The 112,515-nt window shown below is 56.6% G+C and carries 117 protein-coding genes (2 of these 117 running past the window's edge); 48 read left to right on the top strand and 69 right to left on the bottom strand.

Annotated features, from left to right (window positions below; all coding sequences use genetic code 11):
- On the top strand, window positions 1-232 hold the 3' portion of the coding sequence (gene thrS / locus AAC620_RS05670; protein ID WP_340243305.1) for a threonine--tRNA ligase. The gene continues 1,721 nt to the left of window position 1, outside the view; only the last 232 of its 1,953 coding nucleotides appear in the window; its start codon lies off the left edge, out of view; its stop codon occupies window positions 230-232.
- 1 nt (window position 233) lies between these two features.
- On the opposite strand, the gene AAC620_RS05675 is transcribed toward thrS, so the two are convergent.
- Window positions 234-563, bottom strand: a complete 330-nt coding sequence (locus AAC620_RS05675) for an arsenate reductase family protein (protein ID WP_340243306.1) — start codon at window positions 561-563, stop codon at window positions 234-236.
- A gap of 227 nt (window positions 564-790) precedes the next feature.
- Here AAC620_RS05675 and AAC620_RS05680 point away from each other — a divergent pair, with 227 nt between their 5' ends.
- Complete coding sequence (locus AAC620_RS05680) at window positions 791-997, top strand: cold-shock protein (protein WP_317656193.1); 207 nt, start codon at window positions 791-793, stop codon at window positions 995-997.
- Between the two features lie 51 nt (window positions 998-1,048).
- Here AAC620_RS05680 and AAC620_RS05685 read toward each other — a convergent pair whose 3' ends face one another.
- The 3 genes from AAC620_RS05685 to AAC620_RS05695 form a co-directional block, all read right to left on the bottom strand.
- Complete coding sequence (locus AAC620_RS05685) at window positions 1,049-1,453, bottom strand: DUF2177 family protein (RefSeq protein WP_340243309.1); 405 nt, start codon at window positions 1,451-1,453, stop codon at window positions 1,049-1,051.
- A 69-nt stretch (window positions 1,454-1,522) separates the two neighbouring features.
- Complete coding sequence (locus AAC620_RS05690) at window positions 1,523-1,999, bottom strand: dihydrofolate reductase (RefSeq protein ID WP_340243311.1); 477 nt, start codon at window positions 1,997-1,999, stop codon at window positions 1,523-1,525.
- Between the two features lie 10 nt (window positions 2,000-2,009).
- The gene (locus AAC620_RS05695; RefSeq protein WP_340243313.1) at window positions 2,010-2,828 is read right to left on the bottom strand and encodes a thymidylate synthase; all 819 of its coding nucleotides are present in this window, start codon (window positions 2,826-2,828) and stop codon (window positions 2,010-2,012) included.
- Between the two features lie 161 nt (window positions 2,829-2,989).
- On the opposite strand from AAC620_RS05695, the gene AAC620_RS05700 reads away from it, so the two are divergent.
- The 4 genes from AAC620_RS05700 to AAC620_RS05715 all read left to right on the top strand — a co-directional run bounded on the left by AAC620_RS05700 (window position 2,990) and on the right by AAC620_RS05715 (window position 6,653).
- Entirely contained in the window at window positions 2,990-3,418 is a 429-nt protein-coding gene (locus AAC620_RS05700) for a VOC family protein (RefSeq protein ID WP_317656198.1), read from the top strand.
- Window positions 3,385-4,083, top strand: coding sequence for a DUF1194 domain-containing protein (locus AAC620_RS05705; RefSeq protein WP_340243315.1), 699 nt, complete (start codon window positions 3,385-3,387; stop codon window positions 4,081-4,083). Before AAC620_RS05700 ends, AAC620_RS05705 begins: the two co-directional genes overlap by 34 nt.
- Window positions 4,084-4,164: 81 nt before the next feature.
- Window positions 4,165-4,620 carry an Lrp/AsnC family transcriptional regulator gene (locus tag AAC620_RS05710; protein WP_340243317.1) on the top strand — a complete coding sequence of 152 codons (456 nt, stop codon included), beginning with the start codon at window positions 4,165-4,167 and terminating at the stop codon, window positions 4,618-4,620.
- A 62-nt stretch (window positions 4,621-4,682) separates the two neighbouring features.
- Window positions 4,683-6,653 carry a cation:proton antiporter domain-containing protein gene (locus AAC620_RS05715; protein WP_340243318.1) on the top strand — a complete coding sequence of 657 codons (1,971 nt, stop codon included), beginning with the start codon at window positions 4,683-4,685 and terminating at the stop codon, window positions 6,651-6,653.
- Here AAC620_RS05715 and cobT read toward each other — a convergent pair.
- Window positions 6,650-7,660: a nicotinate-nucleotide--dimethylbenzimidazole phosphoribosyltransferase gene (gene cobT, locus AAC620_RS05720; RefSeq protein WP_340243320.1), complete on the bottom strand. Its 1,011-nt coding sequence runs from the start codon at window positions 7,658-7,660 to the stop codon at window positions 6,650-6,652. The two genes, AAC620_RS05715 and cobT, sit on opposite strands and share 4 nt — an antisense overlap.
- Before the next feature lie 87 nt (window positions 7,661-7,747).
- On the opposite strand from cobT, the gene AAC620_RS05725 reads away from it, so the two are divergent.
- A complete protein-coding gene (locus AAC620_RS05725) occupies window positions 7,748-8,512 on the top strand; it encodes an adenosylcobinamide-GDP ribazoletransferase (protein ID WP_340243322.1) in 765 nt (254 codons plus the stop codon).
- A gap of 57 nt (window positions 8,513-8,569) precedes the next feature.
- Here the strand turns inward: AAC620_RS05725 and AAC620_RS05730 are convergent, their stop codons facing one another.
- The 5 genes from AAC620_RS05730 to AAC620_RS05750 all read right to left on the bottom strand — a co-directional run bounded on the left by AAC620_RS05730 (window position 8,570) and on the right by AAC620_RS05750 (window position 13,609).
- A complete protein-coding gene (locus AAC620_RS05730; RefSeq protein ID WP_317656207.1) occupies window positions 8,570-9,082 on the bottom strand; it encodes a CarD family transcriptional regulator in 513 nt (170 codons plus the stop codon).
- Between the two features lie 318 nt (window positions 9,083-9,400).
- Window positions 9,401-9,736, bottom strand: a complete 336-nt coding sequence (gene fdxA / locus AAC620_RS05735) for a ferredoxin FdxA (protein WP_317656208.1) — start codon at window positions 9,734-9,736, stop codon at window positions 9,401-9,403.
- A 57-nt stretch (window positions 9,737-9,793) separates the two neighbouring features.
- Window positions 9,794-10,168 (bottom strand): RNA-binding S4 domain-containing protein, encoded by a 375-nt coding sequence (locus AAC620_RS05740; RefSeq protein ID WP_317656209.1) that lies wholly within the window; start codon window positions 10,166-10,168, stop codon window positions 9,794-9,796.
- Window positions 10,165-12,963: a helicase-related protein gene (locus tag AAC620_RS05745; RefSeq protein ID WP_340243326.1), complete on the bottom strand. Its 2,799-nt coding sequence runs from the start codon at window positions 12,961-12,963 to the stop codon at window positions 10,165-10,167. Before AAC620_RS05745 ends, AAC620_RS05740 begins: the two co-directional genes overlap by 4 nt.
- 46 nt (window positions 12,964-13,009) lie before the next feature.
- A complete protein-coding gene (locus AAC620_RS05750; RefSeq protein ID WP_340243328.1) occupies window positions 13,010-13,609 on the bottom strand; it encodes a tetratricopeptide repeat protein in 600 nt (199 codons plus the stop codon).
- Between the two features lie 89 nt (window positions 13,610-13,698).
- Here AAC620_RS05750 and AAC620_RS05755 point away from each other — a divergent pair, with 89 nt between their 5' ends.
- The gene (locus tag AAC620_RS05755) at window positions 13,699-13,992 is read left to right on the top strand and encodes an SCP2 sterol-binding domain-containing protein (RefSeq protein WP_317656214.1); all 294 of its coding nucleotides are present in this window, start codon (window positions 13,699-13,701) and stop codon (window positions 13,990-13,992) included.
- Window positions 13,989-14,906 carry an alpha/beta hydrolase gene (locus tag AAC620_RS05760; protein WP_340243331.1) on the top strand — a complete coding sequence of 306 codons (918 nt, stop codon included), beginning with the start codon at window positions 13,989-13,991 and terminating at the stop codon, window positions 14,904-14,906. Before AAC620_RS05755 ends, AAC620_RS05760 begins: the two co-directional genes overlap by 4 nt.
- Here AAC620_RS05760 and AAC620_RS05765 read toward each other — a convergent pair.
- From AAC620_RS05765 to AAC620_RS05805, 9 genes are all read right to left on the bottom strand, one after another.
- On the bottom strand, window positions 14,903-15,595 hold the full coding sequence (locus tag AAC620_RS05765) for an ABC transporter ATP-binding protein (protein WP_340243333.1): 693 nt from the start codon (window positions 15,593-15,595) through the stop codon (window positions 14,903-14,905). The genes AAC620_RS05760 and AAC620_RS05765 overlap by 4 nt on opposite strands.
- Window positions 15,588-16,901 carry a lipoprotein-releasing ABC transporter permease subunit gene (locus tag AAC620_RS05770; protein ID WP_340243335.1) on the bottom strand — a complete coding sequence of 438 codons (1,314 nt, stop codon included), beginning with the start codon at window positions 16,899-16,901 and terminating at the stop codon, window positions 15,588-15,590. The genes AAC620_RS05765 and AAC620_RS05770 overlap by 8 nt, the downstream gene beginning before the upstream one ends.
- A gap of 33 nt (window positions 16,902-16,934) precedes the next feature.
- A complete protein-coding gene (locus tag AAC620_RS05775) occupies window positions 16,935-17,507 on the bottom strand; it encodes a peroxiredoxin (RefSeq protein WP_340243336.1) in 573 nt (190 codons plus the stop codon).
- An 11-nt stretch (window positions 17,508-17,518) separates the two neighbouring features.
- Window positions 17,519-18,874 carry a proline--tRNA ligase gene (gene proS / locus AAC620_RS05780; protein WP_340243627.1) on the bottom strand — a complete coding sequence of 452 codons (1,356 nt, stop codon included), beginning with the start codon at window positions 18,872-18,874 and terminating at the stop codon, window positions 17,519-17,521.
- A 110-nt stretch (window positions 18,875-18,984) separates the two neighbouring features.
- Window positions 18,985-19,311, bottom strand: coding sequence for a DMT family transporter (locus AAC620_RS05785; RefSeq protein ID WP_340243338.1), 327 nt, complete (start codon window positions 19,309-19,311; stop codon window positions 18,985-18,987).
- Between the two features lie 30 nt (window positions 19,312-19,341).
- A complete protein-coding gene (locus AAC620_RS05790) occupies window positions 19,342-20,550 on the bottom strand; it encodes a peptidoglycan DD-metalloendopeptidase family protein (protein ID WP_317656223.1) in 1,209 nt (402 codons plus the stop codon).
- Window positions 20,551-20,682: 132 nt separating this feature from the next.
- Complete coding sequence (locus AAC620_RS05795) at window positions 20,683-21,324, bottom strand: protein-L-isoaspartate(D-aspartate) O-methyltransferase (protein ID WP_340243340.1); 642 nt, start codon at window positions 21,322-21,324, stop codon at window positions 20,683-20,685.
- 6 nt (window positions 21,325-21,330) lie between these two features.
- Window positions 21,331-22,116, bottom strand: a complete 786-nt coding sequence (gene surE, locus AAC620_RS05800) for a 5'/3'-nucleotidase SurE (protein ID WP_340243341.1) — start codon at window positions 22,114-22,116, stop codon at window positions 21,331-21,333.
- A gap of 91 nt (window positions 22,117-22,207) precedes the next feature.
- Window positions 22,208-23,425 carry a multidrug effflux MFS transporter gene (locus AAC620_RS05805; protein ID WP_340243343.1) on the bottom strand — a complete coding sequence of 406 codons (1,218 nt, stop codon included), beginning with the start codon at window positions 23,423-23,425 and terminating at the stop codon, window positions 22,208-22,210.
- A 214-nt stretch (window positions 23,426-23,639) separates the two neighbouring features.
- Here AAC620_RS05805 and AAC620_RS05810 point away from each other — a divergent pair, with 214 nt between their 5' ends.
- From AAC620_RS05810 to AAC620_RS05830, 5 genes are all read left to right on the top strand, one after another.
- Window positions 23,640-25,172, top strand: coding sequence for an acyl-CoA carboxylase subunit beta (locus tag AAC620_RS05810; protein WP_340243345.1), 1,533 nt, complete (start codon window positions 23,640-23,642; stop codon window positions 25,170-25,172).
- 159 nt (window positions 25,173-25,331) lie between these two features.
- The gene (locus AAC620_RS05815) at window positions 25,332-25,478 is read left to right on the top strand and encodes a hypothetical protein (protein WP_317656231.1); all 147 of its coding nucleotides are present in this window, start codon (window positions 25,332-25,334) and stop codon (window positions 25,476-25,478) included.
- 54 nt (window positions 25,479-25,532) lie between these two features.
- The gene (locus AAC620_RS05820; RefSeq protein ID WP_340243347.1) at window positions 25,533-25,907 is read left to right on the top strand and encodes a hypothetical protein; all 375 of its coding nucleotides are present in this window, start codon (window positions 25,533-25,535) and stop codon (window positions 25,905-25,907) included.
- 280 nt (window positions 25,908-26,187) lie between these two features.
- The gene (locus AAC620_RS05825) at window positions 26,188-26,394 is read left to right on the top strand and encodes a hypothetical protein (RefSeq protein WP_317656234.1); all 207 of its coding nucleotides are present in this window, start codon (window positions 26,188-26,190) and stop codon (window positions 26,392-26,394) included.
- A gap of 112 nt (window positions 26,395-26,506) precedes the next feature.
- A complete protein-coding gene (locus AAC620_RS05830; protein ID WP_340243349.1) occupies window positions 26,507-28,552 on the top strand; it encodes an acetyl/propionyl/methylcrotonyl-CoA carboxylase subunit alpha in 2,046 nt (681 codons plus the stop codon).
- Between the two features lie 21 nt (window positions 28,553-28,573).
- Here AAC620_RS05830 and AAC620_RS05835 read toward each other — a convergent pair whose 3' ends face one another.
- The gene (locus tag AAC620_RS05835; protein WP_340243351.1) at window positions 28,574-29,005 is read right to left on the bottom strand and encodes a DUF4174 domain-containing protein; all 432 of its coding nucleotides are present in this window, start codon (window positions 29,003-29,005) and stop codon (window positions 28,574-28,576) included.
- 134 nt (window positions 29,006-29,139) lie between these two features.
- On the opposite strand from AAC620_RS05835, the gene scpA reads away from it, so the two are divergent.
- The 6 genes from scpA to AAC620_RS05865 all read left to right on the top strand — a co-directional run bounded on the left by scpA (window position 29,140) and on the right by AAC620_RS05865 (window position 37,405).
- Window positions 29,140-31,269 (top strand): methylmalonyl-CoA mutase, encoded by a 2,130-nt coding sequence (gene scpA / locus AAC620_RS05840; protein ID WP_340243352.1) that lies wholly within the window; start codon window positions 29,140-29,142, stop codon window positions 31,267-31,269.
- A 96-nt stretch (window positions 31,270-31,365) separates the two neighbouring features.
- Window positions 31,366-32,433, top strand: coding sequence for an AI-2E family transporter (locus AAC620_RS05845; RefSeq protein ID WP_340243353.1), 1,068 nt, complete (start codon window positions 31,366-31,368; stop codon window positions 32,431-32,433).
- Window position 32,434: 1 nt separating this feature from the next.
- The gene (locus tag AAC620_RS05850; protein WP_340243355.1) at window positions 32,435-33,109 is read left to right on the top strand and encodes a DnaA ATPase domain-containing protein; all 675 of its coding nucleotides are present in this window, start codon (window positions 32,435-32,437) and stop codon (window positions 33,107-33,109) included.
- A gap of 52 nt (window positions 33,110-33,161) precedes the next feature.
- Entirely contained in the window at window positions 33,162-35,339 is a 2,178-nt protein-coding gene (locus tag AAC620_RS05855) for an RNA degradosome polyphosphate kinase (RefSeq protein ID WP_340243356.1), read from the top strand.
- A 33-nt stretch (window positions 35,340-35,372) separates the two neighbouring features.
- Window positions 35,373-36,959 carry a Ppx/GppA family phosphatase gene (locus tag AAC620_RS05860; protein WP_340243358.1) on the top strand — a complete coding sequence of 529 codons (1,587 nt, stop codon included), beginning with the start codon at window positions 35,373-35,375 and terminating at the stop codon, window positions 36,957-36,959.
- On the top strand, window positions 36,956-37,405 hold the full coding sequence (locus tag AAC620_RS05865; protein ID WP_340243360.1) for an NUDIX hydrolase: 450 nt from the start codon (window positions 36,956-36,958) through the stop codon (window positions 37,403-37,405). The genes AAC620_RS05860 and AAC620_RS05865 overlap by 4 nt, the downstream gene beginning before the upstream one ends.
- Here the strand turns inward: AAC620_RS05865 and AAC620_RS05870 are convergent.
- From AAC620_RS05870 to AAC620_RS05880, 3 genes are read right to left on the bottom strand one after another with little or no spacing between them, the layout of a single operon-like run.
- Window positions 37,402-38,271 carry a DMT family transporter gene (locus AAC620_RS05870; RefSeq protein WP_340243362.1) on the bottom strand — a complete coding sequence of 290 codons (870 nt, stop codon included), beginning with the start codon at window positions 38,269-38,271 and terminating at the stop codon, window positions 37,402-37,404. The two genes, AAC620_RS05865 and AAC620_RS05870, sit on opposite strands and share 4 nt — an antisense overlap.
- On the bottom strand, window positions 38,268-39,410 hold the full coding sequence (locus AAC620_RS05875) for an alpha-D-ribose 1-methylphosphonate 5-triphosphate diphosphatase (RefSeq protein ID WP_340243363.1): 1,143 nt from the start codon (window positions 39,408-39,410) through the stop codon (window positions 38,268-38,270). The genes AAC620_RS05870 and AAC620_RS05875 overlap by 4 nt, the downstream gene beginning before the upstream one ends.
- Before the next feature lie 5 nt (window positions 39,411-39,415).
- A complete protein-coding gene (locus AAC620_RS05880) occupies window positions 39,416-41,083 on the bottom strand; it encodes an NAD+ synthase (RefSeq protein WP_340243365.1) in 1,668 nt (555 codons plus the stop codon).
- Between the two features lie 173 nt (window positions 41,084-41,256).
- Here AAC620_RS05880 and AAC620_RS05885 point away from each other — a divergent pair, with 173 nt between their 5' ends.
- The gene (locus AAC620_RS05885) at window positions 41,257-42,741 is read left to right on the top strand and encodes a 2-isopropylmalate synthase (protein ID WP_340243367.1); all 1,485 of its coding nucleotides are present in this window, start codon (window positions 41,257-41,259) and stop codon (window positions 42,739-42,741) included.
- A gap of 2 nt (window positions 42,742-42,743) precedes the next feature.
- Here AAC620_RS05885 and AAC620_RS05890 read toward each other — a convergent pair whose 3' ends face one another.
- On the bottom strand, window positions 42,744-44,450 hold the full coding sequence (locus tag AAC620_RS05890; protein WP_317656252.1) for a bifunctional sulfate adenylyltransferase/adenylylsulfate kinase: 1,707 nt from the start codon (window positions 44,448-44,450) through the stop codon (window positions 42,744-42,746).
- 209 nt (window positions 44,451-44,659) lie between these two features.
- Window positions 44,660-45,625, bottom strand: a complete 966-nt coding sequence (gene trxB, locus AAC620_RS05895; RefSeq protein WP_340243369.1) for a thioredoxin-disulfide reductase — start codon at window positions 45,623-45,625, stop codon at window positions 44,660-44,662.
- 245 nt (window positions 45,626-45,870) lie between these two features.
- Here trxB and AAC620_RS05900 point away from each other — a divergent pair, with 245 nt between their 5' ends.
- Complete coding sequence (locus AAC620_RS05900) at window positions 45,871-46,371, top strand: Lrp/AsnC family transcriptional regulator (protein ID WP_340243371.1); 501 nt, start codon at window positions 45,871-45,873, stop codon at window positions 46,369-46,371.
- 11 nt (window positions 46,372-46,382) lie between these two features.
- Here AAC620_RS05900 and AAC620_RS05905 read toward each other — a convergent pair whose 3' ends face one another.
- From AAC620_RS05905 to lgt, 4 genes are all read right to left on the bottom strand, one after another.
- The gene (locus AAC620_RS05905; RefSeq protein WP_340243372.1) at window positions 46,383-46,523 is read right to left on the bottom strand and encodes a hypothetical protein; all 141 of its coding nucleotides are present in this window, start codon (window positions 46,521-46,523) and stop codon (window positions 46,383-46,385) included.
- Window positions 46,524-46,651: 128 nt separating this feature from the next.
- Entirely contained in the window at window positions 46,652-47,428 is a 777-nt protein-coding gene (pgeF, locus tag AAC620_RS05910) for a peptidoglycan editing factor PgeF (RefSeq protein ID WP_340243373.1), read from the bottom strand.
- A 1-nt stretch (window position 47,429) separates the two neighbouring features.
- Window positions 47,430-48,518 (bottom strand): class I SAM-dependent methyltransferase, encoded by a 1,089-nt coding sequence (locus AAC620_RS05915; protein WP_340243374.1) that lies wholly within the window; start codon window positions 48,516-48,518, stop codon window positions 47,430-47,432.
- Window positions 48,518-49,444, bottom strand: a complete 927-nt coding sequence (gene lgt / locus AAC620_RS05920; RefSeq protein WP_340243376.1) for a prolipoprotein diacylglyceryl transferase — start codon at window positions 49,442-49,444, stop codon at window positions 48,518-48,520. The genes AAC620_RS05915 and lgt overlap by 1 nt, the downstream gene beginning before the upstream one ends.
- A gap of 141 nt (window positions 49,445-49,585) precedes the next feature.
- Between lgt and AAC620_RS05925 the strand changes: the two genes are divergently transcribed.
- From AAC620_RS05925 to AAC620_RS05940, 4 genes are all read left to right on the top strand, one after another.
- Window positions 49,586-49,831 carry an accessory factor UbiK family protein gene (locus AAC620_RS05925; RefSeq protein WP_317656693.1) on the top strand — a complete coding sequence of 82 codons (246 nt, stop codon included), beginning with the start codon at window positions 49,586-49,588 and terminating at the stop codon, window positions 49,829-49,831.
- A 280-nt stretch (window positions 49,832-50,111) separates the two neighbouring features.
- Entirely contained in the window at window positions 50,112-50,615 is a 504-nt protein-coding gene (locus tag AAC620_RS05930) for a type III secretion system chaperone family protein (protein ID WP_317656260.1), read from the top strand.
- Window positions 50,616-50,645: 30 nt separating this feature from the next.
- Window positions 50,646-51,458: a pyrroline-5-carboxylate reductase gene (proC, locus tag AAC620_RS05935; RefSeq protein ID WP_340243380.1), complete on the top strand. Its 813-nt coding sequence runs from the start codon at window positions 50,646-50,648 to the stop codon at window positions 51,456-51,458.
- 5 nt (window positions 51,459-51,463) lie between these two features.
- The gene (locus AAC620_RS05940) at window positions 51,464-51,799 is read left to right on the top strand and encodes a tRNA-binding protein (protein WP_340243381.1); all 336 of its coding nucleotides are present in this window, start codon (window positions 51,464-51,466) and stop codon (window positions 51,797-51,799) included.
- Here the strand turns inward: AAC620_RS05940 and AAC620_RS05945 are convergent.
- On the bottom strand, window positions 51,791-52,381 hold the full coding sequence (locus AAC620_RS05945) for a thymidine kinase (protein ID WP_340243383.1): 591 nt from the start codon (window positions 52,379-52,381) through the stop codon (window positions 51,791-51,793). The two genes, AAC620_RS05940 and AAC620_RS05945, sit on opposite strands and share 9 nt — an antisense overlap.
- A gap of 141 nt (window positions 52,382-52,522) precedes the next feature.
- On the opposite strand from AAC620_RS05945, the gene AAC620_RS05950 reads away from it, so the two are divergent.
- Window positions 52,523-52,969 carry a YHS domain-containing (seleno)protein gene (locus AAC620_RS05950; RefSeq protein ID WP_340243384.1) on the top strand — a complete coding sequence of 149 codons (447 nt, stop codon included), beginning with the start codon at window positions 52,523-52,525 and terminating at the stop codon, window positions 52,967-52,969.
- A gap of 8 nt (window positions 52,970-52,977) precedes the next feature.
- Here the strand turns inward: AAC620_RS05950 and carB are convergent, their stop codons facing one another.
- The 4 genes from carB to AAC620_RS05970 all read right to left on the bottom strand — a co-directional run bounded on the left by carB (window position 52,978) and on the right by AAC620_RS05970 (window position 58,318).
- Window positions 52,978-56,307, bottom strand: a complete 3,330-nt coding sequence (gene carB / locus AAC620_RS05955) for a carbamoyl-phosphate synthase large subunit (RefSeq protein WP_340243385.1) — start codon at window positions 56,305-56,307, stop codon at window positions 52,978-52,980.
- Between the two features lie 175 nt (window positions 56,308-56,482).
- Window positions 56,483-57,559 carry a 5-(carboxyamino)imidazole ribonucleotide synthase gene (locus tag AAC620_RS05960; RefSeq protein ID WP_340243387.1) on the bottom strand — a complete coding sequence of 359 codons (1,077 nt, stop codon included), beginning with the start codon at window positions 57,557-57,559 and terminating at the stop codon, window positions 56,483-56,485.
- Window positions 57,549-58,040 (bottom strand): 5-(carboxyamino)imidazole ribonucleotide mutase, encoded by a 492-nt coding sequence (gene purE / locus AAC620_RS05965; RefSeq protein WP_340243389.1) that lies wholly within the window; start codon window positions 58,038-58,040, stop codon window positions 57,549-57,551. The genes AAC620_RS05960 and purE overlap by 11 nt, the downstream gene beginning before the upstream one ends.
- Window positions 58,041-58,099: 59 nt before the next feature.
- Window positions 58,100-58,318, bottom strand: coding sequence for a YdcH family protein (locus tag AAC620_RS05970; RefSeq protein ID WP_317656269.1), 219 nt, complete (start codon window positions 58,316-58,318; stop codon window positions 58,100-58,102).
- 205 nt (window positions 58,319-58,523) lie between these two features.
- Here AAC620_RS05970 and AAC620_RS05975 point away from each other — a divergent pair, with 205 nt between their 5' ends.
- Both AAC620_RS05975 and AAC620_RS05980 read left to right on the top strand, forming a co-directional pair.
- Window positions 58,524-58,979, top strand: coding sequence for an Hsp20 family protein (locus tag AAC620_RS05975; RefSeq protein WP_317656271.1), 456 nt, complete (start codon window positions 58,524-58,526; stop codon window positions 58,977-58,979).
- A complete protein-coding gene (locus tag AAC620_RS05980) occupies window positions 58,976-59,203 on the top strand; it encodes a DUF1150 family protein (RefSeq protein ID WP_340243391.1) in 228 nt (75 codons plus the stop codon). Before AAC620_RS05975 ends, AAC620_RS05980 begins: the two co-directional genes overlap by 4 nt.
- Window positions 59,204-59,294: 91 nt before the next feature.
- Here the strand turns inward: AAC620_RS05980 and groL are convergent, their stop codons facing one another.
- Together groL and groES are read right to left on the bottom strand one after the other, a co-directional pair.
- A complete protein-coding gene (groL, locus tag AAC620_RS05985) occupies window positions 59,295-60,938 on the bottom strand; it encodes a chaperonin GroEL (RefSeq protein ID WP_340243392.1) in 1,644 nt (547 codons plus the stop codon).
- Between the two features lie 53 nt (window positions 60,939-60,991).
- Window positions 60,992-61,279, bottom strand: a complete 288-nt coding sequence (gene groES, locus AAC620_RS05990) for a co-chaperone GroES (RefSeq protein WP_317656274.1) — start codon at window positions 61,277-61,279, stop codon at window positions 60,992-60,994.
- A 272-nt stretch (window positions 61,280-61,551) separates the two neighbouring features.
- Here groES and AAC620_RS05995 point away from each other — a divergent pair, with 272 nt between their 5' ends.
- The 6 genes from AAC620_RS05995 to AAC620_RS06020 all read left to right on the top strand — a co-directional run bounded on the left by AAC620_RS05995 (window position 61,552) and on the right by AAC620_RS06020 (window position 66,552).
- Entirely contained in the window at window positions 61,552-62,475 is a 924-nt protein-coding gene (locus tag AAC620_RS05995; RefSeq protein WP_340243394.1) for a manganese-dependent inorganic pyrophosphatase, read from the top strand.
- Between the two features lie 110 nt (window positions 62,476-62,585).
- On the top strand, window positions 62,586-63,476 hold the full coding sequence (locus AAC620_RS06000) for a TIGR01459 family HAD-type hydrolase (RefSeq protein WP_340243396.1): 891 nt from the start codon (window positions 62,586-62,588) through the stop codon (window positions 63,474-63,476).
- Window positions 63,477-63,600: 124 nt separating this feature from the next.
- Entirely contained in the window at window positions 63,601-64,053 is a 453-nt protein-coding gene (locus AAC620_RS06005; RefSeq protein WP_317656279.1) for a MaoC family dehydratase, read from the top strand.
- Window positions 64,054-64,124: 71 nt separating this feature from the next.
- Window positions 64,125-65,051, top strand: coding sequence for a bifunctional riboflavin kinase/FAD synthetase (locus AAC620_RS06010; RefSeq protein WP_340243398.1), 927 nt, complete (start codon window positions 64,125-64,127; stop codon window positions 65,049-65,051).
- Window positions 65,048-65,500 carry a YcgN family cysteine cluster protein gene (locus tag AAC620_RS06015; protein WP_340243400.1) on the top strand — a complete coding sequence of 151 codons (453 nt, stop codon included), beginning with the start codon at window positions 65,048-65,050 and terminating at the stop codon, window positions 65,498-65,500. The genes AAC620_RS06010 and AAC620_RS06015 overlap by 4 nt, the downstream gene beginning before the upstream one ends.
- Complete coding sequence (locus AAC620_RS06020) at window positions 65,497-66,552, top strand: threonine aldolase family protein (protein WP_340243402.1); 1,056 nt, start codon at window positions 65,497-65,499, stop codon at window positions 66,550-66,552. The genes AAC620_RS06015 and AAC620_RS06020 overlap by 4 nt, the downstream gene beginning before the upstream one ends.
- On the opposite strand, the gene AAC620_RS06025 is transcribed toward AAC620_RS06020, so the two are convergent.
- Window positions 66,549-67,148: a 2-hydroxychromene-2-carboxylate isomerase gene (locus AAC620_RS06025; RefSeq protein ID WP_340243404.1), complete on the bottom strand. Its 600-nt coding sequence runs from the start codon at window positions 67,146-67,148 to the stop codon at window positions 66,549-66,551. The genes AAC620_RS06020 and AAC620_RS06025 overlap by 4 nt on opposite strands.
- 104 nt (window positions 67,149-67,252) lie before the next feature.
- Here AAC620_RS06025 and AAC620_RS06030 point away from each other — a divergent pair, with 104 nt between their 5' ends.
- Window positions 67,253-68,281, top strand: a complete 1,029-nt coding sequence (locus tag AAC620_RS06030) for a ribose-phosphate pyrophosphokinase (RefSeq protein ID WP_340243405.1) — start codon at window positions 67,253-67,255, stop codon at window positions 68,279-68,281.
- Window positions 68,282-68,387: 106 nt separating this feature from the next.
- Here the strand turns inward: AAC620_RS06030 and AAC620_RS06035 are convergent, their stop codons facing one another.
- The 6 genes from AAC620_RS06035 to AAC620_RS06060 all read right to left on the bottom strand — a co-directional run bounded on the left by AAC620_RS06035 (window position 68,388) and on the right by AAC620_RS06060 (window position 74,334).
- Window positions 68,388-68,804: a F0F1 ATP synthase subunit epsilon gene (locus AAC620_RS06035; RefSeq protein WP_317656289.1), complete on the bottom strand. Its 417-nt coding sequence runs from the start codon at window positions 68,802-68,804 to the stop codon at window positions 68,388-68,390.
- A 12-nt stretch (window positions 68,805-68,816) separates the two neighbouring features.
- Window positions 68,817-70,241 (bottom strand): F0F1 ATP synthase subunit beta, encoded by a 1,425-nt coding sequence (atpD, locus tag AAC620_RS06040; protein WP_317656290.1) that lies wholly within the window; start codon window positions 70,239-70,241, stop codon window positions 68,817-68,819.
- Window positions 70,242-70,259: 18 nt separating this feature from the next.
- Window positions 70,260-71,138 carry a F0F1 ATP synthase subunit gamma gene (locus AAC620_RS06045; RefSeq protein WP_317656291.1) on the bottom strand — a complete coding sequence of 293 codons (879 nt, stop codon included), beginning with the start codon at window positions 71,136-71,138 and terminating at the stop codon, window positions 70,260-70,262.
- A 12-nt stretch (window positions 71,139-71,150) separates the two neighbouring features.
- Entirely contained in the window at window positions 71,151-72,689 is a 1,539-nt protein-coding gene (atpA, locus tag AAC620_RS06050; protein WP_340243407.1) for a F0F1 ATP synthase subunit alpha, read from the bottom strand.
- Window positions 72,689-73,249 carry a F0F1 ATP synthase subunit delta gene (locus AAC620_RS06055; protein WP_340243409.1) on the bottom strand — a complete coding sequence of 187 codons (561 nt, stop codon included), beginning with the start codon at window positions 73,247-73,249 and terminating at the stop codon, window positions 72,689-72,691. The genes atpA and AAC620_RS06055 overlap by 1 nt, the downstream gene beginning before the upstream one ends.
- Before the next feature lie 296 nt (window positions 73,250-73,545).
- The gene (locus AAC620_RS06060) at window positions 73,546-74,334 is read right to left on the bottom strand and encodes a methyltransferase domain-containing protein (protein WP_340243410.1); all 789 of its coding nucleotides are present in this window, start codon (window positions 74,332-74,334) and stop codon (window positions 73,546-73,548) included.
- Window positions 74,335-74,397: 63 nt separating this feature from the next.
- Here AAC620_RS06060 and gloB point away from each other — a divergent pair, with 63 nt between their 5' ends.
- From gloB to AAC620_RS06075, 3 genes are all read left to right on the top strand, one after another.
- Window positions 74,398-75,186, top strand: coding sequence for a hydroxyacylglutathione hydrolase (gene gloB / locus AAC620_RS06065; protein ID WP_340243411.1), 789 nt, complete (start codon window positions 74,398-74,400; stop codon window positions 75,184-75,186).
- 163 nt (window positions 75,187-75,349) lie between these two features.
- A complete protein-coding gene (gene clpA / locus AAC620_RS06070; protein ID WP_340243413.1) occupies window positions 75,350-77,686 on the top strand; it encodes an ATP-dependent Clp protease ATP-binding subunit ClpA in 2,337 nt (778 codons plus the stop codon).
- 38 nt (window positions 77,687-77,724) lie between these two features.
- A complete protein-coding gene (locus AAC620_RS06075) occupies window positions 77,725-78,669 on the top strand; it encodes a M23 family metallopeptidase (RefSeq protein WP_340243414.1) in 945 nt (314 codons plus the stop codon).
- Here AAC620_RS06075 and AAC620_RS06080 read toward each other — a convergent pair.
- From AAC620_RS06080 to AAC620_RS06090, 3 genes are all read right to left on the bottom strand, one after another.
- Window positions 78,666-80,159, bottom strand: coding sequence for a peptidoglycan -binding protein (locus AAC620_RS06080; RefSeq protein WP_340243416.1), 1,494 nt, complete (start codon window positions 80,157-80,159; stop codon window positions 78,666-78,668). The genes AAC620_RS06075 and AAC620_RS06080 overlap by 4 nt on opposite strands.
- Window positions 80,159-81,361: a biopolymer transporter ExbB gene (locus AAC620_RS06085; RefSeq protein WP_340243418.1), complete on the bottom strand. Its 1,203-nt coding sequence runs from the start codon at window positions 81,359-81,361 to the stop codon at window positions 80,159-80,161. The genes AAC620_RS06080 and AAC620_RS06085 overlap by 1 nt, the downstream gene beginning before the upstream one ends.
- Before the next feature lie 80 nt (window positions 81,362-81,441).
- Window positions 81,442-82,008 (bottom strand): gamma-glutamylcyclotransferase, encoded by a 567-nt coding sequence (locus AAC620_RS06090; RefSeq protein WP_340243419.1) that lies wholly within the window; start codon window positions 82,006-82,008, stop codon window positions 81,442-81,444.
- Window positions 82,009-82,067: 59 nt separating this feature from the next.
- Between AAC620_RS06090 and AAC620_RS06095 the strand changes: the two genes are divergently transcribed.
- Window positions 82,068-83,075 (top strand): DUF2125 domain-containing protein, encoded by a 1,008-nt coding sequence (locus AAC620_RS06095; protein ID WP_340243420.1) that lies wholly within the window; start codon window positions 82,068-82,070, stop codon window positions 83,073-83,075.
- On the opposite strand, the gene AAC620_RS06100 is transcribed toward AAC620_RS06095, so the two are convergent.
- The 3 genes from AAC620_RS06100 to AAC620_RS06110 all read right to left on the bottom strand — a co-directional run bounded on the left by AAC620_RS06100 (window position 83,072) and on the right by AAC620_RS06110 (window position 87,390).
- The gene (locus AAC620_RS06100; protein ID WP_340243421.1) at window positions 83,072-83,995 is read right to left on the bottom strand and encodes a prephenate/arogenate dehydrogenase family protein; all 924 of its coding nucleotides are present in this window, start codon (window positions 83,993-83,995) and stop codon (window positions 83,072-83,074) included. The two genes, AAC620_RS06095 and AAC620_RS06100, sit on opposite strands and share 4 nt — an antisense overlap.
- Window positions 83,992-85,086: a histidinol-phosphate transaminase gene (gene hisC, locus AAC620_RS06105; protein ID WP_340243423.1), complete on the bottom strand. Its 1,095-nt coding sequence runs from the start codon at window positions 85,084-85,086 to the stop codon at window positions 83,992-83,994. Before hisC ends, AAC620_RS06100 begins: the two co-directional genes overlap by 4 nt.
- A gap of 84 nt (window positions 85,087-85,170) precedes the next feature.
- The gene (locus tag AAC620_RS06110; RefSeq protein ID WP_445322440.1) at window positions 85,171-87,390 is read right to left on the bottom strand and encodes a primosomal protein N'; all 2,220 of its coding nucleotides are present in this window, start codon (window positions 87,388-87,390) and stop codon (window positions 85,171-85,173) included.
- 226 nt (window positions 87,391-87,616) lie between these two features.
- Between AAC620_RS06110 and AAC620_RS06115 the strand changes: the two genes are divergently transcribed.
- Together AAC620_RS06115 and AAC620_RS06120 are read left to right on the top strand one after the other, a co-directional pair.
- Window positions 87,617-88,330, top strand: coding sequence for a DUF484 family protein (locus AAC620_RS06115; RefSeq protein WP_445322441.1), 714 nt, complete (start codon window positions 87,617-87,619; stop codon window positions 88,328-88,330).
- 4 nt (window positions 88,331-88,334) lie between these two features.
- Window positions 88,335-89,261, top strand: coding sequence for a tyrosine recombinase XerC (locus AAC620_RS06120; protein WP_340243424.1), 927 nt, complete (start codon window positions 88,335-88,337; stop codon window positions 89,259-89,261).
- On the opposite strand, the gene AAC620_RS06125 is transcribed toward AAC620_RS06120, so the two are convergent.
- Both AAC620_RS06125 and AAC620_RS06130 read right to left on the bottom strand, forming a co-directional pair.
- Window positions 89,258-90,058, bottom strand: a complete 801-nt coding sequence (locus tag AAC620_RS06125; protein ID WP_317656307.1) for an inositol monophosphatase family protein — start codon at window positions 90,056-90,058, stop codon at window positions 89,258-89,260. The genes AAC620_RS06120 and AAC620_RS06125 overlap by 4 nt on opposite strands.
- A 114-nt stretch (window positions 90,059-90,172) precedes the next feature.
- Window positions 90,173-91,045, bottom strand: coding sequence for a LysR family transcriptional regulator (locus tag AAC620_RS06130; protein WP_340243634.1), 873 nt, complete (start codon window positions 91,043-91,045; stop codon window positions 90,173-90,175).
- Between AAC620_RS06130 and AAC620_RS06135 the strand changes: the two genes are divergently transcribed.
- From AAC620_RS06135 to argF, 4 genes are all read left to right on the top strand, one after another.
- Window positions 90,977-91,129 (top strand): hypothetical protein, encoded by a 153-nt coding sequence (locus AAC620_RS06135; protein ID WP_340243638.1) that lies wholly within the window; start codon window positions 90,977-90,979, stop codon window positions 91,127-91,129. The genes AAC620_RS06130 and AAC620_RS06135 overlap by 69 nt on opposite strands.
- 50 nt (window positions 91,130-91,179) lie before the next feature.
- Window positions 91,180-92,046: a methylenetetrahydrofolate reductase [NAD(P)H] gene (gene metF, locus AAC620_RS06140; protein ID WP_340243426.1), complete on the top strand. Its 867-nt coding sequence runs from the start codon at window positions 91,180-91,182 to the stop codon at window positions 92,044-92,046.
- A 269-nt stretch (window positions 92,047-92,315) separates the two neighbouring features.
- Window positions 92,316-93,494: an aspartate aminotransferase family protein gene (locus tag AAC620_RS06145; protein WP_340243428.1), complete on the top strand. Its 1,179-nt coding sequence runs from the start codon at window positions 92,316-92,318 to the stop codon at window positions 93,492-93,494.
- 27 nt (window positions 93,495-93,521) lie between these two features.
- Window positions 93,522-94,448 carry an ornithine carbamoyltransferase gene (gene argF / locus AAC620_RS06150; RefSeq protein ID WP_317656314.1) on the top strand — a complete coding sequence of 309 codons (927 nt, stop codon included), beginning with the start codon at window positions 93,522-93,524 and terminating at the stop codon, window positions 94,446-94,448.
- On the opposite strand, the gene AAC620_RS06155 is transcribed toward argF, so the two are convergent.
- Window positions 94,445-95,242 (bottom strand): ABC transporter permease, encoded by a 798-nt coding sequence (locus AAC620_RS06155; RefSeq protein ID WP_340243430.1) that lies wholly within the window; start codon window positions 95,240-95,242, stop codon window positions 94,445-94,447. The genes argF and AAC620_RS06155 overlap by 4 nt on opposite strands.
- 265 nt (window positions 95,243-95,507) lie before the next feature.
- On the opposite strand from AAC620_RS06155, the gene AAC620_RS06160 reads away from it, so the two are divergent.
- The gene (locus AAC620_RS06160) at window positions 95,508-96,146 is read left to right on the top strand and encodes a GcrA family cell cycle regulator (protein ID WP_340243432.1); all 639 of its coding nucleotides are present in this window, start codon (window positions 95,508-95,510) and stop codon (window positions 96,144-96,146) included.
- Here AAC620_RS06160 and mnmH read toward each other — a convergent pair.
- The 17 genes from mnmH to AAC620_RS06245 form a co-directional block, all read right to left on the bottom strand.
- On the bottom strand, window positions 96,143-97,186 hold the full coding sequence (gene mnmH, locus AAC620_RS06165; RefSeq protein ID WP_340243433.1) for a tRNA 2-selenouridine(34) synthase MnmH: 1,044 nt from the start codon (window positions 97,184-97,186) through the stop codon (window positions 96,143-96,145). The two genes, AAC620_RS06160 and mnmH, sit on opposite strands and share 4 nt — an antisense overlap.
- Complete coding sequence (locus AAC620_RS06170; RefSeq protein WP_340243435.1) at window positions 97,183-98,469, bottom strand: glycerate kinase type-2 family protein; 1,287 nt, start codon at window positions 98,467-98,469, stop codon at window positions 97,183-97,185. The genes mnmH and AAC620_RS06170 overlap by 4 nt, the downstream gene beginning before the upstream one ends.
- Window positions 98,470-98,472: 3 nt before the next feature.
- Entirely contained in the window at window positions 98,473-99,357 is an 885-nt protein-coding gene (locus AAC620_RS06175; protein WP_340243437.1) for an NAD(P)-dependent oxidoreductase, read from the bottom strand.
- A gap of 71 nt (window positions 99,358-99,428) precedes the next feature.
- Complete coding sequence (locus AAC620_RS06180) at window positions 99,429-100,922, bottom strand: TRAP transporter large permease (protein WP_340243438.1); 1,494 nt, start codon at window positions 100,920-100,922, stop codon at window positions 99,429-99,431.
- A complete protein-coding gene (locus tag AAC620_RS06185; RefSeq protein WP_340243440.1) occupies window positions 100,915-101,460 on the bottom strand; it encodes a TRAP transporter small permease in 546 nt (181 codons plus the stop codon). The genes AAC620_RS06180 and AAC620_RS06185 overlap by 8 nt, the downstream gene beginning before the upstream one ends.
- 27 nt (window positions 101,461-101,487) lie before the next feature.
- Entirely contained in the window at window positions 101,488-102,558 is a 1,071-nt protein-coding gene (locus tag AAC620_RS06190) for a TRAP transporter substrate-binding protein (protein WP_445322442.1), read from the bottom strand.
- A gap of 194 nt (window positions 102,559-102,752) precedes the next feature.
- The gene (locus AAC620_RS06195) at window positions 102,753-103,106 is read right to left on the bottom strand and encodes a hypothetical protein (protein WP_340243444.1); all 354 of its coding nucleotides are present in this window, start codon (window positions 103,104-103,106) and stop codon (window positions 102,753-102,755) included.
- A 378-nt stretch (window positions 103,107-103,484) separates the two neighbouring features.
- Window positions 103,485-103,613, bottom strand: a complete 129-nt coding sequence (locus AAC620_RS06200) for a hypothetical protein (RefSeq protein WP_317656328.1) — start codon at window positions 103,611-103,613, stop codon at window positions 103,485-103,487.
- A 71-nt stretch (window positions 103,614-103,684) separates the two neighbouring features.
- Entirely contained in the window at window positions 103,685-104,125 is a 441-nt protein-coding gene (locus AAC620_RS06205) for a YqaA family protein (protein WP_340243447.1), read from the bottom strand.
- A complete protein-coding gene (locus AAC620_RS06210; protein ID WP_317656331.1) occupies window positions 104,122-104,535 on the bottom strand; it encodes a VOC family protein in 414 nt (137 codons plus the stop codon). The genes AAC620_RS06205 and AAC620_RS06210 overlap by 4 nt, the downstream gene beginning before the upstream one ends.
- 70 nt (window positions 104,536-104,605) lie before the next feature.
- Window positions 104,606-106,093: a mannitol dehydrogenase family protein gene (locus AAC620_RS06215; protein ID WP_340243449.1), complete on the bottom strand. Its 1,488-nt coding sequence runs from the start codon at window positions 106,091-106,093 to the stop codon at window positions 104,606-104,608.
- Window positions 106,093-106,866 (bottom strand): L-iditol 2-dehydrogenase, encoded by a 774-nt coding sequence (locus tag AAC620_RS06220; protein ID WP_340243450.1) that lies wholly within the window; start codon window positions 106,864-106,866, stop codon window positions 106,093-106,095. The genes AAC620_RS06215 and AAC620_RS06220 overlap by 1 nt, the downstream gene beginning before the upstream one ends.
- Window positions 106,863-107,867, bottom strand: coding sequence for an ABC transporter ATP-binding protein (locus tag AAC620_RS06225; protein ID WP_340243451.1), 1,005 nt, complete (start codon window positions 107,865-107,867; stop codon window positions 106,863-106,865). The genes AAC620_RS06220 and AAC620_RS06225 overlap by 4 nt, the downstream gene beginning before the upstream one ends.
- Window positions 107,868-107,878: 11 nt before the next feature.
- Window positions 107,879-108,709, bottom strand: a complete 831-nt coding sequence (locus AAC620_RS06230; protein ID WP_317656335.1) for a carbohydrate ABC transporter permease — start codon at window positions 108,707-108,709, stop codon at window positions 107,879-107,881.
- An 11-nt stretch (window positions 108,710-108,720) separates the two neighbouring features.
- Window positions 108,721-109,587 (bottom strand): carbohydrate ABC transporter permease, encoded by an 867-nt coding sequence (locus AAC620_RS06235; RefSeq protein WP_317656336.1) that lies wholly within the window; start codon window positions 109,585-109,587, stop codon window positions 108,721-108,723.
- Window positions 109,588-109,715: 128 nt separating this feature from the next.
- A complete protein-coding gene (locus AAC620_RS06240; RefSeq protein WP_340243454.1) occupies window positions 109,716-111,020 on the bottom strand; it encodes an ABC transporter substrate-binding protein in 1,305 nt (434 codons plus the stop codon).
- Between the two features lie 115 nt (window positions 111,021-111,135).
- A complete protein-coding gene (locus tag AAC620_RS06245; protein ID WP_340243457.1) occupies window positions 111,136-112,167 on the bottom strand; it encodes a LacI family DNA-binding transcriptional regulator in 1,032 nt (343 codons plus the stop codon).
- A gap of 162 nt (window positions 112,168-112,329) precedes the next feature.
- On the opposite strand from AAC620_RS06245, the gene AAC620_RS06250 reads away from it, so the two are divergent.
- On the top strand, window positions 112,330-112,515 hold the 5' portion of the coding sequence (locus AAC620_RS06250; RefSeq protein ID WP_340243458.1) for a hypothetical protein. Its footprint extends 78 nt past the window's final position; 186 of the gene's 264 nt are visible here — the first part of the coding sequence; it begins with the start codon at window positions 112,330-112,332; its stop codon lies off the right edge, out of view.

Consider the following 112,515-nt stretch of genomic DNA (forward strand, 5'->3'; position numbering starts at 1 on the left):
AAAACGGGGCGTGCGCGCCGAGGCTGATAAGCGCAACGAAAAGATCAATTATAAAATCCGCGAGCATTCCACAGGAAAGGTGCCTGTGATTTTGGCCGTTGGACGCAAAGAGATGGAAGATCGCAGCGTGACCTTGCGCCGTTTGGGTGAAAACCAAACTTCCGTTCAGCCCTTAGATGCTGTGATCGATGCCTTGGTAGCCGAGGCGATTGCGCCTGATCTGCGCAGCTAATTTATAAAAGCGCGGCTTTTACATCCGCGCCCCATCCCAGATAGAGCGCCCCGTTATCCGCAAGGATGACGGGGCGTTTCATCAGCGCGGCATGGGTCGCCAATAGCGCCTTTGGGTCAGTGGCGCGCGTGGCCTCATCCAAACCACGCCATGTGGTGGATTTGCGATTAATGAGGGCATCCGCCCCAAATTCTGCCAAAAACTGCGAAATCTCAGCATCGCTCAACGGGGTTTCGCGCAGATCACGCAACACGGCGCTATGACCTGCAGCGGTCAATTCCTTCACCGCCTTGCGGCATGTGTCACAATTTTTCAGCCCAATAATCTGCATCTGTGCCTCTTTTTTATTCCATAAACCAAAGCATAGGGCCGCAGGCGCTGGGTTCCAGAGAGTTTTTCTTGATTTTTAGCAAAACCAAGGCACTCTCTTAGCGTGCCTCTAGGTCACCTGTTGAACTGCTTTTGAGACGGCAGCAAAGGTATGGTCATCGGCCCTGGCTGCACCCCACGCGCAGACACGCTTGTGGGATCGAGACTTGAGACAGGAAAGATACGAAAATGCCCACTGGCACTGTGAAATGGTTCAACACCACCAAAGGTTACGGGTTTATCGCGCCTGATGGCGGCGGCAAAGATGTGTTCGTGCATATCTCTGCAGTTGAACAAGCGGGGATGAAAGAATTAGCCGATAACACGAAAATCAGCTTTGAGCTTCGTGAAGGCCGTGATGGTCGCGCCTCTGCGGTCGATCTGAAAATTCTCTGACGTCAAAACCCCGCGCGCAAGGCAGCCACACCGCTTTGCGCGCATGGCCCCCTAGGCCGTGATGGCGCGCGCGATCATGACCCCACCCCATGCGGCAGCCCCTGTCAGCGTGGCGCCCCAAATCACATCCATCACCACCATTTGCGGGTGCCAGTCACGCATCACCGCCCAAGAGGTGAATTCATAGGTGCCATAGGCCACAAAGCCCAAAATTGCGCCATTGATCAGGGCAAGGCTTGGCGTATCTGCGCGCATCGCGGGGGTGGAGGCAAAGTAAAGAATGCCCCCCATATAGGTCAGATAAAACAAGATTGCAGGCAACAGGCGAAACCCACCTTCATAGAGCAAATCGCCAATATGCCGCGCAAAGACAGGCTGTAACACTGTGTTCAACATCACCGCATCGGCAATGAGGAAGATCAAAGATGTCGCCACAAAGAGGATTAAGAGGGTCATCAAGTGCCGCCTTTTCGCGCTACGTCCCGCATGGCATAAGTTAGCGGTGCTTTTGAATAAGGCAAAACCTTAGGCCCGCACCAATTCCCGCACCACGCACGCGGGGCCATCCTCGCGCAAGGAATGCCGCCACGCCTCGCGCCAATCACTTTCGGTGATCTCGGGGAAGTAGGCATCTGCCGCCTCAATCACCAAATCAACCTCGGTGACCAAAAGCCTGTCTGCCATCGGCAGCATTTGCGCATAAATCTGTGCACCGCCAATCCCGTAAATCCGCGGATACCCTGCGCTTCGGGCCAACTCAATCGCTGCATCCACAGAAGCGACCACCGTATCATGCAGCGTTTTATCACGGCTGACCACGATATTGAGGCGATTTTTCAGCGGCTTAAACGGTAGGCTCTCCCATGTGTTGCGGCCCATAATCACCGCCCCGCCCATTGTTTCACGTTGGAAAAAGGCCAAATCTTCGGGCGCGTGCCACGGGATTGTGTTGCCTTTACCAATCGCGCCGTTCTGCGCCCGCGCTACCACAAGTGAAATCATGACCGCCTCCCTAAACCGCCACAGGCGCTTTGATGGCGGGATGGGGATCATACCCTTCGATGATAAAATCATCGTAGCGGAAATCGAAAATCGACTCGACATCGCGCGCAAGCCGCAAGGTCGGCGCAGGGCGACTGTCGCGCGACAGCTGTTCTTTGACTTGATCCATATGGTTCGAATAGATGTGACCATCCCCAATGGAATGCACAAATTCACCAGGCTTATAGCCCGTGACGTGGGCCAGCATCACCGCAAGCAAGGCATAAGAGGCAATGTTAAACGGAACCCCTAAAAACATATCTGCCGAACGCTGATAAAGCTGCAGGCTCAGCCGCCCGTTCAAGATTTTCACCTGCCACAGCGTATGGCAGGGCGGCAGGGCCATTTGATCCACCTCGCCCGGGTTCCAAGCAGACACAATCAGGCGGCGGCTGTCAGGCGTGCGTTTGATCATCTCAACCAAATTCGAAATCTGATCAACCGATCCAATCGACACGGCGCCATCTGCGCCACGCGCAACCTTTGGGAAATGTCGCCATTGGTGGCCGTAAACAGGGCCAAGATCGCCCTTTTCATCGGCCCATTCATCCCAGATGGAAACGCCATTTTCTTTGAGATAGCCGATATTCGTGTCGCCCGCGAGGAACCATAACAACTCGTGAATAATGGATTTCAGATGCAGCTTTTTGGTTGTGATGAGCGGGAAAGTTTCGCTCAAATCGTAGCGCGCTTGCAGGCCGAAATAGCTGCGCGTGCCCGTGCCTGTGCGGTCGGTTGTATCCACGCCCTTTTCAAGGATCAGCGCCAATTGGTCATGATATTGCTGCATCGCCACACATCCACAGGTTGGGCCATCGTTACGCTATATATTGAAACGATTTTAGCACAAACCGCAATATCGGGTGGGGCATTTCTTGCCCCCGCCCCCTGTAATTCTGCAAATTTCACGCTAAGCTTGAAGCAACGCGAAATTTCACGAGGGAGACAGCCGTGGCAATCCGATATCTTCACACAATGGTGCGCGTCAAAGACCTTGAAGCAACCCAAAAATTCTTTGCGCTTTTAGGCCTAAAGGAGACGCGGCGCTCTGATTATGAAAGCGGGCGCTTCAGCCTGATCTTCATGGCCCCTGAAGGCCAAGAAGAATGTCCCGTTGAACTGACCTATAACTGGGATGGCGATGATGGGCTGCCATCAGATAGCCGCCATTTCGGGCATCTCGCCTATGAGGTGGATGATATCTACGCGATGTGTCAGCACTTGATGGATCATGGCGTGACAATCAATCGCCCCCCGCGTGATGGTCGTATGGCCTTTGTGCGTTCACCCGATAATATCTCGGTCGAATTGCTTCAAAAAGGGGCAGCACAAGAGCCCGCTGAACCATGGGCTTCGATGCCAAATATCGGGCATTGGTGAGGGCCGCCCTCATAATTGGGGTGGCTTTGCTGCTGCCCCAATCGGCCACAGCTTGCCGCTTGGCCTTGGCCCTTGGGTTGGATGCATCGGCATCGGTTGACAGTGATGAACACAGGCTGATGCGCGCGGGTCTTGCCAATGCGTTGACAAGCCCAGTCGTAATGACCGCACTGTTTGACGGCGCGGCACCTGTGGCCCTCTTGGTGTATGAGTGGTCAGGACGAAGGCAACAGCAGGTTTTGGTTGACTGGACGATCCTCGACACCCCAACAACCCTCACCGCTGTTGCTGCCGAAATTGTAGCCGCGCCGCGCGGGGATGATGAATTTCCAACCGCACTTGGATACGCGCTTGGCTTTGGAGCCACGCAATTAGCGGCCGCACCTGCCTGTGATTTTTATACGCTCGACATCTCTGGGGATGGTGAAAACAACGAGGGATTTCAACCAAGCCACGCTTTTGCCCATTTCCCCTTTGACAGCGTCACTGTGAACGGGTTGGCGATAGGGGGCGCGGCGGTTGATATTGTCGAATATTACCAACGCGAAATCCTGCGCGGGCCGGGTGCCTTTATCGAACAGGCGCGCGATTACCAAGATTTTGAAGCCGCCATGTTGCGCAAACTCGAACGCGAATTGCGCCCCATGATGTTGGGCGGCCTTTAATCCGCGCGCAAAAGACTTGGAAAGCCCCTAAATTTATGCAAATTATGTGTAAGTTTTGAGTATATCTTGGGTGATTTGCGCATGCTTGATCGAACTGACCGCCGCTTATTGCGTGCCTTGCAACAAAATGGCGCAATGACGGCGCAGGAGATGGGGCGGCATCTTGGTCTTTCGACCTCTCAAGCAGGGCGGCGGCGACAAAAGCTAGAACAAACAGGCGTGCTGCGCGCGGTCAGCATAGATATTGCACCAGAGGCCTGCGGCCTCTCCGTGCAGGCGTTTTTGACACTCACCCGCAGCGCCCATGATCCTGCCTTGATGGATGATTTCAAGCGATTGCTGCACAGCACCCCTGAAATCGTTTCAGCTTTTGATGTCACAGGCTCTGCAAACACAATCCTGCGCATTTGGTGCAGCGATCTAGACGCCCTACGCGAACTCATTGATACCATCATCTTACCCCATCCGATGGTCGAGAAACTGCACACCGAGATCGTGATGGCGCAAATCAAGCCAGACAGTGCCTTGCCGCTCTGATCCACTCGTGTCAAAGTTGCACTCAAGACGAACGCAACCTCCCCCACGCAAAGGACAGGCCGATGGAAAGCCTGCTTTTACAGGCGACAATCTATCTTTCTGCGATGGTGATCGCTGTGCCCCTGACCGTACGGTTTGGTCTGGGATCGGTCTTGGGGTATTTGCTTGCTGGCATCGCGATTGGCCCATTGATTGGGTATATCGGCTCGGACACAGATGATCTTCAACATTACGCCGAATTTGGCGTGGTGCTGATGCTGTTTCTGATCGGTTTAGAGCTAGAGCCGCGCAATCTTTGGGATATGCGGCAACGCTTGATTGGTTTGGGCGGGGCGCAGGTTGTTTTGACAACCTTCGCGCTTGCAGGGGTCGCGCTGCTCTTTGGCTTGCAATGGCAATTGGCCTTGGCAACAGGGATGATCTTGGCCCTGTCTTCGACCGCGATTGTGCTACAGACGCTCAGCGAAAAGGGACTGATGAAAACCAACGGCGGCCGCGGCGCGTTTTCTGTGCTTATGACCCAAGATATTGCAGTCATTCCGATGTTGGCGTTCCTTCCCCTTTTGGCCGTGTCGGGCAGTTTAAGTTTCGCGCAAGACGGCTCGATCCAACGCGCCACCGATACGGCGGATCATGGGGCCCATTCCTTCTCACTGGTCGAAGGATTGCCGGGATGGGGGGTGACGCTGGTCACAATTGCCGCCATCGCGCTTGTGATCCTTGCGGGGCATTTCCTATCCCGCCCCCTGTTCCGCTTTATCCACATGGCACGCTTGCGCGAGGTCTATACCGCGGTGGCCCTCGTGATCGTTGTTGGAATCGCAGCCCTGATGATCTTGGTGGGGCTTTCGCCCGCGCTTGGGGCGTTTATTGCGGGCGTTGTCCTTGCCAATTCCGAATTCCGCCATGAATTAGAGGCCGATATCGCCCCGTTCAAAGGCCTGCTCTTGGGGCTGTTCTTCATCACAGTGGGCGCAGGTATAAATTTCGGAACGCTATTTTCAGCGCCCCTGACAATCTTGGGTCTGACCTTGGGAATGATGGCCCTCAAAGGCGTGATCCTTTTGGCTATCGGCTTTGCCTTTGGAATGCGGAAAAAAGACCTGTCCCTCTTTACGCTTGGCCTTGCACAAGCGGGCGAGTTTGGCTTTGTTTTGATCTCATTCTCTGTTCAGCAATCGGTGATGACCGATGCGACCGGTCAAATGCTATTGCTGGTTGTGGCGCTGTCCATGCTGCTGACACCTTTGGCCTTCATCCTCTATGATCGGCTCGCCCATCGTTTGGCCGATACAGGCACCGCCCCAGAGGCCGATGAAATCGGGGAAACCGCGCCCATCATCATCGCAGGCGTGGGGCGGTTTGGGCAGGTGGTCAACCGTGTTGTCCAAGGCGCAGGGTTTAAGACGGTGGTGCTCGATGCCGATTTATCGGTCATCCAGCTGATGCGCGGCTTTGGCTTCAAGGCGTTTTTCGGTGACCCGACCCGCCCCGAACTCTTGACCGCGGCAGGGTTAGAAGAGGCCAAGGTTCTTGTCGTTGCGGTCGACAACAAGGAAAGCGCGGTGCGTCTTGTCACCTATGCGCGCCGCATCAGGCCAGATCTCCATATCACCGCACGGGCGCATGATCGGCTGCATGTCTACGAACTTTATAAGGCAGGTGCAGATCATATCGTGCGCGAGATGTTCGACAGCTCACTGCGGGCCGCGCGCTATGTGCTTGAGGATATGGGCCTGTCTGATTACGAGGCCCATGAAATGGAGGTGGCCTTTTACCGCCATGACCGCCAAAATCTGCGCGATTTGGCGGAACTGTGGAAACCAGGCGTGCCGATTGCCGAGAACCCCGCCTATATGGAACGCGCGCGCGAATTGAACGCGAACCTTGAGGCGGCGCTGCTCAGCGCATTAGACGAAGCCACGCGCGAGAACGCCAAGGGGGAAGGCCCGACAGATCGCCGCCGCGCGCGCGGTGATGCCAGCGCACTTTCGGGCAAGCTGTCACGTGGCGGTGCGCGGGATGCCTCTTAACCCGCGCTGACGCCAGCTTCAGCAAAGCTCGCCATGCCTGAGTGGCAGGCAAGCGCCCCTTTAAGAATTTGAATGGCCAAGGCGGCCCCGCTGCCTTCACCAAGACGCAACCCAAGGTTCAGCAAAGGCTCTTTGCCAATCGCGTCCAGCAATTTGCGATGCCCCCCCTCAGCCGAAAGATGGCCTGCCACACAATGATCCAATGCACCCTTTCGGGCCTGTTCCAAACAGGCGGCCGCCGCAGTGCAGATAAATCCATCAAGGATAACAGGGATGCAGTTTGCGCGCGCCGCAGCAAGCGCGCCCGCCATGGCAACAATCTCGCGCCCGCCCAAGCATCGCAAAGCCGTCAACGGATCGCTCCGCGCCTCAGGGTTCGCGGCAATCCCCCGCGCCACCACATCCGCCTTGCGCGCAAGGCCCGCATCATCCACACCCGTGCCGCGACCAACCCAATCGCCCCCAGTGCCACCAAACAGCGCGCAGGCCATCGCCGCAGCCGCAGTGGTGTTGCCTATCCCCATTTCTCCCACCACCAAAAGGTCAGAGGTTGGATCAACCGCCCCCCAGCCTGTTGAGAACGCAGCCAAAAATGCGGCCTCATCCATTGCAGGGCCTTGCGTGAAATCTGCGGTTGGCTGTTCCAGATCAAGCGCATGAACATCCATCTTCGCGCCAGAAAGCTTGGACAGTTGATTGATCGCTGCCCCACCTGCCTCGAAATTAGCAACCATTTGCACTGTGACCTCAGCGGGAAAGGCACTGACACCCTGAGCTGTGATCCCGTGGTTCCCTGCAAAGACAATGACCTGTGGGGCGTCAATTTGCGCGCGCGCATTGCCGCGCCACCCGCAATACCAGATTGCCACCTCCTCAAGCCGCCCCAAAGCGGCAGGCGGCTTGGTCAATTGGCCGTTGCGCAACTCGGCAGCCTCCAACGCGGTTGCATCAGGTTTGGGGGCTGCCGCAAGGGCCGCGTGAATATCGGAAAGGGTCTCAAATTGCATGACGAGCTTTGTCCACCAGATCAAAGGATTGCGTGCTGCCTCCCCTATCCGATAGACAATGGTGGGGACAACAGGAACATCGCAAGAATGACCCATAACTTTCTGCATGGAAACCGACCAAAACTAGGCGATATCGCCGTTGCCTTTGCGCTTTTGAGCCGCCTTTCCCTGCCCTTCAAACCCGATTACACGCGCGGCGCAGAGGCCGCATGGGCCTATCCGCTTGTGGGCGCGGCTATCGGCGCGATTGGGATGGGGCTTGGCGGTGCGGCTTTGGGGCTGGGCCTGCCGCTTAGCGTTGCAGGCATAATCGCGCTTGCGGCCCTCATCCTTAGCACAGGCGCAATGCATGAGGACGGTCTCTCGGATGTGGCTGATGGGTTTTGGGGCGGATGGAGTGTGGAAGATCGCCTGACCATCATGAAAGACAGTCATGTGGGCGTATACGGCGTCATTGCCCTGACCTTATCGCTGCTGCTTCGCGCAAGCCTAATTATCACGGTTTTACCTCAAGCCCCCCTTGCCCTGATTGCCATCGCCGCATTGAGCCGCGCGCCCATGGTCGTGCTGATGCGCTTTTTGCCCAACCCCCGCGCCGCGGGCCTGTCGCGCAGCGTGGGAACCCCGTCTAACGTCACCACGGGCGGCGCAGCTATTCTTGCCTGCCTGATAACATTGGGCCTCATCGAGCCGCTTTCGGGCCTCTTGGTAATTGGCGTTGCGGCCTTGGCGGCATTTGGCCTTGGTCTGCTGGCTAAGGCCAAAATCGGCGGGCAAACGGGGGATGTGTTGGGGGCAAGCCAACAGATCACCGAAATTGTCGCCTTGGCGACACTTGCATCTGTCTTATAACGAAAACGCCGCGCGAAGATCCCTTCACGCGGCGCATCGAATGTTTCAAGAAATGGCTTAGGCCGCGCGGGCGGTCAAAACCTCATCCACGCGCTGCTGCGCGCCGCGCTCATCCATGCCTTGCACGGCGGCCAACTCGCGGGTCAAACGCTCGAGCGCCGCCTCATACAGCTGACGCTCAGAATAGCTTTGCTCACGCTGGTCATCCGCACGATGCAAATCGCGCACCACTTCGGCAATTGCGATCAAATCGCCAGAATTGATCTTTTGCTCATATTCTTGCGCACGGCGCGACCACATGGCCCGCTTCACCCGCGCCTTACCCTTCAGCGTATCTAGCGCCTTGGACACGACATCGGGGCTCGACAGCGAGCGCATCCCGACCTCAGTGGCCTTTGCGGTTGGCACCCGCAGGGTCATTTTGTCTTTTTCAAACGAGATCACGAACAGCTCCAGATTGATGCCAGCAATCTCTTGCTCTTCAATCGAGATGATCTGACCCACACCATGGGCGGGATAGACCACATAATCATTGGGGCTGAATTCTTGCGATTTACGCGACTTGCTCATAAGCAGTGTTTCCTTTGCACGGGCCACCCACGGCAATCAGCCGAAAAAACCGCATGCAGAAAAGAGCTGCTTTTCTACATTGGCGATTGTTACGGAATGTGAGGCGATGGCCTAAGCCCGTGAATATGTTGGTTTGGGCAGTGATTCCAAAAAAGTTTGCAACAGCAATGTAACACAAAATTACGCTGATTCAAAGTTGGCGCAGCAGACCTGCGCCCGTATCCCTATTTTTTCAGATAAAACTGCGCACAAATAAAGGCCAGCACAAACAGAACACAGGCGAATCGGTGCCAGAATCGCCGCGCCGTTGTTTGCTATTTAACCACCTTCACCGGGCTTTTCGGAAAAGAGATCCATTTTGCCAGGCTTGCCATCCATCTCCTCTGCCTCGGGCAGTGGGTCTTTCTTGGTGATGATCACAGGCCATGCTTCTGACCATTTGCGGTTAAACTCAACCCACTGCTCCATATCTGGCTCAGTGTCGGGCCGGATCGCATCGGCAGGGCATTCAGGCTCGCAGACGCCACAATCGATGCATTCGTCTGGATGGATGACCAACATATTCTCGCCCTCGTAGAAGCAATCCACGGGGCATACCTCAACGCAGTCTGTATATTTGCAGGCAATGCAATTGTCGGTCACGACATAGGTCATAGGGTCATCACTCTTTTCAAAAGATCATGCGGCATGGGTTTACTGCCCTGTCGCGCATCATTCAAGCACCCCTTGGCGCAAAGAAATAGCCTGTCGCCTTTCGCGTTTTGAGGGGCGTCCATGTCCCTCCATCTGGGGCTTTTCTGGAACAGTTTCTTTGATCTCGCTCAAATCGGCATAACAGGCCTGCGCCTCCGAGGCGGGGCCGCGGCGGACGGGCAAGGATATAACCCGCACCACGCGCACCGTCTGGCCTTGAGCGAAGGTCAGAACGTCCCCCGCGCCGATGGCAGTTGCGGGTTTGGTAACCCGCGCGCTGTTCACCCGCACCGCCCCCTCCTCAACAATACGGGTAGCGAGGCTGCGGGTTTTGAAGAACCGCGCGTGCCATAGCCATTTATCAATCCGCAAGGTCGGGCGGGGTTGGGTCAACCTTTCTCCTTCAGACCCATCAAGGCCTGCGCAAATGGGTTATCGGGATCAATGCGATCTTTTTTCTCAGGCTTGGCGCTGAAACTGCGCGCGGCCTCGGGCTTGCCGCCCTGACCCTTCCCTTTGGGCCCGCGCTGCGGCTTTCCACCTTTGCGCGGAGGCCGTCCTGATCCATCCGCCTCACCCGCACCTTCGCGGCGCGGGTTTGGTTTACGATCCCGCCGTGGTGGCGCCCATTTGAAGTTATAGAAAACTTCCATCTCTGGGGCATCTTCTGGGGCATCGGGTGCAGCAGCATCTGCCACCTGTGGCACTTCGGCGGTTGGCTCAGGGGTGGTTTCACTGGGTTCCGCATCCGTGGCGGCATCAGGCGCTACGATCTCGGCGGGGGCATCAACCACCGCCTTAACCTTCACCCGTTCGCCCCTCTCAGCGCGATAGCCAAGACCTGTCATCAAATCCGCGAATTGCTCCAGCGTGAGGCCCGTGATGGACAGCATATCTGCATTGCCCTCGAACCCTGCGCGGCTGTCTTCCTTGCGCAGCATGTCAGCGAGACGTTCAAGCATATCAATACGGATCGCACGCGTGCCAGCGGGACGGTAACCTGACATTGTGAAATACCCCTCTGGCGCTTCTGCGTCATTGAGAATTGTCACGAGCCCCGGAGGGGGGCTTTCGGGGAATTGATCCAACTTGCCCGCCAACGCCCATAGAACCAAGCGCAGCCGTGTCGGCGCGGGTTTTAGCAAGGCAGGCATGAACACGGTGAACTGACCAAAGCGCACCCCATGTTTGCGCAAGAGCGCGCGTGCCTCTTGATCAAGGGCTTTGACATCTTCTGCGACATCGCTGCGCGGCAAGATACCCATGGCCTCAGACAGGCGGAAGGCAAAACCGCGCGCAAGCCCCGTGATGCCCTCATCTTTTTGCATCGCCAACATAGGCTCAAACAGGGCCGCAATTTTGCGATCAATAAAATGCTGCAAGCGCCGCTGCACTTTCTGGATAACCTCAGGGCCAGCATCCTCGTCCACAAAGGCCTCAGCCACGGGGCGTGTTGCGTCACTGCCAAGGGTGAGTTTGCCAACCGCCGATTGGCCCCACATCAGCCCACCTTGCTCGGTGAAGTCAAATTCCGTGTCGGGCGCATTATACAGACGATCTGCGCGCAGATGCAGCTCGGGCTTGAGGGCAGCCACGGCGGCTTGGCGCAAAGTTTTCGCCTCATCAGGGGTGGCGGCACTATCTTGGCGGAAGCGGAACCCGTCCAAACGACCAATGAATTGGCCCTCTACGGTGACTTCCCCGTTTTCATTCACTTCGGCCACAAGGCTCTCCTTCTGTTTCAATCGCCGCATCAAAACCGATGTGCGCCGATCGACAAATCTTTGGGTCAGTCGCTCATGGAGCGCATCTGACAAGCGGTCTTCTACCGCACGGGTTTCCTCGCGCCAATACGCGACATCATCCACCCAAGCAGCACGTTGTGCGACAAATGTCCATGTGCGGATATAAGCCAAGCGTTTCGATAATGTGTCAATGTCGCCATCTTGCCGATCAATCCGCTTTACCTGCCGCGCAAGCCAATCATCAGGCACTCGGCCCAATTCATGCAAATATTGAAAGATACCCGCTAAGAGGCTGCTATGCTCAGCGGGGCTAATCCCCCGAAAATCAGGGATACAGCATACATCCCACAAAAGCCGCACATCTTGGGCATCTCTGATCCGATGGGTCACATCGGCCCGTTCCGAAAGCGTCCGCAGCGCGATAACATCATCGGCTGCACGCGCCCGCGTCAGCCATTCATTGTCGGTTTGCGCCTCTAAAGACATCAAAAGACGCGAAATTGATCCAAATGACAGGCGACTGTTGCGCCATTGCAATTTGCGGATAGGGGCAAAACGATGCTCGGTGATGGCTTTGGCCACTTCATCATCTAATGGGCTTGCCTCGCCCGTGACACCAAATGTGCCTGGCAAAGTATGACGGCCCGCGCGACCCGCGATCTGGCCCAATTCATTCGGGGCCAAATCGCGCATCTTGCGGCCATCAAATTTGCGCAGACCCGAAAAGGCCACGTGCTTGATATCCAGATTAAGCCCCATGCCAATGGCATCGGTCGCCACCAGAAATTCAACATCGCCGTTTTGATACAAATCGACCTGTGCATTGCGTGTGCGCGGGCTAAGCGCACCCATCACAACCGCAGCACCGCCCTTTTGGCGGCGCAAAAGCTCGGCAATGGCATAGACGTTTTCAACCGAAAACCCGACAATGGCCGAGCGCGGCGACATACGCGACAGTTTCTTTGAACCAGTATAGGTCAGTTCAGAAAAGCGTTCTCGGCTCAGGAATTGCGCCTTCGGCACAAGCGCCGCGATTGCGCCCCGCATCGTATCTGCGCCCAGAAACAACGTCTCATGCAGGCCCCGCGCGTGAAGCAAGCGATCGGTAAAGACATGGCCCCGCTCTGGATCAGCACAAAGTTGGATTTCATCCACAGCCAAAAAATCGCATGCGTGATTTGTGGGCATCGCCTCGACTGTGCAGACCCAATATTGCACGCGGTCAGGGATTATGCGCTCCTCACCCGTGATCAGCGCGACCACGGAAGGGCCGCGTATGGCCACGATGCGATCATAGACTTCGCGCGCCAAGAGGCGCAAAGGCAGGCCAATCACGCCAGTGCGATGCGCCAACATCCTCTCGATGGCGTAATGGGTTTTGCCCGTATTGGTGGGGCCTAATACGGCAGCGATCCGCCCTTGGCCCATCAATGTGCCCGTCATGCCGCCCATCTTGCCCGTTTTAGGCAGAGCCCTGCCCGCCTCTTGCCTAGAGGCTGATTCCTTCAAGCTGGCGCTCCAGCCGCTCCACCGCCTGTTCTAGGTCGGGGCGATGCGGATGTATAGCGCGCGCGGCACGAAAAGCGTCCAAAGCATGGGAATAGGCCTCCACCTGCTCCATGATCATGCCCAATCCCGTGAGCGCCCCAAAATGATTGGGGTTCAGGGCCAAAGTGCGCGCGATATCATCAAGGCTTGGGCCATAATCGCCCATTTCATAAAATAGGGTCGCGCGCGCGTTCCAGCCTTCCGCAAATTCAGGCGCATGATCGGTCAAGGCCGTCAAATGGGTCAATGCAGCGGAATAATCCCCCCGCGCCATGGCCTGCCTGCCACGGCGCAGCAACAAATCCATCGCGGGAGAGCCCGAGCGCGACCAAAGGTTTAGGATTTCGGCTTCGACCCGTTCCCAATCGGGCAAAACGGGGCTTTGCAACTCGCTCAACAGCGAGGCGAGCCTTGCATCGGATGCAGCCTCCTCACTGGGTGCAGCAGGGGCAGATTGTGCGAGGGCAGCACCGCAGAGGGCCGTATTTATTGAAAATACCGCGATCAGGATGTTGAAGCTGATCCGAAATAGCCACATCATAGGTGAGAAGTTAGCAGCCAATCACGGGACATCCAGTCCTGATTTTCAAAATCCTTGCGGTGAGGCCGCGTTATGAAAGAGAAATTCCAATGTCCGATTTGATTGCCGCAGCCGTGGATGCAATCGCCAAAAAACTGGTCAAACCTTACGATGGCGCGGCAAAATTCGTGATCGAGGGGGCAGGCTGCGTGATTATCCAAGGCGCAGACGTGCGCCCCAGTGACGAGGCTGAACCTGCCGATGTGACCATGCGTGCATCATCAGAGGTGTTCCAAGACATCCTCGCAGGGCGATTAAACCCCGCCATGGCATTTATGTCAGGCAAACTTAAACTTGAGGGCGATATGAGTGCCGCCATGCGCCTTGGTGGGGTTCTGGCGTGACACCTCCCCCGTTTTACGGCGCAGATCGGCCCGAGGATATACGTTGGATCACCGCCGCAGACGGCAAACGCCTACGGGCGGGCCATTGGCCGAAGGGGCAAAAGGGAACAATTCTTTTGTTCACGGGGCGCACCGAATTCCTTGAGAAATACACGGATGCGGCCCAAACTTTTGCCGCGCTTGGATGGGGGATGGCCTCGCTTGATTGGCGGGGTCAAGGCCTTTCGGCGCGGTTGCTAGAAGATCCACAAATCGGTCATGTGGGTGATTTTTCCGAATATCAACGCGATGTGGATGCGTTTGTTGACTATTGCACGCGTTGCGATTTACCCAAGCCATGGGTCATGTTCGCCCATTCTATGGGCGGCGCTATCGGCCTGCGCGCCCTTCACAACGGGTTCCGCCCGGCGGCTGCGGTGTTCTCAGCGCCAATGTGGGACATTCAACTGCGCCCCGTCTTGCGGATCTTGGCAAAGCTCGCCTATTTCATCGCCAAGCCGATTGGCCTTGCCGCGCGCTACGCGCCCACGCAAGGCCCGCATGAGCCGATGGATTTGGAAGGCAATCCCCTAACCCATGATCCGGCGCGTCTCGATTGGATGAAGGAACAAGCTAAGGCAGACCCGCTGCTGACCCTTGGGGGGCCATCCATTTCATGGGTCTATCATGCCTTGGCCGAGTGTCAGGCCCTTGCCGCACTGCCTGCGCCAAAAGGTGTTCCGACCCTTGGCTTTGTCGGCACGGATGAGCGCGTGGTCTCGCGCGAGAGAATTGCAGAGATCATGGCAACATGGCCTGATGGTCAGTTTCTTGAAATTGAAGGCGCCGCGCATGAGGTGTTGATGGAAACAGATCCCCTGCGCGATCAAGCCTTGCGCGCCATAGCCCAGATTTTGGGGCGCGTTGCCCCTTAAGGGCGATGCGGGGCAATCTGCCCTTGGGATAACACCACCACCCGATCCATGCGCGCAGCCAAGGCGTGGTTATGAGTGGCCACAAGCGCGGCCATGTTGGAGGCGCGCACGAGATCAAGCAGCATATCAAACACCATATCCGCCGTATCAGGATCAAGATTGCCAGTTGGCTCATCCGCCAAAAGCATCCGTGGTGCATTGGCCAAAGCACGGCAAATTGCCACGCGTTGCTGCTCGCCTCCCGACATTTGGGCGGGACGATGCTGCGCCCTTTGAGAGAGGCCAACACGATCAAGCAAGGCGGCGGCGCGTTCCCGCGCGGCCCCCTCACCATGGCCAAGGGCCAATTGTGGCAGCACGATATTCTCAAGCGCGCTGAATTCAGGCAAGAGATGGTGAAATTGATACACAAACCCCAGATCGCGGCACCGCGCGGCACTGCGCGCCGCATCAGTCGCGCGCGCCATGGCCTGACCGCAGAGATCAACCTGCCCCGCGTCAGGCGTATCAAGCAGGCCCGCGATATGCAAAAGCGTGGATTTACCAGCGCCTGACGGCGCAATGAGCCCAACAATCTCGCCTGCATGAATGCGCAGATCCGCACCCGACAGAACACGCGTCTCATTGGGGCGACCAAGGTTATAGGACTTTTCCACCCCCTCAAGGCGCAGCACAGGCTGATCACTCATAACGCAGTGCCTCCACAGGGTTCATTCGCGCCGCACGGCGCGCAGGGAAAATCGTCACCAAAAATGACAACCCAAGCGACAGGGACATGGCGGAAAGAATATCGCCCATCTCCAATCGGGCAGGCAATTGCGACAGATATCGAACCGAAGGATCCCAGACCCCGCCCCCTGCCATCCAATTCACGGCAGCAAAAATGGGATCAATATAAATCGCAAAGGCCGAGCCAAGGGCCACGCCACATAGCGTTCCCGCCACCCCTACAGAGGCCCCGCAAATGAAAAAGACGCGCAAAATCGCCCCTTGCGTGAGGCCAACTGTTCGCAAAATCCCAATATCGCGCCCCTTGTTTTTAACCAACATGATAAGGCCCGAAACAATATTGAGCGTGGCAATCATCACGAGGATCGACAAGATGATGAACATCACATTGTCCTCCATTTGCAACGCTTGCAAAAAGGCGCCAGAACTGTCTTCCCACGTCCACGCTGTGGCCATGGGCCCCGCTGCACCTAGCACAGGGGTCACGGCCGCGTTTGCTTGTTCGGGGTCGTCCAGCATCACATCGATGCGATCAACCAGACCTTCGCGGTTAAAATAGGGCTGCGCTTGATCAAGTGGCATATAGACCCGCACACGGTCGATATCGAAACGGCCCACTTGGAAAATATAGACCACTTCAGCATTCACAATGCGCGGGCTTGTGCCAAAAGCAGTGCGCGCGCCATCGGGCGAAATCAGGCGGATTTGATCTCCAACCACCACCCCCAATTCCCGCGCCACGCCCGAGCCGATGGCGACACCTTGATCAAATTGATCCAGATTGCCCCAGGCGCGTTCAGGGTCCGCGACAAGGGGCAGACTGCGCAAATCTGCGCCTGTGATCCCCACAACCTCAACGCCTGCATTGCGGCCAAAAGCGGCGGCCATGACCTGCCCCGTCACCACCGGGGCCACATGGGCCACGCCATCTAGCGTTGCAATTGCCGAAGCAATATCTGTGTAATCTGAAATCTCACGGCTCATCGCGCCTGTTGCGCTGTAATTGGGCGCACCATAGACTGAAATATGCGGGTTCGCGCCCAAAATCGTGCCAACAAATTCATGTCGAAACCCCGCCCGCACCGAGAGGGTCGCAATCAGCGCCGCCACGGCCAAAGCGATGCCAAGAAAGCTGATCCATGTCATCGCGGACACGCCCCCCTCAGCACGGCGGGCGCGCAGGTAGCGCAAGGCGATCATAAATTCAAACCGCGCAAACGGGCGCGGGGAACGCGGTGCAGGGTTGGCGGTGGCAGCGGTGGTCATGACCACTCCTTCGCTGGGCTTCCTTGCCCTGATTTAGGCCTTCTTAAGGCGCTCTACAACTTGGCTCGCGTTTTCGTCAGGCGGAAACACGGGATAGATCACATCTTCGATCACCCCATCGCGACAGATCAGGGTCAAGCGTTTCAACAACACCTCCCCCGCGACCTCAAAACTGGGCAGCCGCAGCGCATCGCGCAGTGCAAGCCCCTGATCCGATAGCATCGCATAGGGCAAATGCAGACGCAGAACCGCCTCAGCCTGATAGGCGCTGTCTTGGGTTGAAAGGCCAAAAAGATGATCGACCCCAAGCGCGCGCAAATCTGCGTAAAGATCACGAAACGCGCAAGATTGGGGGGTGCAACCCCGCGCGCCGGGTATGTCATTCCACCCGTCTGGCAGCGCGACATCAGGCCGTCCCGTGCGCGGATAGGCGAAGATCACGCTCCGCCCCTGAAGCGCCGCCAAAGAGACGACCGCCCCATCAGTGGCAGGCAAAGATACATCAGGCAAGGTCATACCGCGCAAGTGATCTGCCGCACCATCATCAACAGGCGCAGGGATGGTTGACCAATCAATCTCAAGCCCGTGCTTGGCAGATGCAGACATGGCCGCGCTCCTCAGTTCTGGATATGCCCGAAATGCGGGGCGTAAATCTCGACCAAGCGCGCAATCGCATCTTCTGGCTTCATCTCAACGCTTTCACCCGTGCGCCGCGAGGTCAATTCAACCACACCATTGGCAAGGCCACGCGGGCCAACAGTGATGCGCCATGGCAGGCCGATCAAGTCCATCGTGGCGAATTTGCCCCCTGCCCGCTCGGCGCGATCATCATAAAGCGGCTCTAGACCCTTGGCACTGAGGGTGCTGTAAATCTCGTCACAGGCTGCATCTGCGGCAGCATCACCCTGCTTGAGATTGACAATCCCGCAATGGAACGGGGTCACGCCTTCGGGCCAGATGATGCCATTATCATCATGGTTGGCTTCAATGATCGCACCCAAAAGACGGCTCACGCCGATGCCATGGCTGCCCATATGGACGGGCACACGATTGCCATCACGATCTGAGACAACAGCCCCCATTGCCTCTGAATATTTTGTGCCAAAATAGAAAATCTGGCCCACCTCAATCCCGCGCGCCACGCGCTGGCGCGCTTCGGGCACTTGCGCGAAAATCTCGGCATCATGTGTTTCATCTGTGCGCGCATAGCGGCTTGTGAATTCCTCCAGCACGCTTTGGCACTGGTCGACATTGTCGTAATCAATATCCCGATCACCAAAACGCAGATCCGTGATTTCGCTGTCATAGAATACCTCAGACTCGCCCGTCTCGGCCAGAACAAGGAATTCATGGGTGTAATCGCCGCCAATTGGGCCGCCATCAGCGCGCATCGGGATTGCTTGCAGCCCCATACGTTCATAGCTGCGCAGGTAACTGACCAAATGGCGGTTATAGGCGTGCAGCGCATCCTCTTTGGTCAGATCGAAATTATACCCGTCCTTCATCAAGAATTCGCGGCCCCGCATGACACCGAAACGCGGGCGGATTTCATCGCGGAATTTCCACTGGATATGATAGAGCGTCAGCGGCAAATCCTTGTAACTGCCGACATGGGCGCGGAAGATATCAGTGATCAATTCCTCATTGGTCGGGCCATAGAGCATATCGCGGCCATGGCGGTCTGTGATGCGCAGCATTTCTTGGCCGTAATCATCATAGCGTCCGCTCTCGCGCCAAAGATCGGCAGATTGCAAGGTGGGCATCAACATCGGAATATGGCCTGCGCGCACCTGCTCTTCATGCACGATCGTCTCGATCCGCTTGAGAACCTTATAACCCAAAGGAAGCCAGCTATAGATCCCCGCGCTGGCCTGTTTGATCATGCCTGCGCGCAGCATCAAGCGGTGGCTTGCAATCTGCGCCTCGGAGGGCGTTTCTTTCAGGACGGGCAGGAAATAGCGGGTCAGGCGCATAGCGATCCTCATGGATTATGGTGATGCGCCCTCTCAATCAGGCGCAATACGTTTGACAAAACCGCTTAGGCCATCATCCGCGATGCGGCAAGGGGCCTGTCGCCAAGATGCTAATGTGTGCTGTTGGAAAAAAGCTGCACCACCACAATGCCGCCCACGATCATGCCAATCCCAATGATGCCCGCAAGGTCAAGTTTTTGCCCATAAACCCACAGGCCCACCAGTGCGATTGCGGCAATCCCTGCCCCTGACCAAATCGCATAGGCCACGGCCAAATCAAAAACCCGCAAGGCCTGTGAAAGCATGACAAAGGCCAAGCCGTAACTGATCACAACCACCACAGATGGCAAAACCCGTGTGAACCCATCAGAGGCCTTGAGCGCACTTGTTCCCGCAACTTCGGCGCATATCGCGATGGTAAGATAGATCCAATGCATGGGTTAAGCTGCCTTCTACCCCAGAGCGGGTTAATCAAAGAAGGGCATCGGATCGATGGCTTCGAACCCGCGCCGCACCTCAAAATGCAAGAAGGACGGCGAACCTGGCCCAACCTCGGCAATGGTTTGACCGCGGCTGACACGATCCCCGCGCGAGACGGTGATGTCGCGGATATTGGCGTAAACGGTCAGCAACCCATCGGCATGGCGCAAAACCAAGATCGGCACTTGATCCGTATCTTGGGTAATCGCCGCCACTTCGCCCGCCTCGGCTGCGCGCACGGGCGTGCCAACCGCCGAGGCGATATCAACCCCCTCATTGCTGGCCGAGAAGGCACGGATGATATTGCCAGAGACGGGGCGCAACAAAGCCCCCCCTGCATCTGCTACTGCGGGCGCGGCTGCCTGCGGCTGTGCAGCAGGTGCAGGTGCGGGTGCGCTGCTTGGGGTCGCGGGGCGCGGCGCAGGCGCAGTGCTGCTTGCAGGTGCCGCCGCGCTTTGTTGCGCAGGCAGCGTTTCGCTGGTGATGGGGGCTGGCAAAGCTTGGCTTGCAGAAGGCGGTGGGGGTGGGGTCGAGGCACCTGGCACCGCCCCATCGGCAATATTGCCTGTGGCGGTTTCAAGGGCCAACGGAATGATGAGATACTGCCCCTCGCGCACCTCGAGATCGGGGCCAAGCCCGTTCCAATCCGACAAGGCGCGCACAGACACGTTGTAAAGACGCGCAATAGAATAGGCCGTTTCCCCGCGTGTCACGCGGTGGCGCACAGGCTCTTGACCAGATTGCACGGCGGGCGATTGCGGGCTGCGTGTCTCAGCTGCATCAATGGCCGAGCTTGCAATCTGCGTGATGTCACGCCCCGCACCGCCACTGCCCACACGCGCATCGCGCGGCAAGGCCAAAATCTCGTTCGGGCGCAGCGGATCATCCGCTGTGCGGCCATTGAACCGCGCCAAGCTGTCCGCATCAATACCGATGCGCGATGCCACGCTGCGCACTGTGTCACCAGACCGCGCGACAGCAAGCTGATAATTGGGATAGGTGATTAGCCCTTGCGCATCAGGTTCAGGCCGTGGGGCTGTGGCGCTGACATCCGTGTTGGAAATTGCATTTCCACGGAAATCAAAATCTAAATCGCTGACCGCACCAACGCAGCCCGACAACAGCGCAGCGCTCAGCCCGAAGGCGAGAATATTGGTCACAGGCAAGTGGCGCGCCACCGAAAATTTGCGTTTCATCATCTGCTCTTTCAGCTTCTGGCCGCTCAGCCAGAGGGAGGGCATCGGTTTCACCGCTGCACGTTCTTTACGCTCAACTATATATCAAAGATGCGGGTCGTTTCTACCCTTTGTCCCGCGTTATTGCGCGCTTTATGCCTCGGCCAAGCCTTCGACAAGCGGGACAAAGCGCACAGGCATCAATTCTTCGTAGTCAAACCCGTCCTCATGGCGCACAACCTTGATCAGGCTTTGCACCTGATCGGATTGCCCCACAGGCAGCACCATTATGCCGCCCACCTTCAGCTGCGCCAATAAGGGTGTCGGCGGGTCCTCGGCCGCGGCTGTGACGAGGATACGATCAAACGGGGCTTGTTCCTCCATCCCAAAACACCCGTCCCCTGTCACAACAGTGACATTGGGAATACCAAGCGCCGTGATCACCTCTTGCGCGGCTCGGGTCAGGTTGCGATGGCGGTCGATCGTGTAGACGCGGCGCGCCAGATGCGACAGCACCGCAGCCTGATATCCAGACCCTGTACCAATTTCCAAAACCTTATCACGTTCGTTCACCTCAAGGGCTTGGGTCATCAACCCCACCACGGAGGGTTGCGAGATGGTCTGACCCGAGGCAATCGGCAAGGGCATATCTTCATAGGCCCGATCCGCGAAATGGCCGCGCACAAACATGCCGCGATCGACTTTTTCCATAGCCGCCAAAACACGCGCATTGCTGATCCCCTTGGAGCGCAAGGTGAACAGAAACTGCATTTTGCGTTCGGCCAGATCGCTCATATTGGATCACTCAAGGCGGGATTTCAAATCTGACAGCGCATCATGGGCGGTCAAATCTGCGCGCATTGGCGTGATTGAGATATAACCTGCCAAATTGGCATGGGCATCCGTATCGGGCTGGGTCGGCATATCTTGCGCGCCGCCCTTGATCCACAAAAAGCGGCGCTGGTTGGGGGCGATCATAGCCTCGACTTTAAAGCTTGTTTCGCGGCGAAAGCCCTGCGCAACAACGCGGCGCCCTTTTACATCTGCTGCGGCAACGGGTGGGAAATTCACGTTATAAAACAGCCGATAATCATTTTGATCCCAATGCGCCTGCTGCCACAACGCGCGCAAAAGATCTGCGCCATGCGCCTCGGCAGCCTCAAACGGGTTTTCAAGATGGGCATTTTGCGGCCCGAAATATTGCGACAATGCGATTGCAGGCAAGCCCTGCAAGGCCGCCTCCATCGCACCGCCAATCGTGCCAGAGTAGAGCACGTTCTCAGCAGAATTATTGCCGCGATTGATGCCAGACAAAACCAAATCTGGCGGGCTGTCTTGCAGCACATCGTAAAGCCCCGCTAAAACGCAATCCGCAGGCGTGCCTTCAGCGGCAAATTTTTTGGGGCCAAGTTCAGCGATCATCGTAGGATGCACATAGGAGATGCAATGTGCGACACCTGACTGCTCAAAGGCAGGGGCAACCGTCCAAACTTCGCCTTCAGGGCCTGCGAGATCAGTTGCGATTTTGTAAAGGCTGGCCAGACCCGGCGCGTTGATGCCATCGTCATTGGTAATCAGAATTCGCATCAATCGCACTCCTTCACGGCTATCGTTCTATGGGTGTTGTTAGCGAAGGGGGCGGCGCACGACAAGGGCAGAGCTGCGCTGTGAGGATCGTCTAACTGATCCGAAGCGCATGATTGCGCCGCGCCGTGTAGATCGCCGAAGCGGCGGCGCCAATAGCGCAAGCGAGCATCAAATAAATCAGCGGATAGGCCTGATCCGATTGAGACAGAATGATGCCCGAAAGCGCGGAAAGGCTGGCCCCACCCGCCAACATAATCGAGCCACCAAGCCCCGAAGCCGTGCCCGCCAGATCAGGTCGGATGGACATCATCCCAGATGTTGCATTCGGCAGCACCATCCCATTTCCAAGGCCAACAAAGGTCATTGAGCCAAAAAAGACCAGTGCGGTTTTATAGCCCAAGAAAAACAGACCCAAGCCCGTGCTAAGACCTGCAACGGTGATCAGTGCGCCCCATAGGATCATGCGATCAACGCCCACGCGCACTGAGAAGCGCCCCGATATAAAATTACCAAAGAAATAACCCAAAGCGGGCGCGCCAAAAAACAGGCCAAGCAATGCAGGCTCTAGACCGAAGATGCGCGCGCCCACCAAGGGCGCACCGCCCAAATAGGCAAAAAAAGCGCCGGAGGCCAAAGTGCTCGATAAGCTATAGCCCCAAAAGCGGCGCGAAAGCAGCAAAGTGGGGTATTGCGCGAATTGATCCCGCAAGCGCCCCTCCCCCTTGCGCGCGGTCTCGCCCAAATCAGCCCATGCCAAGAGCAAGATCACGAGGCCTGCGCCGAATAAGAGCCAGAAATTGGCCTTCCATCCGAAGGCTTGCCCCAAAGCGCCGCCGATGACGGGGCCAACCATTGGAACAATCGCCATACCCATGGTGACATACCCAATCATCGAGGCCGCTTGATCCCGAGGGTAAAGGTCACGCACCACAGCCCGTCCCAACACCAAACCCACAACAACGCTGGCTTGGATCATGCGAAACACCAAAAACGTGATGACATCTGGCGCCCAAAGGCACCCCAAACTGGCCAAGCAATAAATCGCCACCCCAACAAGCATCACAGGCCTGCGGCCATAGCGATCAGAGAGCGGGCCAACCAACAGCTGCAAGGCCGCGTTCACCCCCAAATAAAGCGCCACAGAAAGCTGAACCACACCGTATTCTGCCCCGAAATACTCGGCCATCTGCGGCAGAGACGGCAGAAATACATTCATCGACAACGCGCCCAAGCCCGTGAGCACGATCAATGTGAAAATGGATGGGGCCGTGCTGCGATCCAAGAACCGCTGCGGAGGGATGTGAGACATAGCTCATCGCTAAGCCTGTTTGACTAAACTGTCTAGTTCAAAATCTGCACATGGCGGCAACGCCTCTAATATTTGCAGATTTGCAAAATCATTAAAAGCAAAGCGAAGTAATTTGCAAATATGCCAGAGAAGACTCGCCCGACCACATCAGATTGCGTAAGGTCAACGGAATTGTGAGACCGCCCCATGACGCGGCACGAAGGAGGATCGCCTGATGAAGGATATTTTGCAACAGCTTGAGGATCGCCGCGCGGAGGCGCGTTTGGGGGGCGGGCAAAAGCGCATTGATGCCCAGCACAGCAAAGGCAAGCTGACCGCACGCGAACGGATCGAACTGTTGCTCGATGAAGGCTCCTTCGAAGAATATGATATGTTCATCACCCATCGCTGCACCGATTTTGGGATGGCCGAAAGCAAGCCACGCGGCGATGGGGTGATCACGGGATGGGGCACCATCAATGGCCGCTTGGTCTATGTGTTTAGCCAAGACTTTACCGTGCTTGGCGGTTCCGTATCGGAAACCCACGCGCAGAAAATCTGCAAAATTATGGATATGGCCATGCAAAACGGCGCGCCTGTGATCGGCATGAACGACTCAGGCGGTGCGCGCATTCAAGAAGGGGTTGCCTCCTTGGCCGCCTATGGCGAGATTTTCCAACGCAATATTGAGGCCTCAGGCGTTGTTCCGCAGATCAGCTTGATCATGGGGCCCTGTGCGGGCGGTGCGGTCTATAGCCCCGCGATGACTGATTTTATCTTCATGGTCAAAGACAGCTCTTACATGTTCGTCACAGGGCCAGATGTTGTGAAAACTGTGACCAACGAGGTCGTCACAGCCGAAGAATTGGGCGGCGCCTCAACACATACCAAGAAAAGCTCGGTCGCGGATGCCGCCTTTGAAGATGACGTTCAGGCCATCTCAGAAGTGCGCCGATTGATTGATTTCCTTCCGCTATCCAACCGCGAAAAACCCCCAGTCCGCCCCTTCTATGATACGCCCAATCGGATTGAAGAGAGCCTTGATACGCTAGTCCCCGACAACCCCAACACGCCCTATGATATGAAAGAGCTGATCGAAAAGGTCGCGGATGAGGGCGATTTTTACGAGATCCAAGAAAATTTCGCGAAAAACATTATAACGGGCTTTATCCGCCTTGAGGGGCAGACCGTGGGTGTCGTTGCCAATCAGCCGATGGTGCTGGCGGGTGTTCTTGATATCGACTCGAGCCGCAAAGCCGCCCGCTTCGTGCGCTTTTGTGACTGCTTCGAGATCCCGATCCTGACCTTGGTGGATGTTCCAGGCTTCCTGCCAGGCACGAAGCAGGAATATGACGGGGTGATCAAGCACGGCGCGAAGCTGCTCTTTGCCTATGGCGAGGCGACCGTGCCAAAAGTCACGGTCATCACCCGCAAGGCCTATGGGGGCGCTTATGTCGTGATGGCCTCGAAACATCTGCGCGCCGATGTCAATTACGCGTGGCCCACCTCAGAGGTGGCCGTTATGGGCGCGAAAGGTGCCACCGAGATCCTCTATCGTTCCGAATTGGGCGACGCCGCAAAAATCGCGCAGCGCACCAAAGATTATGAGGATCGGTTCGCCAATCCTTTCGTGGCCGCAGAGCGCGGGTTCATTGACGAGGTGATCCAACCGCAATCCACCCGCAAGCGCGTTTGCAAAGCCTTTGCCATGCTTCGCAGCAAAAAGCGCAGCATGCCATGGAAGAAGCACGACAATATCCCGCTCTAGGACAGAACGGCCCATCATGGACATGAAAATCATGTTTAATTTATATTGGGAATTTCCTTTGACTGCGTATATGATGCGCTTAAGCCATGAGTTCATGGCCAAAGCGTTGCGCGAATTCGGAAGCGAATTTGCGCCTATAACAAAGTTGAGGAGAGCAAGATGTCAGCGAGCATCAAAATTATTCTGGTTGCGGCAGGTTTGGCCAGCCTTGCAGGCTGTGCGCAACGCGCGCCTGTGCAAGACGAAGTCATCTATGTCGAGCCTGCGCCAATCATGCCAGAGCCTGTTTACAACAAATACCGCTGAACCGCGTTATAATAGGTTTGGGTTCACGATGGCCGCTCCTTACGAGGTGCGGCCATGATCAAACATCGCGGTTTCCCCTCGCGCCTTCCAGGCACCGATTATCACTTCACCATCCGCCGTGAAAGCCGTGAAGGGGCCACCCCCCTTAAGCGCCGCGAACGTTTTGCGGATCGCAAAGCCGCAGATCGCCGCGCAGATGTAGCTTTCATGGAGGCGTTGTGGCTCTATTTTGGCGAGGCCCCTTTCGAGCGGGGAAATCTCGATGCAGGTCGCCTGTCATGGCTCTTAGGGCGCGAAATCATCGCCGCCGAAGACCCATTTGATCCAGAAAGCTATGATGCGCTTTTGCGGATTGATGTGGCCCGCGCACAGGCCGCCTTCCCTGAAGCCTTTGATGGATCAGGCGTTTGGGAGGGGCGATCGGCATGAATCTGCCCATCTTCGACAGATTTCAGCAAATTGCCGCCGATGCCAAATCTGCGCCCGCTTCCCCGCTTGAAGCACGGCAGCCGCCTGCCCATATGATTGATCACGCAACGGATTTTACCTCCTATTCTAGCCGCTGCAGCGGGGCCCATACGGCCCCAAGATGTTCCATCTATTCCCCTTCGAAAGGGTCGGTGCGCCCCGCGCATCGACCCTCTAGGATTACATGGATAAACCATGTATTATTTTCGCATAGAGGCAGTCATCGGACAGGAGATCCAATATGCAAAAAACACTCAAACTCTTCGGCATCGTTCTGGTGGGCGCAATGCTTTCGGCTTGCGTCTCCTCAGATATTGAGCGCGCGGGCGTTGGCGCCGCTGCGGGGGCTGGTGCAGCTGTTATCTTGGATGGCGACATTGCCACAGGTGCCATTGTCGGCGCAGCAGGCGGTGCGCTTTGTGACGATGTGGGGCTGTGCCGCCGCTAACCCAGCGCAATACTTAAAAATTCAAATCGCCGCGTGTGGGGAAGCGCCCCGCACGCGGCTTTTTGTTTGAGACAGACGGCCAGCTTGGCCCAAAAGGAAGGAACGTGAACCCATGTTCAAAAAAATTCTGATTGCCAACCGTGGCGAAATCGCCTGTCGCGTCATCAAAACCGCGCGCAAAATGGGCATCGCCACTGTGGCGATCTATTCCGATGCGGATCGCAACGCACTGCATGTGCAAATGGCAGATGAGGCGGTGCATATCGGCCCCGCCCCCGCCAATGAAAGCTATATCGTCATCGATAAGGTGATGGCAGCCATCAAGGCAACGGGTGCCGAGGCCGTGCATCCCGGCTATGGGTTCTTGTCAGAAAATAAGAAATTCGCCGAAGCCCTTGAGGCCGCAGGCGTGGCCTTTATCGGGCCACCTGCAGGCGCGATTGAGGCCATGGGGGATAAGATCACCTCAAAGAAACTCGCCCAAGAGGCAGGCGTCTCCACTGTTCCGGGCTATATGGGGCTGATTGAAGATGCTGAAGAAGCGGTGAAAATCAGCAATGAGATCGGCTATCCCGTGATGATCAAGGCCTCCGCGGGCGGCGGCGGCAAGGGGATGCGCATTGCATGGAATGATGACGAGGCACGCGAAGGATTCCAATCCTCCAAGAATGAAGCGGCCAATTCCTTTGGGGATGACCGCATCTTTATCGAGAAATTCGTAACCCAGCCGCGCCATATCGAAATTCAGGTTCTCGCCGATGGTCACGGCAATTGCGTCTATTTAGGCGAGCGCGAATGTTCAATCCAACGCCGCAACCAAAAAGTGATCGAAGAAGCCCCCTCGCCCTTCTTGGATGAATCCACCCGCAAATCCATGGGCGAGCAGGCCGTGGCCTTGGCCCAAGCCGTGAATTATACAAGTGCGGGCACAGTGGAATTTATTGTCGATGGCAATCGCAATTTCTACTTCCTTGAGATGAACACCCGTTTGCAGGTGGAGCATCCTGTGACCGAGTTGATCACGGGCGTTGATCTGGTCGAGCAGATGATCCGTGTCGCCTATGGCGAGAAACTGCCTTTCGCGCAAAAGGATGTGACGCTGACAGGTTGGGCCATGGAAAGCCGCCTCTATGCAGAAGACCCGTATCGGAACTTCTTGCCTTCAATCGGCCGCCTGTCCCGCTATCGCCCCCCTGTCGAAGTGGCTGCGGGGCCGCTGTTGGAAAGTGGCAAATGGCAGGGCGATGCCCCCAAGGGCGATACGGCGACACGCAACGATACGGGCGTCTACGAAGGCGGCGAAATCAGCATGTATTACGACCCGATGATCGCCAAGCTATGCACTTGGGCCCCAACGCGGGCAGCGTCTATCGAGGCCATGCGCCACGCCCTAGACGGATTCGAGTTGGAGGGGATTGGCCACAACCTACCCTTCCTCTCTGCCGTGATGGATCATCCGAAATTCGTGTCAGGTGATATGACCACGGCCTTTATCGCCGAGGAATATCCAGAAGGCTTCGAAGGCGTAACCTTGCCTGAGGATCAAATGCGCCGTGTCGTGGCCGCCGCAACCGCAATGTATCGCGTCAGCGAAATCCGCCGCACCCGCGTCTCGGGTCGGATGGACAATCACGAGCGTGTGGTTGGCAATCACTGGGTTGCGCGCATGGGTGAAACAGAATGGCCTGTGACCATTACGGCAGATCATGACGGGGCCACAATTCGCTTTGATGATGGTCAAGACATACGAGTGACATCGGATTGGCGGCCTGGAACGATGTTGGCAAAACTGACTGTTGATGGCGGCCCATTGACTGTGAAAGTGTCAAAAATTCCGCAGGGCTTCCGCGTGCGCACGCGCGGCGCGGATTTCAAACTGTTCATTCGCAGCCCGCGCCAAGCCGAGCTTGCGCGTCTGATGCCTGAAAAGCTGCCCCCCGATACTTCGCGCCTTCTGCTTTGCCCAATGCCAGGATTGATGGTGAAACTCAGCGTTGAGGAAGGCCAAGAAGTGCAAGAGGGTCAGGCCCTTTGCACGGTTGAGGCCATGAAGATGGAAAACATCCTCCGCGCCGAGCGCAAGGGTGTGGTGGCCAAAATCAACGCCGCGGCAGGCGACAGCCTTGCGGTTGATGATGTGATCATGGAGTTCGAATAAATGACCCTTGCCGCCCAAAGCCTAGCGGTTGCGAAACTCGTCCTGACGCAGGGCGAAATTGTCAATCGCGCGGGTCAGTTCGCGCACATCGCGCGGGCTGGGGCGGCGCAGGCCAACACGGCCATCTTTTTGCAAAATCACGACTGCAAAACCACGCGGGCGCAAGGTGCTGCGAATGTCACTTTGGCCATCGGGATCAGTGTCGATGATCACCACAACATCGCGCTCCAACAACGGGGCGGGGCGCGCCGAAAGTCGCGCCATTTGCTCCGCAAATCGCGGATCGGCCTCGGTGTCGGCGAAAACAATCAGCGGTCGCGCCGTCCACAGATAGTCATCCAGACTGACATCTTCGGCCCGCAAAATCGGCAACTCTCCCCCCTCATCGGCCCATATGCCATTGGGGGCAAATGCCATCCAGACTGTAATCGCGAGGGAAAGAACCCGTTTCATCACGCCTCCTGCTGATGGAAGACATATAGGGCCTAAGCCACGAAACCAAAGGCCGAAGCTACGAGAAACTGCGCCAACCAAGCATTTCCGCCACAAGGATTTGCGCCGCAGATGAAGGATAGAGGAAGACGGATATGACTGTGACCAAAAAAGACTGGCAAGAGCTCGCCTCGAAAGAATTGCGCGACAAGCCGCTTGAGAGTTTGAACAAGGAAACGCTTGAGGGGATCACTGTCCAACCGCTTTACACCCAAGAGGACATCCAAGACTTACCACATATGGGGAATTTACCCGGATTTGCGCCCTTCACGCGGGGGGTAAAGGCCACGATGTATACGGGCCGCCCTTGGACGATCCGCCAATATGCGGGTTTCTCAACTGCCGAAGAATCAAACGCCTTCTATCGCAAGAACCTTGCAGCGGGGCAGCAGGGCGTCTCGGTCGCCTTCGACCTCGCCACCCATCGCGGCTATGACAGCGACCACCCCCGTGTCGAGGGGGATGTCGGCAAAGCAGGCGTGGCCATCGACAGCGTTGAAGATATGAAAATCCTCTTTGATGGCATCCCGCTCGATCAAGTATCGGTGTCGATGACCATGAATGGGGCCGTTATCCCCATCTTGGCCAATTTCATCGTAGCAGGCGAGGAGCAAGGCGTGTCCCGAGCCACCCTGTCTGGCACGATCCAGAATGACATCCTCAAAGAATTCATGGTGCGTAACACCTATGTGTATCCACCAGAGCCTTCGATGCGGATAGTGGCGGATATCATCGAATACACCTCCAATGAGATGCCAAAGTTCAATTCGATCTCAATCTCGGGCTATCATATGCAAGAGGCAGGCGCCAATTTGGTGCAGGAATTGGCCTATACTTTGGCCGATGGCCGCGAATATGTGCGCGCTGCGATTGCGCGCGGCATGAATGTCGACAAATTCGCGGGCCGTCTCAGCTTTTTCTTTGCCATTGGCATGGATTTCTTCATGGAAATCGCCAAGCTGCGCGCCGCACGCCTGCTCTGGTCGCGGATCATGGACGAGTTTGACCCCAAAGATCCCCGCTCGAAAATGCTGCGCACCCATTGCCAGACTTCAGGCGTAAGCTTGCAAGAGCAAGACCCCTATAACAACGTGATCCGCACGGCCTATGAGGCCATGTCAGCGGTCTTGGGCGGGACGCAAAGCCTGCATACCAATGCGCTTGATGAAGCGATTGCGCTGCCCACCGAATTCTCGGCGCGTATCGCGCGCAACACGCAATTGGTGCTGCAAGAAGAAACACGCGTGACCGATGTGGTCGATCCGCTGGCTGGGTCTTACTATGTCGAAAAGCTCACTCATGACCTCGCAGAAGCCGCTTGGAAACTGATTGAGGAAGTTGAAGATATGGGCGGCATGACCAAGGCGGTGGCTTCGGGTCTGCCGAAATTGCGGATCGAGGAATCCGCCGCCAAACGCCAAGCCATGATTGATCGTGGCCAAGAGGTGATCGTTGGCGTCAACAAATATCGCAAAGAAAAAGAAGACCAGATCGACATTCTCGAAGTCGATAATGACAAGGTGCGCGCGTCACAAATCGCGCGGCTTGAGCATATCCGCGCCACCCGAGACGGGGCGGCGGTTGAGGCGGCCTTGGCCGAATTGACCCGCCGCGCAGCAGAGGGCGGCAACCTTCTCGAAGCGGCCGTTGATGCGGCACGCGCAAGGGCCAGCGTAGGAGAGATCAGCATGGCGATGGAGAAAACATTCGGGCGTCACCGCGCCGAGGTCAAAACTCTCGCAGGGGTCTATGGCGCGGCCTATGAAGGCGATGCGGGCTTTGCACAAATTCAAAAAGATGTCGAAACTTTCGCAGAGGAAGAAGGCCGCCGCCCCCGCATGTTGGTGGTCAAAATGGGCCAAGATGGCCATGATCGTGGCGCCAAGGTGATCGCCACGGCCTTTGCTGATATAGGCTTTGATGTGGATGTCGGCCCCTTGTTCCAAACGCCCGATGAGGCGGCCCAAGATGCCATCGACAATGACGTCCATGTCGTGGGCATTTCCAGTCAGGCAGCAGGTCACAAGACCCTAGCACCCAAATTGATCGCCGCGCTCAAGGCGCAAGGTGCCGAGGAAATCATCGTCATTTGCGGCGGCGTGATCCCGCAGCAAGATTACGACTTCCTCAAGGCTGCAGGGGTCAAGGCAATCTTTGGGCCTGGCACGAACATCCCCGCCGCAGCCGCCGATATTCTGCGCCTTATTCGCGAGGCACGGGGATAGTTTTGCAGCGCGCCTTTGGCGAAACCCCTTGAACCACAGGCAGCAATGCCGCAGATGTGAGGAAAGGGAAGTCTGGTTCAAAGGCGCGCGCAATCAATGGCATTGCCAATCAAACAACAAGCAGCGATTTGGGGTGGCATTATTGCCGTCTTTTTGGCGCTGTTATGGTTCTTGGGTGATGTCATTCTGCCCTTTTTGACAGGGGGGGCGATTGCCTATTTTCTTGATCCTCTCGCAGATCGGCTTGAGAAATTGGGCCTTGGTCGCGCGGCGGCTACAACCGTGATCTCCTTGGTTGCGCTTTTGGTGGTCGTGGCAGGTATTTTTGTGATCGTTCCACTTTTGGTGGCGCAAGCCACGGCGTTAATCCAATCCGCACCGCAAATATTCAGCGAATTGCAGGCCTTTTTGACCCAACAGTTTCCGTCATTGATGGATGATGGATCGCCTTTGCGCCAATCCTTGATTTCGGTCGGCCAGACCATTCAGGCGCGCGGGGGCGAATTGCTCAATACGGCTCTCAGTTCGGCAATCAACGTAGTAAACGCGATCGTGTTTATGGTCGTTGTGCCTGTTGTCGCCTTTTACATGTTGCTCGATTGGGATCGTATGGTGGCGCGTATCGATGAATTGCTGCCCCGCGACCATCGCCCCGTGATCCGTCAAATCGCCGCTGATGTGGATCGCACTTTGGCAGGGTTTGTGCGCGGTCAAGGCACAGTGTGTCTCATCTTGGGCACATTTTATGCCATCGCGCTCATGGTCGTTGGTTTGCAATTTGGGCTTGTGGTGGGTTTGATTGCAGGGCTTTTGACCTTTATCCCCTATGTTGGCGCTTTGGTGGGGGGGCTTTTATCCATAGGGCTTGCCCTTTTCCAATTCTGGGGAGATTGGTGGAGCATCGCCGCCATCGCAATCATCTTTCAGGTCGGGCAGATGCTTGAGGGCAATGTATTGACCCCGAAACTGGTCGGCTCCTCCGTTGGGTTGCATCCCGTTTGGCTGATCTTCGCGCTCTCGGCCTTTGGGGCGGTGTTTGGCTTTGTCGGACTTCTGGTTGCTGTGCCCGTGGCCGCGGTGATCGGCGTTTTGGTGCGCTTTGCCATAACCCGCTATCAGGCAAGCCTGCTCTATCGCGGGCTTGAACCCCCGCAGGACGACTGACATGGCCAAACAGATGCAATTTGATCTGCCCTATCGCGCAGCTATGGGGCGGCAAGATTTCTTTCTTTCCCCCTGCAACGCGGTTGCGGTCGCGGGCATTGACGCATGGCACCATTGGCCCTTGTCAAAAATGATCTTGCTCGGGCCTGAAGGCGCGGGAAAAACCCACCTCGCCCATGTGTTTGCGGCACAATCAGGGGCGCTGATCCACAACGCAACGGGGCTGCAAGAGGCAGACATCCCAAAACTCATGCAAGCCTGTGCTTTGGTGATTGAAGATTGCGACCAAATCGCAGGCGATGCTGCGCGTGAGGAAATGCTGTTTCACCTGCACAATGATGCAGCCACCCGTCAAGCGCCACTCTTGCTGACCGCTCGCGACAAGCCAGAGGCCTGGGGCATCGCCCTGCCCGATCTTGATAGCCGCTTGCGTCAGGCCGATCTGCTGCGCCTTGAGGCCCCAGATGATGCGGCCTTAATGGCGGTCACTATGAAACTGGCCCATGATCGCGGCATCAGCCTGCCTGCATCAGTCCTGCATTACGCGCTGCCCCGCATTGAGCGCAGTTTCAAAGCCGTGATCGATTTTGTGATAGAACTTGATCAACAAGCCCTTTCTGAAGGAAAATCCCCAAGCCTTTCGCATGCCCGTGCAATTCTTGGGATGGAGGGGTGAGCCAATTTTGACTGTCATTGAATTGTGATAGAGAGCCAGTAAAGACGCAGGCATGACACATTTTACAGATTTCCTGAATGCCCCCATGCCTGATCCCGTGACCCTTCCTGAGCGGGAGATCACGGGGCCTAGCCGTTATTTCAACCGCGAATTGAGTTGGTTGGCCTTCAATTGGCGCGTGTTGGATGAGGCGGAAAATCCGCGTGTTCCCCTGCTTGAGCGGGTGCGCTTTGTGTCAATCTCGGCAAGCAATCTGGACGAGTTCTACACTGTGCGCGTGGCAGGTTTGCGCGAATTGGCCCATAGTGGCAACACAACCCCATCTGACGATGGGCGCACCCCGCTTGAACAGCTCAAGCTCATCAACGCGGATGCGCGCAAATTGATGACCTATCAACAACAGGTGTGGCGCAAGCTGAAATCCGAATTAGAGGCCGAAAAGATCACGGTCTGCACCCGCGCCAATCTCAAGGCGCGCGACAAGGCAGATCTTGAAGAGATTTTCATCCGCCGCGTCTTTCCAATCTTATCGCCCTTGGCGATTGACCCCGCGCATCCGTTTCCCTTCATCCCAAACGAGGGGTTTGCCCTCGCCCTCCAGATGAAGCGCAGCAAAGATGGGCGGATGTTATCGGCGCTGCTGCCAATCCCTGCGCAAATTGATCGCTTCATTCGACTGCCCGCCGCAGAAGGCCAAGCGCGGTTCTTGCCCCTTGAAGAGCTGCTGCTGCTGCATCTTGGCAAATTATTTCCTGGCTATGAGTTGACAGGTTCCTGCACCTTCCGCGTCCTGCGCGACAGCGATTTGGAGGTTGAGGAAGAAGCCGAAGATTTGGTGCGTGAATTTGAAACCGCCCTCAAACGCCGCCGCCGTGGCGAAGTGGTGCGCCTTCAAATCAGCGCGGGCGCACCCGAAGATCTGCGCGATGAGATCATCGACCAATTGGGCGTGGATGACACTGAAATTGTCGAAGTGCGCGGCATGATCGGCCTTGTGCATCTCAAGGAGTTGGTGATTGACGAGCGGCCCGATTTGCTATGGCCCGCCTTTGCCCCGCGGGTGCCAGAACGGGTGCAGGATTTTGAAGGCGATATGTTCGCTGCAATCCGCCAAAAAGATATGCTTTTGCATCACCCCTATGAAACCTTTGACATGGTGATCCGCTTCCTCGCGCAGGCCGCGCGCGACCCGAATGTTGTGGCGATCAAACAGACGCTGTATCGCACCTCAAATGAAAGCCCGATTGTGGCGGCCCTGTGTGAAGCGGCGGAAAACGGCAAGTCAGTTACGGCCCTTGTCGAGTTGAAAGCCCGTTTTGACGAGGCTGCCAATATTCGGCAGTCACGCAAACTCGAGCGCGCAGGCGCCCATGTGATCTATGGCTTCATCAACTATAAAACCCATGCCAAGATCAGCTCGGTTGTGCGCCGTGAGGGTGACCGATTGGTGACCTATACCCATTATGGGACAGGCAATTATCACCCGATCACGGCGCGGATTTACACCGACCTTAGCCTCTTTACCTGTGACGATTCTTTGGGGCGCGATGCGGTCAAAGTGTTTAATTATGTAGGCGGCTATGCCGAACCTGAGGGTTTGGAAAACCTGTCTATCTCGCCCATCAACCTAAAATCGCGCATCTTAGAGGAAATCGATGCCGAGATTGCCCATGCAAAAGCGGGTCGCCCTGCGATGATGTGGGCCAAGATGAACAGTCTCATCGACCCCGATGTGATTGACGCGCTCTATCGCGCATCTCAGGCAGGGGTGCGAATTGATCTGGTGCTGCGCGGCATTTGCGGCTTGCGTCCCAATATCAAAGGGCTGTCTGAAAATATCCGCGTGAAATCTATCGTGGGCCGCTTTCTCGAACATTCCCGTATCGTTTGCTTTGGAAATGGGGCGGGGCTGCCTTCGAAAAAGGCACGGGTCTATATTTCTTCGGCTGACTGGATGGGCCGCAATCTCGGTCGCCGCGTAGAGACTTTGGTCGAATGTAAAAACCCGACTGTAAAGGCGCAGATTGTCAGCCAAATTATGGCGGCGAATATGGCAGATGTCGCGCAATCTTGGATGTTGCAGCCCGATGGAAGTTTCCTACGCCCTGACCTCAGCGTGATTGACCAACCCTTCAACTGTCACCGCTTTTTTATGGAAAACCCATCCCTTTCAGGGCGGGGGTCTGCGGGGGCAAATGATGTGCCCGAATTGACCCATACAGAAGATTGACGCAAGACAACGCTTTGTGAAACAACCAACTCCATGAGTATCGTGGTGCCCGCTGAGAAATCCGAATTGGTGGTTGAGGATCATCCTGAATGGGGGCCCTTCGGCGCGCCACTTTTTGATGCCGATCATGCCCGTTCGCTCTCGCGGGTGGGGGTTATCGACATCGGCTCAAACTCTGTGCGGATGGTGGTGTTTGATGGGGCCGCCCGCAGCCCTGCCTATTTCTATAATGAAAAAATTCTCTGTGGTTTAGGGGAAGGCTTTGCAGAAACGGGGCGCTTGAACCCAGAAGGCCGCCAGCGCGCCCTTGTCGCGCTGCGCCGCTTTGCCACGCTGTGCAAGGGCATGGGGGTGGCACCTCTTTTGACTGTGGCCACTGCGGCGGTGCGCGATGCTCAAGATGGCGCGGACTTCCGCAAAGATGTGCTTGATCAAACAGGCCTCGCAATCCGCATCGTAACAGGCGAAGAGGAGGCCCGTCTTTCTGCGCAGGGCGTTCTCTTGGGGTGGCCCGGGGCCTATGGGTTGATCTGCGATATTGGTGGCTCATCAATGGAATTGGCCGCCCTTGAAGGCGGCGGAAGCATCGGGCGGCGCAGATCGGTGGATCTTGGGCCGCTGAAGCTGATGGGGATCACAGGCGGCAAACGCGCAATCAAGGCGCATATCAAAGCACGCATTGCGGATCTCAAGGCTGAATTTCCCGAAGATCACCAAAGGCTGTTCTTAGTCGGCGGGTCATGGCGCGCTATCGCGCGGGTCGATATGGAGCGGCGCGGCTACCCGCTTAAGGTTTTGCATGAATATCGCATGACGCCAAAGGCCATTCTTGAAACAATTAAATATATTGCCAAGACCGATATCGAGACGCTGCGCGCACAGACAGGCACCAGTCTTGAACGTCTGCGCCTTGTGCCCCTTGCGGCGATCGTGCTGAAGGAATTGCTGCGGCAGTTGAAACCACGCGATGTAGCCATCTCAAGCTATGGCATCCGCGAAGGTCTGCTCTATGAACAAATGTCCGAAGAGCTGCGCCAACGCGACCCGCTGATCGAGGCCGCCCGCCACGCCGAGGCCATGTCAGCCCGCATCCCAGGGTTTGGGCGCAAACTCTATCATTTTGTTGAGCCGCTTTTTCCACAGGCAAAGCCTGCAAAAAAGCGACTGATCCGTGCGGCGTGCTTGCTGCATGATGTCTCATGGCGCGCGCATCCCGACTATCGGGCCGAGACATGTTTTGACAATGCAACGCGCGCCAATTTGGGCGGGCTCGCCCATTGGGAACGCGTCTATTTGGGTCTTGCCCTATTGCATCGGTATAAATCGAACCGCGAGGCGACACATTTTGACACCAATCTCTTGACCCTTTTGCGCGAGGCCGAGGTGCAAGAGGCCGAGATTTTGGGGCGCGCGATGCGCTTTGGGGCGATGCTGACCTTGGAAAAACCGCTGGATCATTGCTATCTCGAAGTGAACAGGCGGCGCAAAAAACTGATCCTACATTTGCTCAGCGATGCGGCGGATGACCTGTTTGGCGAAGTCGCCCAAGCACGTTTCGGGGCTTTAGCCTTGTCTATGGGTCTTACGCCCGCCGTCACCGATGAGCGCAGCAGCCGATGATCCGCGCCAAACCCCGTTTGGCCGTGCGCGGCCTGTTGGTGGTGGCAGATAAGCTGTTGCTTGTGAATGCCTATAAGGGGCGTGAAGGGGCGCTTTATTGCGCCCCAGGCGGTGGGGTTGAGGCAGGCCAATCCCTGCCCGAAAACCTACAGCGCGAGTTTCACGAAGAAACGGGGCTGACAGTTGAGGTAGCTGCGCCCTGCTTGGTCAACGAGTTCCACGACCCTCAAGGCACATTTCATCAGGTCGACATTTATTTTCATGTGACCCATATCGCAGGTCATCTTACGGGAGAGTGGCGCGATCCTGAGGGTGTGGTAAGCGAGCGGCGATGGGTGACGCGTGCAGAGCTTGCGACCCTACAGGTGAAACCTGATAGCCTTGCGCGCGTTGCATGGGATGGCGAGATCATGATCTATGACGCGCTAGAGCCAATTCTGCGCTAAGGCGCTTTATGCGCGCCCGTCAGACCATAGGCCACGCCACCAATGACCACGAGGCTTGCAGCGATCAAATGCAGCGTCAAAACCTCGTCCAACAGCAGCACACCGCCCAAAATTGCCAAAGGCGGCACACTGAGCTGCGCAAGCCCTGCGCGGGCGGCACCCAGATGCGGCAAGATCGTATACCACAGCGCATAGCCCATTCCCGAGGTCACCGCACCTGACAGGATCGCCAAACCCCGCCCCGTTGCATCGGCAGTCTGACCTTCGGGAAGAGGAAACAAGAACAGGGCCAAGGCGCAAAGGCCAAAGGCAATCCAAAAATTCACGGCTGTTTCAGGGATCGGGTCGCGGGCCTTTCGCCCCAAAAGCGAATAGCCCCCCCATCCTAACCCTGCGACCGCAATTGCGGCGGCCGCATCTAGCGGCAAAGTGATCTGCCCTTCTGGCAGAAGCAACCAAACCAACCCTGCAAGCGCCACAGCCGCGCCCCCCAAGCGGCGGGGTGACACCCCCTCCCCCAAAAGGAGCGATCCGGAAAACATGGTCAATTGCACTGCGCCGAAGAGCAGCAAAGTGCCCAAGCCTGCATCCAATTTCAAATAGGCCAATGAAAAGCCCAACATATAGGTCGCAAGGCAAAACCCGCCCGCAAGGCGCATCTTGGGGTTGGCGCGCGCAATCGTCAGAACCGTCCGCCCGCGTAAAATCACACTCAGGCCAAGCAGCGTCACAGCGCCCGCGGCCACACGCCAAATTGCGAAATCCCCAACGCTGATATGCCCCCCCGCCACGGCCATACGGTTCAGCACCGAATTGGCAGCAAAAGCAATCAAGGTCAGAAAGGCCGCGAGGATCAACCGCGTCATGACAACAGCCTTTGCACAATATCCCCGCGCGCATAGGCAATCTGCCCGCCCGCGATTGTGGCGGCCACCGCATGGCTTTTGGCATCTAGGATGACAAAATCGGCGCGCTTGGCCGTGGCAATCACACCACGATCCTCCAAACCCAAAAGCCGCGCAGGGCCAGAAGACACGAGCGCCCAAGCCTCTGTCAAACCCATTCCCCCTTGCCACAAAGTCAACGCGGCGCGCAGCAAGGCAGGGTAATGGTAATCTGACGCCAAAGCATCGACCAAACCCGCTTCGACCAAAAGCCGCGCAGAGACCTTGCCCGCATGCGACCCGCCACGCAGAACATTGGGCGCCCCCATCACCACGCCATGGCCTTCTGCGCGCGCGGCCTTTGCGGCTTCGACTGTTTCAGGAAATTCCGCCAAGCTGACGCCAATCTCCGAGAAATGCGCATGTGCGGCGGGGGTTGCGTCATCATGGCTGCCCATCACCACCCCAAGTTCAGAAAGCTGTCCCGCCAGATCACGCAAGGCAGGCATCACTTCGGGCTTTCGGTCATGGAGGCTGTGCAGAAACGCGAGATGTGCCTCAGGCGAGCGGCCCGCCTTAAGCGCCTGCCCCGTCAAACGTGGCGGGCGTTTTCCCGCCGCTAAGGCCTCATGCGGCAGATGATCATTAAACACCACGCACGCGATTTGGTGATCGCGCACCAAGTCTAAAATCGCGGCGTAATGGTCGACCATATTCATCTCAACGCGCAATTGCAGACGCAAATCACAGATCAAGCCCTGCGCATCTTGCAAGGCGCGGGCCATGGCGGCGGCAAAATCGGGGCCGCGCATCCCCCCCTCCCAAGAGTAGAATTGTGCAAGCATGGCTGTCGTTATCCCATTGGCCGCCAACTCCGCCTCGATGGGACGTATCCCCTCGCGCGGGTCAACAACGGCCCCACGGCGGGGCGCAACATGGCGTTCGAACCCATCGCCATGGAAATCGACCAATCCCGGCAAGATGATATAGCCAGATAGATCAATACAGCGCGGGCCTTGATCTTGGGTGATCACCCCCTCCGCCATGCTCACAGGGCGCGGCGCAAGCCCCTCAGGGCCCAAGACCTCAGCCCCCATTAGTGTTAGGTTCAGACCCAGCATGCGCCCTATTCCGCAGATGGATCGCGCCAGCGATTGACGATTGGATAGCGCCGATCCAACCAAAAAGCGCGGGATGTCAGCCGCGCCCCCGGTGCGGATTGAAAGCGCTTATATTCCGAAACGTAGATCAGATGCTCAACCCGCTTGACTGTCGCGGCATCAAACCCTTGTGCAACCAAATCTGCAACGCTTGCCTCTTGATCTATCAGCCCCTCAAGGATGGCATCTAAAACCTCATATGGCGGCAGGCTATCCTCGTCTTTTTGATCATCGCGCAGTTCCGCCGATGGCGGCTTTTCAATCACCGACACAGGCATCACAGGCCCATCTGGCCCTTTCATCCAAGCGCGGTGGTTAGCATTGCGCCAATGGCACGTTGCAAAGACGCGCGTTTTATAAAGATCTTTGATCGGGTTATAGCCCCCTGCCATGTCGCCATAGATGGTGGCATAGCCTACCGCGACCTCGGATTTATTGCCCGTGGTCAACAACATTTCGCCAAATTTATTCGACAACGCCATCAGAAGAACCCCGCGCAAACGGGATTGGATGTTTTCCTCGGTCAAATCTGGATCGCGGCCTGCAAAGAGCGGGGCAAGCGTGGCCTCAACCGCCTCTTTCGGGGCCTCAATCGGCAAACTGTCAAGCGTGACCCCAAGCATCTGGGCCACATCGCGGGCATCATCAAGCGAAGCCTGCGAGGTATAGCGCGAAGGCAGCATCACGCAATGGACATTTTCAGGGCCAATGGCATCGGCGGCAATGGCCGCAACTAAGGCCGAATCCACCCCGCCCGACAGACCCAAAACCGCGCGAGAAAACCCTGCCTTGGCCATGTAATCACGCAGGCCCAAAACCATCGCGTGGTAATCCGCCTCGATGTCATTGGGCAGGCGCGTCAGGTCAGTCTTGTCAATCTGCCAGCCCTCAGCCCCCTCTCGAAGTGTCAGATGGGTCATGCCTTCTTCAAAGGCGGGCATCTGCGCCACCAAGGCCCCGCCTTGGTTCAAGGCGAAACTGGCACCATCAAAAATCTGATCATCTTGCCCACCGACAAGGTTCAGATAGATCAATGGCAGGCCCGTCTCGATCACGCGCGCGACCATATGGGTCTGCCGCAATCCCATCTTGCCGCGATGATAGGGCGAGCCATTGGTGACAAGCAAAACCTCTGATCCTGCTTCGGCGAGCGTCTCGGTAATGTCCTCATGCCACGCATCTTCACAAATCGGGATGCCGATCCGCACAGGGCCAATGCGCACGGGGCCAGACGGATTGCCTGACTTGAAATACCGCTTTTCATCAAAAACGCTGTCATTAGGCAAATGATGCTTATTGATCCGCGCAATCTGCACGCCGCCTTGCAAAATGACATAGGCGTTGTTGATGCCCCCGCCTTCGGCAGGCAAAGGCAGGCCAATCCCACAGGCAGGGCCCTCCTTGGTGGCCTCTGCCAAATCTTCCAAGGCCTCCGCGACTGAGGCCAAAAAAGCGGGCCGCGTAACAAGGTCTTGCAACTGATAGCCCGTCAGCGCCATTTCGGGGAACACCACCAAATCAGCCCCCGCATCCCGCGCTTCGGCCCAATAAGCCAAGACCTTTTGTGCATTGCCTGCGAGATCACCGACTGTGGGGTTAATCTGCGCAACACTCAAACAAAACCGAGACGCCATTTAGCTGTGCCTTCCCTACTCACTTACCCGAGGTTCTAGCAGATCAAACCCGCAGGCCAAGGCCATTGCGCATATTGATCGCACCCAAAGGCGCAAAAGACGTTGCGAGATGAGGCGGGCTTCAATAGTTTCTTTGACAAGGCCAGAGGAAGCAGATGGGACATTTGCTAAATATGCGAAACAAAATGCGCCCCTTGGAAAGGACAGCACAGGCAGCTTTGCTTGGTCTTTTTTTTGGATTGGCGCCGCAGAGCGGGCTTGCCCAAGAGGGCGAAATCATCCGTGACGAACAGCAATATGACAATGGCGCAATCTATCGCGGGCAATTCCGCAACGGGCTGCAACATGGGACGGGCACCTATACTTTGCCCAACGGGTATGAATACACGGGTCAATGGGTTGACGGCCAAATTATGGGCGAAGGGCGCGCAACCTTTCCTGATGGGTCGGTCTATGAAGGCGCGTTTGTGGCGGGCAAACCCAATGGCCAAGGCACGATCACCTTTGTCGATGGATCAACCTATACAGGCACTTGGGCAGACGGCCTCATGTCAGGCGAAGGGCGCGCCTTTTATTCAAACGGACTGACCTATACGGGCAGCTTTGTCGCAGGCCTTCAAGAGGGACAGGGACGGCTGTCCAACACAGATGGTTATGTCTATGAAGGTGGGTGGCAATCGGGCCAGAAGCATGGCCAAGGAAGCCTCACTTTCCCAGATGGCTCAACATATGTGGGGGAATTTCTCAACGATATGCGCCACGGCGCAGGACGTTTGGAAACCTCAGATGGCATGGTGTTTGAGGGCGCATGGGAAAATGATCAAATCAATGGTCAAGGCAGCCTGACCCAACCCAATGGCGATATCTATGAGGGCGGTTTGGTCAATGGTGCGCGCCAAGGCCAAGCCGTGGTGCGCTATGCGAATGGCGATCTCTATGAGGGCGAATTTCTCAATGACCGCCGTCATGGCCAAGGTCGTTTCACAGGTCATCAGGGGCTTGTTTATGACGGCCAATGGGTCGAAGGGCGCATTGAGGGGCAAGGCGTGATGACCTACCCAGATGGCGTGGTCTATACTGGCGGATTTGAAAATGATTTGGCCCATGGGACGGGAACCATAACCTATCCTGACGGCACCAAATACGAGGGCGATTGGGTCGCAGGCGCGATGCAAGGCTTTGGCATTGCGGAATATGCCGATGGGTTGCGCTATGAGGGCCAGTTCCTCAATGGGCGCCAACACGGCCAAGGGGTCATGAGCTCAACCAACGGCTATCGCTACGAGGGCGGATGGAACGCAGGCCTGCGCGAGGGGGAAGGGATCACAACCTATCCTGATGGCAGCAGCTATCGTGGGCAATTCGTGGGCGGGGCGCGCGAAGGCGTGGGCCGTCTCGAAATGGCCGATGGGTTTACCTATGAGGGCGCTTGGCGCGCAGGTGAAATCACAGGCCAAGGCGTGGCGCGCTATCGCTCGGGCGATGTTTATGAGGGGACGTTTGAAAACGGAACCCGCCAAGGTCAAGGGCGACTGACCTACGCCACGGGCCAAGTGGTGGACGGGCTATGGGAAAACGGCCAATTCGTGGGCGCGGGGGCGGCGGATTTGCCACCTTCCCCCGAAACCCCTGATGTCAGCGAACCGCAATCGCAGTAAAATTAGGCTGCGATCAGCCCCATGCTTTCGAGTTTCAACAGCACCTGCTGCGCGCAGTAATCCACCTCCGTGCCTTCGGTATCGACCACCAATTCTGCGGCGGTTGGGGCCTCGTAAGGATCAGAAATCCCTGTGAATTCCTTAATTTTGCCCTCGCGCGCCAATTTATAGAGACCCTTGCGGTCACGGCGCTCGCATTCTTCAAGGCTGGTGGCCACATGCACCTCAACAAAAGCGCCAAAGCTTTCGACCATCTCACGCACCGAGCGGCGGGTCGCGGTATAGGGCGCGATGGGGGCGCAAATGGCGATCCCGCCATTCTTCGTGATCTCCGAAGCGACATAGCCAATGCGGCGAATATTGATATCGCGGTGTTCCTTGCTGAACCCCAATTCCGAGGAGAGATGCTTGCGCACCACATCCCCATCAAGCAGCGTCACAGGACGGCCGCCCATTTCCATCAGCTTGACCATCAGGGCATTCGCAATGGTCGATTTGCCTGAGCCTGAAAGCCCCGTGAAAAACACTGTAAAGCCCTGCTTGCTGCGCGGTGGAGAGGTGCGGCGCAATTCCTTAACCACCTCGGGGAAGGAGAACCATTCGGGAATTTCCAACCCCTCGCGCAGACGGCGGCGCAGTTCCGTGCCCGAAATATCCAGAACCGTATCGCCCTCTGGCACCTCATTGGCGGGGTAATATTGGGCCTTTTCTTGCACATAGACCATGTGCTTGAAATCCACCATCTCAAGGCCGATTTCATCTTGGTGCTGCTTGAACAGCTCTTGCGCGTCATAGGGGCCATAGAAATCTTCGCCGTTTGAATTCTTTCCTGGCCCCGCGTGATCGCGCCCCACGATGAAATGGGTGCAGCCATGATTGGCGCGGATCAAGCCGTGCCAAACCGCCTCGCGCGGGCCTGCCATCCGCATGGCAAGGTTCAGCAAGCTCATGGTTGTGGTTGCGGCAGGGTATTTATCAAGCACCGCCTCGTAGCAGCGCACACGGGTAAAGTGATCCACATCGCCGGGCTTGGTCATGCCAACCACAGGATGGATCAACAGGTTTGCCTGTGCCTCTTTGGCAGCGCGGAAGGTCAATTCCTGATGCGCGCGGTGCAGCGGGTTGCGGGTTTGGAAGGCAACAATCCGCTTCCACCCCAATTTGCGGAAATAGGCCCGCATCTCGTTGGGCGTATCACGGCGTGCGCGGAAATCGTAATGCACGGGCTGTTGGATGCCCGTGATCGCCCCGCCCAAATAAACGGGGCCTGCCACATGATGCAGATAGTTCACCGCAGGGTGAGCCAGATCATCTGCGCCAAACACCTTTTCTGCCTCGCGCGCCTTATTGGGCACCCATTTGTCAGAGATAGAGAGGATCGCAAGGATCACCCCCTCTTGATCGCGCAGCGCGATATCTTGGCCCGTCTCGACCTTGGCGGCGAAGTCCTCGGAAATATCAAGCGTGATCGGCATCGGCCAAAGCGTGCCATCGGCCAGACGCATGGTCTCAACCACGCTGTCATAATCCTCCTGCCCCAAAAACCCTTTGAGCGGGTTGAACCCGCCATTCATCAGCAATTCCAAATCGCAGATTTGGCGCGGGGTCAGATCCCATGAAACCAACTCCGCCGCCTCAAGCTTTAGCTTTTGCGCGGAGTCGTAAGAGACATAAAGTTCAGGGATCGGGGCGTGAAATTGGGCAGCCATCAAGTTTACTTTCCAACAAAGGTCAAAACATTAGGGGCCGCAAAAAACGACACGGCCCCGCATTCAGCGCCGCAATAGACCCTGAATGTGGCGAAATTCAAGCAGAGCTGTCCTTTGCGAAGAAAAAAGAAACAGCGTGATTGCCGATCCGCCGCAAACGAAATGGCGGTGCTGAAAAATCGGCAATCACGCAGCCCCTGTTCTTAGCCCTATTCGGCGGCTTTCACATCACCTGCCGCTTGTTCCGCCAACCACCGCTCGGCATCCAGAGCGGCCATACAGCCCATGCCCGCGCTTGTGACCGCTTGGCGATAGGTATGGTCGGTCAAATCCCCCGCCGCAAAAACGCCAGGGATCGAGGTGCGGGTCGTGCCAGGTTCAACCCAAACATAACCACCCGAATGCAGCTTAAGCTGATCCTTGATCAAATCGCTGGCAGGTGCATGGCCAATGGCCACGAAAAACCCTTTGCAAGGCACTTCGGTAATGGCGCCTGTCTCGACATGGCGCGCTTTGACCGCCTCAACACCACGGGGGGCATCTGTGCCGACCACCTCATCCACCTCGTGGTTCCAGATCACCTTGATTTTCGGATTTTTGAAAAGGCGATCTTGCATGATCTTTTCCGCACGCAGGCTATCGCGGCGGTGGATCAATGTGACCTTTGAGGCGAAATTGGTGAGAAACAGCGCCTCCTCAACGGCTGTATTGCCGCCACCGATAACCACCACCTCTTGCCCGCGATAGAAGAACCCATCACAGGTGGCACAAGCCGACACGCCAAAGCCCTTGAAATGCTCTTCAGAGGGCAAGCCCAACCACCGCGCCTGCGCGCCTGTCGCCAGAACCACCGCATCGGCCGTATATGTCGTGCCTGTATCGCCCGAAGCGCGGAAAGGGCGCTGCGACAAATCGAGATCAGAAATATGATCCGAGATGATCTCTGCCCCCATCTCGCGGGCGTGGTTCTCCATCCGCACCATGAGATCAGGCCCCATGACGGAGGCATCACCCGGCCAGTTTTCTACATCCGTTGTGATGGTCAACTGTCCGCCCGGTTGGATGCCTTGCACCAAAATCGGCTCGAGCATAGCACGGCTGGCGTAAACCGCCGCCGTATAGCCCGCAGGGCCAGAGCCAATAATCAAAAGACGGGTATGGCGGGTTGCACTCATGAGATGGATCCTTCATTAAACCTGTCACGCGCCGCCATCGCAGCATGGGCAATGACACCCGAACGACACAGCGCGGCACGTATCTTTATCCTGATATAACCACCGATCGCCCGCGATGAAAGCCCCGCCTAAGCCTTGCAAAGCGGCGCTCAATATTCCATATATTGCGCGGGTGCGAAATAAAATTGCGTATTTCTGGCATTATCGCTCAGGATCGCAAAGTCGCGAGCGAGAGGATAACAATAATGCCAACGACCAAACTCGATCCGATTGACCGCAAGATTCTTGCGGAACTGCAAAGTGACGGGCGGATGACCAATGTGGAATTGGCCAAACGCGTTGGGATTTCTGCACCCCCTTGCCTACGGCGCGTGCGCACTTTGGAGGAGTCGGGTTATATCCGCGGCTATCACGCAGATGTCGATGCGCGGATGCTTGGGTTCGAAGTTCAGGTTTTCGCCATGGTGGGCCTGCATAGTCAGGCCGAGGCTGATTTGGTCGCCTTCGAAAACCGCTGTGCCGAGTGGCCCCTTGTGCGCGAATGTCATATGTTAAACGGCGAGATTGATTTCATCTTGAAATGCGTGGCGCCTGACCTGTCCACTTTTCAAAGCTTCCTCACCGAACACCTAACCGCCGCCCCGAATGTTGCAAGCGTGCGCACATCGCTTGTCATTCGTGGGGCTAAGGATCAACCAGGCGTGCCCTTCGAAGTTCTCGAAGACCGACTGGCCAAGATGGATTAAGGCGAAGCGGCTTATCCTGCCCGTTTCAAGCCAATCTCTGCACGATCCGTCATCGCTGGTCGCTGCACTTCGGTTTCATCGCGCATCCAAGGCATGCGTGGCGCTTCGTGCTCGGTCATCACGATCACCGACTCCATCCAACGTGTTTTCATCTCAGACCCTCCAAAAAGATTCGCGCAACATTGCGCTTCGATGGGTCCAAAGTCGCGTCCAAATCTGTCAAAGATTGGACGAAATCCCGTCAGCTTGGGGAAAGAAAAAGGTGATTGCGCGGCAAAGCCTAAAGGCGAATAGCCGAAATCAGGCGCCCGTAATCCGCCTCGCCCCGATGTGTGGCGCGGCGGTAGGAGAAGAACAGTTCTTCGTCACGATAGGTGCAATGCCCACACCATTCTGCCTGGCCGATGCCCGCGTTGCGCAGGCGCGTTAATCCGTAGCTTGGTAAATCAAAGAGATATTTATCAGGTGCCGCCCCGTTGATAAAAAACCGCGCAGACTGCGGATCATCATCTACGAATTCCTCAAAGAATTCTTGCCCGACCTCATAATTGGCTTGGCTGATCGTAGGGCCAATCACCGCGTTGATTTTTTCGCGCACCGCCCCTTGTGCAACCATCATGTCAATCGTAGCCTCAAGAACCCCTGCCCGCGCGCCCTTCCAACCCGCATGGGCAGCGCCAATCACGCCTGCCTCCGCTTCATGAAACAGGACGGGCTGACAATCAGCCGTGAGAATCGCAATGGCCAAATCCTTGCTGCAGGAAACCAGACCATCTGCCTCAGGGGTGCCGCCGCCAATCGGGCCTTCAACCAAGACAACATCCGCGGAATGCGTTTGATACACCGTCACAAGGCAATCTTCCGCCACCCCCATCTCACGCGCCACGCGCGCGCGGTTGATTTCGACCAAATCCGATTGATCAGATGATCCCGCACCACAATTCAGACTGCTAAAAATGCCGCTAGATGCACCACCCTTGCGTGTAAAAAAACCATGCTTTGCTGCCCCCAAAAGCGGGGATGTGATCGGGTCAATTGGAACGAAATGCGCAGCCATCTCACATATCCCTTATTTCAAGATCATCCAAACCTGGCAGGGCGGGCGCAGACTGTTGTGTAAGACCCAGCACTTTGAATAGCTGTCCCATTTCTTCGGGGTGGGTCAACCTACGATGCGCGGCAATATGCGATTGAAGCGCGTCACCGTGCAATTTTTGCGCAAGCGCCTGCGCCCGTGCGGTGATCCCAAGACGCTCAAGAAACAGACCTTGCGTCTGTAGCGGTGCCGCGCGGGCGGGTGCGGCACTGGCCGCCAAAGGCTGAAACGCCACATGGGCGGTCAGATCGGATGTGCCAATATCCACCAATGGATCAGCGTATCTGTGATCTTTGACGGCTTGAAAGGTGTCGCCTGCGCTGATCCAATCCCCGTAATCAATCAAAAGCGCCGCGCCGCCCTGCGCATCAATGCGCCGCCCGATATCTGATGCAATCGCCTCGGCCGCAGCATTAACCTCGACAATCGCACCCTCTGGCATGTCACCAAAACGGGCCGTTATCCAATCGGGCGCAATGACAGGGCCAAGCCCCCACATGAGCGCGCCCTGATCTGCACCGATTTGGCGTTCATGCCATCCGTCACGCCCTTTTTGAAATTGCCGAATGGGCAAGGCATCAAAAAATTCATTCGCCACCAAATAAAGCGGCCCGTCAGGTAGGGTGGCAATAGTGTCGTGAAATTGCGGTTGATACTGTCCCAAAGCCTCTGCTTGGGCTGCGCGCATCAAGGGCGAGGCTTCGACCATGTGCAATCTGATCGTTTGGGTGAATTCGGGCAGCAGTTTCGCGGCGCGCAAAATATCGACCATCAAGGTTCCGCGCCCGCCGCCAAGCTCGACCAAATTTACATCGGATGGTCTGCCTTGGTCAGACCAAACCTGCACCAACCACAACCCAATCATCTCACCAAAGATTTGCGAGACTTCGGGTGCCGTCACAAAATCCCCGCCCCGACCGATGGCGGGTTGCTTCATATAATACCCAAATTCAGGGTGAAGTAGCGCCTCGGTCATAAACTCGGCCACAGAAAGCGGGCCTGACTGCGCGATACGGCGCAACAGCCGATCCTGCGCGCGCCCTGCCCCCATTAGGCACCTGCCTTGCGCCGCGCGACCTGCCGCGCGACCAAGATCACAGCTAGCCCCACAATGACCATGGGCAATGACAAGATCTGCCCCATGCTCAGACCAATATCATCAGACAGCCACAGCGCATAACCGCGCGGATGGTTCACGAAGAACTGCGCATCAGGTTGGCGGAAATATTCGACAATAAACCGCCCCACCCCATAGCCTGCAAGAAACAGACCCGCCACTTGCCCTGGCACCCGCAACGCCCCTTGGCGATGGATCACATAAAGGATCACAAGCCCCAAGATGAGGCCCTCAAGCAGCGCTTCGTAAAGCTGTGACGGGTGGCGCGCACAAACTTGCATGCCTGCATCCATCACAATCCCCACAGGGCCCGAACAGTCCTGTGCCGCGGCCCCGGGAAAGACCACGCCCCAAGGCGCATCGGTCGGTCGCCCCCATAGCTCGGCATTAATGAAATTGGCGCTGCGCCCCAGAAAGAGCGCAGGCGGGGTGGCCAAGGCTAACAGGTCGGCAAGGCTTGCTATGCTGACCTTGTGGACACGGCAAAACAAAAGCCCCGCGATGACAACACCCAAAAAGCCACCATGAAAAGACATCCCCCCCTGCCAAACCTGGAGAATCTCAGCAGGGTTTTGCAGGTAATAGCTTGGCTGATAGAACAGCACATATCCAAGCCGCCCCCCAAGGATCACGCCCAAGACCATCCATGTCAAAAGCGGTTCTACACCTTCGGGGGACATCGGGGCGGTGGCATGTTTCCACAGCGTGGATTTGCGCAAATGCCATCCGATCATCCATGCAGCGATGAGAAACCCAGCGATATAGGCCAGCGCATACCACCGCAGGGCAAAGTAAAACCCACCAAAATCAATTGAGAAGAGCGCAGGCGAGATATCTGGAAACGGTATCGCGTAAAACATAGCGGCCCTTTTAGATGCGCGTGGGAACCCTTGTTGGATAGACCCCCATGCGGCGATGTCAACCTTGAAGCGGCGCGCCATTTACCCCATATCAAGGTCAAACGTATGAACGCGCCCCGCCGCGAGACAAGAGGACAGCCTATGCAAACCCGCAATAAGATGATGGATGACATCAGCCAATTGATGACCAACGCCATGGGTGTGGCCCAAGGCGCACGCGAGGAAGCGGAAAATGCGATGAAATCACTGATGGATCGCTGGCTTGCGGATCGCGACTTTGTCACCCGCGAGGAATTTGATGCCGTGCGCGCAATGGCCCAAAAGGCGCGCGAAGAAAATGAGGCGCTGTCTGCGCGGCTAGAGGCATTGGAAAAGAAAAAGAAATAAGCGCGATCACAGCGCTGTTACACAAGGGCGGGTTTGGCCAGACCAAACCCGCCCTATCTTTATGCACAGCCCCCAATTTCTTGTGGACAGGATTAGGAAAACCGCAATTTCTGGGTGCGTCATCAAAATATTGCTTTACAGGTGAAGAAAGTAACCGCACCATATTTGGTATGGGGCCGCGCAAATCAGCCGACCCTTAGTGGAGACACCCAGCCTTAGTGGGCAAATTGGGATTGAACCCAACGCCCGCGACAGGCTGCCAAGAATGAGGCCTAGGGCAATGTCACTTTCCGAGCAGTATATGGATGTCGAAGACCTCCATCCCATCGATATCGTTGAAACCCTTGCCACACGGCATGAATGGGATTTCGACCGTGTTGCCGATGATCAAATCGCAATGGCCCTCGAGGGGCAGTGGCGCACCTATTCGGTGACGCTGGCATGGTCGAGCTATGACGAAACGCTGCGGATGATCTGCACCTTCGACATGGATCCACCCGCCGAATCTATGGGCAAGCTTTACGAGACATTGAACCTTGCCAATGACAAATGCTGGGCGGGCGCGTTCAGTTTCTGGGCCGAGCAAAAGATGATGGTCTATCGCTACGGCTTGGTTCTCGCAGGGGATCAACTGGCAAGCCCCGAGCAGATTGCCTGCATGGTTGAAACCGCGATTTTGGCAAGCGAACGCTATTACCCCGCCTTCCAATTGGCCTGTTGGGGAAGCCAATCACCAAGCGAAGCAATCCAAGTGGCCATTGCCGAAGGGTTCGGTCGCGCCTAACCTGTTGCAAACCGCAACAGGGGATGAGTGATGACGTATGACGATATTGCCGCGCGCGGCATGGTGATTTTCGGCTGTGGAAAAATGGGCTCTGCCATGTTGGCAGGGTGGCTTGCACGAGGAATACCACCTGCCTGCGTGACCGTAATTGACCCGCACCCCTCTGATTGGCTCAAGGCTGCGGGGGTAAATCTTAACACGCCCCTACCTACAAATGCCGCTGTGGCCATTATCGCGGTAAAACCGCAGATGATGGGCGAAGCTTTACCCAATCTTGCGGCGCATATGGGCCGTGAGACATTGGTGATCTCTGTGGCGGCAGGCACACCAATCGCCAGATTTGAAGCCGAATTTGGCTCATCCACAAAAATTATCCGCGCTATGCCCAACACCCCCGCCGCAATCGGGCGAGGGATCACCGCGCTTATTGGCAACGGGCAATGCAGCCAAGCCGATCTTGAGCTTGGCGAAACCCTGTTATCTGCGGTCGGTCAGGTGGTGCGTCTTGAAACGGAAGATCAGATTGACGCTGTGACAGGCGTCTCGGGCTCTGGCCCTGCCTATGTCTTCTATATGATTGACTGTCTCGCTGCTGCCGCGCGCGCCGAAGGCCTGCCTGACGCGATGGCGATGGAATTGGCCAAGGCCACAGTCGCGGGCGCAGGGGCCTTGGCCCGAGAGGCCAGCGAAAGCCCAGAACAATTGCGCATCAACGTGACATCGCCCAATGGCACCACGCAGGCGGGACTAGAGGTTTTGATGGATGAGGCAAGCGGCCTCGCCCCCCTCATCCGCGAAACAGTCAAGGCTGCGGCGGCGCGATCCCGCGCGCTGAAAGGATAAGGGCGATGGAAACCGATTTTGAAACATTCCTGAAGGTCGACATTCGCGTGGGGCGCGTCACCCGCGCCGAGCCCTTTCCCGAGGCCCGCAAACCTGCAATCAAGTTATGGGTGGATTATGGGCCAGAGATTGGGGTCAAAAAAAGCTCGGCCCAAATCACCGCACATTATGCGCCCGAGGCATTGGTGGGCAAGCTTGTTATGGGGGTGGTGAATTTCCCACCCCGCCAGATCGGCCCCTTCATGTCCGAGGCGCTTGTGCTTGGATTTCATGATGCGGGCGGGGATGTGGTTTTGGCCGTGCCCGACAAGGATGCGCCCCTTGGCGCGCGACTATGTTGACGGGCTATCGCCGACCGCTTCGCGCCAGTGACGGCGGCACAAGCTGACATAGGTTTCATTGCCGCCGATTTGCACCTGCTCCCCCGATTTGGCAACGCTGCCATCAGGGGATTTTCGCACCACCATCGTGGCTTTGCGCCCGCAATGGCAAATCGTTCTGATCTCACGCAGATCATCCGCCAAGGCCAAAAGCGCGGCGGAGCCTTCGAATAATTCACCGCGGAAATCAACGCGAAGGCCGTAGGTCATCACGGGCAGCCCCAAATCATCAGCAACACGCGCCAATTCCCAGACCTGTACCTTAGTGAGGAACTGCGCTTCATCCAGAAAGACGCAATCAATCGGCTGCGCTTTGTGCGCTGCCTCGATAAGCGCGAACAAGTCTGTATCAGGGGCAAAGGTTAGAGCCTCTTTCGACAGCCCAATGCGGCTTGCAATGCGGCCTTGGCCTGCGCGCGTATCGTGATGCGCCGTCAGCAGAAATGGGGTCTGGCCGCGTTCGCTATAATTATGGGCCGCTTGCAGAAGCAGGGTCGACTTGCCCGCATTCATAGTCGAAAAATTGAAATATAGCTTGGCCATGGCGCGCCCTATTGTTCCTTTGTCGCCATATGCCAATAGATGCGCCCACCTTGCAAGCGCGCCCTCTCACGCGAAGTTCAAAACCCGTGATCTAAAAACAGGCTATACCCAAGCCAAGTTTTGGCAACAGGAGCACCCACCATGATCACCCGCCGCGCAGTCATAAAGTCAGGCTTAGCACTGCCGCTCGTCACACAGCCTCTGCTTGCTCAGGCCGTCTTCCAACGTGATGGCGTGGCTTTGCGGGGATATGATCCTGTGGCCTATTTCATCAATGGCGCCGCCACCAAAGGTGAGGCAGACTTCGCCGCGCACTGGGACAACGCCACATGGCATTTTGCATCAGCAGCCAACCGCGCGCAATTCTTGAACAGGCCCGAAGCCTTGGCCCCGCAATATGGGGGCTATTGCGCTTGGGCCATATCGCAAGGCTACACGGCCCCGATTGACCCTGAAGCATGGCGCATCGTTGACGGGAAATTATACCTCAACGCCAACCGGCGCATTCAACGCCGCTGGGAACAGGATGTCGCGGGGCATATTGCCCGCGCAGACGCCAATTGGCCAAACCTCCGCGCGGGGCTGTAACTGGGGCTTTACCCCTGCAGCGAACGCACCGCCAATTCACCCTCACGTGCGGCTTTCATGGCCAAGGCTGCCGCATGGCTGCCTGCAAGCGTGGTGTAATAGGGGATCTTATCATAGAGCGCGACTGTGCGCATCGAGCGGCTGTCTTCCACCGCTTGCGCGCCTTCGGTCGTGTTCAAGACCAGATCAACCATCCCGTCCTTCATCATATCAACAATCGTGCGCCCACCTTCATAGGCCTTGTTGACCACGTCAGATGAAATCCCGTGATCGGCCAAGAATTTCGCCGTGCCCGAGGTGGCCAAAATCTTGAGGCCCAAATCGGTCAAGGTTTGCGCAGTCTCCACCAAGAGCGGCGATTTATCCGCATCTTTGATCGACAAGAACACTGTGCCTGCCGTTGGCAAAACAGTTCCCGCGCCAAGCTGCGCCTTGAGGAAGGCCCGCGCAAAGCTGCGATCCCATCCCATCACCTCGCCCGTTGACCGCATTTCTGGCCCAAGCAGCGTATCCACGCCAGGGAAACGGGCAAAGGGCAGCACCGCTTCCTTGACCGAGAACCACGGCGTGCGGAAATCTGACAGGCTCATCGGATCGCCCATCGGGATAGACGCCTTATCATCCACAGGTTGATGAGGCGCGGCCTTGGGGAAAACCGAAAGTTTCTCTCCCGCCATCAAGCGCGCTGCGATAGAGGCAATTGCGCTATCCGTGGCCTTGGCCACAAAGGGCACAGTGCGCGAAGCGCGTGGATTGACCTCAATCAGATAGATATCATCGCCTTTGACCGCAAATTGAACATTCATCAAACCAACCACATTGAGCGCGCGCGCCAATGCCTCGGTCTGGCGGGTGATCTCTGCGATAATCGCATCGCTGAGCGTATGAGGGGGCAAGGAACAGGCACTGTCGCCCGAATGCACGCCCGCCTCCTCAATATGCTGCATAATGCCCGCGACATGAACCGCGTCACCATCGCACAGCGCATCCACATCAACCTCGGTCGCGCCATCAAGATAGCTGTCAAGAAGCACAGGGCTGTCGCCAGACACCACCACAGCCTCTGCGATATAGCGGTTAAGCTGTGCCGTATCGCGCACGATCTCCATTGCGCGACCACCCAGAACGTAGGAGGGGCGGATCACCAAAGGATACCCCAAGGCCTCAGCCGCGGCTTTTGCTTCCTCGTCAGAATGGGCAATCGCATTTTCGGGCTGCTTAAGCTCAAGCTTTTGAACAAGCTGCTGGAACCGCTCGCGATCCTCCGCCAAATCAATCGCATCGGGCGATGTGCCAAGGATTGGGACACCCGCCTCATGCAGCGCGTTAGCCAATTTCAGCGGGGTCTGACCGCCAAATTGCACGACAACCCCATGCAATGTGCCTGCGTCCTGCTCCACGCGCAGAATTTCCATCACATGCTCGTAGGTGAGAGGCTCGAAATACAGGCGGTCGGATGTATCATAATCTGTTGAAACCGTCTCTGGGTTGCAGTTGATCATGATGGTTTCATAGCCTTGCGCGGTCAGCGCAAAACACGCGTGGCAGCAGCAATAATCAAATTCGATCCCCTGCCCAATGCGGTTTGGCCCGCCGCCCAAAATCACAACTTTTTTCGCATCCGAAGGACGCGCTTCGCATTCCACATCGCCCATCGCAGGGGCCTCATAGGTGGAATACATATAGGGGGTCTGCGCCTCAAACTCGGCCGCGCAGGTGTCGATCCGCTTAAATGCAGCAACAATCCCTGCACTGGTGCGATCAGCCCGCACAGAGGCCTCGCTGCGGCCCGTCAGTGTCGCCAAACGCGCATCGGTGAAGCCCATCATCTTGATCTTGCGCAAGGCATCCGCCTCGCGCGGCAGGCCATTGGTGCGAATATCTTCCTCGACATCCACGATCTCGCGAATGCGGGACAAGAACCATGGATCAAATTTGGTGACATGACCAATCTCATCATTGGTCAGACCATGGCGCATGGCTTGGGCGATCACACGCAGACGATCAGGCGTCTGCAGGCTGAGCGCCTTCGTGATGGCGGCCTTATCTGGCGCGCCCGCAATCTCGATCTCGTCAAAGCCAGACAGACCCGTCTCAAGACTGGCCAATGCTTTTTGCAAACTTTCGTGGAAGCTGCGGCCAATGGCCATTGCCTCGCCCACGGATTTCATCGCCGTGGTCAATTCAGGCTTAGAGCCGGGGAATTTCTCAAAAGCAAAGCGTGGAATCTTGGTGACAACATAATCGATGCTTGGCTCAAAGCTGGCAGGGGTGACACGGGTGATGTCATTGTCCAACTCATCCAATGTGTAACCTACAGCCAATTTCGCCGCGATTTTCGCAATCGGGAACCCCGTGGCCTTAGAGGCAAGCGCCGATGAACGCGACACGCGCGGGTTCATCTCGATCACCACCATCCGCCCATCGGCAGGGTTAATCGCCCACTGCACGTTGGAGCCGCCCGTCTCAACGCCAATTTCGCGCAACACAGCAATCGAGCCGTTGCGCATGATCTGGTATTCTTTATCGGTCAGGGTCAGCGCGGGCGCGACTGTGATACTGTCGCCCGTATGCACACCCATCGGATCTACGTTTTCGATGGAACAGACGATGATCGCGTTATCCGCTTTGTCGCGGACAACCTCCATCTCGTATTCTTTCCAACCAAGCAGCGATTCATCGACCAAAATCTGCGCCACGGGCGAGGCCTCAAGCCCAGAGCGGCAGTAATACTCATATTCTTCGCGGTTATACGCCACACCGCCGCCTGTGCCGCCCAAGGTAAAGGCGGGGCGAATGATGGCGGGCAGACCGATGTCTTCCAAGGCCTCCATCGCATCGCGCAGACCTGCGGCGATGTCGAATTTGCCGTTCTCTTTTTTCGGCGCTGCAACGATCGTGGCGCGCGGGTTTTCAAGGCCAATACGTTCCATCGCCTCGCGGAACAGCTTGCGGTCTTCGGCCATTTCGATTGCCGGGCGCTTTGCCCCAATCATCTCGACCCCGAATTTCTCCAACACACCCGCTTCTTCAAGTGAGAGAGCGGTGTTCAGACCCGTCTGGCCGCCCATGGTGGGCAACAGCGCATCGGGGCGCTCTTTCTCGATGATCTTTGCGACAACATCGGGGGTGATCGGCTCGATATAAGTGGCATCGGCCAATTCTGGATCGGTCATAATGGTCGCGGGGTTAGAATTGACCAGAATAACGCGATACCCCTCTTCGCGTAGGGCCTTACAGGCTTGTGCGCCCGAATAGTCAAATTCGCAGGCTTGCCCAATGACGATTGGCCCCGCGCCGATGATCATGATGGAGCGGATATCGGTTCTTTTGGGCATCGGAAAACCTCGGTATTGGCTGCGGGCCTACAAGCGGCGAAACATCATGGTGCGACCGCGCACGCAAGGGCGCGCTTCGAGAGCGGTGCAAATTGATGGCGTTATAGTCAAGCGAGAGCGCGGCGCAAGGGCAGAAGCGCGGCAAAATTTCCCACGCCCCTCCCAAGAGGCAAGATCATGCTGCGCCTGTCACCCGATTGATATGGCCCATCTTACGGCCTGCACGGGTTTCAGTCTTGCCATATAGGTGGATTTGAACGCCTTTTGTCTCGGCCATCTCAGCCGCGCGCGCCACATCATCACCGATGAGATTCTCCATCACAACATTTGCGTGACGGCTGCCATCCCCCAAGGGCCAGCCAGTGATGGCGCGGATATGCTGCTCGAACTGATCGACTGCGCAGCCTGCTTGCGTCCAATGGCCAGAGTTATGCACCCGTGGTGCAATCTCATTGACGACCAAGCCCTCGGGCGTGACGAACAGCTCGACCCCCATGACACCCACATAATCCAAAGCCGTGACAATTTTTGAGGCCAGCAAAACCGCATCTGCGCGCAGCATGGCAGGCAAGTCGGCAGGGACAGTGGTGGTTGCAAGAATGCCATCGCGGTGGATGTTTTCACCTGGATCATAGGCCGAGACACGGCCATCGCGCCCGCGCGCAATGATCACCGAAACCTCTCGGCTAAACTTTACAAAGCCCTCGGAAATTGCAGGCGCCCCATTGAGGCTAGCATAGGCGGCATCCGCCTCGGACGCAGCCATAACTCGCGCTTGCCCCTTGCCGTCATACCCAAAACGGCGGGTCTTGAGGATCGCGGGACAGCCCGTTTTTTCAAGGGCCTGCGCCACGCCCTCGGCCGCATCAATCACACAATATGGCGCGGTTTTCAGACCTAGACTGTTGAGAAAATCCTTCTCCACCAAGCGATCCTGAGACACTTCAAGCGCAGTGCGTGCAGGAAAGAGCGGGCGCGTATCTTCGAGCAGGGCCAAGGCCGCGCTTGGGATATTTTCAAATTCAAAGGTCAACACATCGCAAGACAGCGCAAAGGCCTTGAGCGCCTCATGATCATCATATCCCGCTTGCGTCACGGATATTGCCACATCACCCGCAGGGGCCTGTGCGCTTGGTTCGAAAATCCGAACTTTATATCCAAGGCGTGCTGCGGCCATGGCAAGCATGCGCCCCAATTGACCGCCCCCCAAAATACCAATCACGCTGCCATTGGGCAGAACCTCATGCGTCATCTTGAGGTTCCTCAGGGATCGAGGCGGAGAGATCAGCGCGCCATTGATCCAGACGCACGGCAAGATCTGCGTCATGCACGGCCAAAATGGCCGCCGCCATCAGCCCAGCATTGGCCGCCCCCGCAGCGCCAATCGCCATGGTCGCGACAGGAAATCCGCGCGGCATCTGCAAAATCGAATAAAGCGAATCAACCCCAGACAAGGCCTTGGTTTGCACGGGCACGCCGATGACGGGCACCCGCGTCTTTGACGCCATCATACCCGGCAAATGCGCGGCCCCACCTGCGCCTGCGATAATCACCTTCAAGCCACGGCTTGCGGCGGTTTTACCATAGTCCCACAGCCGATCAGGTGTGCGATGCGCCGAAACGATTTTCGTTTCGTAAGGAACACCCAGCGCGTCAAGCATTTCGGCGGCTTCGCGCATGGTGGGCCAATCAGACTGGCTGCCCATGATGATGCCAATTTCGATATCCGCCATGGGGAGGATCCTTTGCAATAAGCCTTGTGAGAGGGGCGCACTATAGCGAGATCAAACCGCTATGCAATGATGTCAGGGGTGAGTTCATCCTCAATGCGGGTGATCGCATCTTTGAGGGACAGCTTCTGCTTTTTCAGACGGCGCAGCGTCAATTGATCAGGGCTTGGCCGTGTCTCAAGAGCGGCAATCGCCTCGTCCAAATCCCGATGCTCGCGCTTGAGCACCTCCAAGCGGATGCGCAGCACGTCTTCGTGGCTCATTTCGGTCGGGGCGTTCATGGGGCGCTTATGTCTTTCTGAATCTGAGGTGGTACCGCACCATACTGTGACATTGCACGCCACGCAAAGGAAATGGCGCGCCTGCGTGCGCCAGATGCAAACAGGGCTTGCAGGGGGACTGGGCAGGCCCCATACTTACCGCAGATCCAGTTGCCGAATTACGGGGCTGGCGCTTGCACAGATCGCTTATCAAAGGATGTGCCTTATGACGAAACTAACCCTAGGGACGCACCCGTTTCTGTTGGGCTTTGATCAACTCGAACGTTTGGTCGAACGCACTGTGAAATCTGGGAATGATGGTTACCCCCCCTATAATATCGAACAACGCGGCGACACGGCTTATCGCATCACTTTAGCGGTGGCAGGCTTTGCCGAAACAGATCTCTCAATCACAGAAGAAGATCGCCAATTGGTGATCCGTGGCCGCCAATCAGATGAGGATGCGGAGCGCATCTTTTTACATCGTGGGATTGCAGCGCGGCAATTTCAGCGCAGCTTTGTCTTGGCCGATGGGGTCGAGGTGACAGGCGCCACGATGGAGCATGGGCTGTTGCATATCGACCTGCATCGCCTGCAGCCCGATAGCGTTGTGCGCAAGATTGAGATTTCAAATTCTGGTGCAGCCTCAAAATCGCTGCAAACGAAAGGGGGAAGATCATGACCAATCCCGAACACCCAAAGAGCAAGTCCGAGCGACCTATCGTTTATATCCGCTCCGTTGATGTGGCGAGCCTCCCTTCGGAGATCCGCGCCCAAGCGGGTGCGCGCGAACAGCTTTACGCAATTGGAACCGAAGAAGGCACTCAATTGGCCCTCGTCAAAGATCGCGCCTTGGCCTTCGTTGTGGCGCGCCAAAATGATCTGACACCTGTAAGCGTCCATTAACACGCAACGGTTTCATTTACCCCAAATGAAAAAAGGCCCGCGTGACGCGGGCCTTTCTTGTGTCCAAAGCCACAGGGCCTTGGGGGCATGATTACATCATGCCGCCCATGCCACCCATGCCGCCCATGTCAGGCATTGCAGGAGCGTCATCTTTCTTTGGCTTGTCGGCCACCATTGCCTCGGTGGTGATCAAGAGGCCTGCAACAGAAGCTGCATCCTCAAGCGCAGTGCGCACCACTTTCGCAGGGTCGATCACACCGAATTTGAACATGTCGCCATATTCTTCGGTCTGAGCGTTGAAGCCAAACTTGACGTCTTTGGATTCGCGGATTTTGCCCGCAACAACCGCACCGTCAACGCCTGCGTTTTCCGCAATCTGGCGCAGTGGCGCTTCAAGCGCACGGCGCACGATGGCGATACCTGCGTCTTGATCCGCGTTTTCACCAGACAGGCCGTCCAGGGCTTTTGCACCTTGAACGAGGGCAACACCGCCGCCCACAACGATGCCTTCTTGAACGGCAGCGCGGGTTGCGTTCAACGCGTCATCCACGCGGTCTTTGCGCTCTTTCACTTCGACTTCGCTCATGCCGCCGACTTTGATAACCGCAACACCGCCTGCCAATTTGGCAACGCGCTCTTGCAGTTTTTCTTTGTCGTAATCGGAAGAGGTTTCTTCGATCTGCTGACGGATCTGCGAAACGCGTGCTTCGATTTCGGCCTTGTCGCCTGCGCCGTCAACGATGGTGGTGTCGTCTTTCTTGATCATCACCTTCTTCGCGGAGCCGAGCATATCAAGCGTAACGCTTTCCAGCTTCATGCCGAGATCTTCGGAGATCACCTGACCACCGGTCAAAATGGCGATATCCTGAAGCATCGCTTTGCGGCGATCGCCAAAACCAGGTGCTTTCACCGCAGCGATTTTCAGACCGCCACGCAGCTTGTTGACCACGAGGGTCGCCAAGGCTTCGCCTTCTACATCTTCAGCGATGATCAGAAGGGGCTTCTGCGACTGGATCACAGACTCGAGCAGTGGAACCATTGGCTGCAAGGAAGACAATTTCTTCTCATGCAACAGGATCAAGCAGTCGTCCAACTCTGCAACCATTTTGTCAGGGTTGGTGACGAAGTAAGGCGAAAGGTAACCGCGGTCGAACTGCATGCCCTCTACGACCTCAACATCGGTCTCAAGGCCTTTGTTCTCTTCAACAGTGATCACGCCGTCATTGCCGACTTTCTGCATCGCGTCTGCGATCATGCGGCCGATTTGCGCTTCGCCATTTGCCGAGATCGTGCCGACCTGCGCAACCTCATCAGAATCTGCAACAGGACGTGCAGATGCTTTGATGCTGTCGATAACTTTCGCCACTGCGCTGTCGATGCCGCGCTTCAGATCCATTGGGTTCATGCCCGCCGCAACCGACTTCATGCCTTCGCGCACAATGGCTTGGGCCAGAACAGTTGCAGTGGTGGTGCCGTCACCCGCTTCGTCATTGGTGCGCGATGCCACTTCTTTGACCATCTGCGCGCCCATGTTTTCGAACTTATCTTCCAGTTCGATTTCCTTCGCCACGGAAACACCATCTTTGGTGATGCGTGGTGCACCGAAGGATTTTTCAAGAACCACATTGCGGCCTTTTGGGCCGAGGGTCACCTTTACCGCATTGGCAAGGATGTTGACGCCTTTGAGCATACGGTCGCGGGCATCGGTATTGAATTTGACTTCCTTGGCAGCCATTTCAGGGCTCCTCCTTGGATGAAATCAGGTTAAAAATTCGATCAGGAACGGTCTCAGGCGATGATGCCGAGAATATCCGATTCCTTCATGATCAGCAGTTCTTCGCCATCAACCGTGACTTCGGTGCCAGACCATTTGCCGAACAAGACGCGGTCGCCAGCTTTGACGCTCATTGCGATCAGCTCGCCCGAGTCCTTGCGTGCGCCTTCGCCAACGGAGACGATTTCTCCCTCTGCGGGTTTCTCTTTTGCGCTATCGGGGATGATCAGACCGCCTTTGGTCTTTTCGTCGCTCTCTACGCGGCGAACCAGCACGCGGTCATGCAGTGGTTTCAATGCCATCTGTCGAACACTCCTTAAGGTTCGTATGTTTCACTGTATTAGCACTCAGTCCATACGAGTGCTAACGACAGGCAGATAGGCAGGGGATGCGGAGGTGTCAACGGGCCGCAGGCGGAAAATTTGGAAAAAAATTCCCGCGCAGACGAACCCTGCCGAAATTATGGAAATTAAAGCCAAAGCCGCGACATATTCCCGCCTTTGCCCCCCGTGACATGGCCAAAGCCCTGCCCTATAAGGCGCGCGAGTTTTCACAAAAATAAATGGATAATGACATGAGCACCTTGGTCTTTGGCCACAAATCACCAGACACAGATTCCACTGGCTCCCCGATTTTGTGGGCATGGTATCTCAATGAGGTGAAGGGCGTAGAGGCAGAAGCCGTTCTTTTGGGTGAGCCAAACACCGAAGCCGCCTTTGTTTTGCAGAAATGGGATTTGCCAAAACCGCGTCTTATTGACGATGTTGCAGAAGGTCAGGCGTGCGTTGTGGTCGACACCAACAACCCTGCAGAACTGCCTGCCTCAATCAACGCTGCCGATGTTCAGGCCATCATTGACCACCATAAACTGGTGGGCGGGCTTGAGACGAAAGGGCCGATTGATATCACCATCCGCCCCTTGGCCTGCACAGCGACCTTGATGATTGACCTGATGGGTGATGATGCGGCGAAAATGCCAAATTGGGCGAAAGGTGCTGCCTTGTCCTGCATCCTGTCTGATACGTTGGAATTCCGTTCCCCGACCACAACCGATCATGATCGCGCCGTGGCCGAAGGCCTCGCTGCTGATCTGGGCGTGTCTATCCCCGATTATGCTGCTGAAATGTTTGCGGCGAAATCTGATGTCTCGCACTTTTCTGATGCAGAGTTGCTGCGCATGGATAGCAAAACCTACGAGGTGGGGGGCAAGACCTTCCGTGTCTCCGTTCTGGAGACAACTGCGCCCGCAACGGTTTTGTCCCGCAAAGCAAGCCTGATGGACAGCATGATCACAGTCGCCAAAGAGGACGGCGCCGATCAGGTTTTGTTGTTTGTCATCGACATTTTGCGCGAAGAAGCCACGCTTTTGGTGCCAAATGATCTGGTGCGCCAAGTGGCCGAGAAAAGTTTCTCCACTGTTGTGGGCGACGCCGATCAGGTCGTGCTGCCAGGGATTGTGAGCCGCAAAAAGCAGATCATCCCGAACCTTGCGCTTTGATCAGATGAAAGTTTGATGAAAGGGCGGCCTGAGGGCCGCCCTTTTCCTTTTATCTCATCGCAGGGCGCGGTAAGAGAGGCGCGAAGAGCCTCAAAGAGAAAGCCCGCCCCATGAGCCATAGCGCAGACGCCCCCGCGATCATTTCTCACCTCTCCGAGATTTCCGAACGCTATGATGCGCTTTTTTGCGACCTTTGGGGCTGCGTGCATAATGGCATCGCCCCTTTTCCTGACGCGATTGCGGCGCTGCAGGCCTTTCGCACCAAAGGGGGTGTTGTGGTTTTGGTCACCAATGCCCCACGTGCCCATGTCGAGATTGCCAAGCAGTTGGACGCAATGAGGGTTCCCCGCGATGCGTGGGACATGATCGCAACCTCTGGCGACAGCGCACGGGCGGCGATGCTAACGGGGGCAGTTGGGGAGAAGGTCTATTTCATTGGCGAGCCGCGCGATGACACATTTTTCGCCCCGATGAAACTGATTGAAAACCCTGTAACCCTGACCAAGGTCGATGTGGCCGAAGCCGAAGGGATTGTTTGCACGGGCCCGTTTGATCCCCATGCCGAACCTGATGTGCTGCGCCCGCAATTGCTTTTGGCGAAAACACGCGGACTCAAGCTTCTCTGCGCAAACCCTGACATCGTGGTAGACCGTGGAGAAAGCCGCGAATATTGCGCTGGTGCAGTGGCGAAACTTTACACCGAGATGGGCGGCGAGAGCCTTTATTTCGGGAAGCCCCACCCCCCCATCTATGATCTGGCACGGCGGCGCTTGGTGCAAAATGGCCATGATATCAGTGACGAGCGAATCTTGGCCGTTGGGGATGGCATCTTTACCGATGTGCAGGGCGGGATTGGCGAAGGTATTGATACGCTGTTTATCACAGGCGGTTTGGCCCGCGAAGAAACAGCAACAACCGATCAGCCAAATCCAGAAAAACTTGCTCAATATCTGAAAGATAGCGGTCAAAACCCAACATTTAGCATTGGGTTCTTACGCTAATCGGGCAAATTGTCGCGCAACAAAATTACAACATTTGCGCGCCTGATTTAATTTAATTGTTGCTGCATTGCAGAAATTTGCTATGGTCAGTTCCAAGCGAAGGGCATTTCTCTTGGAGACTGGAATGTTGGACACGAGTCATAACCTCCCCCGTGGGACGATCTGCATCGAAGATATCGAATTGGGGATGACGCGGCATTTGACCAAAACTGTCAGCGACCGCGATATTGAGCTTTTCGCAGAGGTCTCAACCGACCGAAACCCCGTTCATCTTGACGATGATTACGCCCGTGACACGATTTTTGAGGGGCGCATCGCCCATGGGATGCTAACCGCAGGGCTGATTTCAGCCGTTATCGGCGAACAACTGCCGGGGCATGGCACTGTTTACTTAGGTCAAACGCTGAAATTCATGGCACCCGTGCGCCCTGGTGATCAAGTGCGGGCCGAGGTGGAAGTGACGGCGATTGACCACGCGAAGCGCCGTGTGACCCTTGAGACGCGCTGCCTGATTGATGGCAAACCTGTCCTCAAAGGCGAAGCAGTCGTCCTCGCCCCGTCACGGAAATTCGATTAACCTCGCAGCGGCGCAGGATTTTTACCGACCCGATGCTTGCCCTAGATCGCGGGCTTGGATATTCGGGCAGTATGCGTATCGTTCGTGACCATCAATTTGTCCGACCCGAAAACCGTGGCGCGTCTGTGGCCATTGGGAATTTCGATGGCGTGCATCTAGGTCACGCGCATTGCATCGACCTTGCCCGCGGTCATGAGGCCCCTTTGGGGGTTTTGACCTTCGAGCCGCATCCGCGCGAATTCTTTAACCCTGACGCCCCGCCATTTCGGCTGATGAATGCCGAAGCCCGTGCCAATCGCCTTGAGAAAATGGGGGTGGAGATCCTCTATGAGCTGCCTTTCAATCGCACCCTTTCCGCCCTTGATGCAGAAGATTTCATCCGCGAAGTGGTGGTTGAGGGGCTGGGTCTGAAGCATCTGGTCGTGGGTGCGGATTTCTGTTTTGGCAAAGGTCGCAAAGGCACAACCGATATGCTGCGCGCCTTCGGGGCGCGTTATGGGTTTGATGTGACTGTGGTCGATCTGCTGAATTCGGGCGGTGTGGCCGTGTCATCCACCGCTATCCGAGACGCACTCAGGTCGGGTGATCCGCGCCAAGCCCGCGACATGCTTGGCCACTGGCACCGCATCGAAGGCCCCGTGATCCATGGTGAGAAGCGGGGGCGCACATTGGGCTACCCCACCGCCAATATGTCATTGGATGGTCTGCACGTTCCCAAACTTGGCGTTTACGCAGTTTTGGTTGAATTGCGCAGCGGGCCATATGCGGGCCAGTATCACGGCGTGGCCAGTCTTGGCGTGCGGCCCATGTTCAATGGGCAAGAGCCAAATCTCGAAACCTTCATCTTTGATTTTTCGGGCGATATTTACGGCATGGATATGTCTGTCGGTCTGGTCGAGTTTCTGCGGGGTGAGGAGAAATTCGACAGCCTTGAGGCCTTGATCACCCAAATGGATCGCGACAGCCAGATGGCGCGCGAGATCCTTGCTGCGTTATGACCAAGAAAGCCCCCTTTTGGAAACGCAAATCCCTAGCCGATATGACGGCACAGGAATGGGAAAGCCTCTGTGATGGGTGCGGGAAATGTTGCCTCAACAAGCTAGAAGATGCCGATACGGGCGAGGTGGCCCTGACACGGGTTGCCTGCCGCCTATTCGATGATGCAACCTGCCGATGCGGACAATATGAGATTAGAAAGACTCTTGTGCCCGAGTGTATCCAATTGACCCCTGAGGGCATGAAGGATGTCGCCTATTTCATGCCTGAAACCTGCGCCTATAGATTGCTGCATGAGGGCAAGGATTTGTATTGGTGGCACCCTTTGGTGTCAGGGGATCCTGAAACTGTGCACCAAGCGGGGATTTCCGCGCGCGGGATCACGGTTGCCGAATTCGACATTCCAGAAGACGACTGGGAAGATTACATTATCGAGGAGCCAGGATTATGAACTTTGCCTCCGACAATACAGGCCCCGCCCATCCAGATGTGATTGCGGCCATTACAGCGGCCAATGAGGGCTATGCTATGCCCTATGGCGCAGATGACGCCATGGCACGCGTGCGCCAATCCATCCGCGACCTGTTCGAGGCCCCAGAGGCGGCGGTTTATCTCGTCAGCACGGGTACAGCCGCCAATGCTTTGGCCTTGTCGGTGATGGTGCAGCCGTGGCAGTCGATCTTCTGCCATCGCATCGCCCATATCGAAGAAGATGAATGCGGCGCACCTGAATTCTATGCCAATGGCGCGAAACTGGCCTTGGTCGAAGGCGAAGGGGGCAAGATGACCCCTGATGGCTTGGCGCAGACCATTGCACATACGGGCGACAAAGGTGTGCATGGCATGCAGCGCGGCCCTGTGAGCCTAACCAATATCACCGAAGTCGGCACTGCCTATAGCCTAAGCGAGATCAAGGCGCTCAGTGATGTTGCAAAATCCTATGACCTGCCCGTTCATCTTGATGGCGCGCGTTTTGCCAATGCCTGCGCGGCCCTTGGCTGCCGCCCTGCCGATATGACATGGAAGGCAGGTGTTGATGCAGTCAGTTTTGGTGGCACAAAAAACGGCTGCATGGGTGTTGAGGCCGTGATCCTGTTCGACCCGAAAAAGGCATGGGAATTTGAATTGCGCCGCAAGCGTGGCGCACATCTATGGTCAAAGCACCGCTTTCTCTCTGCTCAGATGGAGGCCTATACGCGCGATGATCTTTGGCTGCGATTGGCGCAATCCGCCAATGCGCGCATGGCAGAATTGCGCGCAGGTTTGGCGCAGATCGAGGGGGTGCATATCGCGCATGAACCTGCGGGCAATATGCTGTTCGCGCATCTGCCCCGTGCAGCCCATAAACGCGCCTTTGCGGCGGGGGCGCAATATTACCTCTTTCCCTTCAACGCCACGCTTGAGGGGCCAGAGGATGAGTTGATCCTCTGCCGCCTCGTCACCGATTGGTCATGCTCACAGAGCAAGGTTCAGGCTCTATTGGACTGCTTCAAGGCGGGCTAAAGCTTGCCTTCTAAATGGAGCGCAAGATCGTCTAGGCGGTCTTGCCCCCAGAAATGCGTGACCCCATCCACCACATAGAAGGGCGCGCCAAAAACACCTGCCTCAACCGCGGCTTCGAGATTGGCCGCATATTCTTCGGCCCCCGATAACAGCCCGCTATCTGCCAAGCTGGGGTCAAAGCCTGCCGCCGTCAGAGCAGCGCGTATCACATCATCCTCGGCAATATTCTTTTCCTCGCGCCACACCGCGCGCGTGACCCCGTGAACCAGTTCGGCCAAATCCCCGCCACCTTCGTTTTGGGCCGCAATAATGGCATAAGATGATGGCGCAGAATTGGTTGGGAAAAATGCAGGCTTCAGCGTAAGGGCAAGCCCCGTCTTCTTAGAATGGCGCTGCAGTTCTTGCAGGCGATAGGCCTGCCGTGCGGGGTGGCGCTCGGCGGGTGGTGTGCCGCCCGTGCGCGCAAAAAGGGCGATAATATCCAAAGGTCGATACCGAATTGTCGCCCCATGTGCGGCGGCAATCTCCTCAAGTCGCTTTCCCGCGAGATAGGTGTAGGGAGAGATGGTCGAGAAATAATAATCAATATGCGACATTTCGCGGATCCTTTTTGGCTTTGCGTCACGTTGGCCTGAGTGCTAGGGGGTGTCAACGCGCCAAATGGGGCGCGCCCTGCACAGATCAAGGACTTTGCGAAAAGATGAGCGCCTCAGACCCCAAACTGATTTCTGGTAACGCCAATCGCGAATTGGCCAAGACGATTGCAAAACGGATGTCGATGCATCGCGGCATGAAAGTGGGTCTTGTGGATGCCCGCGTGGAACGCTTCAACGACCAAGAAATTTTCGTGGAAGTTTACGAGAACGTCCGCGGCGAGGATATGTTCATCGTCCAGCCCACATCGAAGCCTGCCAATGACAACTTGATGGAGCTGTTGATTATCGCTGACGCGCTGCGCCGCTCATCTGCTGCACGTATCACGGCGGTGATCCCCTATTTTGGATATGCCCGCCAAGACCGCCGCACCAAGGCGCGCACGCCAATCTCTGCGAAACTTGTGGCGAACCTGATTGCCGAAGGCGGCGTTGAGCGCGTATTGACCATGGATTTGCACGCGGCACAGATCCAAGGCTTTTTCGATATCCCCGTGGACAACCTCTATGCGAGCCCGATTTTCGCACTCGATATCCTGCATCAATTTGAGGGCAAGGTGGATGATGTCATGGTGATCTCGCCCGATGTTGGTGGCGTGGCGCGTGCGCGCGAACTTGCCACGCGTATTGGCGCGCCTTTGGCAATCGTGGACAAGCGCCGCGAAAAGCCAGGTGAGGTTGCTGAAATGACCGTGATCGGGAATGTCGAAGGCAAGCGATGCTTGATCGTGGATGATATGTGCGACACCGCTGGCACATTGTGCAAAGCGGCCGAAGTGTTGCTTGAACATGGTGCGACCGAAGTGCATGCCTATATCACCCACGGCGTGATGTCTGGCCCTGCGGTAGAGCGCGTGAGCAAATCGGTCATGAAATCGTTGGTCTTGACCGACACGATCGAGCCAACCGAAGCTGTCAAAAACTGCCCCAATATTCGCATCGTTCCAACGGCGCCCATGTTTGCGCAGGCGATTTTGAACATTTGGAATGGCACAAGCGTCTCATCCTTGTTTGAGACGGAAACCCTCGTGCCGATCTATGAAGGGCTGTATCCCAACGGAATGTGGGGCCGCTAAGCGGCCACGTTCTGGCGCAACACACTCAACGGCGCGCCCATGAAAAAAGGCGCGCCTTTTTTCATGGGCGCGCCTTTTCTGATATGTGTCCTCAGGGGCGAGAGGATCACAGGTTGATGTGATCGCCCAGTGCCACCATGTCAGACAGAAGCTTGGCCGCGTCATCCACGGGGCCAGGCTCATTTTTGAATGTCTCTTTCGCAGTCTCATGTGCCTTGCGATACTCTTCCACCATTTCGGCATAGAGTTCTTTAGTCACTTCCGCGCGGGGCAATGCACGCTCTGCAAGAACAGTGACCTTATCGGCGCTGATCTCGGCAAAGCCACCCAGAACGATGTAATCGTCCTGACCGCCCGCATGGATGACCTGCAGCAAACCCGGACGCAAAGTGGTGATAGTAGGCGCGTGGTTTGCCATCGCCGTCATATCACCCCCTGCACCAGGGATTTGCACCTCGGTCGCATCTAACGAGGCCAAGCGGCGCTCGGGAGAGACGAGGTCAAATTTGAACGCTTCGGCCATTCGGCCCTCCTATCAGGCTGCTTCTGCTGCCAGACGCTCGGCCTTGGCTTTCACGTCTTCGATACCGCCCACCATGTAGAACGCGGCTTCTGGCAGGTGGTCATATTCGCCTGCAACAACCGCCTTAAAGGAGGCAATCGTGTCTTCCAATGGAACCTGAATACCATCAGAGCCAGTGAAGACCTTCGCCACGTCAAATGGCTGCGACAAGAAACGCTGGATCTTACGTGCACGAGACACTGTCAGCTTATCTTCTTCGCTCAATTCGTCCATGCCGAGGATGGCGATGATGTCCTGCAGCGATTTGTAACGCTGAAGGATACCCTGAACGTCACGAGCCACGTTGTAATGCTCCTCACCGATCACAGCAGGGTCAAGCAGGCGCGAGGTCGAGTCGAGCGGGTCAACCGCAGGGTAGATGCCCAATTCCGAAATCGCACGGCTGAGAACCGTGGTTGCGTCAAGGTGCGCAAACGAGGTTGCAGGTGCAGGGTCGGTCAAGTCGTCCGCAGGAACGTAGATCGCCTGAACCGAAGTAATCGAGCCAGCTTTGGTCGATGTGATCCGCTCCTGCAGCGCGCCCATATCGGTCGCAAGTGTTGGCTGGTAGCCCACAGCAGAAGGAATACGGCCCAAAAGCGCCGACACCTCAGAACCCGCCTGCGTGAAGCGGAAGATGTTGTCCACGAAGAACAGAACGTCTGTGCCCGACTGGTCACGGAACTGTTCCGCCAAGGTCAGACCCGTCAAAGCCACACGCGCACGCGCCCCTGGAGGTTCGTTCATCTGGCCGTAGACCAAGGCCACTTGGCTTTCGCTCAACGCGTCTGGCTTGATAACGCCAGATTCGATCATCTCGTGGTAAAGGTCATTGCCTTCACGGGTGCGTTCACCAACGCCCGCGAACACCGAGAAGCCCGAGTGCACTTTGGCGATGTTGTTGATCAATTCCATGATGAGAACGGTTTTACCCACGCCCGCACCACCGAACAGACCAATTTTACCACCCTTCGCGTAAGGCGCGAGAAGGTCGATTACCTTGATACCTGTAACGAGGATCTCAGACTCGGTGGACTGTTCCGCGAACTCAGGCGCAGGCTGGTGAATGGCGCGGGTTTCATCCGCTTTCACGGGGCCTTTTTCGTCAATGGGCTCGCCCACAACGTTCATGATGCGGCCCAATGTGGCGTTGCCCACTGGAATGGTGATTGGCGCGCCCATATCGGTCACTTTCGCGCCGCGCACCAAACCCTCGGTTGCGTCCATCGCGATGGTGCGCACGGTGTTTTCACCCAAGTGCTGCGCCACTTCGAGGATCAGTTTCTTGCCATTGTTCTCGGTCTCAAGCGCGTTCAGGATCTCCGGTAGGTGATCTTCGAACTGCACGTCAACGACAGCGCCGATGACCTGAGTAATTTTGCCGACTGCTTGTGCCATGTCGTGTCTCCGGTTTCCTTAGAGCGCTTCCGCGCCCGAGATAATTTCAATCAATTCATTGGTGATCACAGCCTGACGTGAGCGGTTAAACTCAATCGTCAGTTTGTCGATCATGTCGCCTGCGTTGCGGGTTGCGTTATCCATTGCGGACATACGCGCCCCCTGCTCCGAGGCCCCATTTTCGAGAAGCGCTGTAAAAATCTGCGTTGTCACGCCAATGGGCAGCAGATCAGACAGGATTGCCTCTTCGGAAGGTTCGTAGTCATAGGGCGTCTCTGCCCCAACATCTTCTGCAGCATCTTCAAAAACAGCAGGGATGATTTGCTGCGCAGTTGGGATCTGAGAAATCACCGACTGGAAGCGATTGTAGAAGATGGTGGCGACATCAAATTCGCCCGCATCAAAGCGTGCCATCACATCCTTTGCGATGGCTGCTGCGTTTTCGTAACCCACGCGCTTCACTTCCGAGAGGTCAACGTGACCAATCAAAAGGTTTGCATATTCGCGGCGCAGTTGCTCACGGCCTTTTTTGCCGACAGTCAAAACCTTCACAGTTTTGCCCTGTGCGGTCAGCTCGGCAATGCGCGCTTTTGCAAGGCGCGCGATGGAGGAGTTAAAGCCCCCACACAAACCGCGCTCGGCTGTCATGACAACGAGCAGATGTGTCTGGTCTTGACCCGTCCCTGCCAAAAGGCGCGGGGCACTGTCCGACCCACCGACCGAAGCGGCCAGCCCGCCAATCACCGCTGCCATTTTCTCGGCATAAGGCCGCCCAGCTTCGGCTGCTTCCTGCGCTCGGCGCAGTTTTGCAGCAGCCACCATCTGCATGGCCTTGGTGATCTTGCGGGTCGATTTGACCGACTCGATCCGTGTTTTCAGATCCTTGAGACTTGGCATAAACCCGTCCCCTTACGAGAAATCTGCGGCAAATTCTTCGATGACTGCCTTCAGTCGGTCGGCTGCATCACCTTTGATCTTTGGATCTTCATTGGTGATCCAATCGAGAACATCCTTGTGCTTCCCACGCAGATGCTGAAGCAGACCCTGCTCAAAGCGGCCAACTTCGCGCACGGCGATCTTGTCGAGGAAGCCAGAGATACCCGCGAAGATCACACAGACGATTTCTGCGTTGGTCAGCGGTGCATATTGTGCCTGCTTCATCAACTCGGTCAGACGCGCGCCGCGGTTCAGCAAACGCTGTGTCGCCGCATCAAGGTCAGACCCGAACTGCGCAAAGGCCGCCATTTCGCGATACTGCGCCAGTTCCAGTTTCACCGAACCTGCCACCGATTTCATCGCATTGGTTTGGGCCGAAGAGCCCACGCGAGACACGGATAGACCTGTGTTCACAGCAGGGCGAATACCCTGATAGAACAAGTCAGTTTCAAGGAAGATCTGGCCGTCTGTGATCGAAATCACGTTGGTCGGAATAAACGCCGAAACGTCACCGCCTTGGGTTTCAATCACGGGCAGAGCGGTCAAAGACCCTGCACCAAGATCTTCGTTCAGCTTCGCCGAACGCTCCAACAAACGAGAGTGGAGGTAGAAAACGTCACCAGGATAGGCTTCACGCCCTGGGGGACGGCGAAGCAGCAAGGACATCTGGCGGTAAGCAACAGCTTGCTTGGACAGGTCATCATAGATGATCAGCGCATGCTTGCCGTTGTCGCGGAAATACTCGGCCATCGCGGTCGCGGAATATGGCGCAAGGAACTGCATCGGGGCAGGGTCAGAAGCGGTCGCGGCCACAACGATGGAATATTCAATCGCGCCTGTCTCTTCGAGCTTCTTCACCAACTGCGCCACAGTCGAACGCTTCTGGCCAACCGCGACATAGATGCAATACAGCTTCTTGCTTTCGTCTTTGCCAGCCGCTTCGTTATAGCTTTTCTGGTTCAGGATCGCGTCCAAAGCCACGGCAGTTTTGCCTGTCTGGCGGTCACCAATGATCAATTCGCGCTGACCACGGCCGATGGGGATCATCGCGTCAACAGCCTTAAGGCCTGTTGCCATAGGCTCATGCACGGATTTACGCGGGATGATGCCAGGCGCTTTGACGTCCGCAACGCGGCGCTCTTTCGACTTGATCGGGCCTTTGCCATCAAGTGGGTTGCCCAAGCCGTCTACAACGCGGCCAAGCAATTCTGGGCCAGCAGGAACGTCCACGATCGAATTCGTGCGCTTAACAGTGTCACCTTCTTTGATGTCACGGTCAGAGCCGAAGATCACGACACCTACGTTGTCGGATTCAAGGTTGAGGGCCATGCCCATAATTCCACCTGGGAATTCGACCATTTCACCCGCTTGAACATTATCAAGCCCGTGAACGCGGGCGATCCCATCGCCAACACTCAGCACGCGGCCAACTTCGGCCACTTCTGCATCCTGACCGAAACTCTTGATCTGTTCCTTCAGGATCGCGGAAATCTCTGCAGCTTGGATCGCCATTATCCGACCTCTTTCATGGTGTTCTGGAGGGAGTTGAGCTTGGAGCGGATCGAGCTATCGATCATCTTCGAGCCAACCTTTACGATAAGACCGCCAATGAGGCTTTCATCAACGGTCGCATTCAAATTAATTTTCTTGCCCACGGAGGCTGACAGGGCTTTTGCCAGTTTATCCGCTTGGGTTTTGGTCAGGGCCTTGGCAGATACGACCTCTGCGGTCATCTCGCCACGGCTTTCTGCGATTTGGGCGCGCACGGCGCGCAGCACCATCGGCAGAACGAAGAGACGACGCTTTTGCGCCATGACTTGCAACGTATTGGTTGCAATCATACCCAACTTCATCGCCTTCGCGATAGCGCCAACGGCAGCCTGAGACTCATCACGGCGGTAGATCGGGGAGGAGATCAAATCGCGCAGGTCTGCGCTTGCGGCCAATGCTGCTTCGAGCGCGTCAACATCTTTGGCCAGCGCATCAATCGCTGCCGCCTCGGTGGCTAGGTCGAACATCGCGGTCGCGTAGCGCGCGGCGATGCCAGTTGAGATCGAAGCCGATTCGGACACGTCCACCCTTTCAACAATTTGGCTCGGGCAGCGTGAGGATCACGCCCGAGCAGTTCGTTCTTCGCGGCTTGAAGGTGCCGCCGTTCCTCAGATTTGGCGGTCGTTTAGCAGAGGGTTTAATTTGCTGCAACCGCCGATGGCGCAAACATGATTTTGACAAAATCCTTGTTTTTCAGAGGTTAACCAAATCTTTCTGAAGATGCGACGCTTTGAAGCTAAAAAAAAACGCGCGCATGGAGACGATTTTGACCCTAATTTAGGCGCAAACGTCCCGAGTTGGCCTCTTTTGGCCCACCTTAGCGATTCTGCATCTGCGAAATAGAGGGGCCTTTTTGGCGGCGCACGCGGCCTGTTGCAGGGCTTGGAACACCATCAAGGATGCGCAAGGGATTGCGCATGCGTGCGGCGTGACCCCGTTTTGTAGGGGCAAAGACTTGCTTACTCGCTTCAACCATGATCACACCGCCTGCGTAGTGCGAACTCATCCAGCGCCCCGCGCGTTCCATTATATCGGCAGACCTGAGCCAGAACCGCGCATGGCTTGGCGGCGCAAAAAGTGCGGCACGGTGACGTTCTGGCACAAAGCCATGGTGGCGCAATTGTGCCTCAAGCTGGCTGAGGCTGTAGGGCCGCCCATAGCCAAAGGGCGTGGCATCGCTGCGCGCCCACAAGCCTCCGCGATTTGGCACAATGAACAAGGCCCGCCCCCCTGCCCCAAGCGCGCGGGCGGCTTCATCCAAGAGCGCCGCAGGATCATCGCTTGTCTCAAGCCCATGCAGCATCACCAAGCGATCTGCCATCCCTTCAGACAGGGGCCACCGCGCATCTTCGCACAGGGCCGCAACATTCGACATCCCAGCAGGCCAAGGCATTACACCCTGCCCTTGCGGCATCAAGCCAATCACGCGGCGCGATTGATCGAGATACGGGCGCAACAGCGGAACAGCAAAGCCAAAGCCCACCACAGTCTGCCCACTTGCGTTAGGCCAAAGTGACAACATCGCATCGCGCACAGCCTTTTGCGCAATTCGCCCCAATCGAGTGCGATAGTAAAATTGACGCAAATCAACGACATCAAGATGCATTGCAAAAGCCAGTCCGCTGCGATTGTCTTAGCCTAAATGTGCCACGAAGCTGAGGAGATTGCCATGACCACCGCCGCGCCCGCCACTGAAATTGTGACAATCCCCTGCCTCAAGGACAATTACGCCTTTGCGTTGCATCTGCGCGAAACAGGTCAGACCTTGATCGTAGACGTGCCAGAAGCCGCGCCCATTGTCGCCGAATGTGCGCGGCGCGGATGGGTGATTACAGACGTTCTCTTAACCCACCACCATTGGGATCACGTGGACGGGTTGCCCGATCTGCATGCGGCGACCAACAGCCCAATTCGCGTTTGGGGGGCAGCCGCAGATGCCCATAGGCTGCCCGCGCTTGACCACGCGCTGCACGAAGGCGATGTCATGGAAATCGGGGCCTTGCGTGGCACGGTTTACGATGTGTCTGGCCATACTGTGGGGCACATCGCCGTTCATTTCCCACAGGCGGACGTTATCTTTACCGCTGACAGCCTCATGGCGCTTGGCTGTGGTCGCCTGTTTGAGGGCACACCCGCTCAGATGTGGCAAAGCCTGTCAAAACTGACCGCACTTCCGCGTGATACGCTTGTCTGTTCGGGTCACGAATACACCCAATCAAATGCGCGGTTTGCCTTGACCATCGACCCCGAAAACAAGGCGCTCCAAGCTCGCGCCACCCGCATTGACGAGGCGCGCGCAAAAGGCTTGCCAACAGTGCCAAGCAGCCTTGGCATGGAATTGGACACAAACCCATTCCTGCGCGCCAATGATCCCCAAATCAAAGCACATTTAGGGATGACACAAGCCAGTGACGCAGAATGCTTTGCTGAGATCAGGCAGCGCAAAGATCACTTCTGATGGATTTTCACGCAAATTTGCGCCGATCACAGGTTTTTTTTCAAGTTTAGCTTGAAACTGGCAAAATAAAACCGAAGCTTAATACCATGAGGCTATGGCTAGACTCAGTGGAGGCGGGCCGAACCCGCTTGCGCCTCTGGCCGCAACGAAAGGAGCACTTATCGTGCCGTCGTTTTCAAATACCCTAGAGCAGGCCATCCATGCGGCTTTGGCGCAGGCGAATGCGCGCAAGCATGAATTGGCAACATTGGAACATCTTCTGCTGGCGCTGTTGGACGAGCCTGACGCTGCCAAAGTCATGCGCGCCTGTAGCGTAGACATTGATGCCCTGCGCGAGACGCTTATCACCTTCATTGATGAAGAATTGGCCACGCTTGAGACAGATATCGAGGGCTCCGAGGCGGTGCCGACCGCGGCTTTCCAGCGGGTGATCCAACGTGCCGCGATCCATGTGCAATCCTCGGGTCGCACCGAGGTCACAGGGGCAAACGTCCTTGTCGCGATTTTCGCAGAGCGCGAGTCAAACGCAGCCTATTTCCTGCAAGAGCAGGATATGACCCGCTATGACGCGGTGAATTTCATCGCCCATGGCGTGGCGAAAGATCCGTCTTTTGGGGAAAGCCGCCCTGTTTCAGGCGCGACTGATCCGATGGACGAGGGCGTTGAGACAAGTGGCAACCCGCCTGAGGGTAGTGATGCCAAGGAGTCCGCCCTTGCCAAATATTGCGTTGATCTGAACAAAAAGGCGCATGATGGCGATGTTGACCCGCTGATAGGTCGCCATGATGAGGTGGAACGCTGCATTCAAGTGCTGTGCCGCCGCCGCAAGAACAACCCGCTCTTGGTCGGCGATCCCGGTGTTGGCAAAACTGCCATTGCCGAAGGTCTGGCGAAAAAGATTGTCGAGGGCGAAACGCCTGAGGTTTTGGCGAAATCCACCATTTATTCGCTCGACATGGGCGCGCTTTTGGCAGGCACACGCTATCGCGGTGATTTTGAAGAACGGCTGAAGGCCGTGGTCAACGAATTGGAAGACCATCCTGACGCGGTTCTTTTCATCGATGAAATTCATACTGTCATCGGGGCGGGTGCGACATCGGGTGGGGCCATGGATGCCTCAAACCTGCTTAAGCCCGCGTTACAGGGCGGCAAATTGCGCTGCATGGGATCGACAACCTATAAAGAGTTCCGTCAGCATTTTGAAAAAGACCGCGCGCTCTCGCGCCGCTTCCAGAAGATTGACGTCAATGAACCATCCGTTGAGGATTCGGTGAAAATCTTGCGGGGGCTGAAGCCTTATTTCGAAAGCCACCATGATGTGAAATACACCGCCGATGCGATCCGCACCGCGGTTGAACTGGCAGCGCGCTATATCAACGACCGCAAATTGCCCGATAAAGCAATTGACGTGATTGACGAGGCCGGTGCGGCACAGCATCTGCTGCCCGACAGCAAGCGGCGCAAGACCATTGGCCCCAAGGAAATCGAAGCCGTGGTCGCCAAAATCGCGCGCATCCCACCCAAGAACGTCTCAAAGGACGATGCAGAAGTGCTGCGCGATTTGGAAAAAACACTCAAGCGCGTGGTGTTCGGCCAAGACAAAGCAATCGAGGCCTTGGCCTCTGCGATCAAATTGGCCCGCGCGGGTCTGCGGGAACCAGAAAAGCCCATTGGGAACTATCTCTTCGCGGGGCCAACAGGTGTTGGCAAAACCGAAGTGGCCAAACAACTGGCAGATACCCTTGGGGTCGAGTTGCTGCGTTTTGACATGTCCGAATACATGGAAAAACACGCAGTATCCCGCCTGATTGGCGCGCCTCCAGGATATGTCGGGTTCGATCAGGGCGGACTTCTGACTGATGGCGTGGATCAGCACCCTCACTGCGTGCTGTTGTTGGACGAAATCGAAAAGGCGCATCCTGATGTGTTCAACATCCTGCTCCAAGTGATGGATCACGGCACATTGACAGATCACAATGGACGTTCGGTCGATTTCCGCAATGTCGTCTTGATCATGACCTCAAACGCAGGCGCAGCCGAACAGGCGAAGGCGGCTATTGGATTTGGTCGCGACCGCCGCGAAGGTGAGGATACCGCCGCGATTGAGCGCACCTTCACCCCTGAATTCCGCAACCGTTTGGACGCGGTGATCAGTTTCGGCGCGCTGCCAAAAGATGTAATCCTGCAGGTGGTTGAGAAATTCGTGCTGCAACTTGAGGCGCAGCTGCTTGATCGCAATGTGACGATCGAGCTGACCAAACCCGCAGCTGAACTTTTGGCCGATTTGGGCTATGATGATCGTATGGGCGCGCGCCCCTTGGGCCGTGTCATCCAAGAACAAATCAAAAAGCCACTGGCCGAAGAATTGCTGTTTGGCAAACTGGCCAAGGGCGGCAATGTTAAGGTCGGTGTTAAAGACGGTAAAATCGACCTGCGCATTGAAAACGGTGCGCCACCGCGGATCAGTTCGAAAAAGCCACCGCTGCTCACGGCAGAATGACCTGCGGCGCAGCGTTAACATCAATAGCGCCCCCCTTTTTGAGTGGGGTCGTTTTTTTCTGCGCCTCTTTTGCAGGTAATGCCACCCCGCTGAGCCTCAGCTTTCCTGTCGACTGCCGATTGGGTGAGACCTGTTTCATTCAACAATATGTCGACCATGATCCAAGCATAGCGGCGCGCGATTACACCTGCGGCCCCCAAAGCTATGACGGGCATCAAGGCACTGATTTCCGCCTTCCTGATCTGGCAGCCCTAACGCGCAATGTCGCCGTTCTGGCCGCGGCGGATGGTATTGTGCAGGCCACGCGAGATGGGGTTCTCGATCAAGGCATCGCCGCCATGCCCGAGGGGCAGGATTGCGGAAACGGTGTTGTGATTGACCACGGCGATGGATGGCAAAGCCAATATTGCCACCTTGCCCAAGGCAGCATCGCTGTAACCCAAGGGCAAAATGTTCAGGCAGGCGCGCGGCTTGGGGTGATCGGGCTGTCAGGGCGCACCGAATTCCCGCATCTGCATTTCACCTTGCGCCACAATGGCACGGTGATTGATCCTTTCAATCAAAGTGCTGAAGGGCATTGCGGCCTCGACACGGCCCAACTCTGGCACCCTGCCCTGCCCGCGCCGACCGCAGATGTCATGGCAGCAGGTTTTTCCGATGCCCTGCCCGATTATGATGCAATTCGCGCGGGGCGCGCGCATCTGCCCATGGCCACCCGCACCGCAAGCGCCTTGGTGGTCTGGGGCTTTGCCCATAGTGGGCAAATCGGCGATCGTATGGAGTTTGAAATCACAGGGCCGAACGGGGCGCTTCTGCACGAAAACAGTGTCACATTAGAGCGCGCCCAAGCGCAGTTTTTTCGCGCCTCTGGCCGCCGCGCGCCAAACGGGGGATGGGGCGCGGGACGATATATCGGGGAAATCCGACTGATCCGCGAAGGTGAACTTATCTCAATCCGTCAAACAGAAATCGAGCTGCGCTAACGCTCGGTCAATTTAAGTTCTATCCTGCGGTTTTGCGCCCGCACTGCGGCGCTATCCCCTTCGGCTACGGGGTGGAATTCACCAAACCCTGTGGCGGCCAATCGCTCGGACGGAATGCCCAATTCCTCGCTCATGTAAAGAACCACGGACAAGGCGCGCGCCTGCGACAATTCCCAGTTGCTCGAAAATTCCGCATTGGCTGATAGGGGGACATTATCGGTATGGCCATCAACACGAATGATCCAATCGATGGTATCGGGAATTTCATCGGAAACCTGCAACAGCAATTCTGCCACATTGGCAATTTGTGCGCGCCCCTCAGGGCTCAGATCAGCGCGGGCGCTGTCAAACAAGACCTCAGACGAAAACACGAAACGGTCGCCCACGATCCGTACGCCATCACGCCCCTCAAGCACCTCTCTCAGGCGACCAAAGAAATCGGATCTGTAGCGTTCCAAACGCTGCGCTTCTGCGGCTTCGAGATCAGCACGCGCGCGCTGCTCGGCCGCCACTTGCGCCAGAGCCGTGTTCAATCGCGTTCCTAGCGCGTCAATTTGGACTTGTGCCGCCTCATCGCGCGCCTCGGATTCGTCCAATGTAGTTTCAAGCGCGGCGAGCTGCGCGCGCAGGGCTGCAAGCTGCTCATTTAGCACAACCACACGCCGCTGCGCTTCGGTCGATTGCGCCTGCGCCGTGGCAAGCTCGGCATTGGCGACCGCTAAAAGGGCCTCTCGCTCAGCCAGTTGGGATTGCAAATCTTCAACGGCGGGTAGGTTTTCTTGCGCCGCCCGCGCGGCAGCCAAGAGGGTCAGCGTTTCCTCGGCCCTTGCGCGCTCCTCCTCCAATGCGAGGGTGAGCGCGGTCAATTCTGCGTCAGAATTGGCCAATCTCTCGCGTAGGGCTTCGGCTGCTGCAGCATCCGCCATGCGTTCGGCTTCTTCTTCAGACAGTTGGGTTTGCAGATCGCTGTTCTCACGGCGCAAATCTGCCAACAATGCCTCAAGCGCCTCGCGCCGCGCTGCTGCTAGGCGCGCGGCCTCAGCGGCGCTGTCAATCTCGCTGCGCGCTTGCGCAAGCGCAAGGTTCAACGCCTCCTCGCGGGAGAGTGTTTCTGCAAGTTCAGCGCGCGTGCTATCCACTTGAGCGCGCAAATCAGCCTGGCGCGCCAAGAGACTGGCCACCTGCTCCTCAAAGGAGGCGATGCTTGCCTGTGCCTCGGATAACTGGCCGCCCAATGTGGCAAGGCGGGTTTCCAGATCGCTGGAGCGGGCCTGTTCCAACCCAAGCGCATCGCTGAGCGCATTCAATTCTGCATTGAGCGCATCGAGCTCATTATCCTTTGTAGCAATCTGATCGCTTAGAACGAATTGCACCACCATGAAAATGGTCAGCACAAAAATCATCACCATCAGCAATGCGGTGATGGCATCCACAAAACCCGGCCAAATCGCGGCAGAAAACCGATTGCCTGTTCTGCGGTGAAACGCCATCAGGCTTGCCCTTCCCCGTTTTCATCCGCCTCGGTCACACGCCGAATAGCAGCGGTCAGTGCAGCCATCTCACGGCGCAACGCGCGCACTTCGCCATCGCCTTCAGACGATTGGTTTACCCGCGCGGCCATTTGTTCAAAAATTTGCACAAGCTGCAGGTCAATCGACCGCATCCGCGCGCGGGCTTCATCGTCAAATCCGCCCAGAGTGCCCAGAATTTCCAATCGCTCGACCAGTTGTTCTTGCGCATGGGCCTGACGCGCCGCGATATCTTGCGATTGCGGGGTCATCCGTTCAGCCAAGGCCACAACCGCACCTGTCATCTCTACCATCCGCGCTTCAACTTCGGCCTGTCGGGCGTTGGATTGCGTGAACATCGCCTGCAAGCTGTCGATCTGGTCAACCATGTGATCCAAGACTGTGGCCACGGCCGCACGATCCACACCACCGCCGTCCCCATCAGCATCTGACGAGGAAAAACTCATCCGCGTGATGGAGGACAGCCATTCCTCCATTTCACGGTAAAATCGGTTCTGGCCATGTCCCGCGAAAAGTTCCAAAAGCCCCACAACCAAAGAGCCCGCGAGCCCCAAAAGCGAGGAGGCGAAGGCCGTGCCCATACCCCCCAACTGGCTTTCAAGCCCCGTCATCAACCGCGCGAAAACCGCAAGCCCGTCTTCATCGGCACTGGGCTGTAGACCGCGAATTGTATCTACAACTGCAGGCACTGTTGTGGCCAATCCAAAAAACGTGCCCAAGAGCCCGAGGAAAATCAGCAAATTCGCCAAATAGCGGGTGATGTCGCGGCTTTCTTCCATCCGCGCACCTACCGAATCCAATACCGAACGGGTCGTCATGGTCGACAGCTGCATCCGTGCACCGCGCCCTTGCAAAGCGGCGGCTAAAGGCGCCAAAAGTTCGGGACGCCGTTGATCTGTCAAACCTTGCTGCGCCGCGCCTTCGATCCAGCGCACCGAAGAAAATAACTGCAGCACTTGCCAGAAACAGGCCATCACGCCGACCAAGAACACCACGCCTATGGTGCCATTGAGATAGGGGTTAGAGAGGAAAACAGGCAGCACCATAGGATAAACCACTGCGCCCCCTGCCGCGACCAAGCCGCATATGATCATCATCAGGAAAATCTGGCGGGTGGGGCGTGTGAAACTAGACTGCGCCCCGCTTCTGTTGCTGCCGCTCATCAAAAACTCTCCTGCCCCGTGGCCTCGCTTGGGCCCAACCTACCGCCCTTCCATGGCTCTGCCAACAGGGGGGCGCAAGATCACGATGGTTTTATCTCTGCTTTTATCTCGGCAACGCGTGATTGAAGCCACGATAATTCGGCATCAGGAACGCCGATTTGGTGCAAATGCTCGGCTGTGTTGATCAGATATTCATCGTTTGGCCCCCGCCCGCCCACAGCGCGTGCGATAATCTGGGCTTGGGCCTCAAGGTCAAGGTTGCCGCGATATTGGCAATGGTCAGGGTCAATGACAAAAGTCAGCACATTCTCAAGCGTCCCACCCGCTGACAGATGCACCGTTTGGCGCGTCTCAAGATAGGCAGAGCTGACCAACTCACGCTCGCGCAAATATTCCAAGGTTGCGCTTTCATGACCATCAGTCACGCGAAACGCTACCCCATCACAATGGGCATTTTCGGCCTGATCCAAGGCCAAAACCAACCCTGGTGCCTCGGGCGTGCCGCGGTGGTGAATAGAGGACATGCAAAACGACCGCCGCCATCCAATCAGCCGCGCATGCGCGGTCTGCGCCACAGGAAAGCCCGGGTTCCAGATTAGGCTGCCATAGCCAAAGACCCAAAGAGGTTCAAACTGTGCCTCAGACATGAGATGCCGCCTCGCTTTGGCGCTTGGCAGTCCTGACGCGCAGCGTTAAGGAATGGCGCATGAAAAAGGTTCTTATCATCATCGCGGCCCTTTGCCTGTTGGCCAGTGGGGTTTGGTTTGGGCTTGCCGCAGCAAGCAAATCGACCCTCGCAGCATGGTTCGAAGCACGCCAAGCCGATGGGTGGCTTGTCTCACATGATCCGATTGAGGTGAAGGGCTTTCCCCTCAGCCTGAATGCCACAATCCCGAATTTGGAACTGGCTGACCCTGAAACAGGGTGGCTTTGGTCAGGCCCAGCAATCTTGATTGATCAGGCCTTGCTGTCTGCAGGGGACATATCCGTTACATGGCCAAGCGCCCATGTTTTTGCCACGCCCGAAGCACGTTTCGATATCGCCTCGGCGCAGTTTCAGTCCAATTTACAGCTTGAACCAACCCGCAATCTGGCAGTGTCAGGGGCGGCGACCCAGTTGCGCGATCTCACCCTTCAACGCGCGAATGACGCTGCTTGGCAGGCCAGTTTAGACGCGGCCACGATCACATTCACCCGATTGCAGAATGAGGATCAAACCTATGATCTGAACGCCGCAATCGAGGGGTTATCTCTCCCCCAAGGCCTGCGCGCGCGGCTTGATCCTGCGGGGGTCATGCCTACGATTTTCGAGCAATCCAGCCTTGATGCCACTTTGACCTTTGATCGCCCGTGGGATTTGGATGCGCTTGAAAAGGCCCGCCCGCAATTTACGGCCATCCAAATTGACGAAGCCTCTGCCATCTGGGGGGATATGGTTTTGCGCGCTTCGGGTGCGGTCACAGTGGATGCACAAGGCATAGCTGAGGGTGATCTGGCGCTCAGGGCAGAAAACTGGCGCGCGATGTTAGATATGGCCTTGCGCGCTCGGGTCATCTCGCAAGACCTGTATCAAATGCTAGATGGCGGGCTTGGGCTTTTTGCGCAGCTCTCGGGCCAGCCCGAAAACCTAGATATCATCTTACGCTTTAGCGGGGGTGCGGTCTTTGCAGGGCCGATCCCCATTGGCCCCGCACCACGCTTGATCCTGCGTTAATCTTTCTTGCGCGCGATCCGCCCAAAATCAGGCGCATCTGTATCCTGCCCCGCCTCAATAATGCCGCGCCGAATGGCGCGGGTGCGGGTGAAATAGGCGTGCAGATGATCCCCATCGCCCCGCCGAATAGCGCGCTGCAAGGCGAATAATTCTTCGGTAAAGCGCCCCAAAATCTCTAGGGTGGCATCTTTGTTGGACAAGAAAACATCCCGCCACATGGTCGGATCAGAGGCTGCAATGCGGGTGAAATCACGGAAACCCGCCGCAGAATATTTGATCACTTCGCTATCTGTCACGCGGCGCAAATCATCAGCGACACCGACCATCGTGTAGGCGATCAAATGCGGTGTATGGCTGGTGACGGCAAGAACCAGATCGTGATGATCTGCGTCCATCTCCTCAACCTTGGCACCGCACCCTTGCCATAGGGCGCGCAATCGCGCCACCGCATCAGGGTTGCTGTCTGCCTCTGGGGTGAGGAGGACGTAGCGATTATCAAACAACTCGGCAAAGCCCGAACGGGGGCCAGAATGTTCGGTGCCTGCAAGCGGGTGCGCAGGGATGAATTCCACCCCTTGTGGCAAATGCGGGGCGACCGCATCGATCACCGCGCGCTTCACCGATCCCACATCGGAGATTGTGGCACCTGTGGCCAAATGCGGGGCCATTTCACGCGCTACGGCCTCCATCGCGCCAACAGGCACGCAAAGAACCACCAAATCCGCACCCGCGACCGCGCTTGCCAGATCATCCGCGATATGATCACAAAGCCCAATTTCGCGCGCGACATCCCGCGTCTGGGGCGAGCGGGCATAGCCCACCACCTCGCCTGCAAGACCCGCGCGGCGCATCGCAAGCGACATTGAGCCTGCAATCAGCCCCAGACCGATGAGGGCAACACGGGTGTAAAGCTGGCTCATTTCGCCCCCCTAAAGGCGCGCATTGCCGCCAGAACATGAACATTATCCTCGGGCCGCCCGATGGTGATCCGCAGCCCGTGCGGAATTTTATAAGACTTTGGCGCCCGCACGATAATGCCGCGCGATTTGAAAAACGCATCAGCCGCGTCAGCGGTCGCCTCATCCTCGAAACGGGCCAAGATGAAGTTCGCTTCACTGTCCGACACTTTGATCCCTAAATCACGCAAGCCTCGCGTCAGGGTATCGCGTTCGGCATTGTTGATGCGCACCGAATTTTGGGCAAAGTCTTGGTCTGCAATCGCCGCTTCTGCCCCTGCAAGCGCAAGGGTTGAGAGGTTAAAGGGCTGACGCAAACGCGTTAAAATTTCAATCAACCCTTTCGCGCCATAGCCCCACCCCACCCGCAGGCCCCCAAGCCCATAAAGCTTGGAAAAGGTGCGGGTCATCACAACATTGTCGCGCTCTGTTGCGAGGCTTGCACCGCCATCATACCCATCAACAAACTCTGCATAGGCCGCATCAATCACCAACAAACAATTTGGCGGGATAGCATCGGCCAAACGCGTCAATTCCTCATGGCTAAGAAAAGTGCCTGTTGGGTTTGCAGGGTTAGCAATAAACACCAATCGGGTGCGCGGCGTTATCCCTGCGATCACGGCATCAATATCGACACGAAAATCCGCCTCGGGAACCTCAACGGGTGTGGCGCCAACCATCAGCGCACAGATGCGATACATGGCAAATCCATGCTCGGTGAACAGAACCTCATCCCCCTGCCCCGCAAAAGCATGGCACAGAAATTGGATGACCTCATCCGAACCAACGCCACAGATAATGCGATCAGGGTCAAGCCCGTGCAGCGCGCCTATGGCTTCGCGCAAGGCCGTGTGACCCGTGTCAGGGTAGCGGTGCATATCCGCCGCTGCCGCCTCAATCGCCGCGCGGGCCTTGGGGCTTGGCCCGAACGGATTTTCGTTTGACGAAAGTTTAATCGGGTTTTGATGCCCCTGAAGCGCACTCAATCCGCCCTGATAAAGGGCAATCTGCATGATCCCTGCCTTGGGGTCAGGATATGTGCCGCGCGCGCTCATGGATGCGATCCTTCTTGTCAAATCACCCTCGCCTTCTAACGGGGCTTGCGCGCCAAGGGAAGTTCCCGCGCAAAAATTGCCAGATCAATAGAAACTTTGCGGATCAATATCGACCGAGAGACGCAGCTTGTTCGAATATTTCAATCCGTTCAGCCAATGCGCAAGCGCCGCTTGAATGGGCGCGCCTTTTGGGGCCTTGACCAAAAGGCGCACACGATGCCGCCCCCGCACCCGTGCGACAGGCGCAGGGGCAGGGCCAAAAACCTGCGCCTCAATCTGGCGCAGCGCGCCATCATGGCGGGCCAGATGATTGCCCAGATCAAAACATTCGGCCAAATCGGGGCTTGAGATCACGATCCCCGCAAGCCTGCCATAGGGTGGCATCGCGGCCGCTTCGCGCATCGCGGCCTCAGCACGCCAGAACCCCTCATCATCATTGGCCAGAATGGCGGTGATCACGGGGTGCTCGGGCTGATAGGTCTGCATCACGGCGACCCCTGCTTTTTCAGCGCGCCCTGCGCGGCCTGCAACTTGGCGCATCAACTGAAAACTGCGCTCAGCCGCGCGCAGGTCAGAGCCGTGCAACCCAAGATCAGCATCCACCACCCCAACCAAGGTGAGGTTCGGGAAATTATGCCCCTTGGCCACCAATTGCGTGCCGATGATAATATCGCATCCGCCTTCGGCAATCTCAGCAATCTGCGCTTTCAGCGCGCGGGCGGAGCCAAACAAATCCGATGATAAAATCGCCACGCGCGCCTGTGGAAACAGGGCTTGCGCCTCTTCGGCAATGCGTTCGACCCCAGGCCCTAAGGCCGTCAACTTCCCCTCAACGCCACAGGCGGGGCAGGTTTCGGGAATATCTTTCGTCTCGCCGCATTGATGGCACATCAGCCGCTTTAGAAAGCGGTGTTCAACCATGCGGGCATCACAATGATCACAGGCGATTTGCACGCCGCAAGCACGGCATAGGGTGATCGGCGCAAAGCCACGGCGATTGAGGAACAGCAAGCTTTGCTCACCGGCCGAAATACGCGCCGCCACCTCATGCGCCAAACTCGGTGAAATCCATTGCCCCGAGGGCACATCCTCAAGGCGCATATCAATCGCACTCATCTGTGGCAATTCAGACGCGCCAAACCGCGCGGGCAGATCAAAGCGTTCATATTTGCCCGCCTCCGCATTCGCCCATGTCTCAAGCGAAGGGGTCGCCGATGCCAAGATCACCTGCGCGCCTGCAACGGAGCCGCGCAGAACAGCCATATCGCGGGCATTGTAGAACACGCCGTCTTCCTGCTTGTAGGAGGCATCATGTTCTTCATCGACCACGATCAAACCCAAATCGCGGAACGGCAAGAACAGGCTAGAGCGCGCGCCCACCACCAATTGCGCCCCCCCTTCGCCCACCATTTTCCAGACGCGCCGCCGTTCGGCCATGGTAATCCCTGAATGCCATTCGGCAGGGCGCGCACCAAACCGCGCTTCAACCCGCGTCAGGAATTCGGCAGAAAGGGCAATCTCAGGCAAAAGGACAAGCGCCTGTTGGCCTTTCGCCAAAGCTTCCGCAACCGCCTCAAGATAGACTTCGGTTTTGCCTGACCCCGTGACCCCCTTGAGTAAACTGGCCCCAAAGCCGCCTGCCGCAATTTTGTGGCGCAAGCGGCGCGAGATATCGGCCTGATCGGGGCTGAGGGTCTTGCCCTCAAGGTGATGATCCAAAGCGGGGAAAGGCGCATCGCGGGGGGCCTCGACTTGCGCCAATGCGCCTTGTTCGACCAATCCTTTGATGACCGCGCTGCTGACCCCTGCCGCCTGCGCCAATTCGGTTTGCGACAGCGCGGCGCCGCCATATTCGTCAATCACATCCATGACACGGGCCCGCGCATCCGTCATCCGTGCTGGCATGGTCGCCCCCCGCGTATAGAGCCTGCGCGCTTGAGGCGAAGCCCCCAAGGCAGGCGCACGCGTGGCCAAACGCAGCATCGCTGATAAGGGCGTAAAGGTGTATTGCGCAGCGCGCTCTAGAAATTGGCGCATTTCAGGGCGCATTGGGGCCACATCCACCACATTCGCGATTTTACGAATTTTTGCAGGGTCATAGCCCCCCTGCCCCCGGCCCCAAACCACGCCAATCACGCGCCGCGGCCCAAGCGGCACTTCGACAAAGGCACCAATCCCACAGCCCCCCTCTGGCGCGCGATAATCCAGCACGCGATCCAGCGGTTCAGCGGTCAGCACACCAACAAGCGCCCCTTCAGTGAAATAATCAGCTTCCATCGCGTTGGCGTTCATTCTCTTTTGCATTCAAGGTCGAGCGGGATATATGCAAAGAACCACGCAAGCGCCGCGATGAAAAGCACCAAAACCAAGCCCCCACCGCCCCATAATTTGCAGAAGCGAAAAAACAGGGCAGAAATCGGAAAAGCTTTGGTGTAAGGTGACGGCGTAGCGAGTAAACAACACGGCACCAGACCGTGGCACAAATGAGATGCCCCCCAAAAGGCGGGGCGCGCAGAATGAGGCAAGGACAGTGACACAGAAAGCAGAAATGCTCGGCGATTGGCGTGAGCGCGTTCTCAAAGACCCCGAACTCATCCTAGAGGATCGCGACCTAATGCGCGTTCTGATCTCGGCCAATGATCGGCTGATGGGCGGTAATGTGGTCGATATGCGCGGCATTGCAATGGAGCGATTGGAAAGCCGCCTTGAACGCCTAGAGGACACGCATCGCTCTGTGATCGCGGCGGCCTATGAAAATCTGACGGGCACCAATCAAATTCACCGCGCCGTTTTGCGTGTGTTAGAGGCCGAGAATTTCGAAGATTTTTTGAAAATTACAGCCGCAGACCTGCCTGAAATCCTGCGCGTTGATCGCGCGAAACTGGTTCTCGAAAGTCATGAGGCCGAAGAACGTGACCCCGATGACCTGAGCGGTCTTGATGAGGTTCTCTCCATCGTGCCCGCTGGTTTTGTTGATGCCTATCTCACAGGCGGGCGCGATGTGCCCTCGCGTCAGGTTACATTGCGCGGCGCAAGCCCCCATGCCGAACAGGTTTTTGGCACGGCCGCAGAATGGATCAAATCCGAAGGTCTTGTGCGCCTGGATATGGGGCCAGATCGGCTGCCTGGGATGTTGGCTTTTGCCGCAGAAGACCCGCATCAATTCCGCCCAAGCCAAGGGACTGACCTCTTGGCGTTTTTTGCAGGCGTCTATGAGCGCGTGATGGATACCTATTTGGGCTAAACCCATGCTGATTGCCCCCGCCACCCGTGATCTTTTCGAGCGATGGATCACCCATTTGCGCGGGGTGGAGGGGCGTGCGGAGGCCACGATCGAGGCCTATGGGCGGGATCTGCGTGATTTTCTTGAATTTCACGCCCGCCATGACCCAGATAACCGCGGCCCAAACGCCCTAAAATCGGTCAGCTTGCGCGATATGCGGGCCTATATGGCCGCGATGCGCGCGCGCGGTGTATCAGCCCGATCTTTGGCGCGCGCCTTGTCATCGGTGCGCAGTTTTTACAATTGGTGGTCAGACCACGATGGCTTTGATGCAAGCGTGGTGCTCTCTATGCGCGCGCCCCGCTATCAACGCAGCCTGCCGCGCCCTCTGAGCGAAGGGGACGCACGCCACCTGCTTGACCAAGTGTCGAGCGAAGATCACCGCCCATGGGTGCAGGCCCGAGATTTGGCGCTTGTCACCCTGCTTTATGGGTGCGGTTTGCGCCGTGGTGAGGCTTTGGCCCTCACAGGGGCGACCCTCCCCTTGGGCGATGTCTTACGGGTGCGCGGCAAGGGCAATAAGGAACGCGAATTGCCCGTTTTGCCCGCTGCACGCAACGCATTGGCGCGCTATGCCGACCTGTGCCCTTATGAATTGACCGCCGATGCGCCACTTTTTCGCGGCATTCGCGGCGGCGCGCTAAACCCGCGCATCATTGCACTGATTGTCGAGAAAGCACGGATGCAGCTTGGCCTGCCCCCAAGCGCGACACCGCACGCGCTGCGACACAGTTTTGCGACCCATCTGCTAAATGCAGGGGGCGATTTGCGCGCCATTCAAGAATTGCTTGGCCATGCAAGCCTATCGACAACCCAAGCCTACACTGCGATTGACACGAAAAGATTGGTTGAGATTTACGAAACCGCCCATCCCAAAGCGCGCGCGGTTTAGCTGTCCTCGCGGCTGCGGATGATTTTCGCAAAAGCCTCGAAAATCGGCTCAGCCGCGGCAATCAGGTGGCCATCCACCATCATATCCTGCCCTTCGCGGATCGGCTCAACAAAGCCGCCCGCTTCGCGCACGATCAACAGACCTGCGGCAAAATCCCATGGCTTTAGGTGGTAATCCCAAAAGCCCTCATACCGCCCCGCCGCCACATAGGCGAGATCAAGCGAACCTGCACCCAAGCGGCGAACCCCCGCGCAAACAGGCAAAAGCTGCCCCATATCGCGCAAGACAGCGGGCAGATATTTCTGCGTGCCGAAAGGAACGCCCATTGCAAAGATTGATTCAATCAAACGATTGCGGGCCGAGACGCGCAAGCGTTGGCTGTCATTGAGCCAAGCACCCGCACCTTTTTCGGCAAAAAACAATTCATCGCGGCTTGGATCATATACCACCGCAGAGACGACCTCGCCCTTATGCTCAAGCGCAATGGACACGGCCCAATGGGGCAGACCATGCAAATAGTTTGTCGTGCCATCAAGCGGGTCAACAATCCAACGGCGGGTTGGGTCAGTGCCTGCAATCTCGCCACCTTCTTCTCCCAAGAAGCCATAATTGGGGCGTGCGCCCATCAATTCCTCGCGCAGAATTTCCTCCGCGGCCCGATCCGCACGGCTTACGAAATCGCCCGGCCCTTTTGAAGAAACTTGAAGGTTCTCAACCTCACGGAAATCTTTCAACAAGCTGCGCCCCGCTTTACGGGCAGCTTTGATCATGACGTTGAGATTTGCAGAACCTTGCATCGCGGTATTCCTTTCGGGGGGCGTTTCGCCCAAGCAACAGGCGCGCCCTATAGCCCGCGCGGGGCCAAGTGCCAAGGGTGCAGGGGCGCGATTTCTTCAAAATCTGCGCGCGCCCTAACCACGGCGCTGTAATTTTGGTGGCTCAGTGCGCGCAAGGCGCAGCACATTGGCCATAAAGGGCTTGGCCGTATCTTCGGCACGCGTGGCCCCATAAAGGCGTTTGGTCACCCCGCTTTGTGTCAGGCGTTTCGAGACAATAGAGGCGTTTTGCAACGCCTGCCCCCGCACAACCCAATCGGGCAAAACCGCCACCCCGCGCATAGAGGCCACCAAAAGCACGATCACGGCAGACAGCTCGACCCGCCGAATTGCTTTTGGCTCGATCCCTGCGGGCATCAAAACTTCGGTAAATACATCTAGCCGCGCGCGATCTACGGGGTATGTGATCAAGGTTTCCTGCGCGAAATCCTCGGCGTTGATGAAATCCTTTTGTGCGAGCGGATGATCCTTAGAGCAGATAAAAACGGGCTCGTAATCAAAGAGCGGGGTAAAATCGACCCCATCCAAATCTTCTGGATCAGAGGAGACAACCAAATCCACCTCCTCGCGCAGAAGGGCGGGCAGGGCCTCGAATTGCAAACCGGGGCGAATATCGACATCAACCTCTGGCCATGCGGTGCGGAAGGCCTCAAGCACGGGCAAAAGCCAGTCAAAACAGGCGTGGCATTCAATGGCGATATGCAACCGCCCCGCTTTGCCAGACCGAAGGCCTGAAAACTCATCTTCCAAGGCCTCGATACGTGGCAAAACCTCTTCAGCCAAACGCAATAGCTTCATCCCCGCCGCAGAAAGCCGCATGGGTTTGGAGCGGCGCACAAACAGTTCCAACCCCGCTTGATCCTCAAGCCCCTTGATCTGATGGCTCAAGGCACTTTGCGTGATGTGCAACTGATCCGCCGCTTTGGCGAGGCCACCGCATTCATGGATCGCTTTGATCGTCCGCAGGTGACGGAACTCGATATGCATATCAACCTCATGTTGATGATGAATTTTATGAATTTGCTTCACTGAACATCTCTATGCGACAAGATCTCAAGCAATTCAAGGATTTCAGAATCACCATGTCCACACCGCGCATTTCATTCGAGTTCTTCCCACCTCAGTCGATTGAGGCCTCCTTCCGCCTGTGGGACACATTGGGCAAGTTGGCCCCGCTCTCGCCCGAGTTTGTCTCCGTGACCTATGGCGCAGGCGGCACAACGCGGGACTTGACCCATGATGCTGTGAAAACAATCCACGCTAATTATGGCGTTGCGGTTGCGGCGCATCTGACTTGTGTCAACGCGACCCGCGAAGAAACTTTGGCCATTGCGGACAGCTATGCTGAGGCGGGCGTGACCGAGATCGTGGCATTGCGCGGCGACCCACCGAAAGGTGCGGGCAAATTCACCCCCCATCCTGAGGGATTTGCAAGTTCGGTCGAATTGGTTGAGGCCTTGGCCAAAACGGGCAAATTCCACCTACGTGTGGGCGCCTATCCTGACCCGCATCCAGAGGCAGAAAACCTAGATGCCTGTGTCGAGTTCCTGAAGCGCAAGGTTGATGCAGGTGCGAATTCCGCAATCACACAGTTTTTCTTTGAAGCTGATACGTTTTTCCGCTTCCGCGATGCTTGTGCGGATGCAGGGATCACTGCACCGATTATTCCTGGAATTTTGCCTGTCAACAATTGGACACGCGTGCGCCGATTTGCATCGGCCTGCGGCGCGCATATCCCCGCTTGGGTGGATGAGGCCTATGAAAAGGCGATCCGCGATGACCGTGAAACGCTGCTGTCGACCGCCCTGTGCACCGAACTTTGCACCGATTTGATCGAAGGCGGCGTTGAGGATTTGCATTTCTACACGCTCAACACGCCTGAATTGACGCGCGATATTTGCGCCGCCCTTGGCGTGACCCCGAAACAAGCCTTGGCACAAGTTGCGTAAAGTATAAAAACGGCGCCCTCAGATGGGCGCCGTTTTTTCTCTGGCCTGTTGGCAGAAAACACTTTATGCCGCAGCACATGACAACAAAACCGCATCCTATCGCGCAAAAGCGCCGCCGACGCTAAGGCCTTGGCCCTCCCCGCCGCTTCTGGTGTGGGATTTGGTGCATTTTTTGTCCCGCTGCCCTTGCGCAGCAGCATTTTCCTCTGTTCAATCCCGACTTTCACAAAACCGCTGATGACGCGGTCAACCACAAGGATTTCCGAGCGATGACTTCCTCGATTCTTCCAACCTATAACCGCACCCCGCTTTCCTTCGTGAAGGGTGAAGGCGCTTGGCTGGTCGAGGCAGATGGTCGCCGATTTTTGGACATGACGGCGGGCATTGCGGTCAACGCGCTTGGTCATGCCCATCCCAAATTGGTGCAGGCGCTCAGCGACCAAGCACACAAACTGTGGCACGTCTCCAATCTCTACACGATCCCTGAACAGGAGCGGCTTGGTGATCTGTTGACCGAACATACATTCGCAGATCGGGTCTTTTTCACCAATTCAGGCACCGAGAGCGCCGAATTGGCGATCAAGATGGCACGCAAATATCATGCTGAAAAAGGCGCGGCGCATCGTGTCGAGATTGTCGCCTTTGAGGGCGCGTTTCACGGCCGTTCAACGGGTGCAATTGCGGCGGCAGGGTCTGAGAAGATGGTCAAGGGCTTTGGCCCGTTAATGCCAAATTTCACGCATTTGAAATGGGGCGACCACGCCGCGCTTGAAGCGGCCATCACAGATCAAACCTGCGCCGTCATCATCGAGCCCATCCAAGGCGAAGGCGGGATTCGTCCCGTGCCTGAGCAATGCCTAAAAGGTCTGCGTGATCTGTGCGACAAGACAGGCACGCTGCTGATCTTTGATGAGGTGCAATGTGGCATGGGCCGCACGGGGCGGCTGTTCGCCCATGAATGGGCAGGCGTGACCCCTGACATTATGATGGTCGCCAAGGGCATTGGCGGCGGCTTTCCACTGGGTGCGGTTCTCGCCACCGAAGACGCGGGCAGCGGCATGGTTGCAGGCAGCCACGGGTCAACCTATGGCGGCAATCCTTTGGCCTGTGCGGTTGGCACCGCCGTTATGGAGGCCATGCTAGAAGATGGATTTTTTGATCATGTCTCGCGGGTCAGCGGTGTGTTGCGTCAGGGCTTGGAGGGTTTGATCGCACAATTCCCCAACCATCTAGAGGAGGTGCGCGGCAAGGGTCTGATGCTCGGTCTGAAGTGCAAAATCAGCAACCTTGACCTTGTGCGCGCCGCGCAAACGCAATTGATGCTCAGCGTGCCTGCTGCGGATAATGTGGTGCGCCTGCTGCCCCCCCTCACCTTGACCGAAAACGAAGCGCAAGAGGCTGTGTCTCGCCTGTCACATGCGCTTGAAACCCTTGACGCAGGCGCGTGATCGCTGCCGCGAATGAAAGAAAAAACAATGAACCATTTTCTCGATATCCATAAAACAACGCCAAGCGATTTACGGGCCATGATTGATCAGGCAGCCGCGATGAAACAAGCACGGGCAGGCCGGCCCAAAGGGGCAGCCGATGACACGCAGCCGCTTGCGGGGCATATGGTGGCGCTGATCTTTGAAAAGCCCTCGACCCGCACCCGCGTCTCGTTCGATGTGGGCGTGCGCCAGATGGGCGGTCAATCCATGGTGCTTTCTGGCAGCGAAATGCAGCTTGGCCATGGCGAAACCATTGCAGATACGGCGCGGGTGTTGTCTCGCTATGTTGATCTGATCATGATCCGCACCTTCGAGGAAGATGTGCTGTTGGAATTGGCAGAGAATGCCACCGTGCCTGTCATCAACGGGCTGACCAATCGCACCCACCCCTGCCAGATCATGGCCGACATCCTGACCTATGAGGAACATCGCGGGCCGATTGCAGGCAAAAAAGTGGTCTGGTCGGGAGACGGGAACAATGTCTGCGCCTCAATGATCCATGCCGCAGGGCAGTTTGGGTTTGACCTGACCTTCACTGGCCCCGAAACCCTTGATCCTGAGCGCGTCTTCATCGAAGAAGCCCGCGCCAAAGGTTCGAAAATCGAAATTGTGCGCGATCCTGCGCGTGCCGTGGAGGGGGCAGATTTGGTTGTAACAGATACATGGGTGTCGATGCATGACAGCCAAACCACCAAGGAACGCCGCCACAACCAATTGCGCCCCTATCAGATCAATGCCGCGCTGATGGCACAGGCCAAGGAAGATGCGTTATTCATGCATTGCCTGCCCGCGCATCGCGGCGAAGAAGTCACCAATGAGGTGATGGATGGCCCACAATCCGTGATCTTTGACGAGGCCGAAAACCGCCTGCACGCTCAAAAAGCCGTGATGCGGTGGTGTCTTGGTCTTTAACTTTTGAGGCGATAGCCTGAACGGAACATCGCCCAAGCCACAAAGGCAATGGCAATTGTGGCGCCACCTGCGACAGCGAGCCCCAAAACGGGGCTGCTGTCCGACACCCCCAAGACTGAATAGCGCAAACCATCAATCAGGTAGAAAACTGGGTTAACGTGGCTCACCACATAAAGCCAATTGGGCAGCCCCTCGATCGAATAGAACGTGCCTGAAAGAAAGCTCAGCGGGGTCACAATGAAATTTGTGATCGCGGCAATTTGGTCGAATTTCTGCGCGATGATCCCCGCGACAACGCCGACAAGACCCAAAAACCCCGCGCCAAGGATCACAAAGACAAGCGCCCAAAGGGGATGCGCAACCCCAAGCCCGATGAAGGGAAAAATCACCACCATCGTGCAAAGCGCCACCAAAATCCCGCGCGAGATACCGCCCGCCATATACCCCACAACCAATTCAAGCGGACTCAAGGGCGGCATCAATGTATCAACGATATTGCCCTGCACCTTTGAAATGACGAGGGAGGAGGACGTGTTGGCAAAGGCGTTCTGGATGACTGTCATCATCAATATCCCCGGCGCAATGAAATGCACAAACGGCACCCCCATCACATCCCCGCGCTTTGCACCAATGGCAAGTGAGAAAATCGCAATGAATAAGGCGGCCGTGACCAATGGCGCGAGAATTGTTTGGCTCCATACCGTGGCAAAGCGCATCACCTCGCGCCAGATCAAAGTATAAAGACCCAACCAATTCATCCGACCAAATCGGCGCGCGCCCATCTCTGCTGACATTGCCTGCTCTCCGCCCTTTATCAATGCCCCAACAGGTAGAGCAGCCCCTGCCGCATCTCAACCCCCCATGCTTTGACAAGGTCAGCCCCCACCTTGACCTTTCGCCACCGCTTCGCCTCTTGTCTTGGCGAGTGGGACAGTTAGAATAGGGCTTCACTTTCGGGTGTAAAACGCCCATATCCCTATCTTTATGACTGGCGCGATTGCGCTGTGTAAGGATGGGCCGCAAGGGCCACAAAGCCATATCTGATGCAGGAGGGACGTGATGTCCTGGACCGATGAGCGCGTAGAGCTACTCAAGAAAATGTGGGCCGAAGGGCAATCCGCAAGCCAAATCGCTAAAGAGTTGGGCGGGGTGACGCGCAATGCCGTCATCGGCAAAGTGCATCGCTTGGGTTTGTCGAACCGCTCGACCACCACCCCTGCAAGCACGGCCAAAGCGCCCAAAGAGACGAAGGCCCCTGCCGAGCCAAACGCCGCAACGGCGCGCGCCAATGCAAAGCGCGACACAGCCGCTGAGGCGAAACCAAGCCCTAAGCCGCGCCCCGCGGCAGAAGCCAAGCCCGCGACAGAAGCCCCTGCCACAGCCCCTGTGCCACGCGCGAATAATGTCACGCCTTTGCGCAAGCCGATTGTTCCCGCAGGTCAACCATTGCCGCCGCAGCCTTCGGCAAATGAAATCAGCCCCGAGGCCTTGGCTAAGGTGAAAGAAGTGGAAAACCACGCCAAGCGGATCAGCCTGATGGAATTGACCGAGCGCACCTGCAAATGGCCCATTGGCGACCCCGCCACAGAGAATTTTTATTTCTGCGGCCTGCCTGTGCAACAGGGTAAACCCTATTGCGAGGCCCATGTTGGCGTTGCCTTCCAACCCATGAGCACCAGGCGCGACCGCCGCCGTTAAAGCGCGGCTGCGATCTCATCCACGATTTGGGCTATCTCTGCTGGGCCAAGGCTGCCTTTTGTGATGCGCATCATCTGCGACCCCTCTGCCTCTGTGCTGCGCAAGCGCGCATAGGCAGGGTCATAATGATGCTTGATCAACTCAAGCGCCAAATCAGGCCACGCCCCTTGGCGGATCATATCTTGCCACTGATCAAGGCGTTCGTTGCTTTGCAGCCCGCGCAAATGCTCAAGTCGCGCGGCAAATTCCGCCTGATCTGCGGTTAAATCTGCATAGGCTTTGGCCAGATAGGTGGCGCGGGCAGCAGCGCTGATATCTAGCATGATACGCGGGCTGTCGCGCATCGCGACCCACAGCATGGGCGGTATGCGCAATATGCCGATGCGCGCAGACTCTGCCTCAACCAGAACGGGGCGGGACGGGTCAAAGCGACCCAGTTTTGCGGCAATCGCAGATTCATATGCTTTTTGGCTCGGCTGCACCCCTGCCATTTGACCCAAGCTCGAACCGCGGTGGCGCGCCATGCCTTCAAGATCCAGAACCTGCACTCCGCGCGCATCAAGGCGGTTCAAGATTTCCGTCTTGGCGCTGCCCGTATTGCCGTCAAGGCGAATGATCCGCAGCCCCAAAGGCTGTTCGTAAAGCCGTGCCACGATCAATCTGCGATAGGCGCGATAGCCGCCCTCAACCACTTCTGCCCGCCATCCGATTTGGCGCAATATGGTTGCGAAAGAATTGGATCTCTGCCCCCCACGCCAACAATAAACCAAGGGACGCCATGCGCCGTCATGATGGGACAGTTGGGTTTCAATGTGATGCGCCGCGTTCCGCGCAACTAAGGCCGCCCCGATCTTGCGCGCGGCAAAGGGGCTGTCTTGTTTGTAAACCGTGCCAACCCGCGCGCGCTCCTCATCGGACAGCACGGGGCAACTGATGGCATTGGGCATATGATCTTCTGCAAATTCAGATGGGCTGCGCACATCCAAAATCGCGTCAAAATCGGAAAGGGCCGTAAAATTCAGACCATCAAGGGCAATCATGGCGCAGCATCCGCAGGGATCAGGATGGCCCGAAAATCATTCACGTTGGTATGGGTTGGGCCAGTGGTGACAACACCATCTGCCATCTCAAAAAACTGCAATGCATCATGGGCAGCAAGAAAGGCGCGTTTATCGAGTTCTGCGCCTTGGCAGGCCACGCGCGGCGACCAGATCGCACCCGCATTGGTACCTGCCCCATCTATCCCATCCGTATCACAGGCCAAAGCATAAACCCCTTCGGGCGCATGCGTGGCAAAGGACAAAAGAAACTCGGAATTGCGGCCACCCCGCCCGGGCTTCGTCTGCCCAATGGTGACAGTGGTTTCACCGCCCGACAAGAGCAACACAGGCGCCGAAAATGGTGCGCCGTGACGCAAGATGGATTGCGTGATCCCTGCCATGGCTTGGCCCAAATCGCGCGCTTCCCCCTCCAAAGCGTCACCCAAGATCACCACGCTCAGATCAGGCCAAAGCGCCTTCGCGCGAGCCTGCGCGGCGCGTAACGCCGCCATGGGCGTTGCAATCATATGGGTCTGTGCGGCCCCGAATACAGGGTGATCCGCGGACGGCGTGCCATGCCCTGAAGTGAGGCGCGCCGATACGCTTGGCGGCAGATCAAGGGCGTAGCGCCCCACGATGGCGCGCGCCTCATCTATGGTTGATGGGTCAGGGACAGTCGGCCCCGATGCAATAATCGCGGGGTCATCGCCTGGCACATCCGAGATCAAGAGGGTCACCACCTGCGCGGGATGCGCCGCCACAGCCAGATGGCCGCCTTTGATCGCAGAGAGGTGCTTTCGCAAAATATTCATTTGCGAAATGGACGCGCCCGAGCGCAAAAGCGCGCGATGCACCGCTTGCTTATCAGCGAGACTAACCCCTTGGGCGGGGGCGGCCAACAGCGCCGATCCCCCACCAGAAATGAGAAACAGCGCAAGATCATCCGCGCCTAAGCCTTGCGCCAGTTCAAGCAAACGCACGGCCGTGGCTTCGCTGGCCGCATCAGGCACGGGATGGGCGGTTTCCACCACCTCGATCCCCTGCAAAGGCAGGCTTGCGCCATGGGGCACGGCAATAAGCCCCTCGCATGGCCCCCATGCGGCCTCAACCGCCTGCGCCATACGCGCTGTGGCCTTACCCGCCCCCATAACCACCACGCGGCCCTTTGGGCGTTGAGGCAAATAGGGAGCAAGAATTGCGCGCGGATCAACGGCGGCAATCGCCGCGTCAAAGATATCCCGCAAAAACCCCTCAAGATCTGTGGGGGCCGCCGACTGTTCCATGCGTTAGATATCCATATCATGCAATTTGCGGAAGCGTTGGATCAGGCTAGACGTATCCCAACGTCCGCCCCCCGAAGCCTGCACATCGCCGTAATATTGATCCACCATGGCAGTCACAGGCAGTGAAATGCCCAATTCCTTGGCCTGCCCCAAGGCAATGGCGAGGTCTTTGCGCATCCAATCCACCGCAAACCCGTGATTGAACTTATTGTCCACCATTGTCTCGGCGCGATTGGCCAATTGCCATGACCCACCCGCCCCTTGCGACACAAGGGCTGCCACTTTTTTCGCATCAAGACCTGCCTGCATCGCGAAGAACAGCCCTTCAGAAACGGCTTGAATGGCGCCCGCGATACAGACTTGATTGATCATTTTGGTGATTTGGCCATTGCCCAATTCCCCAAAATGGACTGTAGCCTTAGAATAGGCGGCAACGATGCTTTCTGCACGGGCGAAATCGGCTTCCGCGCCACCGCACATGATGGCAAGTTGTCCATTTTCTGCGCCTGCCTGCCCCCCTGAGACGGGGGCATCAACCCAACCCACACCAGATGCGGCTGCGGTTGCGCCAAGCTCACGCGTGACAATCGCGGAAACTGTCGTGTGATCGACGTAAAGCGCGCCCTTGGCCATACCCGCCAAAGCGCCCTCATCCCCTAGCACAACGGCGCGCAAATCATCGTCATTGCCCACGCAAGACAAAACCACATCTGCGCCCTCGGCGGCAGCGCGCGGGGTGGTGGCGAAGCCGCCCCCATACTCTGCCGCCCATTTCTCTGCCTTGGCGGTGGTGCGGTTATAGACTGTAACCTGGTGACCCGCTTTTTGCAGATGGCCCGCCATCGGATAGCCCATCACGCCCAAGCCCAAAAATGCAAGTTTTGCCATTGCCGTCTCTCTCCCTGCCGAAGTTTTTCAGATTTCTGCTATCCTAGCCCGCAGCGCGGCACGAGCAAGGCTTAGATCAGCCAGATCAAAGTGATCGCAGGAAAGGCCACCAATAAGGCCACGCGCAACAGATCACTGGTGACAAAATAAAGAACCGCCCGATAGGTGGCCGAGACAGGCGTATCGCGATCCATTGCGGAAATCACAAAGAGGTTCATCCCAACGGGTGGCGTAATCAACCCTGTTTCCACCACAATCAGCACAAGGATGCCGAACCAAATAGCCACCAATTCGGCCTCCATCCGCGCGACACGCGCCTCTGTCAAATTGATCCCCAATGCCCGCGCCGTTTCTTGGGCAAGGGGGAGGCCTGCCTCTAAGGCGGCCCGCGCCTCAGCCAATTGATCCGCTGCAAAGCCAGAGAGATCACCGCGCAGAACCTCGGCCACAGCCTCAAGCTGCAGCGAAGTGAAATCCAATAGCCCAAAATCAAGGGATAAGATGACAGGGAAAAAAATCGGTATCGTGAGAAGGATCATCGACAAGCTGTCCATGACGCAGCCAAACAGCAGGTAAAGGCACAAGATCAGCAAGAGGATCACATAGGGGTTCCATCCCAGCCCCCCAACCCATTCGGCCAAGCCTTGCGGCACTTGGGTGAGGGCAAGAAACCCATTGAAATAGGCTGCGCCTAGAATGATGAAGAATATCATCGCGGTCGAACTTGCCGTTTGCAGCAGACTTTGCGCGAGGGTTTCGCGCGTCAACCCGCCCTGCGCCCAAGCCACACCACCCGCCCCAAGCGCGCCGATTGCAGCGCCCTCGGTGGGGGTGAAAATGCCCCCATAAATGCCGCCCACCACCACCAAAAACACCGCCAACACAGGCCAAGTTGCGCGCAAAGCCCGCGCGCGCATCGCCCAAGGGGCACGCGGGCTCAGCCTGCCTTCCTGAGGGTGGCGGCGCATATAAATCGCGATGGCCGCCATATACCCAAGGGCCGCCAAAACCCCAGGGATCAGGGCGGCGGCGAAAAGCTTAGCGATATTTTGTTCCGTCAGAATCGCGTAGATCACCAAAACGATGGAGGGCGGGATCAAGATGCCCAAGGTGCCCCCTGCCGCCAATGTGGCGGTGGCAAGCCCCCCCGAATAGCCCTTGGCGCGCAGTTCGGGCAAGGCGACCCGCCCCATCGTGGCCGCTGTGGCCAGAGAGGAGCCGCAAATGGCCCCAAAGCCCGCACAGGCCCCAATCGCAGCCATCGCCACCCCGCCCCGCCGATGCCCTAAGAAAGAGGCCGCCGCATCAAAAAGCGCACGGCTCATTCCACCCAAAGTGGCGAAATGGCCCATCAATAGAAACATCGGGATGATGGAGAGCGCATAATTTGAGAATGTCGTGTAGCTTTCACTGCGCAGCCGCCCTAAGGCCAAACTGGCGTCCCCCTGCACGGCACACAGGCCCAAAAGGCCAACCCCAAACATCGCCAACCCAATCGGGATGCGCAGAAAAATCAGCGCAAGCAAGGTCGGAAAAGACAGGATGCCAATCCAAAGATCACTCATCTTGCGACCCTTGCCCAAATTGGTGCATCGCCAGATAGAGCGCGACTATGGCCGCCACCCAAGCCGCAATGACAGCCGCCGCTTGCGGCATCCATACGGGAATGGCGAGGATGAACGAGGTCTGACCTGATTGATATTTTGACCATGTTCCCAATGACAACATAGCCGCCATGACCGCAAATGCCGTGGCAAATCCCCATGCGCTCAAGTGATTACTTCCCCTTTTTACGCTGCGGGGCAGATAGGGGGTCAATAGGTCAACCCGTGCATGCGCGCGCTGCAAGGACGCAAGGGGCATAAAGGCGAAAATGACAAACCCTAGTGCCGCTTCGACCAATTCAAAATCACCACGAATAGCCCCAAGGCCCAGGTCAATCAGCGCTTGTGCGAAAGGCAGACTATCACGCAGGCCATGAGCAAGGTCGCTAGAGGCGCGCCCTAAAACGGACAGGCCCACCATCACAATCACAGCGCATAAAACAATGCCCCCCGCGAGGGCCATTCCAATCGCCACGCGATGAAAGAACCTGTCCAACATGGGGCGCATATCCCCTTCCACTTGGGCTTAGGGGTTTGCGGCCTCATATTCGGCCATCAAGGCGCGCGCCTCATCAATCAGAGCCGCGCCATCACGCCCCTGCGCCGCCATATCGGCCACCCATGCCTCGTATACAGGCGCGGCAAGATCGCGCCATTGGGCTGCATCCGCCTCTGGGATCGTGATGATTTCATTTCCCAAATCCACGGCAATCTCGCGCGCAGGCGCATCTGCAGCTTGTTGTGTGCGTCCTGCAAAAACGGAGAACTCTAGCCCTGAATTTGCGTCAATGACCGCCTTCAGATCATCGGGCAGCCCCGCGTAAACATCCTTATTCATCGCCATAACAAAGGTCAGGTTATAGACAGCAGGCCCTTCGAATTCGGTGTGATAAGAGATCAGCTCAGCCACGCGCACAGAGGATGTAACCTCCCACGGGAAGGTCGCACCATCAATCACGCCGCGCGAAAGAGCCTCGGGAACAGCGGGGGCAGGCATACCAACTGGTTCGGCCCCCAATTGCTCTAGCAGTTGGTTCACAAGTCGCGAGCCACCACGGATTTTCATCCCCTCAAGGTCACTGGGCACCGAAATGGGCGCATTGGCATGGAACACGCCCGGGCCATGCACCCAAGTCCCCAAAACATGGTAATCGGCGAATTCACCTTGCGCCATGTGCCGCTCGAACATCGTCCAATAGGCGTATGAGGCCGCTGCCGCATCTGCTACCATGAAGGGCAGCTCAAAAACCTCAGTGGTGGGGAAGCGGCCGGGCGTATAGCCCACCGCAGTCCAAACAATATCCGCCACACCATCGCGGAGTTGGTCAATCAATTCAGCCGGCGTGCCACCAAGTTGCATAGATGGATAGCGTTCAATCTCAATCCGACCGCCAGAGGCCGCTTCGACATTATCGGCCCAGACATCCAAAATCTGCGCAGGCACAACGGATTGTGCGGGCAAGAATTGGTGAAGTCGTAACGTCACCTCTTGCGCATGAGACATAGAGGGGAGCGCAGCAAAGCCAACGGCCGCCGCTATCAAGCTGCGCCGTGTCAACCCAGTGAGTTTATTTGAAAGTCCTGAAAAAGAGGTCATCACCAACCATCCCCCAAAATGATAGCCCAAGGTTCATATCCGCAAGATAGGCGCGGCCAATTGCGTTTGCTATCACGCTGATAAACCCTGCCATGGGGCATGTGAAACACCTATTTCACCAATCTGCGCCCTCAATGCTGCGACACTGCGCCTACCAAAGGCGACTTGCGGCGTAGTTCAGGGCGCGTTTTGGCTTAGGCTTGCTCTTTCATCAAGCGAGTGCGCAGCGCAAAGTAGTTCTCGACCTCTGCCTTCAGGCTGTTGGACAAGGTCAGGGTTTTGCGGCTTTTCTTGGCGCCAAATTGCACCTCCAAAGCGCCATTCGAAATTTGCGCGCGCAGGAAATTGGACAGCGTCAATCGGGTCACACTGCCCGTTTTGCACATGTCGATATAGTCGTTGATGCCATAGGTTTCATCGCCATCTAGGACATAGATATTGCACAGCAATTCCCAATGCGCTGGCGAACGCATAAAACCTTTCAAAACTGGAAATCGGCTTGTTTCGGCCAATAGATTAAGATCGACCAGCGCCATCTGCTTTGACATCAAACTACCCTCACCAACTAACATACGAAACCAAAACGCCGCCCCAAACTCCTAAATGGGCAGCGCTGCTTAAGACGAGCCTATAAAATTAATACCTATCATAAAAGATCAAAATGATAATTTTTTTGATTTGCCTAATTTCCGCTTTTAACCATCAAAACGAAAACGGCGTATGGGGCGACTTTCCCACCCCATACGCCGTCACGCGCCCCGTCTTTTTCGTTCGATGTCACGGCAGAACCCCGACAGGGTTATGGCCTAATGGGGATGCGGCGGCGCGCGGCAGATTTGGGAATTGGTCTTGAGATCAAGAGCGGCCAAAGCGGCACGCAGATCAGTCTCTTTCTCAACCCCCAAACCGTTTGAGTGCCGCGCGGATCACTTGGCGTCTTTTTCGGCCTGACGCTTTTCCCAAGCGGCTTTCTTTTCGAGATATTCTTCTTCTGTCAGATTATGCCAACCCACACATTTACCCGTTGGCGAACGTCCGCATCCACAATCACTCATTATTTTTTCCTCGGCTTTGATCTGTGTAAGGGGGGAGATAGAGAAAGAATGCCCGCTGGAAACCCCTAATCTCAAAAGAAATGCACAGCACCCAAAACAGTGGTCGCCAAAACGATATATCGACCAAATTTGGCGATGCTGATAACCAATACAAACCGCCAAAGTGGCTCGCGCATCACCCCTGCGGCAAGCGTAATCGGATCACCGATAATTGGCACCCATGAGGCCAAAAGGCTGATCCATCCCCAACGCTGATAGCGGTCTTGCGCGCGGGCCAAATTGGCGCGGGATATCGGAAACCAGCGTTTATCGGCTTGTGTCTCAGCCACGCGCCCCAAGCCCCAATTAACACAAGAGCCCAGAACATTGCCAATCCCAGCGACCAAGACCAACAGCCAGACGGGATAGGTCTGGCCAAGGATTAGACCAACCAAGACCGCCTCAGATTGCGCGGGGATTAGGCTTGCCGCAAGGAAAGCCGCCCCAAAAAGAAGCCACAGCCCCCCCATCATACAGCTTGGTGCACCTCGATCACATTGCCCTCGGGATCATGGAAAAAGACCTGATGCCATTCTTTCGCAAAGGCAGTGCCGTAATCGGAATAGGGAATGTTATGTTGGTCAAGCAGCGCCATAAAGGCTGCAATGTCATCTGTGCGAAAGGCAATATGCCCACGTTCGACAGGGTTGATCACCTCGCCATTGCGAAAGGCGACAGACAAATCCTTTGTGGCAAGATGCATTTGCATCTGCCCATCCGTGGCAAAACGAATTTTACCATCATACCCGCTTTGCGATGTTGCCTCAGGGCGCGGGAAAGATTGGATTGGGATGTCGTCCAACCCCAAAACACCCGTGTAGAACGCGTGCAACCGATCCACATCTTCGGAGACGAAATTGATATGGTGAAATTCTAGCTTCATGCTGCGGGCCTTTGTTGTCGAAGATATGTGCCCCGACTATAGGCGCAAAGACCCTGCAAATGCCAAGGGCTTAATCCGCCGCCACATAGGCGCGCAAAGCAGCGCGCAACCCTTGCGACCAAATCAAAGTCAACCAATGGCAAAAGGCTGTAGCAAAGCGCGGATCATCGGCCAGATCACCATAGATCCGCGACATAGAAAGCCATGCCATTGGATCAGATTTTGCGACAAGCGCCGTCTGGTGCAAATCAGACCAATTAGGGTCATTCGCTTCAATCGCTGTTCCATCTTCGCGGGTAGCGGCACACATGCGCGCCCATGCTGCCTCGACCAAAGCGAGCCCTGAAATTGAGCTGCCCTTTTCCAAACCATCGCGCAACGAAGGCAGCACAAAACCTGGATGACGGGACGAGCCATCAAACGCCACGCGGCGCGTTGTGTCGACAATCATCTCATTGCCAAAGCGCCGTTCAATCAGCGTCACATAATCGGCGGGGGTCATATCTGGCACGGGCTGCACAAGGGGCGCGATTTCCTCGCGCACCACTTTTGCAAAAAAGGGCGCAACATCCGCATCCCCCATCGCAGCAGAGATTGTGGCAAGTGACAGAACCTCACCTGCATTGGCCAACACCTGATGTCCGCCGTTTAGAATGCGAATTTTCATCGCCTCGAACGCGTGAACGTGATCCGAGAAGGTCGCACCTGCCAAATCCCAATCGGGGCGGCCCGCACAAAAATCATCTTCGATCACCCATTGGCGAAAGGCCTCGTGGGTGACGGGCACTTGATCATGCAGACCAAACTCCTCGACCAAGGCCAATTCATTCGGCCCTGTCGCAGGGACGATGCAATCCACCATCGAATTGGGAAAGCTGCAGGCGGTGTTGATCCAATCGGCCAAATCAGCATCCATCAGACGCGCAAGCGACACAATCGTCTGACGCAGAACCGCGCCATTGCCCTGTAGGTTATCGCAAGATTGCAACGTGATTGGCCCCTGCTCCTTGGCACGGCGCAGCCGCAAGGCCGCAACAATCGCGCCAAAGGCCGTGCGCGGCTGGTCAGGATGGGCCACATCATGCACAATATCAGGATGGGTCGCATCAAATCCGAGCGTAACAGGGTCGATATAATAGCCACCTTCGGTCACAGTCAGGGCGACAATCCGAATATCCGCCTCAGCCATGCGCGCGATCAGCGGGCCATTACCCTCAACCACAGGGATGTAATCAATCATCGACCCGACCACTTCGGCAGAGACACCTTCGGGATCAAGTTTGATCAATGTCGTCAGACAATCCTGTGCCAGCATTTTTTGACGCTGCACGTCATCGTAAGGGCGCACGCCTGCACCGATAATCGCCCAATCATGCGCCAAACCCTGCTCCATCAGGCGATGCAAATACCACGATTGGTGCGCTCGATGGAAATTCCCAAGACCAATATGAACAATTCCCGCCGAAAGCGCACTTCGATCATAACTGGGCCGCGCAATCTTTGAAGGCAGGCTTGAAAGGTTATCTTGGCTAAGGGCAATCATCGGCACGTCTCGCATCAGCTCATCCAATTCCCGCCATCGACATTATATGTCTGGGCCACGATGTAATCGGCATCCGCGCTTGCAAGAAACACGGCCATGCCTGTTAAATCTTCAGCTTGCCCCATGCGCCCGAAAGGCACGGCTTCTCCTACTTCGCGCTTTTTCTGGCCAAGCGGCTTGCCCTCATATTTTGCAAAAAACGCATCCACCCCGTCCCAATGCTCGCCATCCACCACACCAGGCGCGATCGCATTCACATTGATCCCATGGGAAATGAGGTTCAGCCCTGCGGATTGGGTCAGACTGATCACAGCCGCTTTAGAGGCACAGTAGACCCCCACCAAGGCCTCACCGCGCCGCCCTGCTTGGCTGGCCATATTGATAATCTTGCCCCCCTGCCCGCGGGCAATCATCTTCTTGGCGACAGCCTGCATGGTAAACAGAACGCCCGCCACGTTGATTGCAAAGACCTTGTCAAAATCGGCGCGCGTGATTTCGACAATGGGGGCAGCGGTGAAAAGCGCCGCATTGTTTATCAATATATCAATCCTACCAAGGCTGGCTTCAACTTGATCCACGGCTGCTTCGATACTGGCTTGGTCTGTCACATCCATTTCAACCGCGCACGCCTTGGGGCCAAGCGCCGCTGCCGCCTCTCGGGCGCGGGTTATGTTAATGTCGCCAATCGCAACCTCTGCGCCTTCTGCAATGTAGCGCTGCGCAAACGCGTATCCGATGCCGCGCGCAGCCCCCGTGATCAGCGCCTTTTTCCCAAGAAGCCGTGTCATGACTGGCGGAGCCCCTTTGCATCAAAGCGGTGGATGTGATCGGGGTTTGGCGTCAAATGCACAGTCGCGCCGTAATCTACGTCCATCTCACCCGAGATCCGCACGGTGATCGGTTCGGCATGGCCCTCGATTTGAACGTGCAAAAACGTGTCAGACCCCAAATGTTCAGACACACCAACCTGTCCTGACCATGTGCCTTTGCTTGTGGAAATTTCCAAATGCTCGGGGCGGATGCCAATCGTATGGGCGCCATAAGGTGTAGCCAGATCACCGCCTAACAGGTTCATCTTGGGTGATCCGATAAAGCCTGCTACAAAGGTGTTGCAAGGGCGCTGATACAGCTCCAACGGGCTACCCACCTGTTCGATAACGCCTGCACGCAAGACCACGATCTTATCGGCCATGGTCATCGCCTCGACCTGATCATGGGTCACATAGATCATCGTGGTCTTCAGGCGCTTGTGCAATTCGCTGATCTCAAGGCGCATCCCAACCCGCAACGCCGCATCTAGGTTTGATAAAGGCTCATCAAACAAGAATGCGGCAGGCTCGCGCACGATGGCACGGCCAATGGCCACGCGCTGACGCTGACCACCCGATAATTGCCCTGGCTTACGGTCGAGATAATCCGTCAGGTTCAACACCTCTGCCGCTTGCGCAACACGGGCATCTTGTTCATGTTTGCTCAGCCCTGCCATACGCAGCGGAAACGCGATATTCTTACGCACCGACATATGCGGATAAAGCGCGTAAGACTGAAACACCATCGCCAGACCGCGCTTGGCTGGGGCAATGTCAGTTGCATTCACCCCGTCAATCATCACCGCGCCATCGCTGACATCCTCAAGCCCTGCGATCAAACGCAAAAGCGTGGATTTCCCACAGCCTGATGGGCCGACAAAGACGACAAACTCGCCATCATTAATGTCCAAATCCAGCGGCGGAATAACTTCGACATCCCCGAATTTCTTGGACACTTTGTTTAATGTGATCTGTCCCATTTCCACTCCGCTTATTTAACCGCGCCAAAGGTCAGGCCGCGCACAAGTTGTTTCTGGCTGAACCACCCCATCACAAGAATGGGCGCAATCGCCATGGTCGAAGCTGCCGATAGCTTCGCGTAGAACAGCCCTTCTGGGCTAGAATAACTAGCAATGAAGGCCGTCAGCGGGGCTGCATTGGCCGCTGTGAGGTTCAATGTCCAAAACGCCTCGTTCCACGCCAAAATGACATTGAGCAAAATGGTTGAGGCAATTCCAGGAATGGCCATTGGTGTCAGCACATACAGGATTTCCTCGCGCAAGGTCGCGCCATCCATCCGCGCGGCCTCTAGGATCTCGCTCGGGATTTCCTTGAAATAGGTATAGAGCATCCAGACAATGATTGGCAGATTGATGAGCATCATAACCACAACCAAACCAAAGCGGCTGTCGAGAAGGCCAAGCTCAATGAAGAGCAGGTAAATGGGGTAAAGCACCCCAACCGCAGGCAACATTTTGGTGGACAACATCCACAGCAAAATATCCTTGGTGCGTTTGGACGGCACAAAGGCCATAGCCCAAGCGGCAGGGATTGCCACCAACAGGCCAAGCGCGGTTGAACCAAAGGCGATGATGATCGAATTCCACAGATAGCGGGTGTAGTCCGACCGCTCCTGCACAACGCCATAATTCTCTAGCGTCCAGTCAAAGAACAAGAATAAAGGCGGGTCATTGATCGCTTGCGCCTCGGTTTTGAAGCTTGTCAGGATCGTCCACAAGATCGGGAAGAAGATCAAAAAGCCAATCGTCCATGCAACCAAAGTATTGATGAGCTTACGGTTTGGGGTGACTGCGCGGGCCATGCGTTTCCTCCTCACGCGTCCAAATTCTTGCCAACGATGCGCATCAAGAAGACGGCAACAATATTGGCAAGGATGATGGCGTAGACCCCGCCCGCAGAGCCCAGACCCACATTCTGGCTTTCCAACACGCGTTGGAAGATCAGATAGGTCAGCGTCCGCGTGCCAAAGGCCCCGCCCGTGGTCACAAAAATTTCGGCGAAAATAGACAGTAAGAAAATCGTCTGGATCAAGATCACAATCGTGATCGCCCGCGCCAAATGCGGCAGCACCAGATTGAAAAACCGTGCAACAGGGCCCGCGCCATCCATTTCGGCGGCCTCTAATTGCTCACCATCCAAAGATTGGATCGCGGTTAGCAAAATCAGCGTGGCAAAAGGCAGCCATTGCCACGAGACAATCATGATCAGCGATGTAATCGGCACATCCGATAACCACACAACAGGTTCGGCCCCAAAGGCGCGCCACAAATGCGCGAACAGGCCATTGACGGGATCCATAAAGATATTCTTCCACACCAAGGCCGATACAGTGGGCATAACGAAAAAGGGCGCGATGACCATGATCCGCACGACACCCTGCCCCCAAATGGGTTGATCCAACAGCATGGCGAGGAAGATCCCAAGGATGACAGTGATGGCCAAAACCCCAAGCACGATCACAAGGGTGGTTTGAACCGCAGGCCAAAACGAACTTGAGCTGATAAAGCGGATGTAATTCTCAAACCCGATAAAGCCTTGGTCGCCACCGCGCAGCGGCAGATATTGCCGAAACGAAAACCACAAGGTCATGGTCAACGGAACTAGCATCCAACCAAGCAGCAAGATCACGGCAGGGGCCATCATCACACGCGCAGCGGATCGTGAATGTTGGGTGGCCATCGGCAAATCCTTCACGGGACAGACATCGGGTCTGGTCAATATATAATAACAAATACGGGGGCGATGTCGGAAAATGTGGGAGGCGACCTTGAGACGCCTCCCACGTTCTTGGGGAGGTGGGTTACCGCTTAGCGATAGCCCGCAGCTTCCATTGCTTCATTGGTGATGGCTTGTGCTTTTTCCAAAGCCTCATCAATGGACTGCTGCCCTGCATAAACTGCCGAGAATTCTTGGCTCACTTCAGATGCGATGCCCGCAAATTCTGGGATCGCTGCGAACTGAATGCCGACATAGGGGCTTGGCTCAACGGTCGAGTCGTTCGGGTCTGCGGACAAGATCGAACGAAGCGTCATGTCTGCAAATGGAACGTCTGCGTAGTTGGGGTTCTCATAGAGCGAGGTGCGTGCGCCTGGAGGCACGTTTGCCCAACCTTCATTGGCGGCAACCAATTCGATATATTCTTTGGAAGTCGCCCATTCGATGAACTGCTTGGCTGCATCTGCTTGCTGTGTGCCCGCAGGGATTGCCAAGGCCCAAGCCCAGAGCCAGTTGGAACGCTTCCCAAGGCCATTATCAGGTGCCAGAGCAAAACCTACGTGATCTGCAACAGTCGAGTCATTGGGGTTGGTGACGAAGGATGCCGCAACAGTCGCGTCAATCCACATACCGCACTTGCCCTGCTGGAACAGCGACAGGTTCTCGTTGAAGCCGTTGGTGGCATAGCCCGCAGGGCCAGATTCATTCATCATGCCAACAAAGAATTCCAACGTGTCACGCCATGGCTGTGTGTCGAACTGTGCGTTCCAGTCCATGTCGAACCAACGCGCGCCAAATGAGTTGGACATTGCAGTGATGAAAGCGCCGCCTTCACCCCAACCTGCCTTACCACGCAGACAGATGCCGTTGATGTCATTAGCGCGATCTGTCATCGCTGCCGCCGCTTCGCGGATGAAGGCCCAAGTTGGCGCTTCTGGCATTTCCAGACCGGCTGCTTCCATCAGGTCTGTGCGATACATCACCATCGAGCTTTCGCCGTAGAACGGTGCCGCGTAAAGCGTGCCGTCATAGCTCAACCCGCCTGCCATTGCAGGCAGAAGGTCGGCCACATCGTATTCGGCGCTGAGGTCGTCCAAAGGCACAAGCCAATCATTAGAACCCCAGATCGGCGCCTCATACATGCCGATGGTCATGATGTCGAACTGGCCACCATTTGTGGTGATGTCGGTGGTCACGCGCTGACGCAGCACGTTTTCCTCAAGGGTCACCCACTCAACATTGATACCAGTTTGTTCTGTGAATGTATCCGTATAGCCCTGCATACGGATCATATCGCCATTGTTTACGGTTGCGATTGTGATGGTCTGCGCCATCGCAGCGCCAGCAGTCAGCACAGACAAAGCTGTCGCTGCAAGCAACGAGCGTTTCATAGTCATCCTACTCCTCCCAAGGATTCTATTCAGTGACCAGACGTTACTGACAAGACTTGTTTCCCGTCAATAAAAAAATTTACGCGTGTAAATTTTTATCTTAGCCCTTGATAACCTTGGATTATGCCGAAGCGCGCATAATCAACTCGCCATCAAACAACGTCACTTGTCGGGTATCGCCGCGTTCGCCCGACTCGATCAAAGCCATCATTGTCTCAACGCTTTTCGTGGCAATGCGCGCATAATCATGTGAGATGGTGGTCAAGGTCGGGCAGGTAAACCGCGCCACGGGGTGGTTGTCATGCCCCGCCACCCGCAGCGCGCAATCCGCCTCACGCCCCACGCGCAAACCCAATTCATAAGCCGCCGCCAAAAAGCCAATGGCCAAGCGGTCATTGCTACAGAAAATCGTATTGCTTGAAAAGGCGCGTTCCATAATCACCCGCCGCCCTTCGTTATAGCCGATCTCCTCGAGCGCCCACCCTTCCCCATGGGCCTGCACGACCTGTGGCGCGAACCCCAATCGTTCCATCGCGCCGATATAGGCCAAGCGGCGCTTATTGGCATTTGGGTTGGGCGGCGTGCGCATCTCGAAAAATACGGGCGGCTCGCCTGTGCGGGTCAGATATTCGACCATCTTATCGGTTGCTTGTTCGTTGTTGTGACCCACAAAGGCCTCGCCGATCCCCTCAATATTGGCATCAAAATTCACTGTAGGCACATCAGCGCAAAAGCTTTCCAACGCCGCCCGATCAGAGGCACGCCCAAGCGGGGCCAATAAAACAGCCGCAGGCTTAATCGCGCGTAGTGCGTCCAAATTGCCAACCTCAAGCTGCGGATCGCCATGCGAGCTCAGCAAAATTGGACGAAACCCCTGCGCAATCACCAATGTCTCGATCCGCCTTGCGATTTCGGCAAAAAACGGGTCTGCCAGATAGGGCAAAACAATGCCGATATTCTTCGTCAGTTTGCGGTTCTGGTTCACCGCAAAGATATTGGGACGATAATTGCTTTCCTCCAACGCCTGCTCAATTTTGGCGCGGGTGGCGGGGCGGACGCTTTCGGGGTCGTGAAAATATTTTGACACAGTCGGACGCGACACCCCGCAAAAGGCGGCAAACTCCTCCATATTGCGCACGGGCCGATCTTCCATTTGTCTCACTTTCAATTTTTTACCAAGCTTTACGTTTTCTTATCGCGCGGAAAAAATCAAGACTTGAGAAAATCTCCGATACGGCCCGCAGGTTAACCTGACGCCTTGCCTTTCCTGCCACGGCACTAAGTCAGCGGGACTGACTTGATTTAGGAGGCGAGGATGAATGACCAATCAATGACCCGCGACATGGTGCAACAAGGTCAAATTGATCTCGAAGCGCGCTATGCCCAGTCACAGGCATCACTCAAACAAGAACAGCTAAAACGCGAAGCGGCGGGCTATGCAGTCGGTGCGTTTTTGGGGTGGTTTGGTGAAATGACCACCGGCAAAGGCCCGCTAGCCTGC

The organism is Roseobacter sp. HKCCA2468 (assembly GCF_037805105.1).
Classification (GTDB): domain Bacteria; phylum Pseudomonadota; class Alphaproteobacteria; order Rhodobacterales; family Rhodobacteraceae; genus M30B80.

Coding starts and splice junctions, on each gene's coding strand:
- AAC620_RS06205 (WP_340243447.1), bottom strand. CDS start 104,125: ATGATGGGGGGGCTGTGGCTTCTTTTTGGGGCGGCTTTCCTTGCGGCA.
- AAC620_RS06190 (WP_445322442.1), bottom strand. CDS start 102,558: ATGACCTCTTTTTCAGGACTTTCAAATAAACTCACTGGGTTGACACGG.
- metF (WP_340243426.1), top strand. CDS start 91,180: ATGTCCACACCGCGCATTTCATTCGAGTTCTTCCCACCTCAGTCGATT.
- carB (WP_340243385.1), bottom strand. CDS start 56,307: ATGCCCAAAAGAACCGATATCCGCTCCATCATGATCATCGGCGCGGGG.
- AAC620_RS06090 (WP_340243419.1), bottom strand. CDS start 82,008: ATGTCTGAGGCACAGTTTGAACCTCTTTGGGTCTTTGGCTATGGCAGC.
- AAC620_RS05810 (WP_340243345.1), top strand. CDS start 23,640: ATGAAGGATATTTTGCAACAGCTTGAGGATCGCCGCGCGGAGGCGCGT.
- AAC620_RS05705 (WP_340243315.1), top strand. CDS start 3,385: ATGGGCTTCGATGCCAAATATCGGGCATTGGTGAGGGCCGCCCTCATA.
- AAC620_RS05820 (WP_340243347.1), top strand. CDS start 25,533: ATGATCAAACATCGCGGTTTCCCCTCGCGCCTTCCAGGCACCGATTAT.
- AAC620_RS05950 (WP_340243384.1), top strand. CDS start 52,523: ATGATCACCCGCCGCGCAGTCATAAAGTCAGGCTTAGCACTGCCGCTC.
- AAC620_RS05940 (WP_340243381.1), top strand. CDS start 51,464: ATGGAAACCGATTTTGAAACATTCCTGAAGGTCGACATTCGCGTGGGG.
- AAC620_RS05975 (WP_317656271.1), top strand. CDS start 58,524: ATGACGAAACTAACCCTAGGGACGCACCCGTTTCTGTTGGGCTTTGAT.
- AAC620_RS05945 (WP_340243383.1), bottom strand. CDS start 52,381: ATGGCCAAGCTATATTTCAATTTTTCGACTATGAATGCGGGCAAGTCG.
- cobT (WP_340243320.1), bottom strand. CDS start 7,660: ATGCAATTTGAGACCCTTTCCGATATTCACGCGGCCCTTGCGGCAGCC.
- AAC620_RS05960 (WP_340243387.1), bottom strand. CDS start 57,559: ATGACGCATGAGGTTCTGCCCAATGGCAGCGTGATTGGTATTTTGGGG.
- AAC620_RS06245 (WP_340243457.1), bottom strand. CDS start 112,167: ATGGAAGATCGGCCCGTGCGCAATATGGAGGAGTTTGCCGCCTTTTGC.
- AAC620_RS05980 (WP_340243391.1), top strand. CDS start 58,976: ATGACCAATCCCGAACACCCAAAGAGCAAGTCCGAGCGACCTATCGTT.
- AAC620_RS06025 (WP_340243404.1), bottom strand. CDS start 67,148: ATGTCGCATATTGATTATTATTTCTCGACCATCTCTCCCTACACCTAT.
- AAC620_RS06235 (WP_317656336.1), bottom strand. CDS start 109,587: ATGGCCACCCAACATTCACGATCCGCTGCGCGTGTGATGATGGCCCCT.
- proC (WP_340243380.1), top strand. CDS start 50,646: ATGACGTATGACGATATTGCCGCGCGCGGCATGGTGATTTTCGGCTGT.
- AAC620_RS05765 (WP_340243333.1), bottom strand. CDS start 15,595: ATGAGTGATCAGCCTGTGCTGCGCCTTGAGGGGGTGGAAAAGTCCTAT.
- hisC (WP_340243423.1), bottom strand. CDS start 85,086: ATGAGCGCGCGCGGCACATATCCTGACCCCAAGGCAGGGATCATGCAG.
- AAC620_RS06215 (WP_340243449.1), bottom strand. CDS start 106,093: ATGCGAGACGTGCCGATGATTGCCCTTAGCCAAGATAACCTTTCAAGC.
- atpA (WP_340243407.1), bottom strand. CDS start 72,689: ATGGCGATCCAAGCTGCAGAGATTTCCGCGATCCTGAAGGAACAGATC.
- AAC620_RS05775 (WP_340243336.1), bottom strand. CDS start 17,507: ATGTCTGCATCTGCCAAGCACGGGCTTGAGATTGATTGGTCAACCATC.
- AAC620_RS05680 (WP_317656193.1), top strand. CDS start 791: ATGCCCACTGGCACTGTGAAATGGTTCAACACCACCAAAGGTTACGGG.
- pgeF (WP_340243373.1), bottom strand. CDS start 47,428: ATGGCTGCGCATTTCGTTCCAATTGACCCGATCACATCCCCGCTTTTG.
- AAC620_RS05900 (WP_340243371.1), top strand. CDS start 45,871: ATGCCAACGACCAAACTCGATCCGATTGACCGCAAGATTCTTGCGGAA.
- AAC620_RS06230 (WP_317656335.1), bottom strand. CDS start 108,709: ATGGCCCGCGCAGTCACCCCAAACCGTAAGCTCATCAATACTTTGGTT.
- AAC620_RS06030 (WP_340243405.1), top strand. CDS start 67,253: ATGAGCGCCTCAGACCCCAAACTGATTTCTGGTAACGCCAATCGCGAA.
- lgt (WP_340243376.1), bottom strand. CDS start 49,444: ATGTTTTACGCGATACCGTTTCCAGATATCTCGCCTGCGCTCTTCTCA.
- AAC620_RS06085 (WP_340243418.1), bottom strand. CDS start 81,361: ATGAGCGGCAGCAACAGAAGCGGGGCGCAGTCTAGTTTCACACGCCCC.
- AAC620_RS05730 (WP_317656207.1), bottom strand. CDS start 9,082: ATGAGCAAGTCGCGTAAATCGCAAGAATTCAGCCCCAATGATTATGTG.
- AAC620_RS06225 (WP_340243451.1), bottom strand. CDS start 107,867: ATGGGACAGATCACATTAAACAAAGTGTCCAAGAAATTCGGGGATGTC.
- AAC620_RS05725 (WP_340243322.1), top strand. CDS start 7,748: ATGACCCATAACTTTCTGCATGGAAACCGACCAAAACTAGGCGATATC.
- AAC620_RS05865 (WP_340243360.1), top strand. CDS start 36,956: ATGATCCGCGCCAAACCCCGTTTGGCCGTGCGCGGCCTGTTGGTGGTG.
- AAC620_RS05835 (WP_340243351.1), bottom strand. CDS start 29,005: ATGAAACGGGTTCTTTCCCTCGCGATTACAGTCTGGATGGCATTTGCC.
- AAC620_RS06155 (WP_340243430.1), bottom strand. CDS start 95,242: ATGTCAGCAGAGATGGGCGCGCGCCGATTTGGTCGGATGAATTGGTTG.
- AAC620_RS05915 (WP_340243374.1), bottom strand. CDS start 48,518: ATGGGGGCAGGGCGCGCGCAGGATCGGCTGTTGCGCCGTATCGCGCAG.
- purE (WP_340243389.1), bottom strand. CDS start 58,040: ATGGCGGATATCGAAATTGGCATCATCATGGGCAGCCAGTCTGATTGG.
- AAC620_RS06170 (WP_340243435.1), bottom strand. CDS start 98,469: ATGGAACAGTCGGCGGCCCCCACAGATCTTGAGGGGTTTTTGCGGGAT.
- AAC620_RS06135 (WP_340243638.1), top strand. CDS start 90,977: ATGGCTCAAGGCACTTTGCGTGATGTGCAACTGATCCGCCGCTTTGGC.
- AAC620_RS05685 (WP_340243309.1), bottom strand. CDS start 1,453: ATGACCCTCTTAATCCTCTTTGTGGCGACATCTTTGATCTTCCTCATT.
- AAC620_RS05715 (WP_340243318.1), top strand. CDS start 4,683: ATGGAAAGCCTGCTTTTACAGGCGACAATCTATCTTTCTGCGATGGTG.
- AAC620_RS05905 (WP_340243372.1), bottom strand. CDS start 46,523: ATGAAAACACGTTGGATGGAGTCGGTGATCGTGATGACCGAGCACGAA.
- AAC620_RS05845 (WP_340243353.1), top strand. CDS start 31,366: ATGGCATTGCCAATCAAACAACAAGCAGCGATTTGGGGTGGCATTATT.
- surE (WP_340243341.1), bottom strand. CDS start 22,116: ATGCGAATTCTGATTACCAATGACGATGGCATCAACGCGCCGGGTCTG.
- AAC620_RS05855 (WP_340243356.1), top strand. CDS start 33,162: ATGACACATTTTACAGATTTCCTGAATGCCCCCATGCCTGATCCCGTG.
- AAC620_RS06195 (WP_340243444.1), bottom strand. CDS start 103,106: ATGTCAAAGCAGATGGCGCTGGTCGATCTTAATCTATTGGCCGAAACA.
- AAC620_RS05790 (WP_317656223.1), bottom strand. CDS start 20,550: ATGAAACGCAAATTTTCGGTGGCGCGCCACTTGCCTGTGACCAATATT.
- mnmH (WP_340243433.1), bottom strand. CDS start 97,186: ATGATTGCCCTTGATGGTCTGAATTTTACGGCCCTTTCCGATTTTGAC.
- AAC620_RS06015 (WP_340243400.1), top strand. CDS start 65,048: ATGACCAAGAAAGCCCCCTTTTGGAAACGCAAATCCCTAGCCGATATG.
- AAC620_RS06080 (WP_340243416.1), bottom strand. CDS start 80,159: ATGGCGTTTCACCGCAGAACAGGCAATCGGTTTTCTGCCGCGATTTGG.
- AAC620_RS05785 (WP_340243338.1), bottom strand. CDS start 19,311: ATGCATTGGATCTATCTTACCATCGCGATATGCGCCGAAGTTGCGGGA.
- AAC620_RS05885 (WP_340243367.1), top strand. CDS start 41,257: ATGCGAAACAAAATGCGCCCCTTGGAAAGGACAGCACAGGCAGCTTTG.
- AAC620_RS06035 (WP_317656289.1), bottom strand. CDS start 68,804: ATGGCCGAAGCGTTCAAATTTGACCTCGTCTCTCCCGAGCGCCGCTTG.
- AAC620_RS06200 (WP_317656328.1), bottom strand. CDS start 103,613: ATGAGTGATTGTGGATGCGGACGTTCGCCAACGGGTAAATGTGTGGGT.
- atpD (WP_317656290.1), bottom strand. CDS start 70,241: ATGGCACAAGCAGTCGGCAAAATTACTCAGGTCATCGGCGCTGTCGTT.
- scpA (WP_340243352.1), top strand. CDS start 29,140: ATGACTGTGACCAAAAAAGACTGGCAAGAGCTCGCCTCGAAAGAATTG.
- AAC620_RS06120 (WP_340243424.1), top strand. CDS start 88,335: ATGCTGATTGCCCCCGCCACCCGTGATCTTTTCGAGCGATGGATCACC.
- AAC620_RS05825 (WP_317656234.1), top strand. CDS start 26,188: ATGCAAAAAACACTCAAACTCTTCGGCATCGTTCTGGTGGGCGCAATG.
- groES (WP_317656274.1), bottom strand. CDS start 61,279: ATGGCATTGAAACCACTGCATGACCGCGTGCTGGTTCGCCGCGTAGAG.
- AAC620_RS05755 (WP_317656214.1), top strand. CDS start 13,699: ATGTCCGATTTGATTGCCGCAGCCGTGGATGCAATCGCCAAAAAACTG.
- AAC620_RS05690 (WP_340243311.1), bottom strand. CDS start 1,999: ATGATTTCACTTGTGGTAGCGCGGGCGCAGAACGGCGCGATTGGTAAA.
- gloB (WP_340243411.1), top strand. CDS start 74,398: ATGACCACCGCCGCGCCCGCCACTGAAATTGTGACAATCCCCTGCCTC.
- AAC620_RS06175 (WP_340243437.1), bottom strand. CDS start 99,357: ATGGCAAAACTTGCATTTTTGGGCTTGGGCGTGATGGGCTATCCGATG.
- AAC620_RS06005 (WP_317656279.1), top strand. CDS start 63,601: ATGTTGGACACGAGTCATAACCTCCCCCGTGGGACGATCTGCATCGAA.
- AAC620_RS06240 (WP_340243454.1), bottom strand. CDS start 111,020: ATGACTATGAAACGCTCGTTGCTTGCAGCGACAGCTTTGTCTGTGCTG.
- AAC620_RS05710 (WP_340243317.1), top strand. CDS start 4,165: ATGCTTGATCGAACTGACCGCCGCTTATTGCGTGCCTTGCAACAAAAT.
- AAC620_RS05695 (WP_340243313.1), bottom strand. CDS start 2,828: ATGCAGCAATATCATGACCAATTGGCGCTGATCCTTGAAAAGGGCGTG.
- AAC620_RS06125 (WP_317656307.1), bottom strand. CDS start 90,058: ATGCAAGGTTCTGCAAATCTCAACGTCATGATCAAAGCTGCCCGTAAA.
- AAC620_RS05970 (WP_317656269.1), bottom strand. CDS start 58,318: ATGAACGCCCCGACCGAAATGAGCCACGAAGACGTGCTGCGCATCCGC.
- AAC620_RS06220 (WP_340243450.1), bottom strand. CDS start 106,866: ATGACACGGCTTCTTGGGAAAAAGGCGCTGATCACGGGGGCTGCGCGC.
- AAC620_RS06020 (WP_340243402.1), top strand. CDS start 65,497: ATGAACTTTGCCTCCGACAATACAGGCCCCGCCCATCCAGATGTGATT.
- AAC620_RS05870 (WP_340243362.1), bottom strand. CDS start 38,271: ATGACGCGGTTGATCCTCGCGGCCTTTCTGACCTTGATTGCTTTTGCT.
- proS (WP_340243627.1), bottom strand. CDS start 18,874: ATGCGCCTGACCCGCTATTTCCTGCCCGTCCTGAAAGAAACGCCCTCC.
- AAC620_RS06145 (WP_340243428.1), top strand. CDS start 92,316: ATGACTTCCTCGATTCTTCCAACCTATAACCGCACCCCGCTTTCCTTC.
- AAC620_RS06095 (WP_340243420.1), top strand. CDS start 82,068: ATGAAAAAGGTTCTTATCATCATCGCGGCCCTTTGCCTGTTGGCCAGT.
- AAC620_RS05860 (WP_340243358.1), top strand. CDS start 35,373: ATGAGTATCGTGGTGCCCGCTGAGAAATCCGAATTGGTGGTTGAGGAT.
- AAC620_RS05925 (WP_317656693.1), top strand. CDS start 49,586: ATGCAAACCCGCAATAAGATGATGGATGACATCAGCCAATTGATGACC.
- AAC620_RS05880 (WP_340243365.1), bottom strand. CDS start 41,083: ATGGCGTCTCGGTTTTGTTTGAGTGTTGCGCAGATTAACCCCACAGTC.
- AAC620_RS06000 (WP_340243396.1), top strand. CDS start 62,586: ATGAGCCATAGCGCAGACGCCCCCGCGATCATTTCTCACCTCTCCGAG.
- AAC620_RS05805 (WP_340243343.1), bottom strand. CDS start 23,425: ATGTCTCACATCCCTCCGCAGCGGTTCTTGGATCGCAGCACGGCCCCA.
- AAC620_RS06100 (WP_340243421.1), bottom strand. CDS start 83,995: ATGAGCCAGCTTTACACCCGTGTTGCCCTCATCGGTCTGGGGCTGATT.
- AAC620_RS06060 (WP_340243410.1), bottom strand. CDS start 74,334: ATGCATCTTGATGTCGTTGATTTGCGTCAATTTTACTATCGCACTCGA.
- AAC620_RS05890 (WP_317656252.1), bottom strand. CDS start 44,450: ATGGCTGCCCAATTTCACGCCCCGATCCCTGAACTTTATGTCTCTTAC.
- groL (WP_340243392.1), bottom strand. CDS start 60,938: ATGGCTGCCAAGGAAGTCAAATTCAATACCGATGCCCGCGACCGTATG.
- AAC620_RS06185 (WP_340243440.1), bottom strand. CDS start 101,460: ATGTTGGACAGGTTCTTTCATCGCGTGGCGATTGGAATGGCCCTCGCG.
- fdxA (WP_317656208.1), bottom strand. CDS start 9,736: ATGACCTATGTCGTGACCGACAATTGCATTGCCTGCAAATATACAGAC.
- AAC620_RS06110 (WP_445322440.1), bottom strand. CDS start 87,390: ATGCAAAAGAGAATGAACGCCAACGCGATGGAAGCTGATTATTTCACT.
- argF (WP_317656314.1), top strand. CDS start 93,522: ATGAACCATTTTCTCGATATCCATAAAACAACGCCAAGCGATTTACGG.
- AAC620_RS05795 (WP_340243340.1), bottom strand. CDS start 21,324: ATGAGCGATCTGGCCGAACGCAAAATGCAGTTTCTGTTCACCTTGCGC.
- AAC620_RS05770 (WP_340243335.1), bottom strand. CDS start 16,901: ATGACCACCGCTGCCACCGCCAACCCTGCACCGCGTTCCCCGCGCCCG.
- AAC620_RS06045 (WP_317656291.1), bottom strand. CDS start 71,138: ATGCCAAGTCTCAAGGATCTGAAAACACGGATCGAGTCGGTCAAATCG.
- AAC620_RS05745 (WP_340243326.1), bottom strand. CDS start 12,963: ATGACGGGCACATTGATGGGCCAAGGGCGGATCGCTGCCGTATTAGGC.
- AAC620_RS06210 (WP_317656331.1), bottom strand. CDS start 104,535: ATGAAGCTAGAATTTCACCATATCAATTTCGTCTCCGAAGATGTGGAT.
- AAC620_RS05750 (WP_340243328.1), bottom strand. CDS start 13,609: ATGATGTGGCTATTTCGGATCAGCTTCAACATCCTGATCGCGGTATTT.
- AAC620_RS05995 (WP_340243394.1), top strand. CDS start 61,552: ATGAGCACCTTGGTCTTTGGCCACAAATCACCAGACACAGATTCCACT.
- AAC620_RS05815 (WP_317656231.1), top strand. CDS start 25,332: ATGTCAGCGAGCATCAAAATTATTCTGGTTGCGGCAGGTTTGGCCAGC.
- AAC620_RS05675 (WP_340243306.1), bottom strand. CDS start 563: ATGCAGATTATTGGGCTGAAAAATTGTGACACATGCCGCAAGGCGGTG.
- AAC620_RS05830 (WP_340243349.1), top strand. CDS start 26,507: ATGTTCAAAAAAATTCTGATTGCCAACCGTGGCGAAATCGCCTGTCGC.
- AAC620_RS05875 (WP_340243363.1), bottom strand. CDS start 39,410: ATGCTGGGTCTGAACCTAACACTAATGGGGGCTGAGGTCTTGGGCCCT.
- AAC620_RS06180 (WP_340243438.1), bottom strand. CDS start 100,922: ATGAGTGATCTTTGGATTGGCATCCTGTCTTTTCCGACCTTGCTTGCG.
- AAC620_RS06010 (WP_340243398.1), top strand. CDS start 64,125: ATGCGTATCGTTCGTGACCATCAATTTGTCCGACCCGAAAACCGTGGC.
- trxB (WP_340243369.1), bottom strand. CDS start 45,625: ATGAGTGCAACCCGCCATACCCGTCTTTTGATTATTGGCTCTGGCCCT.
- AAC620_RS05850 (WP_340243355.1), top strand. CDS start 32,435: ATGGCCAAACAGATGCAATTTGATCTGCCCTATCGCGCAGCTATGGGG.
- AAC620_RS06160 (WP_340243432.1), top strand. CDS start 95,508: ATGTCCTGGACCGATGAGCGCGTAGAGCTACTCAAGAAAATGTGGGCC.
- AAC620_RS05930 (WP_317656260.1), top strand. CDS start 50,112: ATGTCACTTTCCGAGCAGTATATGGATGTCGAAGACCTCCATCCCATC.